The 115,343-nt window shown below is 34.1% G+C and carries 102 protein-coding genes, 2 pseudogenes and 2 riboswitches (1 of these 106 only partly in view); of the genes and pseudogenes, 73 read left to right on the forward strand and 31 right to left on the reverse strand.

Features of this window, described 5'->3' with window-relative positions:
* Nucleotides 1–592: 592 nt before the first annotated feature.
* The gene (ppa, locus tag GYM75_RS03540; RefSeq protein ID WP_220216791.1) at nucleotides 593–1,123 is read right to left on the reverse strand and encodes an inorganic diphosphatase; all 531 of its coding nucleotides are present in this window, start codon (nucleotides 1,121–1,123) and stop codon (nucleotides 593–595) included.
* 67 nt (nucleotides 1,124–1,190) lie between these two features.
* The gene (gene yjgA / locus GYM75_RS03545) at nucleotides 1,191–1,724 is read right to left on the reverse strand and encodes a ribosome biogenesis factor YjgA (RefSeq protein ID WP_220216792.1); all 534 of its coding nucleotides are present in this window, start codon (nucleotides 1,722–1,724) and stop codon (nucleotides 1,191–1,193) included.
* 86 nt (nucleotides 1,725–1,810) lie between these two features.
* Here yjgA and pmbA point away from each other — a divergent pair, with 86 nt between their 5' ends.
* The 6 genes from pmbA to recG all read left to right on the forward strand — a co-directional run bounded on the left by pmbA (nucleotide 1,811) and on the right by recG (nucleotide 10,852).
* On the forward strand, nucleotides 1,811–3,163 hold the full coding sequence (pmbA, locus tag GYM75_RS03550) for a metalloprotease PmbA (RefSeq protein ID WP_220216793.1): 1,353 nt from the start codon (nucleotides 1,811–1,813) through the stop codon (nucleotides 3,161–3,163).
* Nucleotides 3,164–3,171: 8 nt separating this feature from the next.
* The gene (locus GYM75_RS03555; RefSeq protein WP_220216794.1) at nucleotides 3,172–4,908 is read left to right on the forward strand and encodes a SulP family inorganic anion transporter; all 1,737 of its coding nucleotides are present in this window, start codon (nucleotides 3,172–3,174) and stop codon (nucleotides 4,906–4,908) included.
* Nucleotides 4,909–4,956: 48 nt separating this feature from the next.
* Nucleotides 4,957–6,180 (forward strand): CinA family nicotinamide mononucleotide deamidase-related protein, encoded by a 1,224-nt coding sequence (locus GYM75_RS03560; RefSeq protein WP_220216795.1) that lies wholly within the window; start codon nucleotides 4,957–4,959, stop codon nucleotides 6,178–6,180.
* Between the two features lie 155 nt (nucleotides 6,181–6,335).
* The gene (rpoZ, locus tag GYM75_RS03565; RefSeq protein WP_220216796.1) at nucleotides 6,336–6,626 is read left to right on the forward strand and encodes a DNA-directed RNA polymerase subunit omega; all 291 of its coding nucleotides are present in this window, start codon (nucleotides 6,336–6,338) and stop codon (nucleotides 6,624–6,626) included.
* Between the two features lie 18 nt (nucleotides 6,627–6,644).
* Nucleotides 6,645–8,759 carry a bifunctional GTP diphosphokinase/guanosine-3',5'-bis pyrophosphate 3'-pyrophosphohydrolase gene (spoT, locus tag GYM75_RS03570; RefSeq protein ID WP_220216797.1) on the forward strand — a complete coding sequence of 705 codons (2,115 nt, stop codon included), beginning with the start codon at nucleotides 6,645–6,647 and terminating at the stop codon, nucleotides 8,757–8,759.
* A complete protein-coding gene (recG, locus tag GYM75_RS03575; RefSeq protein ID WP_220216798.1) occupies nucleotides 8,759–10,852 on the forward strand; it encodes an ATP-dependent DNA helicase RecG in 2,094 nt (697 codons plus the stop codon). The genes spoT and recG overlap by 1 nt, the downstream gene beginning before the upstream one ends.
* A 151-nt stretch (nucleotides 10,853–11,003) precedes the next feature.
* Here the strand turns inward: recG and ulaG are convergent, their stop codons facing one another.
* Both ulaG and ulaR read right to left on the reverse strand, forming a co-directional pair.
* Nucleotides 11,004–12,071, reverse strand: a complete 1,068-nt coding sequence (gene ulaG / locus GYM75_RS03580; protein ID WP_065559249.1) for an L-ascorbate 6-phosphate lactonase — start codon at nucleotides 12,069–12,071, stop codon at nucleotides 11,004–11,006.
* Nucleotides 12,072–12,097: 26 nt separating this feature from the next.
* A complete protein-coding gene (gene ulaR, locus GYM75_RS03585) occupies nucleotides 12,098–12,859 on the reverse strand; it encodes an HTH-type transcriptional regulator UlaR (protein ID WP_220216799.1) in 762 nt (253 codons plus the stop codon).
* 430 nt (nucleotides 12,860–13,289) lie between these two features.
* Here ulaR and GYM75_RS03590 point away from each other — a divergent pair, with 430 nt between their 5' ends.
* The 5 genes from GYM75_RS03590 (at nucleotide 13,290) to GYM75_RS03610 (ending at nucleotide 17,878) form a co-directional block, all read left to right on the forward strand.
* Nucleotides 13,290–15,059, forward strand: coding sequence for a PTS ascorbate-specific subunit IIBC (locus GYM75_RS03590; protein ID WP_220216800.1), 1,770 nt, complete (start codon nucleotides 13,290–13,292; stop codon nucleotides 15,057–15,059).
* A 21-nt stretch (nucleotides 15,060–15,080) separates the two neighbouring features.
* Nucleotides 15,081–15,554 carry a PTS sugar transporter subunit IIA gene (locus GYM75_RS03595; RefSeq protein ID WP_220216801.1) on the forward strand — a complete coding sequence of 158 codons (474 nt, stop codon included), beginning with the start codon at nucleotides 15,081–15,083 and terminating at the stop codon, nucleotides 15,552–15,554.
* Nucleotides 15,555–15,557: 3 nt separating this feature from the next.
* Complete coding sequence (locus tag GYM75_RS03600) at nucleotides 15,558–16,250, forward strand: L-ribulose-5-phosphate 4-epimerase (RefSeq protein WP_220216802.1); 693 nt, start codon at nucleotides 15,558–15,560, stop codon at nucleotides 16,248–16,250.
* Between the two features lie 19 nt (nucleotides 16,251–16,269).
* Nucleotides 16,270–16,914, forward strand: a complete 645-nt coding sequence (locus GYM75_RS03605) for a 3-keto-L-gulonate-6-phosphate decarboxylase UlaD (RefSeq protein WP_220216803.1) — start codon at nucleotides 16,270–16,272, stop codon at nucleotides 16,912–16,914.
* A 67-nt stretch (nucleotides 16,915–16,981) separates the two neighbouring features.
* Entirely contained in the window at nucleotides 16,982–17,878 is an 897-nt protein-coding gene (locus GYM75_RS03610; protein WP_220216804.1) for an L-ribulose-5-phosphate 3-epimerase, read from the forward strand.
* Nucleotides 17,879–17,944: 66 nt separating this feature from the next.
* On the opposite strand, the gene GYM75_RS03615 is transcribed toward GYM75_RS03610, so the two are convergent.
* A complete protein-coding gene (locus tag GYM75_RS03615) occupies nucleotides 17,945–18,280 on the reverse strand; it encodes a zinc ribbon domain-containing protein YjdM (RefSeq protein ID WP_220216805.1) in 336 nt (111 codons plus the stop codon).
* A gap of 170 nt (nucleotides 18,281–18,450) precedes the next feature.
* Here GYM75_RS03615 and GYM75_RS12355 point away from each other — a divergent pair, with 170 nt between their 5' ends.
* From GYM75_RS12355 to uvrD, 7 genes are all read left to right on the forward strand, one after another.
* A complete protein-coding gene (locus GYM75_RS12355; protein ID WP_220216806.1) occupies nucleotides 18,451–18,618 on the forward strand; it encodes a lipoprotein in 168 nt (55 codons plus the stop codon).
* A gap of 15 nt (nucleotides 18,619–18,633) precedes the next feature.
* Nucleotides 18,634–19,887: a diaminopimelate decarboxylase gene (gene lysA / locus GYM75_RS03625; RefSeq protein WP_220216807.1), complete on the forward strand. Its 1,254-nt coding sequence runs from the start codon at nucleotides 18,634–18,636 to the stop codon at nucleotides 19,885–19,887.
* 142 nt (nucleotides 19,888–20,029) lie between these two features.
* Nucleotides 20,030–20,854 carry a diaminopimelate epimerase gene (gene dapF / locus GYM75_RS03630; RefSeq protein ID WP_220216808.1) on the forward strand — a complete coding sequence of 275 codons (825 nt, stop codon included), beginning with the start codon at nucleotides 20,030–20,032 and terminating at the stop codon, nucleotides 20,852–20,854.
* 116 nt (nucleotides 20,855–20,970) lie between these two features.
* Entirely contained in the window at nucleotides 20,971–21,705 is a 735-nt protein-coding gene (locus GYM75_RS03635) for a DUF484 family protein (RefSeq protein ID WP_220216809.1), read from the forward strand.
* A 9-nt stretch (nucleotides 21,706–21,714) separates the two neighbouring features.
* The gene (xerC, locus tag GYM75_RS03640; protein WP_220216810.1) at nucleotides 21,715–22,638 is read left to right on the forward strand and encodes a tyrosine recombinase XerC; all 924 of its coding nucleotides are present in this window, start codon (nucleotides 21,715–21,717) and stop codon (nucleotides 22,636–22,638) included.
* Complete coding sequence (gene yigB / locus GYM75_RS03645; RefSeq protein WP_220216811.1) at nucleotides 22,638–23,351, forward strand: 5-amino-6-(5-phospho-D-ribitylamino)uracil phosphatase YigB; 714 nt, start codon at nucleotides 22,638–22,640, stop codon at nucleotides 23,349–23,351. The genes xerC and yigB overlap by 1 nt, the downstream gene beginning before the upstream one ends.
* 191 nt (nucleotides 23,352–23,542) lie before the next feature.
* Nucleotides 23,543–25,771 carry a DNA helicase II gene (gene uvrD / locus GYM75_RS03650; RefSeq protein WP_220216812.1) on the forward strand — a complete coding sequence of 743 codons (2,229 nt, stop codon included), beginning with the start codon at nucleotides 23,543–23,545 and terminating at the stop codon, nucleotides 25,769–25,771.
* A gap of 88 nt (nucleotides 25,772–25,859) precedes the next feature.
* Here uvrD and cyaY read toward each other — a convergent pair whose 3' ends face one another.
* From cyaY to GYM75_RS03680, 6 genes are all read right to left on the reverse strand, one after another.
* Entirely contained in the window at nucleotides 25,860–26,168 is a 309-nt protein-coding gene (gene cyaY, locus GYM75_RS03655; protein ID WP_220216813.1) for an iron donor protein CyaY, read from the reverse strand.
* 98 nt (nucleotides 26,169–26,266) lie between these two features.
* Nucleotides 26,267–26,782: a surface-adhesin E family protein gene (locus GYM75_RS03660; RefSeq protein WP_220216814.1), complete on the reverse strand. Its 516-nt coding sequence runs from the start codon at nucleotides 26,780–26,782 to the stop codon at nucleotides 26,267–26,269.
* 19 nt (nucleotides 26,783–26,801) lie between these two features.
* A complete protein-coding gene (locus GYM75_RS03665) occupies nucleotides 26,802–27,566 on the reverse strand; it encodes a hypothetical protein (protein WP_220216815.1) in 765 nt (254 codons plus the stop codon).
* A gap of 81 nt (nucleotides 27,567–27,647) precedes the next feature.
* Nucleotides 27,648–28,271 carry a thiamine diphosphokinase gene (locus GYM75_RS03670; protein WP_220216816.1) on the reverse strand — a complete coding sequence of 208 codons (624 nt, stop codon included), beginning with the start codon at nucleotides 28,269–28,271 and terminating at the stop codon, nucleotides 27,648–27,650.
* A gap of 21 nt (nucleotides 28,272–28,292) precedes the next feature.
* Nucleotides 28,293–28,754 (reverse strand): ribosomal protein S18-alanine N-acetyltransferase, encoded by a 462-nt coding sequence (gene rimI / locus GYM75_RS03675; RefSeq protein WP_220216817.1) that lies wholly within the window; start codon nucleotides 28,752–28,754, stop codon nucleotides 28,293–28,295.
* Nucleotides 28,726–29,130 (reverse strand): DNA polymerase III subunit psi, encoded by a 405-nt coding sequence (locus tag GYM75_RS03680; RefSeq protein ID WP_220216818.1) that lies wholly within the window; start codon nucleotides 29,128–29,130, stop codon nucleotides 28,726–28,728. The genes rimI and GYM75_RS03680 overlap by 29 nt, the downstream gene beginning before the upstream one ends.
* 87 nt (nucleotides 29,131–29,217) lie before the next feature.
* On the opposite strand from GYM75_RS03680, the gene rsmC reads away from it, so the two are divergent.
* Nucleotides 29,218–30,258 (forward strand): 16S rRNA (guanine(1207)-N(2))-methyltransferase RsmC, encoded by a 1,041-nt coding sequence (gene rsmC / locus GYM75_RS03685; protein ID WP_220216819.1) that lies wholly within the window; start codon nucleotides 29,218–29,220, stop codon nucleotides 30,256–30,258.
* 88 nt (nucleotides 30,259–30,346) lie between these two features.
* Here the strand turns inward: rsmC and hemN are convergent, their stop codons facing one another.
* Together hemN and yihI are read right to left on the reverse strand one after the other, a co-directional pair.
* The gene (hemN, locus tag GYM75_RS03690) at nucleotides 30,347–31,750 is read right to left on the reverse strand and encodes an oxygen-independent coproporphyrinogen III oxidase (protein ID WP_220216820.1); all 1,404 of its coding nucleotides are present in this window, start codon (nucleotides 31,748–31,750) and stop codon (nucleotides 30,347–30,349) included.
* A 280-nt stretch (nucleotides 31,751–32,030) separates the two neighbouring features.
* Nucleotides 32,031–32,519 (reverse strand): Der GTPase-activating protein YihI, encoded by a 489-nt coding sequence (gene yihI / locus GYM75_RS03695; RefSeq protein WP_220216821.1) that lies wholly within the window; start codon nucleotides 32,517–32,519, stop codon nucleotides 32,031–32,033.
* A 167-nt stretch (nucleotides 32,520–32,686) separates the two neighbouring features.
* Between yihI and coaA the strand changes: the two genes are divergently transcribed.
* The 9 genes from coaA to ndk all read left to right on the forward strand — a co-directional run bounded on the left by coaA (nucleotide 32,687) and on the right by ndk (nucleotide 45,867).
* On the forward strand, nucleotides 32,687–33,625 hold the full coding sequence (gene coaA, locus GYM75_RS03700) for a type I pantothenate kinase (RefSeq protein ID WP_220216822.1): 939 nt from the start codon (nucleotides 32,687–32,689) through the stop codon (nucleotides 33,623–33,625).
* A 17-nt stretch (nucleotides 33,626–33,642) separates the two neighbouring features.
* Nucleotides 33,643–34,080 (forward strand): DUF1090 domain-containing protein, encoded by a 438-nt coding sequence (locus GYM75_RS03705; RefSeq protein ID WP_220216823.1) that lies wholly within the window; start codon nucleotides 33,643–33,645, stop codon nucleotides 34,078–34,080.
* A gap of 241 nt (nucleotides 34,081–34,321) precedes the next feature.
* Nucleotides 34,322–34,366, forward strand: a riboswitch (PreQ1 riboswitch).
* 2 nt (nucleotides 34,367–34,368) lie between these two features.
* Nucleotides 34,369–34,842, forward strand: a complete 474-nt coding sequence (gene queF / locus GYM75_RS03710; RefSeq protein WP_220216824.1) for a preQ(1) synthase — start codon at nucleotides 34,369–34,371, stop codon at nucleotides 34,840–34,842.
* A gap of 27 nt (nucleotides 34,843–34,869) precedes the next feature.
* Nucleotides 34,870–35,529, forward strand: a complete 660-nt coding sequence (queC, locus tag GYM75_RS03715) for a 7-cyano-7-deazaguanine synthase QueC (protein WP_220216825.1) — start codon at nucleotides 34,870–34,872, stop codon at nucleotides 35,527–35,529.
* Between the two features lie 21 nt (nucleotides 35,530–35,550).
* A complete protein-coding gene (locus GYM75_RS03720; RefSeq protein ID WP_220216826.1) occupies nucleotides 35,551–36,711 on the forward strand; it encodes an acyltransferase family protein in 1,161 nt (386 codons plus the stop codon).
* A gap of 117 nt (nucleotides 36,712–36,828) precedes the next feature.
* Nucleotides 36,829–37,512 carry a 7-cyano-7-deazaguanine/7-aminomethyl-7-deazaguanine transporter gene (locus GYM75_RS03725; RefSeq protein WP_220216827.1) on the forward strand — a complete coding sequence of 228 codons (684 nt, stop codon included), beginning with the start codon at nucleotides 36,829–36,831 and terminating at the stop codon, nucleotides 37,510–37,512.
* Between the two features lie 268 nt (nucleotides 37,513–37,780).
* Nucleotides 37,781–42,979: an alpha-2-macroglobulin gene (locus GYM75_RS03730; protein ID WP_220216828.1), complete on the forward strand. Its 5,199-nt coding sequence runs from the start codon at nucleotides 37,781–37,783 to the stop codon at nucleotides 42,977–42,979.
* Between the two features lie 134 nt (nucleotides 42,980–43,113).
* A complete protein-coding gene (pbpC, locus tag GYM75_RS03735; RefSeq protein ID WP_220216829.1) occupies nucleotides 43,114–45,417 on the forward strand; it encodes a penicillin-binding protein 1C in 2,304 nt (767 codons plus the stop codon).
* Nucleotides 45,418–45,432: 15 nt separating this feature from the next.
* A complete protein-coding gene (gene ndk, locus GYM75_RS03740; RefSeq protein WP_220216830.1) occupies nucleotides 45,433–45,867 on the forward strand; it encodes a nucleoside-diphosphate kinase in 435 nt (144 codons plus the stop codon).
* A gap of 327 nt (nucleotides 45,868–46,194) precedes the next feature.
* On the opposite strand, the gene GYM75_RS03745 is transcribed toward ndk, so the two are convergent.
* From GYM75_RS03745 to GYM75_RS03755, 3 genes are all read right to left on the reverse strand, one after another.
* The gene (locus GYM75_RS03745; protein ID WP_220216831.1) at nucleotides 46,195–46,740 is read right to left on the reverse strand and encodes an imm11 family protein; all 546 of its coding nucleotides are present in this window, start codon (nucleotides 46,738–46,740) and stop codon (nucleotides 46,195–46,197) included.
* A gap of 285 nt (nucleotides 46,741–47,025) precedes the next feature.
* Entirely contained in the window at nucleotides 47,026–47,616 is a 591-nt protein-coding gene (locus GYM75_RS03750) for an imm11 family protein (protein ID WP_220216832.1), read from the reverse strand.
* Between the two features lie 535 nt (nucleotides 47,617–48,151).
* Nucleotides 48,152–48,748, reverse strand: a complete 597-nt coding sequence (locus GYM75_RS03755; RefSeq protein WP_220216833.1) for an imm11 family protein — start codon at nucleotides 48,746–48,748, stop codon at nucleotides 48,152–48,154.
* A gap of 376 nt (nucleotides 48,749–49,124) precedes the next feature.
* Here GYM75_RS03755 and GYM75_RS03760 point away from each other — a divergent pair, with 376 nt between their 5' ends.
* The 6 genes from GYM75_RS03760 to pmrB all read left to right on the forward strand — a co-directional run bounded on the left by GYM75_RS03760 (nucleotide 49,125) and on the right by pmrB (nucleotide 53,981).
* Complete coding sequence (locus tag GYM75_RS03760; protein WP_220216834.1) at nucleotides 49,125–49,952, forward strand: ABC transporter substrate-binding protein; 828 nt, start codon at nucleotides 49,125–49,127, stop codon at nucleotides 49,950–49,952.
* A 4-nt stretch (nucleotides 49,953–49,956) separates the two neighbouring features.
* Nucleotides 49,957–50,682, forward strand: coding sequence for an amino acid ABC transporter permease (locus GYM75_RS03765; protein WP_220216835.1), 726 nt, complete (start codon nucleotides 49,957–49,959; stop codon nucleotides 50,680–50,682).
* Between the two features lie 6 nt (nucleotides 50,683–50,688).
* Complete coding sequence (locus tag GYM75_RS03770; RefSeq protein ID WP_220216836.1) at nucleotides 50,689–51,381, forward strand: amino acid ABC transporter permease; 693 nt, start codon at nucleotides 50,689–50,691, stop codon at nucleotides 51,379–51,381.
* Nucleotides 51,382–51,518: 137 nt separating this feature from the next.
* Nucleotides 51,519–52,061 carry a phosphatase PAP2 family protein gene (locus GYM75_RS03775; protein ID WP_220216837.1) on the forward strand — a complete coding sequence of 181 codons (543 nt, stop codon included), beginning with the start codon at nucleotides 51,519–51,521 and terminating at the stop codon, nucleotides 52,059–52,061.
* 126 nt (nucleotides 52,062–52,187) lie between these two features.
* Nucleotides 52,188–52,853: a two-component system response regulator PmrA gene (gene pmrA, locus GYM75_RS03780; protein ID WP_220216838.1), complete on the forward strand. Its 666-nt coding sequence runs from the start codon at nucleotides 52,188–52,190 to the stop codon at nucleotides 52,851–52,853.
* A 99-nt stretch (nucleotides 52,854–52,952) separates the two neighbouring features.
* Nucleotides 52,953–53,981 carry a two-component system sensor histidine kinase PmrB gene (pmrB, locus tag GYM75_RS03785; RefSeq protein WP_255556841.1) on the forward strand — a complete coding sequence of 343 codons (1,029 nt, stop codon included), beginning with the start codon at nucleotides 52,953–52,955 and terminating at the stop codon, nucleotides 53,979–53,981.
* Here the strand turns inward: pmrB and GYM75_RS03790 are convergent.
* Nucleotides 53,950–54,570: a YrbL family protein gene (locus GYM75_RS03790; RefSeq protein ID WP_220216840.1), complete on the reverse strand. Its 621-nt coding sequence runs from the start codon at nucleotides 54,568–54,570 to the stop codon at nucleotides 53,950–53,952. The two genes, pmrB and GYM75_RS03790, sit on opposite strands and share 32 nt — an antisense overlap.
* Before the next feature lie 274 nt (nucleotides 54,571–54,844).
* Between GYM75_RS03790 and rplM the strand changes: the two genes are divergently transcribed.
* The 6 genes from rplM (at nucleotide 54,845) to glnE (ending at nucleotide 62,142) form a co-directional block, all read left to right on the forward strand.
* Nucleotides 54,845–55,273, forward strand: a complete 429-nt coding sequence (rplM, locus tag GYM75_RS03795) for a 50S ribosomal protein L13 (RefSeq protein WP_034901369.1) — start codon at nucleotides 54,845–54,847, stop codon at nucleotides 55,271–55,273.
* Nucleotides 55,274–55,284: 11 nt separating this feature from the next.
* Nucleotides 55,285–55,677, forward strand: coding sequence for a 30S ribosomal protein S9 (rpsI, locus tag GYM75_RS03800; RefSeq protein WP_034901366.1), 393 nt, complete (start codon nucleotides 55,285–55,287; stop codon nucleotides 55,675–55,677).
* Between the two features lie 314 nt (nucleotides 55,678–55,991).
* Complete coding sequence (locus tag GYM75_RS03805; RefSeq protein WP_220216841.1) at nucleotides 55,992–56,624, forward strand: glutathione S-transferase N-terminal domain-containing protein; 633 nt, start codon at nucleotides 55,992–55,994, stop codon at nucleotides 56,622–56,624.
* 48 nt (nucleotides 56,625–56,672) lie between these two features.
* A complete protein-coding gene (locus tag GYM75_RS03810) occupies nucleotides 56,673–57,083 on the forward strand; it encodes a ClpXP protease specificity-enhancing factor (protein ID WP_220216842.1) in 411 nt (136 codons plus the stop codon).
* Nucleotides 57,084–57,237: 154 nt separating this feature from the next.
* Complete coding sequence (locus GYM75_RS03815) at nucleotides 57,238–58,182, forward strand: inorganic triphosphatase (RefSeq protein ID WP_220216843.1); 945 nt, start codon at nucleotides 57,238–57,240, stop codon at nucleotides 58,180–58,182.
* A 1,131-nt stretch (nucleotides 58,183–59,313) separates the two neighbouring features.
* Nucleotides 59,314–62,142 (forward strand): bifunctional [glutamate--ammonia ligase]-adenylyl-L-tyrosine phosphorylase/[glutamate--ammonia-ligase] adenylyltransferase, encoded by a 2,829-nt coding sequence (gene glnE / locus GYM75_RS03820; RefSeq protein ID WP_220216844.1) that lies wholly within the window; start codon nucleotides 59,314–59,316, stop codon nucleotides 62,140–62,142.
* 168 nt (nucleotides 62,143–62,310) lie between these two features.
* Here the strand turns inward: glnE and ttcA are convergent, their stop codons facing one another.
* Both ttcA and yeiP read right to left on the reverse strand, forming a co-directional pair.
* Nucleotides 62,311–63,207, reverse strand: coding sequence for a tRNA 2-thiocytidine(32) synthetase TtcA (gene ttcA / locus GYM75_RS03825; protein WP_220216845.1), 897 nt, complete (start codon nucleotides 63,205–63,207; stop codon nucleotides 62,311–62,313).
* Nucleotides 63,208–63,221: 14 nt separating this feature from the next.
* Nucleotides 63,222–63,794 carry an elongation factor P-like protein YeiP gene (gene yeiP / locus GYM75_RS03830; RefSeq protein WP_220216846.1) on the reverse strand — a complete coding sequence of 191 codons (573 nt, stop codon included), beginning with the start codon at nucleotides 63,792–63,794 and terminating at the stop codon, nucleotides 63,222–63,224.
* 116 nt (nucleotides 63,795–63,910) lie between these two features.
* On the opposite strand from yeiP, the gene GYM75_RS03835 reads away from it, so the two are divergent.
* Both GYM75_RS03835 and GYM75_RS03840 read left to right on the forward strand, forming a co-directional pair.
* Nucleotides 63,911–64,177: a YkgJ family cysteine cluster protein gene (locus GYM75_RS03835; RefSeq protein WP_220216847.1), complete on the forward strand. Its 267-nt coding sequence runs from the start codon at nucleotides 63,911–63,913 to the stop codon at nucleotides 64,175–64,177.
* 213 nt (nucleotides 64,178–64,390) lie between these two features.
* Entirely contained in the window at nucleotides 64,391–65,833 is a 1,443-nt protein-coding gene (locus GYM75_RS03840; protein WP_220216848.1) for an amino acid permease, read from the forward strand.
* Between the two features lie 123 nt (nucleotides 65,834–65,956).
* Here GYM75_RS03840 and infA read toward each other — a convergent pair whose 3' ends face one another.
* The 5 genes from infA to leuS form a co-directional block, all read right to left on the reverse strand.
* Nucleotides 65,957–66,175, reverse strand: a complete 219-nt coding sequence (gene infA / locus GYM75_RS03845; protein WP_025315083.1) for a translation initiation factor IF-1 — start codon at nucleotides 66,173–66,175, stop codon at nucleotides 65,957–65,959.
* A 227-nt stretch (nucleotides 66,176–66,402) separates the two neighbouring features.
* Nucleotides 66,403–67,059, reverse strand: a complete 657-nt coding sequence (gene nadD / locus GYM75_RS03850) for a nicotinate-nucleotide adenylyltransferase (protein WP_220216849.1) — start codon at nucleotides 67,057–67,059, stop codon at nucleotides 66,403–66,405.
* The gene (gene holA / locus GYM75_RS03855) at nucleotides 67,053–68,057 is read right to left on the reverse strand and encodes a DNA polymerase III subunit delta (protein ID WP_220216850.1); all 1,005 of its coding nucleotides are present in this window, start codon (nucleotides 68,055–68,057) and stop codon (nucleotides 67,053–67,055) included. Before holA ends, nadD begins: the two co-directional genes overlap by 7 nt.
* A 9-nt stretch (nucleotides 68,058–68,066) precedes the next feature.
* The gene (gene lptE, locus GYM75_RS03860; RefSeq protein WP_220216851.1) at nucleotides 68,067–68,561 is read right to left on the reverse strand and encodes an LPS assembly lipoprotein LptE; all 495 of its coding nucleotides are present in this window, start codon (nucleotides 68,559–68,561) and stop codon (nucleotides 68,067–68,069) included.
* A gap of 34 nt (nucleotides 68,562–68,595) precedes the next feature.
* Nucleotides 68,596–71,178, reverse strand: a complete 2,583-nt coding sequence (gene leuS / locus GYM75_RS03865) for a leucine--tRNA ligase (protein ID WP_220216852.1) — start codon at nucleotides 71,176–71,178, stop codon at nucleotides 68,596–68,598.
* Between the two features lie 230 nt (nucleotides 71,179–71,408).
* On the opposite strand from leuS, the gene GYM75_RS03870 reads away from it, so the two are divergent.
* Entirely contained in the window at nucleotides 71,409–72,026 is a 618-nt protein-coding gene (locus tag GYM75_RS03870) for a hypothetical protein (protein WP_220216853.1), read from the forward strand.
* Between the two features lie 479 nt (nucleotides 72,027–72,505).
* A complete protein-coding gene (locus GYM75_RS03875) occupies nucleotides 72,506–73,120 on the forward strand; it encodes a hypothetical protein (RefSeq protein ID WP_220216854.1) in 615 nt (204 codons plus the stop codon).
* A gap of 177 nt (nucleotides 73,121–73,297) precedes the next feature.
* On the opposite strand, the pseudogene bamD reads toward GYM75_RS03875, so the two are convergent.
* Nucleotides 73,298–74,020: pseudogene (gene bamD, locus GYM75_RS03880) on the reverse strand (outer membrane protein assembly factor BamD); the annotation flags it as partial.
* An 89-nt stretch (nucleotides 74,021–74,109) separates the two neighbouring features.
* Here bamD and rluD point away from each other — a divergent pair.
* The 4 genes from rluD to GYM75_RS03900 all read left to right on the forward strand — a co-directional run bounded on the left by rluD (nucleotide 74,110) and on the right by GYM75_RS03900 (nucleotide 78,471).
* Nucleotides 74,110–75,084: a 23S rRNA pseudouridine(1911/1915/1917) synthase RluD gene (gene rluD, locus GYM75_RS03885; protein WP_220216856.1), complete on the forward strand. Its 975-nt coding sequence runs from the start codon at nucleotides 74,110–74,112 to the stop codon at nucleotides 75,082–75,084.
* Between the two features lie 10 nt (nucleotides 75,085–75,094).
* On the forward strand, nucleotides 75,095–75,862 hold the full coding sequence (gene pgeF / locus GYM75_RS03890) for a peptidoglycan editing factor PgeF (RefSeq protein WP_370632157.1): 768 nt from the start codon (nucleotides 75,095–75,097) through the stop codon (nucleotides 75,860–75,862).
* A gap of 597 nt (nucleotides 75,863–76,459) precedes the next feature.
* Nucleotides 76,460–77,332, forward strand: coding sequence for a hypothetical protein (locus GYM75_RS03895; RefSeq protein WP_220216858.1), 873 nt, complete (start codon nucleotides 76,460–76,462; stop codon nucleotides 77,330–77,332).
* Nucleotides 77,333–77,460: 128 nt separating this feature from the next.
* Nucleotides 77,461–78,471, forward strand: coding sequence for a hypothetical protein (locus GYM75_RS03900; RefSeq protein WP_220216859.1), 1,011 nt, complete (start codon nucleotides 77,461–77,463; stop codon nucleotides 78,469–78,471).
* A gap of 11 nt (nucleotides 78,472–78,482) precedes the next feature.
* On the opposite strand, the gene GYM75_RS03905 is transcribed toward GYM75_RS03900, so the two are convergent.
* Both GYM75_RS03905 and queD read right to left on the reverse strand, forming a co-directional pair.
* Complete coding sequence (locus GYM75_RS03905) at nucleotides 78,483–79,097, reverse strand: 7-carboxy-7-deazaguanine synthase QueE (protein WP_220216860.1); 615 nt, start codon at nucleotides 79,095–79,097, stop codon at nucleotides 78,483–78,485.
* A gap of 2 nt (nucleotides 79,098–79,099) precedes the next feature.
* A complete protein-coding gene (gene queD, locus GYM75_RS03910) occupies nucleotides 79,100–79,522 on the reverse strand; it encodes a 6-carboxytetrahydropterin synthase QueD (RefSeq protein WP_065559312.1) in 423 nt (140 codons plus the stop codon).
* Nucleotides 79,523–79,525: 3 nt separating this feature from the next.
* Nucleotides 79,526–79,571: riboswitch (PreQ1 riboswitch) on the reverse strand.
* 283 nt (nucleotides 79,572–79,854) lie between these two features.
* On the opposite strand from queD, the gene clpB reads away from it, so the two are divergent.
* The 4 genes from clpB (at nucleotide 79,855) to GYM75_RS03930 (ending at nucleotide 85,501) form a co-directional block, all read left to right on the forward strand.
* Nucleotides 79,855–82,425 carry an ATP-dependent chaperone ClpB gene (gene clpB / locus GYM75_RS03915; protein WP_220216861.1) on the forward strand — a complete coding sequence of 857 codons (2,571 nt, stop codon included), beginning with the start codon at nucleotides 79,855–79,857 and terminating at the stop codon, nucleotides 82,423–82,425.
* A 704-nt stretch (nucleotides 82,426–83,129) separates the two neighbouring features.
* Entirely contained in the window at nucleotides 83,130–83,720 is a 591-nt protein-coding gene (locus GYM75_RS03920; RefSeq protein ID WP_220216862.1) for a hypothetical protein, read from the forward strand.
* Between the two features lie 70 nt (nucleotides 83,721–83,790).
* A complete protein-coding gene (locus tag GYM75_RS03925) occupies nucleotides 83,791–84,207 on the forward strand; it encodes a hypothetical protein (protein WP_220216863.1) in 417 nt (138 codons plus the stop codon).
* A 490-nt stretch (nucleotides 84,208–84,697) separates the two neighbouring features.
* Complete coding sequence (locus GYM75_RS03930; RefSeq protein ID WP_220216864.1) at nucleotides 84,698–85,501, forward strand: Cof-type HAD-IIB family hydrolase; 804 nt, start codon at nucleotides 84,698–84,700, stop codon at nucleotides 85,499–85,501.
* Between the two features lie 37 nt (nucleotides 85,502–85,538).
* On the opposite strand, the gene GYM75_RS03935 is transcribed toward GYM75_RS03930, so the two are convergent.
* The gene (locus GYM75_RS03935) at nucleotides 85,539–86,300 is read right to left on the reverse strand and encodes a DeoR/GlpR family DNA-binding transcription regulator (RefSeq protein ID WP_220216865.1); all 762 of its coding nucleotides are present in this window, start codon (nucleotides 86,298–86,300) and stop codon (nucleotides 85,539–85,541) included.
* 232 nt (nucleotides 86,301–86,532) lie between these two features.
* Here GYM75_RS03935 and alr point away from each other — a divergent pair, with 232 nt between their 5' ends.
* Both alr and mltG read left to right on the forward strand, forming a co-directional pair.
* Nucleotides 86,533–87,621, forward strand: coding sequence for an alanine racemase (gene alr, locus GYM75_RS03940; protein ID WP_220216866.1), 1,089 nt, complete (start codon nucleotides 86,533–86,535; stop codon nucleotides 87,619–87,621).
* A gap of 3 nt (nucleotides 87,622–87,624) precedes the next feature.
* Nucleotides 87,625–88,641, forward strand: coding sequence for an endolytic transglycosylase MltG (mltG, locus tag GYM75_RS03945; RefSeq protein WP_220216867.1), 1,017 nt, complete (start codon nucleotides 87,625–87,627; stop codon nucleotides 88,639–88,641).
* A gap of 83 nt (nucleotides 88,642–88,724) precedes the next feature.
* Here the strand turns inward: mltG and GYM75_RS12360 are convergent, their stop codons facing one another.
* Both GYM75_RS12360 and ampD read right to left on the reverse strand, forming a co-directional pair.
* A complete protein-coding gene (locus tag GYM75_RS12360; RefSeq protein WP_370632158.1) occupies nucleotides 88,725–89,048 on the reverse strand; it encodes a YqcC family protein in 324 nt (107 codons plus the stop codon).
* Between the two features lie 18 nt (nucleotides 89,049–89,066).
* Nucleotides 89,067–89,606 (reverse strand): annotated as a pseudogene (ampD, locus tag GYM75_RS12365) (1,6-anhydro-N-acetylmuramyl-L-alanine amidase AmpD); the annotation flags it as partial.
* 202 nt (nucleotides 89,607–89,808) lie between these two features.
* On the opposite strand from ampD, the gene ppdD reads away from it, so the two are divergent.
* The 5 genes from ppdD (at nucleotide 89,809) to GYM75_RS03975 (ending at nucleotide 94,657) form a co-directional block, all read left to right on the forward strand.
* Entirely contained in the window at nucleotides 89,809–90,237 is a 429-nt protein-coding gene (ppdD, locus tag GYM75_RS03955) for a prepilin peptidase-dependent pilin (RefSeq protein WP_255556843.1), read from the forward strand.
* A gap of 32 nt (nucleotides 90,238–90,269) precedes the next feature.
* On the forward strand, nucleotides 90,270–91,376 hold the full coding sequence (locus GYM75_RS03960; protein WP_220216869.1) for an ATPase, T2SS/T4P/T4SS family: 1,107 nt from the start codon (nucleotides 90,270–90,272) through the stop codon (nucleotides 91,374–91,376).
* A complete protein-coding gene (gene hofC / locus GYM75_RS03965) occupies nucleotides 91,373–92,548 on the forward strand; it encodes a protein transport protein HofC (protein ID WP_220216870.1) in 1,176 nt (391 codons plus the stop codon). Before GYM75_RS03960 ends, hofC begins: the two co-directional genes overlap by 4 nt.
* Nucleotides 92,548–93,297, forward strand: a complete 750-nt coding sequence (locus GYM75_RS03970) for an A24 family peptidase (RefSeq protein WP_220216871.1) — start codon at nucleotides 92,548–92,550, stop codon at nucleotides 93,295–93,297. The genes hofC and GYM75_RS03970 overlap by 1 nt, the downstream gene beginning before the upstream one ends.
* Nucleotides 93,298–93,502: 205 nt before the next feature.
* Nucleotides 93,503–94,657, forward strand: coding sequence for a M20 aminoacylase family protein (locus GYM75_RS03975; protein ID WP_220216872.1), 1,155 nt, complete (start codon nucleotides 93,503–93,505; stop codon nucleotides 94,655–94,657).
* A 178-nt stretch (nucleotides 94,658–94,835) separates the two neighbouring features.
* Here the strand turns inward: GYM75_RS03975 and ygfZ are convergent, their stop codons facing one another.
* Entirely contained in the window at nucleotides 94,836–95,714 is an 879-nt protein-coding gene (gene ygfZ / locus GYM75_RS03980; protein WP_220216873.1) for a tRNA-modifying protein YgfZ, read from the reverse strand.
* A gap of 273 nt (nucleotides 95,715–95,987) precedes the next feature.
* Here ygfZ and ilvI point away from each other — a divergent pair, with 273 nt between their 5' ends.
* The 14 genes from ilvI to GYM75_RS04050 form a co-directional block, all read left to right on the forward strand.
* Nucleotides 95,988–97,706: an acetolactate synthase 3 large subunit gene (gene ilvI, locus GYM75_RS03985; protein ID WP_220216874.1), complete on the forward strand. Its 1,719-nt coding sequence runs from the start codon at nucleotides 95,988–95,990 to the stop codon at nucleotides 97,704–97,706.
* A complete protein-coding gene (ilvN, locus tag GYM75_RS03990; protein WP_220216875.1) occupies nucleotides 97,706–98,203 on the forward strand; it encodes an acetolactate synthase small subunit in 498 nt (165 codons plus the stop codon). The genes ilvI and ilvN overlap by 1 nt, the downstream gene beginning before the upstream one ends.
* A 70-nt stretch (nucleotides 98,204–98,273) precedes the next feature.
* The gene (locus tag GYM75_RS03995; RefSeq protein ID WP_220216876.1) at nucleotides 98,274–99,998 is read left to right on the forward strand and encodes an IgaA/UmoB family intracellular growth attenuator; all 1,725 of its coding nucleotides are present in this window, start codon (nucleotides 98,274–98,276) and stop codon (nucleotides 99,996–99,998) included.
* A 292-nt stretch (nucleotides 99,999–100,290) separates the two neighbouring features.
* Nucleotides 100,291–102,120, forward strand: a complete 1,830-nt coding sequence (locus GYM75_RS04000; RefSeq protein WP_220216877.1) for an IgaA/UmoB family intracellular growth attenuator — start codon at nucleotides 100,291–100,293, stop codon at nucleotides 102,118–102,120.
* Between the two features lie 229 nt (nucleotides 102,121–102,349).
* Nucleotides 102,350–103,987, forward strand: coding sequence for a glutamine hydrolyzing CTP synthase (gene pyrG, locus GYM75_RS04005; RefSeq protein WP_220216878.1), 1,638 nt, complete (start codon nucleotides 102,350–102,352; stop codon nucleotides 103,985–103,987).
* A gap of 49 nt (nucleotides 103,988–104,036) precedes the next feature.
* Nucleotides 104,037–105,338, forward strand: a complete 1,302-nt coding sequence (gene eno / locus GYM75_RS04010) for a phosphopyruvate hydratase (RefSeq protein ID WP_065559328.1) — start codon at nucleotides 104,037–104,039, stop codon at nucleotides 105,336–105,338.
* 253 nt (nucleotides 105,339–105,591) lie between these two features.
* The gene (locus GYM75_RS04015; protein ID WP_220216879.1) at nucleotides 105,592–106,518 is read left to right on the forward strand and encodes a VirK/YbjX family protein; all 927 of its coding nucleotides are present in this window, start codon (nucleotides 105,592–105,594) and stop codon (nucleotides 106,516–106,518) included.
* 140 nt (nucleotides 106,519–106,658) lie between these two features.
* Nucleotides 106,659–107,561, forward strand: coding sequence for a lysine exporter LysO family protein (locus GYM75_RS04020; RefSeq protein WP_220216880.1), 903 nt, complete (start codon nucleotides 106,659–106,661; stop codon nucleotides 107,559–107,561).
* A 161-nt stretch (nucleotides 107,562–107,722) separates the two neighbouring features.
* Nucleotides 107,723–108,595, forward strand: a complete 873-nt coding sequence (locus GYM75_RS04025; protein ID WP_220216881.1) for a helix-turn-helix domain-containing protein — start codon at nucleotides 107,723–107,725, stop codon at nucleotides 108,593–108,595.
* Between the two features lie 28 nt (nucleotides 108,596–108,623).
* Nucleotides 108,624–109,904, forward strand: coding sequence for a 3-phosphoshikimate 1-carboxyvinyltransferase (gene aroA / locus GYM75_RS04030; RefSeq protein ID WP_220216882.1), 1,281 nt, complete (start codon nucleotides 108,624–108,626; stop codon nucleotides 109,902–109,904).
* A complete protein-coding gene (cmk, locus tag GYM75_RS04035) occupies nucleotides 109,905–110,585 on the forward strand; it encodes a (d)CMP kinase (RefSeq protein WP_220216883.1) in 681 nt (226 codons plus the stop codon).
* A gap of 111 nt (nucleotides 110,586–110,696) precedes the next feature.
* Nucleotides 110,697–112,379 carry a 30S ribosomal protein S1 gene (gene rpsA, locus GYM75_RS04040; protein WP_220216884.1) on the forward strand — a complete coding sequence of 561 codons (1,683 nt, stop codon included), beginning with the start codon at nucleotides 110,697–110,699 and terminating at the stop codon, nucleotides 112,377–112,379.
* A 98-nt stretch (nucleotides 112,380–112,477) separates the two neighbouring features.
* On the forward strand, nucleotides 112,478–112,768 hold the full coding sequence (locus GYM75_RS04045; protein WP_220216885.1) for an integration host factor subunit beta: 291 nt from the start codon (nucleotides 112,478–112,480) through the stop codon (nucleotides 112,766–112,768).
* A gap of 394 nt (nucleotides 112,769–113,162) precedes the next feature.
* Nucleotides 113,163–115,343, forward strand: the 5' portion of a protein-coding gene (locus GYM75_RS04050) for a DNA internalization-related competence protein ComEC/Rec2 (RefSeq protein ID WP_220216886.1). 63 nt of this gene lie beyond the right edge of the window; 2,181 of the gene's 2,244 nt are visible here — the first part of the coding sequence; it begins with the start codon at nucleotides 113,163–113,165; its stop codon lies beyond the right edge, outside the window.

Here is a 115,343-nt window from a genome sequence, read left to right on the forward strand (position 1 = left end):
AAAAAAATAGTGCGTCATAAGTCTGTTACTATTACCGCATAATTTATATTCGAAAGCAAGAAATTAATGACAATTTTTTCATCTTAGGATGAAGTTTTATATAAAATTTTTATATGGAATGATCTATTTTGATAAATAGCAAATTATAAGTGATTTTTAAATTTAAATTTATTTCGAAAGTAAAGATTATTTAAGCTAATTAAGTGTTGTAAGAAATTTATTTAAATATTAGTTCTAACGATTACTTTTCTAATCCTTTGTATCATACAAGTGTGTCATTTATGATTTAAACGTTTACATTAGCTTTTAAAAAAGGTTGACAAGTTAAAAGAGAGTTTGATTAAACCAATTTAAAAAATAATTATTGATAGTTTAAATTAAATAAATAACATGTTTGCACTAAAAAAACTGCACTAAATCACTCGCATTAAGATTAGATAGTTACTGATAATTACGAAAATGACATCTTTGAATATCTGCCGGAAAATATATGTAAAAATTATTAATGAAGAAATTTCTGATTCCGAATAAAAAAGCCATATGTAAGTAACTATGGCTTCTATTTGATTAATGTAAATAAGAGTTATTGCTATTATTTATTTTTAGCTCTTTCAAAAGACTCAAGAATTTCTTTGCGAGCTGCATCGGCATTATCCCAACCGTCTACTTTCACCCATTTACCTTTTTCTAAAGCTTTGTATTGTTCGAAAAAGTGCTTAATTTGAGATTTAAGTAGTTCAGGAAGATCATCTACATCTTTAATATGATCATACTCTTTTGATAATTTAGTATGCGGTACGGCAACCAGTTTAGCATCTTGACCCGCTTCATCCGTCATTTTTAATACGCCAACAGGACGACAACGGATTACAGAACCAGGTTGTAATGGATATGGTGTAGGGACCAACACATCTACAGGATCGCCATCAAGCGATAAAGTATGATTAATATAACCATAATTACATGGATAAAACATTGCTGTTGCCATAAAACGGTCAACAAATACCGCACCAGTATCTTTATCTACTTCATATTTAATTGGATCTGCATTAGCTGGAATTTCAATTACTACATAAATATCGTCCGGTAACTCTTTACCTGCTGGTACGTTTAAAAGTCCCATTTTTATATCCTCTATCTTGGTTAAAAAATATTGTTTAATGATAAGAAATAAGCGCACATTATAAAGATTATTCTGTTTCACTCAATTCTTTTAAATATTGAAAAATCTGTTTGGCTGTTTTTGGTGGTTTATTGGATTGTTGCTCTTTTTTGGCTAAACGAGCAAACGTACGTAATTGTTGTCTATCAGCCGTTGGAAATAACGCCATAATTTTTTCTGCATCGCCTGTTTCGATCAGTTCATCACGTAGCTTTTCAAGTTTATGGAATAAAGCAACTTGCTGATTATGACGATTTTTAAGTTTATCTAACGCTTGAGTAATTGGTTCAATATCACGATTACGAAGCAATTTACCAATATATTGTATTTGTCTTCGATATCCCTCTTTTTTAATTTTCTGAGCTAGCTCAATAGCATAAAGTAAATCTTCATCAAGTGGGATTTTAGTCAGTTCGTTCTTACTTAAACTAACTAATTCAATGCCCATTTTCTTTAGCACTTCTGCATCACGTTTGATTTCACTTTTACTGACATAAATAATTTCTTCATCAATAGGGGTTTCAAAATCATTATCGATGAGTAAATCTTTTTGCTTATTCATATAGGATTTCTTATGTTAATAGTTAACTAAAATTCAATTCTGGCTTATTATAACGTATCATTAGCAGAATTGTAGAAAATAATAAAATGAGTATTGAACAGATTAAAAAAGATGCTATAAAGCAAAAAGAAAATTTATCCAATATTGTTGCTCAGGCCATTGAACAAGCTAAACAGAAAGTTGATTCAGTGGAAGTGTCAATAAATCAATCAACCGGTATTAGTGTAAGTACTCGATTAGGAGAACCAGAAAACGTTGAGTTTAATAGTGATGGCGCTTTAGCTATCACTGTTTTTCAAGATCAACGAAAAGGTAGTGCCTCAACAAATGACTTATCACCACAGGCTATTTCACAAACAATAGATAAAGCAATCAATATTATGCAATACACTTCACCCGATCCTTGTTCTGGATTAGGTGATGTTGATCAGATGGCTTTTAATCCACCTGACCTAGATCTATTTTACCCAAGTGATTTAAACGTTGATAATGCCATTGAGCAAGCTAAACAAGCAGAGCAAACAGCATTAACTTATCCGAAAATAAAAAGTAGTGATGGGGGATATTTTAGTAGCCGTTATGGCGTGTTTGTTTATGGAAATAGTTTAGGAATGCTACAAGGTTATTGTGCAAGTTCGCATTCACTATCATGTACTGCAATTGCGGAACAAGAAGGACAGATGGAACGTAATTATGCATATACCTCATCACGTGATATTAATGAATTAAAATCTTCTGCTTGGGTAGGGCGACAAGCTGCTGAGAAAACTATTGCCCATTTAGGGGCAAAACAAATCGCTACAATGCAAGTACCTGTACTATTCAGCGCTGACGTTTCCGTGGGGTTAATAAGACATTTAGTTGGAGCGATTAGTGGGGGGGCAATTTATCGTAAATCTTCATTTTTGCTTGATAGTATTGGTAAACAAGTATTTCCATCTTGGATGACAATTTTTGAAAATCCCCATATTTTGAAAGGTGTTGGTTCTTCACCTTTTGACAGTGAAGGAACCAAAACAGTTAAGCGTAATATTATTGAACAAGGTATTTTGCAAACCTATTTACTCAGTCATTATTCTGCTCGAAAACTGGGTTTAGTTTCAACAGGACATGCTGGTGGAATCCATAATTGGCTAGTCTCGCCAAGTCAACCGGATGCTAGTTTTGATGATATGTTGAAAAAATTAGATAAAGGTATTGTGGTTACTTCATTAATGGGACAGGGTGTTAATGGCGTGACTGGTGATTATTCTCGAGGTGCCAGTGGCTTTTGGGTCGAGAATGGTCAGATTCAATATCCAATTAATGAAATAACTATTGCCAGTAACCTAAAAGATATGTATAAAAATATTGTAGCAATAGGTAATGATGTTGAAACACGCAGTAATATTCATAGCGGTTCAATATTAATTGATAACATGAGTATAGCAGGAAAATAGGAAATAAAATGGGGAAGTTAGTCAGCAGTACGTTTTTCCAAAAGATTATATTATGGATGCCTGGACTGGCAAGTTTCTTAACTTATAAACGAGAATACTTCAGTTTTGATTTAAAAGCTGGATTATCGGTAGCGGCAGTTTCATTACCCGTTTCAATCGCTTATGCAGAGTTAACAGGCGTGGGCGCTATTGCTGGACTATATTCAACCATTTTACCTCTTATTGTGTATGCACTTTTTGGATCATCTAAGCAGCTTATAGTTGGACCCGATACTGCAACTTGTGCTGTGGTTGCCGCGGTTGTCTTTCCTTTAGCTGCTAATGACCCGATTTTACGCTGGCAATTAGTGGTTCTGCTGACCATCATGATTGGAGTTTGGTGCATTATTGCTGGAAAATTTCATTTAGGTGCATTAGCTGATCTGCTAAGTCAACCGATATTGATCGGTTTATTAAATGGTATTTCAATTACAATTATTGTTGATCAATTAGCTAAAACGTTAGGTTTCCGTTACGATTATTCCTATCTCATTGAACGTGTTGCTTATTTTCCACTTAAACTTTTACAAACGCATTTAGGAACAGCATTTGTTTCATTTATTGCTTTATTAATATTAATTGTATTGAAAAAATACAAACCACGTTATCCTGCTCCGCTCTTTGCAGTGATAATCATGACTTTTTTTTCATGGCTTTTTAATTTTCAATATTTTGGTATTCAAATCATAGGTAATGTCACTGGAGATTATATCCCAATTGAAGCTTGGGTTGATTTTGATAAAGGATTAATGCGAAATCTAGTTGTTCCTTCGCTAAATATTGCCATTATCTGCTTTGTAAGTATGATGATTACAGTAAGAAGTTTTGCCACTAAAAATAATTATGAAACCAATGCTGATGTAGAGTTTAAAGCATTAGGTATGGCAAATATTGCGGCTGGTCTATCACAAGGTTTTGTGGTAAGTGGTACTTCATCTCGTACAGCCGTAAATGATGCAAATGGTGGAAAAACGCAACTGGTATCAATCATTGCTGCGACATTAATAGGATTTGTCGTACTATTTTTGTTATCGCCATTACAATATATACCAACTTGTGTTTTAGGTGTAATATTGATTTACTCAACTCTTTCATTAGTGAATTTTCAAATCATAATTCGCTTTATCAAATTTGATCGAGATGCATTTTATTTAAGTTTATCAACATTCATTGCGGTTTTGCTTATTGGAATTATTCCGGGTATGGCTTTAGCTGTTTTATTGGGGTTGTTCTTATTTTTACGTCGTGTTTTTAGACCTAATGATCAATTATTAGGTATCGATGATACAGGGAGAATTCACTCATTAGGACAAGATGTAAAACCAATAAGTAATACGATCATCTATCGATTTAATTCGCCTCTAACTTATTTTAATATTGCTTATTTTAAACGTAGAATTATCAGTTTTATTGATGAAGCAGAAGAACCAATTAATTATGTTATCGTTGATGCGATTCCCTGTTTTACTTATAAAGATGTAAGTGTCTTATCTGGAATTAGTGAGTTAGTTAATTCTTTAAAAGTTCGCAATGCCGTGCTCATATTATCTGGAAGACGAAAAACAATCAAAAATTGGTTTAAACAGATGAACATTAAACCAGATTATGACTATATTGAATTTACCTATGATCTTTATTTCGCTGTTAAATTAGTGCAAAGTAGAGGACATATGGAAAATAAAGATAACGAAGATAATGATGATTAACTAATTACCTTTATTTTGTTCAATGAATGTTTTAAAAGGCAAATAAACATGATGAATCAGAGCAAAAGTCAAATATTGATCGAAATGATTAGTACGGGTGATGAAGTTTTATATGGTCAAATTCTTGACACCAATGGTGCATGGTTATCTGAATTTCTATTTCAGGAAGGTATACCCATAATTACTAGACATACTGTTGGCGATAATTTAAACCAACTCATAAAAACATTTCAAACACATAGTCTGGTCAATGATATTATTATTGTTAATGGTGGACTCGGGCCTACTCGAGATGATTTAACCGCACGAGCAGCTGCTTTAGCTAATCATGAAATATTGGAATTAAATCAAGAATGGTTAAATCAAATTGAACGTTATTTTGCAAATCGAGGCAAGATTATGCCATCAAGCAATATAAAACAAGCCATGTTGCCTAAAAGTTCAAAAATTATTAATAATCCTGTAGGAACTGCTTGTGGGTTTCAGATGAAAATCAATGATTGTTTGCTTTTTTTTACTCCAGGAGTGCCTGCTGAATTCAAAGAAATGATTCAAACCTCGATTTTACCAGAAATTAAACGTTACTATCCTCGAATTGAAAGACAACTTTGTTATCAATTGACTACTATGGGGCGTTCTGAAAGTGAACTAGCCACTGAAATAGAAACAAAACTTATGACATCAGATGATATTAATATTGGTTATCGTGCTGCAATGCCATATGTTGAATTGAAATTATCTGGGCCAGAGAAAAAAAAGGATGAGCTTGATAAATTATGGCGAGAAATCAAAATTATTGTCAGCGATAATTTGCTTTTTGAAGGTCGGTTTGCTCAGCAAAGTGGTTTTGGTCTAGCAAGAGTGGTTTCGGAACTGTTGCATGAAAAGAATTTAACTGTTGCCGTTATTGAACAGCAATCCGCAGGCGTTATTGGTCACCTATTATTTGAATCAGATGCCCCCATCATAAAATCTGAAGTTTCTCCATTACTCATTGATGACCTTAAAAGCATCTTTTTACAAATTTTGACTAAAAATAGAGCAGACATAACCTTAGGGATTGTAAATTTTAAGGAAAAAAATAGTCAGTTTACGCTAATAATTGCTACAGCTAATCAAATATTACCCATAAATTTAAAATACACTGGTCGAAAACAAACAAGAAAAATTGAACAACAAACCCTTGCTGCAATTGCTTTAGATGCCTTGCGTCGTTATCTTTTAAATAAAACATTAATTGGACCAAATACCTGGTTAGAGATAATCGATTGATCTTTAATAGAGATACACATGCGTTTCAACTTGATTTCTTTGGTTTTGGCTATCTTAATAATAGTAAGACATTATTATAGACAATTCACCTCAAAATTAAGTAGAATAGCGGATCTTCCAAATTACGCAAACTAGTAAATACATTAGAGGTAAAAATGGCTCGAGTAACTGTTCAAGATGCAGTAGAAAAAATTGGTAATCGCTTTGATCTCGTTTTAGTTGCCGCAAGACGCGCTCGACAATTACAAGTCGAAAATAAGTCGCCACTAATTCCAGAAGAAAACGACAAAGAAACCGTCGTTGCTTTACGTGAAATTGAAGATGGTCTAGTTAATAAACAGATTCTTGATACTGCTGATTTTCAAGCTCGTCAAGAAGAAGAGGCAGAAGTGCGTTCAACACTTCATGAATCGATCCTTCTCGAAAATACGCCGTCATACGAATAAGCGCTACTGGAATTGCCTATGCAATATTTTGATAGCTTAAAAGAGGTTGTAGCATCTTATCTTCCACCTAAACAAGTTGAAATAATACAAGATGCCTATCTTTTTGCTAAAAAAGCACATGAAGGGCAATTTCGATCAAGTGGTGAACCTTATATTACCCATCCTGTTGCTGTCGCCTCAATTTTGGCGGATATGCGACTTGATTATGAAACCATTATTGCTGCGCTATTGCATGACACTATCGAAGATACTCCGGTAACATTTCAAGATATTACTAATCATTTTGGTAAACATGTAGCTGTTTTAGTGGAAGGTGTATCTAAACTTGATAAGTTAAAATTTCGTAATCGGCAAGAAGCGCAAGCTGAAAATTTTCGGAAAATGGTGCTCGCCATGACCGAAGATGTGCGAGTGATTTTAATTAAACTCGCTGATCGCACACACAATATGCGAACCCTCGCAGCATTAAGACCTGAAAAACGACGTCGAATCGCCAAAGAAACACTAGAAATCTATGCACCTCTCGCTCATCGTTTAGGTATCCACCACATTAAAACTGAACTCGAAATTTTAGGTTTTACGGCAATGCATCCTAATCGAGCTAAAGTGATTGAAAATGTGATTAGAGCTGCTCGAGGTACTCGAAAAGAGTTAATTCAACAGATTTTGTCTGAGATTCGTAATCGTTTATTAGAGGCAAATATTGATGCTGAAGTCGAAGGGTTAGAAAAAAATATTTACGTGATTTATCAAAAAATGCAAATGCGTGAGCAGCATTTTCATTCTATCATGGATATTTATATTTTTCGGATTGTTGTTAAAGATGTTGATGCCTGCTATCGTGCACTTGGTCTTGTACATAATCTTTATAAACCACGTCTTAATCGCTTCAAAGACTATATTGCAATCCCCAAAGCTAATGGTTATCAGTCATTACACTCTTCGTTAATTGGGCCTCATGGTACGCCTGTTGAAGTTCAGATACGTACTGAAGATATGGATCAAATGGCCGAAATGGGAGTGGCTGCACACTGGGTTTACAATGCTAATGATGAATTGAACAATACAACGGCACAAATTAAAGCCCAGCGTTGGATGCAGAGCTTATTAGAGTTGCAACAAAGTGTGGGCAACTCATTTGAATTCATCGAAAATGTGAAATCTGACCTGTTTCCAAAAGAAATTTATGTTTTTACGCCTAAAGGCAGGATAGTTCAATTACCAGAAGGATCAACTGCGGTTGACCTTGCCTATGCAGTCCATTCGGACATTGGCTATCAATGTATTGGTGCGATTGTCGATCGTAAACCTTATCCTCTTTCTCAGCCACTTAGCAATGGTCAGACTGTCGAAATCATAACCTCTCCTGAAGGGCGTCCAAATGCAAATTGGCTTAATTTTGTCGTGAGTGCTAAAGCAAGATCACGTATTAGGCAAGCCCTTAAATTGTTAAAACGTGATGATGCGATTGAATTAGGTCGTCGATTGTTAAATCTTTCATTAATTAAAACTGGTGGTATCAGTTCACTGACCACTAAACAAATCGCTAAGATTGTTGAAATAACACAATTGCCTTCTTTTGATGATGTATTAGCCGAGATAGGTCTTGGTAATATAATGAGTCATTTTATTGTCAAAGGTTTAGAACACAAAGAATTGTTTCAAAATAACAGTGACACAAATAAAACATTAGTGATAACAGGCAGTGAAGGAGTATTAGTCACATTTTCTAAATGTTGTCACCCAATTCCCGATGATCCGATTGTCGGCCAAGTCAGCCCAGAAAAAGGATTAATTGTTCATCACGAATCATGTCGAAATGTAACTGGTTACCAAAATAATCCTGAAAAATATATCTTATTAAAATGGGCTACCGATATCACTCAGCAATTTGTTGCAGAAATATGGGTCGATATTTCAAACAACCAAGGTGCACTTGGGCATATCCTTTCAATCATTAATGATGAAAAAGCACATTTGCAATGGCTGAATACTGAAGAGAAAGATCGACAAATTTATACTGTCATTTTGCAAGTTGAAGTGAAAAATCGTCAGCAACTTAATGAGTTAATGCGTAAAATTTCACTACAGCAAGATGTTGTTAGTGTCACTCGTAACATTAATAAGCGATGATGACAAGTCGATTCCTAAGTCAGGTTCCGATAATAAAATTAAGCGGAATTGGCAGTAACCTCGAAAAAAAATTTAATACGCTAGGTATCTATACTGTTCAAGATCTTTTATTACACTTTCCTTTACGTTACGAAGATCGCTCTTCTTCTTGTCCTATTGGCGAGGTTTCTATTGGTAAACACACCACTATTGAAGGAAGAATCATCAAGTGTGAAGTGGTGGTTAGACGTCGACAAATGCTAATTTGTCATATTCAAGATGATACAGGCATAGCAATACTAAGATTTATGCATTTCAATGCAGGTATTAAAGCAAGCTTAGCGATTGGTAGTTGGGTTAGTGCTTATGGTGAAATAAAAAAGGGAAAAATGTATCCCGAAATTATTCATCCTCAATATAAATTGTTTACAAATCCAGAAAGCAAATCGAATAAACTAGGTGATGAACAAGAAAAATATACCCCAATATATCCAACCACCTATGGGTTAACTCAAAATGTCATTCGTAAATTAATGGCTTCTGCATTATTACTACTAAAACGTAATCCTCCCAAAGAAATTCTGCCTGAGCCATTAGTAAATCATTTTTTACCAGCATTGGAATCATTAAATATCATTCACAATCCTCCAATTGGTACCAATATCACTCAATTATCTACAGGTGAACATCCTGCTATCAAACGGTTTATTTTTGAAGAGTTACTTGCTTATCATCTGAGTATGCTTATGTTAAAAGTTGATAACCAAAAACAGCAAGCGCGTATTTTTCGCCCAACTCAACAATTTTTAGCGCCTTTTTTAGCCTCGTTACCCTTTAAACCCACTAACGCACAACAACGTGTTGTACATGATATCTATCTCGATATGGCAAAACCTGTCCCGATGATGCGATTAATTCAAGGGGATGTTGGATCTGGAAAAACGTTGGTCGCGGCTTTAGCGGCATTAAATGCGATTGAAAATGGCGCTCAGGTTGTCTTAATGGCACCAACCGAGATATTAGCTGAGCAACACTATAATAACTTTAAACAATGGTTTGATCCTTTGGGTATTACTGTTGATTGGTTATCAGGGCGTTTGACTGCTAAAAATAAAAGATTGCGTTACGAACAAGTAAAAAGTGGAGATATTAGATTGTTAATTGGCACACATGCCGTATTTGTTGATAAAGTTGAATTTGCTTCTTTAGGACTGGTGATTATCGATGAACAGCATCGCTTTGGTGTGAATCAAAGATTGAGTTTGTGGGAAAAGGGGATCAAAGATAACGACTATCCTCATCAGCTAATTATGACAGCCACTCCGATTCCACGAACATTAGCCATGACGGTATATGCTGATTTAGATGTGTCTATCATTGATGAGTTACCACCGGGTCGCACACCTGTCACAACTGTCGTTATTCCAAATTCTCGGCGTGATGAAATTATTGAACGTGTTAATCAAGCTTGCTTGGAAAATCGTCAAGTTTATTGGGTTTGTACATTAGTTGAAGAGTCGGAAACATTAGATGCTCAAGCTGCTGAAATACTGGTTGAAGAGCTAAGAGAAAAAATGTCACATTTAACGATTGGGCTGGTTCATGGCAAAATGAAGTCGGACGAAAAACAATCGGTAATGCAGAATTTTAAAGATGGTATCATCCAATTGCTAGTCGCAACGACGGTAATTGAAGTAGGTGTCGATGTGCCAAATGCAAGCTTGATGATTATTGAAAATGCGGAAAGATTAGGATTGGCGCAATTGCACCAATTACGTGGTCGTGTAGGACGAGGAACGGCTGTATCTCATTGTGTATTAATGTATCAAGCACCATTAAGCAAAGTTGCACAAGCAAGAATGAAAGTCATGCGTGACAGTAATGATGGTTTTGTGATTGCGCAAAAAGATTTAGAAATACGAGGTAGTGGGGAGATTTTGGGCACGCGTCAAATGGGGATAGCTAACTTTAAAGTTGTTGATTTAATCCGTGATCAGCATTTGATAAGTCAAGTTCAAAAAGCCTCTTATTTTTTACAGCAACAGCATCGCGAAAGTGTTGAAGAGTTGATAAATTGCTGGCTTCCGGATAGACAAAAATATATCAATGCCTAGTATTTTCATTTTCTTATTAGTTTATTCGTAAAAACAGATAAATAATTTCAGCGAATTGATTCCACGTTTATTCTTTGCAGAGGATATAAAAAGTGGACATTGAATCCTATTCGCTGCCCACTAAAATTATTGATTTTAATTTCGAAACAAATTATAAAAAAGAACGATAAGGTAATTCAGGCTCATCGGTAAAGATGTCTCTAAATCCACGATAATGCTGATAATGCATTTTCTTTTTATCTGTTGGATACGTGTATTTACCGCCAACTTGCCAGAAGAATGGCGTAAATTGATATTCCAAACGATCTTTTTTCATTTGCCAAAGTACTTCAATTTCACGAGGATCACTTTGGAAATTCGCCCAAATATCATGATGAAAAGGGATCACAACTTGTGTTTTCAGCGATTCCGCAGCACGCAAAATATCTGAAGACGTCATTTTATCGGTCACGCCACGCGGATTTTCACCATAAGAAAGTAACGCAACATCGATTTTGTAATCATTACCATGTTTGGCATAATAGTTAGAGTAATGAGAATCACCTGAGTGATAGAGCGAGCCACCTGAGGTTTCAAACAGATAGTTAACGGCTCTGTCATCCATGCCATCTAAAATTGCTTTATCAGTTGAGGATACCCCTTTTGGTAGTGTCACTAACGATGTTCTGTCAAACGAGTCAAGTACTCGAATGGTAATATCGCCGACTTTAATGGTTTCGCCTACTTTGGCAACAATGCAACGATCTTCAGGTACACCCCAACTTTTCCATAATTCGACACAAGCTTTAGGGCCAATAAATTTCACTTTTGGTGAACAGTTTTGAATGACCGCAGCCGCCACATTGACATCAATATGATCGGCATGATCATGGGTTGCCATTACCGCATCAATCTCTTTAATAGCAAAAGGATCTAATACAAAAGGACTGGTTCTTAAATTTGGTTGTAATTCGCGTACTCCCCCCATACGCATCATTTGATGCTGTTTGTTCATCAAGGGATTCGCGTGTGTTTTTTTACCGGTTCCACACCAAAAATCGACTGAGATATTGGTATTACCGGCTGATTTTAACCAAATGCCAGTACAAGCAAGCCACCACATGGTAAACGTATTGGGTTTAACCTCTGTTGCTTCAATCTCTTCATTTAGCCAAGTACCCCATTCAGGAAAGGTATTTAATATCCACGATTCTCGGGTAATTTCGTTCACTTTACTCATACTTTGTTCCTTTTACATTTCAATAATTAAACTAAAATAACTTCAACGCCTTGCTCCTTAATGCTTTCAATGACTTCCTTGTTTGCTTGTTTACCGGTAATTAAAATATCGATTTTATTCACAGGACAAAAAAGCATGCCAGAGTTGGCTTTGGTTTCAATTTTTGAACTATCGACAACCACAACTAATTTTTCAATTTTTTCAAGTATCTGTTGTTCAGCCACGGCACCTAATATTTCATTTTTATATAGCCCATTAGGTGTTAACGTCTTGCCACTGGTGAACATCCACTTGCCAGCATAAGAATCAGTAATGTTCGCAATAGGGTTAAGAATAATATTTTGTGTTTTGTTATATAACCCTCCCATAATGATGACATTTTCATGATCATGTTCAATCAAGTAACAAGCTAATGGAAAATAGTTAGTAATGATTGAAACGTTTTTACCACAGAGTTCTCGACCCAATAAAAATGCTGTTGAACCACAGTTAATAACTACATTTTCATCAGTTCCACACAACTTTGCTGCACGAATCGCAATACGAGCCTTTTCATGATAATGATCGGTATTATTGTTACCGATTGGTGCCCATATAGGTTTTTTCTCTTCAATTCGCATAATGCCGTTACGCACTTTTTTTACTCTTCCTTCCTGATCAAGCTTAGTGATATCACGACGAGCTGTAGCGGGTGAGATAGAAAAATATGAAACTAACTCAGTCACTTTTATCATTCCTTTGTCGTTAACCATTGCCACTATTTCGTTATGTCGCGATATTTCGTTCATTATTACCTCTTTATTGAATTGATATGATTAATTATGATTAAAAATGATAATAATTTTCATTAATAATTTTGTCAAATATTTATAATCAATAGTAACTCATTGTTGATTCAATATATTGATAATAATAATTATATTTTTAAATTTTACCGCTGTTTTTTCCCAAAAATGTGATGATAATCACAGATGTTGGTGTGATAGGTTTAGAAAAGTGATCTTTATCAAAATAATCATAAATAATCATTGAATGGTTAATTATGATTGTAGAATATAACAAGTGTTATTTGAGTAGTAATGCGAAATAACAAGGAGTTAAGAAGTTTTAGTTATCTATTTACAAAATAAAAATTTAAGAAAATTCAAAAACGAAGTTAGTTCTCCACAGTCAAGCGTTAGATATTTAAAGATGTCGATAAACCAATGAGAGGAACATATGGAAGTAATCTACAACATATTTTATATTTTTTATAGCCAAGTTATGACAAAAGCGCCTTTGTTGCTTGGCTTAGTGACAATGTTAGGTTATTGCCTTTTACGTAAAGACATAACAACCGTTTTAAAAGGCACCATTAAAACCATTGTTGGTTTTATGTTATTACAAGTCGGTTCAGGAGTGTTAGTTTCAACCTTTAAACCCGTCATTGCAAAACTATCAGAATATCATGGTATTAAAGGATCGATTATTGATACGTATGCCTCGATGGTGGCCGTCGAAAAGGGTATGGGCGATCAATATTCTTGGGTTGGCTATGCAGTACTATTGGCACTTGCTATCAACATTGCACTTGTGCTGTTTCGCCGTTTAACTGGTATCAGAACGATCATGCTGACAGGTCATATTATGTTTCAGCAAGTCGGTCTCATTGCACTATTTTACTTTTTATTTGGTTATGGCATGTGGGAAACCATTATCTATTCCGCCATTATTACTGCACTCTATTGGGGGATATTCTCAAATATGATGTTTAAACCAACCGAAGCGGTAACAGGTGGGGCTGGTTTTTCCATTGGTCATCAACAGCAACTCGGTTCATGGATAGCGGTAAAATTAGCGCCAAAACTGGGTGATAAAAAGGATTCGGTTGATAATCTTAAATTACCTAAATGGTTACATATTTTCCATGATAGTATCGCTGCCACAACCATTGTCATGACATTCTTTTTTGGCATCATCCTTCTTTCATTTGGTTTAGATAATCTTCAAACAATGGCTGGTTCAACCCATTGGACAATCTATATTTTCGAAACAGGGCTTAAATTTGCCGTTGCGATACAAGTTATTGTGGGCGGTGTACGAATGTTTGTTGCTGAATTATCCGAAGCATTTAAAGGCATTTCTGAAAAATTGATTCCCAATGCTGTGCTTGCTATTGATTGTGCAGCCATTTATGCATTTTCACCCAATGCCATGGTTTTTGGTTTTATTTGGGGGGCATTAGGGCAATTCTTAGCGATCGCATTATTGCTTATCTTCAAATCCCCAATAATGATTATTCCAGGATTTATTCCTATGTTCTTCTCAAATGCGACAATCGGCGTATTTGCCAACCATTTTGGTGGTTGGAAAGCGGTAATGAAAATCTGTTTTGCGATGGGGATAATCGAAGTCCTAGGCTCTGCTTGGGTGATCAATATTTTTGCGCAAAATGGTACGCCTATTGACTCATGGATGGGTATGGCGGATTGGTCAATTTTATTCCCACCAATCTTACAAGGATTATCATTCTCCCATTTGTTTATCTATTTAATCATTGCGTTAGCATTGGTGTATATGTTCTTTGCCGCTAAAACACTACGAGCAGAAGAAGCACAACAAAAAAATCAACCTATCGAAAACGATATACATCAGGATGTAAATGAAGCAGTAGTTGAAAAAATGGATGAAGTTGCAATAAGTGAAGGCCAACCAATTCGTATTTTGGCGGTATGCGGTAGTGGTCAAGGGTCATCAATGATGATGAAAATGAAAATTGCTAATTTTCTGGATAAGAAGGGGATCCCCAATATCATGGATTCTTGTGCGGTTACCGACTACAAATCCCGTTTACCGAATGTTGATATTATCGTGGCATCGAAGCATCTGATACATGAAATTGAAGTGAATGAAGGTCAACACGCACTCGGTGTACAAAATATGCTTAATCCACACACGTTTGGCGATGAGCTTATCGAACTTATCAATCAAGTTAATACGAATAAATAGAATATGAAAAAGGAGCGCAATATGGCTTTCAAAGAATCTTTAATCGAAAATAATTCAATTTTACTCAAAGCAAAAGCAGCAAATTGGGAAGATGCAGTCAAGCTTGGTACCGATATGTTAGTAGCATCAAAAGCAATTGAACCATCTTATCACGATGCCATTATCCGTTGTGTAAAATCCATGGGACCTTACATTATCATTGCGCCTAATCTCGCTATGCCGCATGCCAGACCTGAAGATGGTGTTAATCGTACCGCTTTTGCCTTGGTAACCTTACAAAATCCTGTCTATTTTGATGGAGAAGATGAACCGGTTGACGTGCTTGTCACCTTAGCTGGGAGTACGTCTGATCAACATATGGAAGGATTAATGGAAGTCACACAAATTTTAGATGATGAAAATAGCGAAACAGGTGTTGATCTCGATAAATTAAGACGTTGTAACAGTAAAGAAGATGTCTATGCAGTCATTGATCGGGCTTTAAATGGAGGCTAGTTTATGTATCAAGCTTTAAAAGAAAGGGTTTTACACGCTAATTTACTGTTACCTAAATATAATCTGGTTACTTTTACTTGGGGCAACGTATCAGAAATTGATCGCACAAAAGGCGTTATTGCCATAAAGCCTTCAGGTGTTGAGTACGGTGCGATGACTGTAGATGACATTGTTGTGCTTTCATTAACAGGGGAAATTGTAGAAGGCAAACTCAATCCGTCCAGTGATACAGCCACACATCTTGAACTCTATAAAGCATTTGAAAATATTGGTGGCATTGTCCATACCCACTCGCGGTATGCCACTATCTGGGCTCAAGCAGAATTAGACATCCCAGCCTTAGGTACAACGCATGCCGATTACTTTTATGGTGATGTACCTTGTACTCGTCGGTTAACCGATAGTGAAATTGCGACCGATTATGAGAAAAATACAGGACTTGTCATTATTGAGGAGTTCAAGCGTCGAGGCGTGGATCCAAAAGCCATGCCTGGCGCTGTGATTTCTGGACATGCTCCATTTTGTTGGGGAAAAAATGCTATCGATGCCGTACATAATGCTGTGGTACTGGAAGAAGTCGCTATGATGGCAATTGCAACTCGTCAGCTCAATCAAACCATTAAAATACAACAAACCTTATCTGATAAGCACTATTTTCGCAAACATGGCGCAAACGCTTATTACGGTCAAAAATAAAATGAACAAGGAAATAAAAATGACAGCACCTAAATTACAAATCGCCTTAGATCAAACTGAATTAAAACCAGCATTAGATGTTGCTAAAAATGTGTCAGGATTTGTCGACATTATTGAAGTCGGCACTATTCTTGCATTTGGGGCAGGCATGGAAAGTGTAAAAACATTACGACAACTTTATCCCGATCATATTTTAGTCTGTGATTTAAAAACTACCGATGGCGGAGCAATATTAGCAAAAATGGCTTTTTCTGCTGGCGCTAATTGGTTAACCGTATCGGCAGCTGCGCACATAGCCACGGTTGAAGCATGTAAGAAAGTCGCCGATGAGTTTAAAGGCGAAATCCAAATCGAATTGTATGGGCATTGGACATTAGAAGATGCAAAAGCTTGGTGTAAATTGGGGATAAAACAGGCAATTTATCACCGTTCTCGAGATGCGGAATTAGCTGGCGTAGGTTGGGGTAAGGAGGATTTGGTTAAAATGCGTCAGCTTTCAGATTTAGGACTAGAGCTTTCAATCACAGGGGGAATTGTACCGGAAGATATCCACTTGTTTGCTGGCATTAAAACCAAAGCCTTCATTGCTGGTCGAGCTCTTGCCAATGAAAATGGTAAAAAAACGGCTCAAGCATTAAGAGAGCAAATAGCAAAATATTGGTAAGTGATAGATTGCAGTCGTTACGGCGACTGCATTTTTAAAATAATAAAGATATGAGCAGGTTTTAACTATGTCAACATTTGCAATCGATCCCACTCTACAGACCAATCATATTGGTATTTATGAAAAGGCATTGCCTAATGAACTTTCATGGCAACAAAAATTGCAGGAAGCAAAATCATTAGGATTTAATTTTATTGAGATATCAATAGATGAATCAGATGAGCGTCGAGCAAGGCTCGATTGGTCTGATGACGAAATCTATGCACTAAAACGATTATGTGAGCAAAATCAGATACCACTACATTCAATGTGTTTAAGTGCACATCGTAAATATCCGTTTGGCTCAGCAGATGAAACAGTCCGCAACCAAGCTAAAGACATCATGAATAAAGCACTTCGTTTGGCTTATAAGCTTGGAATACGAGTGATTCAGTTAGCAGGGTATGATGTCTATTATGAACCAGCCAATAACAAGACTCACCAACGTTTCATTGAAGGTATGCAATGGTCAGCTAAACAAGCGGAAAAAGTTGGGATAATGTTGGCAGTTGAAATTATGGATACTAATTACCTAAATTCACTCAGTAAATTTGAAATTTTAAAACGGGAAGTGAATTCCCCTTACTTCATGGCTTATCCTGATGTTGGAAATATCACGGGTTGGAACTACGATACATGTACTGAATTATTGTTAAGTCGTGATCATATCGTCCAAATTCATCTGAAAGACACCTTAAAAGTGAAAAAGAATTATTCAGGACAATTTAGAGATCTTGTCATTGGTGAAGGTGAGGTTGATTTTCTTTCCATACTTAAAACACTTAAAATGATGAACTATTCAGCACCGTTAGTTATTGAGATGTGGGCAAAAGATGACAAATGGAAAGAAAATATTATCACAGCTCAAAACAGATTAAAGGCAATTGGCGAACAGGCAGGATTTCCTATATTTAATTCAATATAAAATCAAACATGATTTGATTGTAAATCAACGCTTCATCTTATTGAAAAAGATGAAGCATTCAATGCATTAAGCTTTTTTGACAAAACAGGCTTTAAGCATAATTTTCATGCCATCGATTTTACAATCAATTTCATGATCACCGTCGACTAAACGAATCCCTTTCGCTTTTGCCCCTTTTTTTAGCACAGTCGATGAACCTTTTAATTTAAGGTCTTTAATCAATAATACATCATCGCCATCCGCTAATAAATTACCGTTGCTGTCTTTCACTTCACGTTGAGATGATTCAGTCGTTGCTTGATTAGGATCCCACTCATGAGCACACATTGAGCAGACAATTAAATTACCGTCGGGATAAGTATATTCTGATCCACAGGTAGGGCAGTGATTTGTTGATTCCATCTTGTTTCCTGTCGTATTAAAAAGTTTAATTATAGCATAATTATTATCAAATTCCCTGACTTTAGATTTTGCCTTGTTCTTTGGTAAACCTATTATTAGCGCTTTGCACGATTAGGGCTATCGTGTAATATAGTCGTTATCATAAAAATCTAGAATATTGTGAATATTATATGAAATCATTAATAAAATTACTTTCGATGTTTTTGCTCATTCTATCTATTGTGGGGTGCGGTCTAAAAGGGCCTTTATATCATCCTACAGAAGCATCCAATAATCAAACAGACCAAACAACTATGAATAGTTTGAATCAAGAACAAATAATAAATAAAGTTGCTTAAGTTAGGAAAGAAACAATGAATTTTTTGCATTATCAAAATGGTCATTTATTGGCTGATCAAATTGCTATTGATGATTTAGCCAAACAATATGGTACCCCTTTATATGTCTATTCTGCTGACTATATCACTCAGCAGTTTTTAGCTTACAAGCATGCACTTACTCATCGTAAACACTTAATTTGTTATGCGGTCAAAGCGAATAGTAACTTAGCGGTATTACAGTTGTTAGTTAAGTTAGGTTCAGGGTTTGATATTGTTTCACAAGGTGAGCTAGAACGAGTACTCAAAGCGGGTGCAGATCCCAAAAAAGTTGTCTTTTCGGGCGTGGCGAAATCCATTGTCGAAATTGAACGAGCCTTACAAGTAGGTATAAAATGCTTCAATGTTGAATCAGAAGCAGAATTATATCGAATCAATGATATTGCAAAACGTCTTGGTAAAGTCGCTGCTATATCTTTAAGAATTAATCCCGATGTTGATGCAAAAACGCATCCGTATATTTCAACCGGTTTACGAGAAAACAAATTTGGTATTAGTTACCAATTAGCGATTGAGGTGTACCGTCAAGCAAAAGCATTATCCAATATTAACATTGTTGGTATTGATTGTCATATCGGCTCGCAACTCACCGAGTTATCGCCGTTTTTGGATGCCGCTGAACGTATACTTTTATTAGTCGATAAATTAAAATCAGAAAATATTCAGATACAACATATTGATCTAGGTGGCGGGTTAGGCGTTTGTTATGATGATGAGCAACCACCAACGGCATCGCTACTGGTGACTGAATTATTGAAAAAATTAGCGCATTATCCAGATCTCGAAGTAATATTTGAACCGGGGCGTTCAATAGTGGCTAATGCAGGTTTACTCATTACGAAAGTGGAATACACTAAACATCAAGATGATAACCATTTTGCAATAGTCGATGCGGGGATGAATGATTTAATTCGTCCAGCGCTTTATGAAGCTTGGATGCGTATATTACCCGAAAAAGAGCAACAAGCGGAAGATAAAACCTTTATATACAACGTTGTTGGGCCGATTTGTGAATCAAGTGATGTACTTGCTTATCAACGTGAGCTATCTGTCAAACAAGATGATTTAGTCGTGATATGTAGCGCAGGTGCTTATGGGTTTAGCATGGCTTCAAATTACAACAGCCATCCTCGCCCAGCAGAAGTGATGCTGATTGATCAACAACAGCATAAGTTGATTCGTCAACGCGAAACGTTTGACGACTTATGGCGTGGAGAACACGTGTTTTAGCTATCCATTAATGTATAGGTTATAACTGGTTAAACAAAAATGATGAATCTTAATAAGTTGTTTATGACGTTTTTAAAATAAAACGAATCAATAAACAGTTATTAAAGATATAGTAATCTTTGATGATAAAAGGTAGATGATGATGAACTTTTCAAAAATGCATGGACTGGGAAATGACTTTATGGTTATTGATGCGGTAACGCAAAATGTTCATCTATCTCCGGATTTAATTAAGCGTCTGGCTAATAGATATACCGGTATTGGGTTTGATCAGTTACTGATTGTTGAACCGCCTTATTCACCTGATAGCGATTTTCACTATCGTATTTTTAATTCGGACGGGACAGAAGTTCAACAATGTGGTAATGGCGCGCGCTGTTTTGCGCGTTTTGTTCGTTTGAAAGGCCTGACCAAAAAACGTGTGTTAAAAGTCAGTACCATGAAAGGGAACATTGTTTTAACCGTTAACGATGATGAAACCGTTCGAGTGAACATGGGGGTACCTATTTTTGAGCCAAATAAGGTGCCTTTTAAAGCGATTAAAGAAGAAAAAACCTATATTATCAGAGCACAAGAACAAACCATTTTATGTGGAGTTGCCTCAATGGGTAATCCACATTGTGTAATACAAGTCGATAATATCTTAACTGCTCAAGTGAGTACGCTGGGGCCACTATTAGAGCAACACGAACGTTTTCCTGAACGGGCAAATATTGGATTTATGCATATCATCGATCGTAACAACATCAATTTGCGCGTATTCGAACGTGGAGTCGGTGAAACCCAAGCATGTGGGACTGGTGCGTGTGCAGCGGTCGCGGTAGGAATTAATCAAGGCTTGTTAAATCCGACTGTAAATGTCAATTTACCGGGGGGCAAATTGCTGATTGAGTGGAAAGGCGAAAATCAACCACTTTATATGACGGGGCCAGCAACACATGTTTATGATGGTTTTATCTCTTTTTAAATCTAACTTATAAAAAAATTTAATTGATTTATTTTCTAAGACAAATCAAGTTTAATAATAAAATAGAACAAATTGGTTAACTTTAATTTCTAAAAACAAATAAATAGACATTAATTATGGTTGTTAAAAAAAGGCAGAATTCAAAAGCTAAAGCTATTAACCAACGATTTCAGCAGGTTAAATTAAATGATGAAGCAGTTAGCCAATTTCTAATTCAAAATCCGAATTTTTTTATTCGCAATGCTAGTCAAGTAGAGAGTATGCAAGTACCTCATCCAGTCCGTGGTGCAGTTTCCCTAACGGAGTGGCATATGGCAAGACAACGTAATAAAATAAAACAGCTTGAATCTGAAATTACGCTGTTAATGGAACATGCTACGGCAAATGAGCAGCTGTTTAGTCAATTATTAAATCTTCAGATTCAATTGATTCAAGCATCTGACCCTAATGAATTAGTGCAATTACTTAGTTTATGGGCAAAATCGTTGGGATTAAATGGAGCATATCTTTATCTCTTTGACGATAAATGGTTATTAAGTGCACCATCAAATTATCATCATTTAGCGTTAAATGCTTCCCAATTCGATTTTATTCGTGTCCGGCATTTGCAATATAGCTATCAATATTTAGGTACTTTAAATGCAACTGAATTAGATTTCTTAATACCTGAACGTAACAATGTCGGTTCGGTTGCTTTATCATTGTTAGGGAAATTTGGCGACTTAGGCATATTAATATTTACTAGTGCTAATCCACATCATTATCAATCTGGACAAGGGACACTTTTATTAGAAAAAATAAGTGAAGTATTGCCAATATTGATTGAAAGGTGGATTATGCGAAGAAGATAAGGACAACTAATGAATAATCCTAATCAAGAGCATATTGCATTATTAACTAAGCCAGTTGAACAATTTTTAAATTACTTAAAATCCGAAAGACAACTCAGTTTAAACACGCAAATCAATTATCGACGTCAACTCTATGCCATTATTGAATTAGCAAAAACAGCAGAAATATTCAATTGGCAAGATCTCGATTCGTCAGCGGTTCGTTTATTAATCGGCAGAAGTAAACAAGCAGGTTTACAAGCAAGAAGCTTGTCATTAAGGTTATCGGCATTACGAAGTTTTTGTGATTGGATGGTTAAAAATGGGTTAATGAAGGCTAATCCTGCTCGTGGCGTGTTAAATCCCAAAGTAGGGCAACATCTTCCCAAAAATATCGATATTGATGAAATTAATCAATTGCTTAATATTGAGTATAATGATCCTTTATCTGTCCGTGATCGAGCAATGCTTGAAGTTATGTACGGTTCAGGTCTTCGTCTTTCTGAATTAGTCAATATTAATTGCCGAGAATTGAACTTAATCGATGGTGAAATACGTGTGATAGGGAAAGGTAATAAAGAACGAAAACTACCACTTGGCAGAGAATCGATTAAATGGATTAAACATTGGTTATCAATGAGAGATTTTTTAGAGCCTCAAGATGATGCTTTATTTATATCAAAATTGGGGCGTCGAATTTCACCAAGAAATGTTGAAAAAAGATTCGCAGAGTGGGGAATCAAGCAGGGATTAAGTTCGCATATTCATCCGCATAAATTGCGTCACTCTTTTGCGACCCATATGTTAGAATCCAGTCGAGATTTGCGTGCGGTGCAAGAGTTACTCGGACATGCCGATTTGTCAACCACTCAAGTTTATACTCACCTTGATTTTTCACATTTATCAGATGTTTATGATTCTGCACATCCAAGAGCAAAAAGAGGAAGAAAGTAATGCGTTTTTACCGATCAATTAACCGCATTCAAGCGATGACATTTGATCTTGATGATACGTTATATGACAACAGCATGATTGTTGAAAGAGCTGAAGATGAAATCATCAAAACACTAAGACAACATGAACAGCTAAAAAATATCACCTTGTCAGATCTTCATACTGAAAAACAACAGGTATTAGCTCTAAATCCCGAAATCTATCACGATGTGGTTATTTGGCGAATCGAAACGATTAAATCTCTACTCCTTAAAATGGGGGTATCCACATTTAACATTGATGATATCGTTCAGCAATCTATGGCGTGCTTTAACTTTTGGCGTCATAAAATGCAAATCTCTGAATCAACGCATCAATTATTGGCAACACTTGCCAGTAAAATACCCTTAGCGGTGATCACCAATGGCAATGTGGATATTCATAAAATAGGATTAAGTGATTACTTTCAATTTTCACTGCGGGGTGGGGCGGATGGTCGTTCTAAACCTTTTCCTGAGATATTCAATTTGGCCGTTAACAAGTTAGCCGTACCAGCAAAGCACGTTTTACATATCGGTGATAATCTATTAACAGATGTTAACGGCGCAGTAAATAATGGTTTATTAGCTTGTTGGATTAATATTTATGGGCAAGATATTTATCATCTTGGTGATGCCAGATGTTTGCCGCATATTGAAATCAATCATTTATCAGAACTGGATAATCTGCTATAATTTATTTTAAATATGTATAAATAGACAGTAAGCTACACGATCATCATCAATTGCTTTAAAATTACGCCTATCTTTACATCCTTTTTGATGACAACCTAAGCACGACAGATTAACTGAAAAGAATTGATTGATATTAGGTTTAAATTCAAAACCTATCAAGAATTGCTATGATTACTACAGGTTTTAACATAATGGAAAAAAAACAATCATTATTAGACGACCTTAATACCGAACAGAAAGATGCGGTGACCACCGATAATCAATACACCATTGTGCTTGCCGGTGCTGGTAGTGGAAAAACACGGGTACTCGTTCATCGTATTGCATGGCTTTGTATTGAAAAACATTATTCGCCTCATTCCATTTTTGCCGTTACATTCACCAATAAAGCTGCGGCTGAAATGCAAGAGCGTATACAACATCTCATTGGTGAAGGTTATTTTAATGGTATGTGGGTTGGAACATTTCATGGATTAACCCACCGTTTATTACGCATGTTCTCTCAGCAAGCTAAATTACCATCCAATTTTCAATTGATCGATACTGAAGATCAGATCCGCCTTATTAAACGGATTTTTCGTGAATTAAAAATTGATGAAAAACAGTGGTCAGCAAAAGAGTGTGCAAGTTTTATTTCTAATCAAAAAGAGAAAGGCTTACGCGCTAAAGATCTGATACCTGAAGATCCTAAGCAGATAATGTGGCAGACCATCTATAATGACTATCAAGCAATTTGTGACAGAGTTGGCTATGTTGATTTTTCGGAGCTTATTTTACGTGCTTATGAATTATTGTGCAGTGACAAAGATGTATTAAGTTACTGTCAACATCGTTTTTCAAATATTTTAATTGATGAATTCCAAGATACGAATCATATTCAATATTGTTTAGTAAAAAAATTAGCCGGTACAACAGCTAATGTCATGATTGTTGGCGATGATGACCAATCAATTTATAGTTGGCGTGGTGCGAATGCTGATAATTTACAACTCTTTATTAATGATTTTCCAGAAACCGAAATTATTCGATTAGAGCAAAATTATCGTTCAACCAGTACGATTTTAGATGCCGCTAATAAACTTATTGCTAAAAATCAGAATCGATTAGGTAAGAATTTGTGGACAGATCGCAGTGAAGGCGAAAAGATTTCTCTCTATGTCGGTTTCAATGATATTGATGAAGCCAGATTTGTTATTGGGCAGATAAAAAAACACCATGATGCTGGTGAAAAATATTCCAGTTGTGCCATTTTATACCGCAATAACGTGCAGTCTCGACTTTTTGAAGACACACTATTACAAGCAGGTTTACCTTACCAGATTTATGGGTCGATTCGGTTTTATGAACGGCAAGAAGTCAAGTTAGCACTTGCTTATTTACGGCTTCTACATGATCACGATAACGATATGGCATTTGAAGCAACGGTGAATACACCAACGCGGGGTATCGGTAATGTGACCCTTGATAAAATCAGATTAACAGCCAAACAAAATAATATTTCATTATGGAATGCGTGCTTGATGTTAATTCAAATGAATGGATTAACTGAACGGCAGCGATCTGGGGTAAGCCGTTTTCTTGAACTTATGGGATCAATTTATGATGAAGTCGCACAAATACCGTTTTATCAACAACTTGATTTCCTAATCAAATCGTCAGGAATCCAACAAATGTATGAGCAAGAGCCAGGCATTAAAGGACAATCTCGACTTGAAAATCTTGAAGAGTTAGTGTCGGCAGCTGAACAGTTTTATCGTAATAATGAAAATACCGTGATTGAAGATAGTGAAACCGGTCAGACCTTAACCGTGCTTGAATCATTTTTAGCTTATACATCGTTAGAAAGCCGAGATGTGTTAAAAGAACAAGATTCTGTTCAATTGATGACATTACATGCCGCAAAAGGACTTGAATTTGATAATGTCTTTATTGTGGGGCTTGAGGAAGGGCTGTTTCCAGCACAGCGTTCAGCACTAGACATTGACAGAATGGAAGAAGAAAGGCGTCTCGCTTATGTCGGTATTACACGAGCACGCAAGCATTTAACCTTATCGTTATGTGAATTAAGACGCCTTTATGGTCGTGAAGAACGTAACTTACCTTCTCGTTTTTTAGCTGAATTGCCAATCGAAAGATTAAATGAAATCAGTTATCGTGGATTCTTTGCACCACCAGAAGGTCAATCAGCTCAAATCCGTCAAGAAAAGCAGTTTCAACAGAATCGTAGACAATCTTATCTGGATAAAAGTCGCGAAAGTGATGGATATACCTTAGGTAGAAAAGTTAAACATCATCGTTTTGGTGAAGGTACAATAATCAATCTTGATGGTGAAGGTGATCACCGACGTGTTCAAATCGCTTTTGTTAACGAAGGAATCAAATGGCTTGTCATTAAGTTAGCTAATTTAACCTTGCTTTAATTGGATGTTTGCGATTACCGCTAATTGCTATGAATAGAAGGGATCCATATTATCAATATCGATCCTTTTTAGCTGTATTAAATGAGTTTTAATTTGATTGTTCTGCTACCGAGTCGGAAAAAACAGTTTTAAAATTTTGGTTAGTACGGCTACATATCCATTGATCATCAATATAATCAAAATGATATCCTTGTTTAGAGGTTGCTAACCAGACTTGATATAACGGTTCTTGTGTATTTACTATGATTTTACTACTGTTTGGAAAGCTAATAGTAATCACATTTCCATTTGTTTCATAATCGATATCAATGTCATGCTCTTCTGAATAATCATCCAGGTAAATTTCAATATTATTAAATAATTGTTCGGTTAATGTTCGAAATTGTGTAATGTTCATTTAGCTTTAATCATTTCAAGATAGGGAATGTCACGATATTAGCATAAAGCCCCGATGTCTGCTACTTAATGAAGTATTGCAGCAGACAACATTGGCTGTTATTCATTTATAAGCGGTAAGGAACAAGCAATAATTAGAAAAACACGTTGATTTGTTCCCAGCGTCGTTGATTGCCAGCGGTTAATAGCTTGATGACTATAAATCAACTTTCCGTCTCCAAAATAGTTTGCATAATATTGTGACTTACCATTAGCAATTTCCATGTTATCGCAATTAGCATATTGTTCAATTACTTCAGAATGATACGGGATATGTGAGTCATCATTTGTTGCATGATTTAATGCAGGAATATAATTAATTACTTTATCAAACACACGAATATTTTTGTTATAAGGATGCAATTTAACAGAACTTTTATTAATAAAAGCGTAGCCGATTGAATTATTTTCATAGCTTTTATAAATTGGAATAAATTGTTCACCAATACTGGAATTTTTCAACTTCTCATATTCTTTATTCATATCAACTTTAGTTTCAGCTTTTGATTTTGTTAGATCCGGTTCACTAAGTACTGAAAAAGTAAAAAGAAATAATAATAATCCTAATTTTTTCATTTGAATTTTATCTCCTTTTTTAGCTTTGTTTTTGTAAGTTAATATAAACCTCATTTTGAGGTTGTTTTTTATAGTCTAACTCTTTTAGCTGTTTTATTTTTTTTGAACTCTCTTTATGTTCATTTTCCATTTTCTTTACAATAACTTTTATATCCGGACGTATACTGTATAGAAGTGTTTTGTCTACGTCTCCTTGAAGAGAGCAAGTTAATTGACTTTGATTGTTAGGAAGTATTTCTAAAAATAGTGATTTTTCAGCACTACCAATTTTGGGAATAACATTATCGATAGAATAAGGATTATCTTGCCAACTATAAGAATGAGATTTGATTTCATAAATTTTAGCATTTGCATTATAAATGTTGGAATTGTATTTTTGCCAATTAATATTCGTTAATGTCTTTTTCACTTCTTCAACGGAATTATCCAAAATAAATCCCCAATAATAGAATTTACCGGATGTAGCGGTCGAAATATTTAAATTTCGATAGCCTGAAACGGTTAAACCATGATATGGATAAACTTTTTTGAATGTGACCTTATTTTCTTCTCCATTTTTTATAGATTCAACTGAAATATAGGTAACATTATCTGAAGTTGTTACATCAACATAGTGATTAAATGAAATTTTATTTTCTGCTAACTTTTTAAAAAACTGTTTATCGCACTGTAAAAAAGCATCAAATACTTGATCTGTTTTTTTTAGATTCATCTCTTGCTGTGCTAATGTGATACATGAAATAAGTAATGCACCGACAAACACAGAAAGTTTTTTTAAAAGCATAATCGTGTCCTTGGACAAATATTTATTAAGAAATTATTATGATATTGTAAAGTACTGTAAATATTGCAGTCAATCTTTACGTTATAAATCTTCAATGAAAACGAGTAAATTTCCATTTTTAAAAGAGATTTTAACTGTATCGGATATTGCTTTATTTCTTAAACTGATTAAACCACCAAAAGTGAGAGTTTGGTTTTCTAAAGGGTACTGAAAACCAGTAATTGTTAAATGGTTGACTTTTGACAATGGAATTAATGAAATCGTATGATTTTTAACATTTTTTATCTGATGTTGATGGTTAGCAAAAAAGAAGCGACCAAAATTATCATAAAACATAAAATCATATTTTTGATAGTACTTCATTGCGACTGAAAGATTACCCAGAAAATGGTCGCTAGCATTCCCTGAAGCGCCATATATTATAAATTGTGTAACGCCTTTGTCTGCTAAAAATAAAATTGCTTTTTCGAAATCAGTATAATTCTGATCTGGCGTTTGGATTATTTTAATGGAATGAGGTATTTTTTCCTGTTTATTTAAGCTATCTAAGTCTCCAATAATAAATTCAGGTACAATAGCAGTGCGAGATAAATAATTATGATAAGCTCCATCTGTGCAAGCAATATGGTTATAGTTATCTAGATCGTTAGGAAAGTTTTTAGGTATTTCACCATTAACAAACAAAAGAGCTTTACGTTGCGTCATTGTTATTTCCTTTAGGCTTTTTTATAAAGCTAATGTATAGGCCATAATAATTGCATCTTCTTGTTCACCACTAACGGTTGGGTAATAATTTTTTCGAACTGTTATTTCATTAAATCCGACAGAATTATACAACTCAATTGCTGGATAATTTGATTCTCTCACTTCTAACCATAATGTTTTAATAACATGGGGTGAAGTGATTTGTAATAAGCGTTCAATTAAATTATTCAATAAATCTTTAGCTAGTCCTTGCCCTCTAAATTGAGGATGAATTGCTATGTTAAATAAGTTTGCTTCATCGGCAACGTTTTGGCAGATACAAAATCCAACAATTTGATGGTTAATTTCAACTTTCAGATTTAAGTAATGTTCGCCTTGATTAGAAGCTAATGTTTTTTTTGACCAAGGTATAGCATGACATAGTAATTCAATTTTATAAACTTCTTCTAAATCATCAGTGCTCAGGGTGGAAATAGTTTTCATATTGACATAATTGTTGCCAAAGTTGGCGTTTTTGTTTCGGTTGAGTTGCTAAAAGATCCAAATTAACTGTTTCAATAATAAGTGGATTTACCCAAGAATTATCCGGCTTTATATCGATAAACCAAATAACTGTATTTACTTCGTTTGCAGGCATGATTAATTGTGCGGGTGTTAACACTAAAACCTGATCTTCCTTAAGACCGATTGCATTCAAAATATCATAATAGATTTTTTGATTAGGTTTGTTGTCAGCAACAACAATTAAACGGATATTATCGCTGATATGTGTCGCTATTTCACCTTTAAAAACATGCGCATTACGCAATACATATTGCGTTATATTACATTGCTGTAAATACCAATCAAGCTGAGCCATTATTCAATTTATGTTTTTATTAGAGATTAAAGTTAGTTAATTGTATAATCATTGCATCAATTTATAAAGGTTTTTCATTGAGGCATTATGGCAACATCCGCTTTTACTCCTGCAAGTCAAGTACTTGAACGCCACCAAACATTATTTAGCGATAAAAATATTATTATTGCTGGTGATATCCAAGATAGTTATCCCATCGTTATTGCTGCTAATCAAGTTAAAATTCATTGTTCACAATTTCATACCTATTTGCGTCTAAAAAATAGTCGCAAAGGCACTGAAATCGATTTTTCTCTTCTGCCTAATGAAGATTTTTGTAACGGCATGAATACGTTAATCTATTATTGGCCAAAAACAAAAAGCGAAGCCCAATTTCAGCTCTCTTATCTATTAAATAATATGCCAAAAGATAGTGATATCTTTATTGTTGGTGAAAATCGAACGGGGGTGAAAAGTGTTGAGTCGCTTCTCGCTGATTTTGGTGTCATCCAAAAAATTGACAGCGCAAGGCGTTGTGGTTTGTATCATTTTCAAGCTGAAAGTCGTTTGGCATTTGATCTTAGTGAATGGTGGTTAAATTATCATTTATCCATTGAAGATCAAGATATTGAAATTAAGAGTTTACCGGGCGTATTTAGTCAAAAAGGATTAGATGCCGGAAGTGAACTGCTAATAAATGCGTTAGTTGATCATGCTGATATTATTAAAGGCAATGTGTTAGATGTAGGATGCGGAGCAGGGGTGTTATCAACCGTGTTGGGTAAATTGTATCCTGAAATCAATCTTACTTTGTCTGATGTTAGCGTTGCTGCCATTGAATCAAGTAAAGCAACGATAAATGCCAATCATATTGATGCAACGGTTGTTGCCAGCGATGTATTTTCAAATATTAATGATAAATATCATCTTATTGTGTCTAATCCCCCTTTTCATGATGGTAAAGAAACCAGTTATACGGCAGTAAACACACTGATTAAAGAGGCAAAAAAACATTTAAAATTAAATGGCTACCTTTGTATTGTGGCAAACTCATTTTTACCTTATCAAGCTATTTTAGACGAAACCTTCAAAAGCGTTGAAGTCATTGCACAAACAACCAAATTTAGAGTTTATTTAGCTTGTCATTAACTGATAATTCCAAGCAAGCAAAAAAGTTACGGTTTTTACCGTAACTTTGCCTTTAATACATCATCAAAAGAGTGGGGGGAATTAGTGACTAAATCACTCTTGAAAACTGCTGTTGCCGTGCTTGTTGTCTCATATAGCTATCAAAACACATGCAAATATTACGGATAAGCAGATGGCCTTTAGGATTAACAATAATGGCATCGTCTGTTACTGTGACTAATCCATCTTTGACTAATGGGTCAAGCAAGGTTAAATCTTCGGCAAAATAGTGATCAAATCGGATTTGATACCGCTGTTCAATCGCTTGTTTATCTAAATAGAAATGACAAATAAGCTGTTTTATCACATCACGACGAATTTTATCATCTTCCTTTAAGGAAAACCCTTTCCATAAACCATTACCACTTAATTCAACTTGTTGTTGATAAAGTTTAAGATCTTTTTGATTTTGTGCATAACTATCACCCAGCATACTAATGGCTGATACGCCAAGCCCTAATAAATCCGCCTTCCCTTGGGTAGTATAACCTTGGAAATTTCGATGTAATTTATTTTGCTGCTGGGCAATTGCCAGTTCGTCAGTCGGTTTTGCAAAATGATCCATACCAATAAAGCGATACCCTGCTTGGGTTAACTTTTGAATACTGGTCTGTAAAATCTGTAATTTTGCATGAGCATTAGGTAAATCGTGGTCTTTAATTTTGCGTTGTGCTGCAAATCGGCTAGGTAAATGGGCATAATTAAAGACACTTAAACGATCGGGTGAGATATCAATCACTTTATCCAATGTTTCGGTAAAACTGTCAACCGTTTGTTTAGGTAATCCATAAATAAGATCTAAACTAATTGAATGAAAACGGTTTTTTCTTGCTTGAAGGATCAAGGATCGAATGAGTTGTTCATCTTGTTCACGATTGATTAAATTCTGTATTTCATGATTAAAATCCTGAATCCCCATACTTAATCGATTAAAGCCCAAATTGGCTAGATGATCAATAGTTTGTGGGGTAATTTCCCTTGGATCGATTTCGATTGAAAGTTCAGCGTGGGTATCAAAATGGAAGTGCTTTTTTAACGAGGTAATAAGTCGAGTAATCTCGTCATGCGTTAAAAAAGTCGGTGTACCGCCTCCCCAATGCATTTGAGTGACGGTGCGATCTTTAAATAACTGAGAACGTGAAGCTATTTCCCGTTCCAGTATATCTAAGTATTGGGTGACTTTTTGGGTTTGTCGGGTAACCAGTTTATTACACCCACAAAAATAACAAAGTTTATGGCAAAATGGGATATGAACATAAAGCGATAAAGGTCTATCCGCAAAGCGGGTGGCGGACAAGATAAAGTCTTGTTGGCTAAAATTTTCATTAAACTCTAACGCAGTAGGATAAGAAGTATAGCGTGGGCCTGAATAATTGTATTTTTCAATTAAACTTTGATCCCACAATTGTGTTTCTGCTAAGCTATTATTTTCGTCTAATTTTGTCTTTGACATGACTTTTTCCATGACCTTTTAAAATCGTTTTCTGTTTTGCCTTAACACGAAATTTAATCCGATTCGTTTTTCGAAGATAGAGTAAAGTACAAATAAATAGTCCAATATATAAACTAAGCATGATTAACATAGGCATAATGATTGGCTCTCATTATTAAATATTTGATTGTACATTCATTCGACGGAACAGATTGATGTTGATATTTTAACAGCCAAACTATCACAAATTCATCGCATTATATATCACAATAAATTAATGTAAATTTGTTCAGGTATGACGTCAATTACGTTTCAATAAACTCACAATATCTTCTTGTTTCTCTTCTTCATCTTCAAAATCATCAACACTATAACCGAGTTGCTGCATCAATTCATCGATACGATTTAATTTAGTATCGAGATATGTTTGTTGCTCTTTTGTTAATTGGCTTCCACTTTCGACTAAATCAAGTAATTGCTCTAATTTAGGATCGTTTTCCAGTTGTTCCAATTCTTGCTCGGGTGAAAGAACTAATTTTTGCGTTTTCGGTTGTTTGATTTTATTGGTCGATTTCACTGATTCATCAGCAATTAACGAAATCGGTTTTTTACTACCAATGCGCGGATCTTTAACGGTTTTAGTAGTTGGTTTATTTTTTTGGGTTTCATTATTGAAACGAGAACCACTTGGTAAGCCTTTATGTTTGCGTTTTCGCTTGAGTGCCCAAGATTCTTCATTAATCTCTTGACGGGTTTTTTTCTGTTTTTGTTTCGATTTGGTTTTTAACATATAATCTCTGTTTAATATTAGGACAAATATTTATTTAGGCTATTTTATCAGTTAGTCTTCAATATAGCTATGATCATGCATCAATGCTAATTTATGATTGTAAAAGTTAAGATTTATGTATAATCTTAACCCAATCAATTTAAATAGATGGAATTTGAGAACACGACATGATGAAAAATCATCTTAGTCCCTATATGCAGTTTAGCCGCCAAGAATGGGCTAGTTTGCGTAATGCTGAACCCATGACATTAACCCCTGAAGAACTGACTTCATTGCAAGGGATTAATGAAGATTTGTCCATAGATGAAGTCAGCGAAATTTACTTACCCTTATCCCGATTGCTCAACTACTATATTAATAATAGTTTTAGCCGTCAGGCTGTTCTTGCCAAATTTTTAGGTAAAACCCAAAAAATTCCTTATGTTATCGGTATAGCAGGGAGTGTAGCAGTAGGTAAAAGTACAACTGCACGCGTTTTACAAGCACTATTAAGTCGTTGGCCTGAACATCGAAAAGTTGCATTAGTCACCACGGATGGTTTTTTATATCCTAATAAATATCTTGAAGAGCGTGGCATAATGAACAAAAAAGGCTTTCCACAATCTTATGATATTAAAAGGTTGATCAATTTTGTTGCTGATGTAAAATCAGGTCAATCTCAAGTTAAAGCACCCGTCTATTCACATCTGGTTTATAATATTGTTGATAATGAAGAAATCGTTATAGATAGTCCTGATATTCTCATTTTAGAAGGATTAAACGTATTACAAGGAACCTTAAATTTTACACAAAATACCAACCGAGTCTTTGTTTCGGATTATGTTGATTTTTCGATCTATGTTGATGCGGATTTGTCGCTTCTACATGATTGGTATGTGAATCGTTTTTTAAAATTTCGAGCTGGCGCCTTTAGTGATCCTAACTCATATTTTAATCATTATTCACAGCTTCCAGAGCAAGAAGCGATAAATATCGCTAATCGTCTTTGGCGAGAAATCAATGAATTAAATTTGATCGAAAACATTTTACCGACAAGAGAGCGAGCAAGTTTAATATTAACGAAAGGCAAAAACCATAAAGTCGATTGTGTTCAATTAAGAAAATAAACTTAAGAGGAATTATTATGAAATCAACAATTAAGTCGTCTGTAAGTAAATTAACACTGCTTTCTTTTTTAACAACCCTTACATTAGGTGTTTGTGCCGCAAACGTTGATGATCATGAAGGGCAAACGTGTGCCGGCAAAAAAGAGGCAATTGAAGCACAAATTACTGAAGCCCAAAAAACCGATAATGTTGAACGTGTTCAAGGATTAGAAAAAGCATTGTTAAATGTCAAAATGCATTGTAAAGATGATAATTTAGAAGCCGAATACAAAAAAAATATTAACGAAAAAACTGAAAAAGTAGCAGAAAGACAAAAAGATTTAGCAGAGGCAAAACTCAAAGGTGATAACCAAAAAATCGAAGAAAAAACCGCAAAATTAAATGATGCTGAAAAAGAACTTGCGGAAGCTAAAGATAAATTGGACAACTTTTACAAAGCAGTGAAATCGAAATAAATCTTAGTTTTTTAGCTTTTATTAACATTATTCTCCAAATTGTCATCATCAAAATAGTAATAACGTTGTGTGTTATCCCGTTGATGATGACAATTTTCTTATTCCACACCCATTACTATTGTTTAACCAAAATGACCCAATTTTCAAGCAAATTAAGTTAACTTTGCGTTTAACCCCGTTATGCGGAGTGATTAAGCAATAGGCTAGACTTTTATCACAAAAAAAGGTAAGGTGTGCGCCTTATCACGTGGTTCGTAAACCTCCCACGCAAAAAAACTAAGGAAAATTATGAGTAACGTTACACTATTAGGCGATCAGTCTGTTCGCTATCCGACAACTTATTGTCCAGAAATTCTGGAAACCTTTGATAATAAACATCCTGGTAATGACTATTTTGTAAAATTCAATTGTCCGGAATTTACCAGTCTTTGTCCTATCACCGGTCAACCCGATTTTGCAACGATCTACATTTCGTATGTACCGAATATCAAAATGGTCGAAAGTAAATCACTTAAGCTCTATATGTTCAGCTTCCGTAATCATGGTGATTATCATGAAGATTGCATTAATATCATCATGAAAGATCTGATTAAATTAATGGATCCCAAATACATCGAAGTCTGGGGTAAGTTTACGCCACGAGGTGGTATTTCTATTGATCCTTATGCTAATTACGGTAAACCCGGCACTCACTGGGAACAAATTGCGCTTAATCGTTTAGCTAATCACGATCTTTATCCTGAAAAAGTCGATAATCGCTAATCTCATCAGCCTAACAGGAATTTTTTAATGCAACATCGTAAAGCACTTGTGATATTTTCGGGTGGGCAAGATTCGACCACTTGCCTGCTGCAAGCCATTGCTGATTATGGACGTGAAAACGTTGAAACAATCAGCTTTCAATACGGTCAACGACATGCCATTGAGCTTGAAAAAGCCAAATGGATTGCTGACGATCTTGGTGTAAAGCAAACCCTGATTGATACTTCAGTGATCAAACAAACGACCAATAATGCCTTGATTGATGACTCACAAGAAATCAAAGCCGCTCAAGAAGGGAATTATCCGAATACCTTTGTTGACGGGCGTAATATGCTATTTTTATTGTTAGCGGGGTGTTATGCCAAACAACACGCTATTCAAGATATTATTATTGGCGTATGTGAAACTGATTTTAGTGGTTATCCGGATTGTCGAGATATCTTTATTAAATCCATGAATGTATCGATGAATTTAGCCTTGGATTACACGTTTAACATCATCACCCCTTTAATGTATCTCACTAAAGCGCAAACATGGGAAATGGCTGATAAACTCGGTTATCTTGATTATATCCGACAACACACTCACACTTGTTATTACGGGGTTGACGGCGGATGTGGTCAGTGCCCAAGTTGTGAGCTGCGAGAAAAAGGGTTAAATCATTATTTAACTCATAACACTAAATAATATTATTTAAAGGGTAATAGCATGTCTGACCATCAACAACGATTAGTCTCATTGGATGTATTGCGAGGAATGACCATTGCAGGAATGATTTTAGTGAATAATCCTGGGTCGCCAAATGCAATTTATCCTTTACTTAGGCATGCTAAATGGAACGGGCTGACTTTTGCCGATCTCATCTTTCCTCTATTTATGTTTATTATGGGAGTTTCGACTTATATTTCCTTAAATAAATTAGAATTTAAGCTTAATAAAATTTTGCTAATTAAAATTTTGAAAAGAACACTGATCATTTTTGCTATTGGATTATTGATTGCTTGGTTTTCGGGTTTTCTTACTTTGTATAAATATTTTAATTGGCTGCCGTTTCATGAGCGGATGGTTGAAGCTTTGTCTTGCATAGATCAAATCCGAATTATGGGCATTTTACAGCGTTTAGCGATCTGTTATTTGTTTTCTTCTCTTATTATTTTATGTTTTGATAGAAAATATTTGCCTATTCTGATCGTTCAAATATTACTTTTTTATTTTTTCATCTTATATTTGGGCAACGGGTTTGAGCAAAAAAGTAACAACATTATTGCTAAAGTCGATAAAATGATTTTGGGTGAAGAGCGTATGTATTTTGATGATGGTATTTATTTTGAGCCGGAAGGGGTATTAAGTACTTTTCCGGCCATTGCTCAAGTCCTTATTGGCTTTTGTATAGCCAAACAAATATTTGCTACTAATGTCATTGTCGACAAAATCAAAATCTTGATTAAATACGGGATAATTTTTTCTATAATAGGGTTTATTTTGAGTTTTATCTGCCCAATTAATAAAAAAATCTGGTCACCGTCATTCGTATTGGTGACTTGTGGTATAGGTTGTGTGTTATTTGCCTTATTAATTTGGTTGATTGATATCAAAAAATACAAAAACGCTGTTCATTGTTTTATCCCATTTGGCATGAATTCTTTATTCATTTTTGTTATCGCCGGTATTATTTCGATCATAACGCGTAGAATGACGCTGGTTTATCATTCTGATTCATTGAGTTTGCGACAATTTCTGTATTCAAAAGTTTTAGCTCAATATTTTGGAAACTATCCCAGTTCTTTTATCTATGCCTTATTCATTGTCGGTATTTGTTGGTTGATTGCTTTTATTTTATATAAAAAGCATTTTTTTATAACAATTTAAAAATATTAAATATCGATGTAATTAAATTCGAATTATCCGATATTTTTTACCTTAATTACATCATTTTTACGTTAAACATTATGGGTTCTCTCACCCCATTCAAAAAAGGAAACGAATATGTATTTGGATATTCACTCAGACACACTACAGAAAAAATTTACCCTAGCTCAGCAGCGTAAAGCACTTTGTTGGCTCTCTTTTTTTCATATTTTAGTTATTGCATCAAGCAATTATCTGGTACAAATCCCGTTTGATATCTTCGGTTTTCATACCACATGGGGAGCATTTACCTTTCCATTTATCTTTTTAACCACCGATTTAACCATCCGGGTATTTGGTGCCAGCCTTGCCAGAAGAATTATCTTTGTTGTCATGATACCTGCTTTACTGTTCTCTTATTCCATTTCGGTTGTATTTTTTGAAGGGCATTGGATGGGATTTTCAGCGTTGTGTGATTTTAACAGTTTTGTTTTTCGAATTGCATTAGCCAGTTTTGCTGCTTATTTGGTTGGGCAATTGATGGATATCACTGTGTTTAATTATTTACGAAAAAATAAAGCGTGGTGGGTTGCGCCTTCGGCGTCAGCGGTGTTAGGTAATGGTATTGATACAATTGTCTTTTTTGCTATTGCCTTTTATCAAAGTAACGACGAATTTATGGCGAATCATTGGATCGAAATAGCCTCAATTGACTATAGCTTTAAAATTTTAATTTGTGGATTATTCTTCTTACCTCTTTACGGTGTTATTTTAAATTTTTTAATGAAAAGATTAATGACGTTAGCCAACGCTAATCCATAATTTTGTTCGCTTTTGTAACGGAGCGCCTTCCACTATTTACAAAACTCATTTATATTCATGGATAAATGAGTTTCTCTCCTCATTTAATGGCAATGATATTCTTTTAACGATATGTTTTAATGAAAGATAATTTTTAATTAGTCATACTCGAAGGACGGGTATTGTCTTTAAAAACAACTTTTGCCAAACGTTTTAAGGGAGTGCATAATATAGATAATCGAATAATGTTGATAATGTCATATTTGGAATAGATAATAGGTGGAAAATAATGAGCTTTATTAAAGAGTTAAGCGTGCTGAGCTTAATTTTGTTTTTAATTGGTTGCGATAATAGCAATCAACCGACTTCACTTGCTAATGAAAATAAAGAAATTCAAACAACAACTCAATCAGTTGAAGAAAAATCATTAGAAAGTAGCTTAAATCAAAATAGTCAACCAACTGCTCAATTAGTTGAAGAAAAACCATTAGGAACTAGTTCAAATCAAAATAGTCAAACATCAGCTCAATCCGTTGAAAAAAAATCCACTGAAGCTAAATCAGCACATAAAAATCAATCAAATAGTGTTTTTACGGTAACACCGGAGTTAAAAGAGAAGTATAAAAATAAACATTTAACGGTTCTCGATAGCTCAGAAGTAATGCTTGATGGCTCCAGTACTTTAGTCATTACTTTTTCTGTTCCACTTAATCCTAAACTCAATTTCTCTAATCTACTTAGGCTTGTTGATAAAGAAAAAGGTAATGTAGATGGAGCATGGGAACTTTCAGATAATGGATTAGAGTTAAGGCATCGATTTCTTGAGCCAAATCGTAAGTTAACGTTGACTATTGATAAAATGTTATCGGCAATTAATGATAGCCAGTTATCAGCTGTTTATCAAACGGAGTTGACCACCCAAAACCGCCAACCTTTTATCGGATTTGCAAGTACGGGGTTATTATTGCCTAGTAAATCTATGAGTGGAATACCCGTTAATACATTAAACGTAAATAAAGTCGATGTTAACTTTTTTAGAATCAAACCAGAAAAATTATCTGAATTTATTACTAATGTTGGGTTTATTAATTTTTTACCTAATTGGCGTTCTTCTGAAATTAGCCCTTATATGGATTTGGTTTATTCGTCTCGTTTTGATTTAAATCCTAAACCTAATGCTCAAGAAACTTTGTTATTGAACTTATCCGCAATTTCAGAACTTAATAAGGAAGGTGTTTATCTAGCGGTAATGAATGAAGCAGGTAAATATCCCTATGAAAACCCAGCCAGTTTGTTTTCAATAAGTAATGTGGGTGTCGCTATTCATGCTTATCAAAATGGTAAATTGATGGTTATGACGCATGCGTTAGATGATGGTAAACCATTACCAAACATAAATTTATCATTACTTTGTGCTAAAAATACAACCGCGGATAATAAACATTGCCTAACCCTATCAACTCAAACAGATAACGAAGGTTTTGCTGAATTAACTATATCGGAAGGTGATCATTATTCTTTATTAATAGCCAATGATGGAAACCAAACTTCATTTGTCAATATCGATCGTAATGCATTGAATTTAACTGAATTTAACCTGTCTGGTTCAACGTTTTATTCAAAACAATTATTTGTTTTTGGACCTCGTGATTTATATCGTCCTAATGAAACCATTTACTTTAATGCATTACTACGAGATGCGGATGGACAAATGTTACCGGATCAACCGATTATCGTTGATGTTCTTTCTCCTGATGGTAAATCGACTGGAACATATAATTTGAAACGTCAATCTGACTCTCACGGTTTATATCAATTTCATCTTACTATTCCGAGTGATGCGGCTACAGGTAAATGGGCACTTCGTTTTAATTTAGGTGATGATAATTATCGTTTTTCTTATTTTGGTGTGGAAGAGTTCTTGCCTGAACGAATGGCAATGGAAATTACGGCTCCATCTGACCATCCAATGTTGATTGGTAATGATATAGAATTCGATATTAAAGGTCGCTATTTATATGGTGCACCAGCATCAGGTAATAAATTAACTGGTCAAGTATATCTAAAAAAATTGGATTCGATTAAAGGATTTGACGATTATAAAATTGGATCTATCACAGATAAAAACGTTTATAAAGAGCTAGAAACCATTGATAATACGCTAGATAATAGTGGTCTTAATCAAATCAAACTTGATTCAAATAAATGGTCGAGGATAAAAATGCCGGTTAGAGTGGTTATGCAAGCTAGCTTACTCGATTCAGGTGGTAGACCCGTGACGCGTTATGCAACTCAAGATATTTGGCCTGCTGAACAGATGCCTATTTTAAGAGTACTATTTAGTGAATCCCCCTATTATGATTGGAAAACTGATAAGTATGATAATCGTCCAACTGTAGATGTAGGCGAAATAGCTGAATTTGAAGTAGCTTATATTAATATGCTTGGTAAGAAATTAGCTACCAATAACTTAAAAGCTCGTGTCGTTCGTGAACGTAATGACTATTATTGGTCTTGGTCTGACGACGATGGTTGGCGTGAAATTGTTAATGAAAAAGAATTTGTCGTTTCAGAAAATAAATTAACCATTGGTGAAAATAGTACCGCCACTGTTCGCTTCCAGCCAGATGATTATGGATCTTATCGAGTTGAAATTATTGATCCAAAAACAAACATTATCAGTAGTCTGCGCTTTTGGGTTGGTTATGATTGGGAAGATAACACCCGCGGTACGAACTCAGTACGTCCAGATCAAGTTAAATTAAGTATTGATAAAACATCTTATGCTTATGGTGATACAGCTAAAGTTCATGTTCAAGCCCCAGTTGCAGGTTCAGGATATATATCGCTTGAAACAAATGATGGCACGTTATGGAAAAAAGAAATTACCTTAGGCGAAGAGGGTCTAGAAGTCGAAATACCAATTAAAAATTGGGCTAGACATGATATTTATATTAACGCAATGATTATTCGTCCATCAACTGATACAGCAGTACAAACTGTTAAAAGAGCTGTTGGTTTACTTTATTTACCAATCGATACTTCTAATCGTCAATTAAATTTGACGATTGATGCACCTAAGGTAACCGAACCAGAAAAAATCGTTCCGATAAAAATCAAAATGGATAAACAAGCAGTTAATAAAGGCCAGAAAGTCACAGTATTAGTATCTGCTGTAGACTCAGGCGTTTTGAATATAACTGATTTTAAAACACCTGATCCATACACCGCATTTTTAGGACGAAAACGATATAACGTGGATCAATATGATGTGTATGGCAAGTTGATTGAGGCAACAGGACGAACAATCAATATGACTTTCGGTGGTGATGCAATTATCTCTGGTGGTAAAAAACCATTAACCGAAGTGCAAATTGTTGCTCAACAGCTTAAAACCATTCAATTAAATAAAGATGGGGAGGGGATTGTTGAATTAGCGTTGCCTAATTTTAACGGTGAATTACGTTTGATGGCTCAAGCTTGGGATGACAATCGTTTCGGTAAAGCTGAACAAATTATGACGGTTGCTTCTCCTGTAGTGACCGAATTGTCAATGCCACGATTCTTATCGGGAGGCGATCAGGCGGTATTAGCATTAGATATTCATAATTTAACTGATTTGTCTCAAACAATGCAGGTAGAAGTCAAGACGACAGGATTAGTTCATCAAAATTCGTCTAACGCTACAAATCTCAAACTTGATAGCAAACAGAAAAAAATACTTCAAATCCCTGTCATTGCTGATTATGGCTATGGACAAGGAACGATAAATGTCAGTATCAAAGGTATTAAATTAAATGATAATCCAAATTATGAAATTAATCGTTCATGGAAATTAGGCGTAAGACCAGCTTATTCTGCAACAGATATGAATTATAGCTTTGCCATAAATGGTGGCGAAAGTTGGCAGTTTTCTTCTAAAGATATGGATAATTTAATTGGCAATACTGTTGGTGCTAAATTAATTATTTCTAATCAACCACCGCTGAATATTGCGCAATATATCAAAGAATTATTTGCGTACCCTTATGGTTGTTTAGAACAAACAACAAGTGGTTTATTTCCATCTTTGTATGCTAATAGTGAACAACTTGCTGCATTAGGGATTGAAACCGAATCTGACGAAAACCGTCGTCAAAAGATTCAATTAGGAATTTCTCGAATTTTATCGATGCAACGAAATAATGGTAGTTTTGGTCTTTGGAATAGTGAAAGTAATGAAGAATATTGGCTGACTGTTTATGCCACTGACTTTTTATTGCAAGCTAAAGAACGAGGGTATCAAGTGAGTGATTCGGCACTCAATTCAGCTATGACGCGAATAGGTCAGTATATCTATGATTCTTCATCCTTTAATAATATGGAAGTTTATTATCGTGATTCAAAAATGATAGCCTATAGTAAATTGACTATAAAAGCTTATGCACTGATGATACTGGCTAAACAAAATAAAATTACGTCTGCTATGCGTAATGAAATTTATAGTTTATCTCGACAAATCATGAATGAAAATATAGCGTTATCGCCTCTGCCTATTGCACAGTTAGCATTAACCGCTAAGCTAATAGGTAATAAGGAACTCTATCAAAACTTAATGGAAGAAGTTGATAACACTATCTATGATAATCAGAATGGGTGGTATTATGATTATGGAAGTGATATTCGTGATGAAGCTTTAGTGTTAGCATTATTATTAGAAAATGATATTGGAATTAATTTACAACCTGATTATTTATTTAGTTTATCTGATTCTTTAAGTAATAAGCGTTACTTTTCAACTCAAGAATTAAATGCTCTATTTATTGCTGGTTGGTCATTAGAACAACATAAAAGTAAGAAAAAATTCAAAGTTTCTATTAATGATAAAGTGAAGTCTGCCAATACATCTTTAAAACAATCCTATGACTTTGAGGATATTAAGCATGGATTAACTATTTCAAATCCTCAAAATGATATGCCACTTTACATTAACATGACCGTGTCAGGTTATGCTAAAACACCACCAGCACCAACTCCAGAGCAAAATGACTTAACAATTAGTCGAAGTTATTACGACTTAAATGGAAAAAGTATTACGCCATCAAAGATTGACGTAGGTACCGTAATGTTTGTCATGTTAGATATAAAATCAAAAGAAAGAATTCAGGATGGTTTAATTGTTGATTTCTTACCTGCCGGGTTAGAATTAGAAAATCAAAATCTAACTGGAAGTAGTATTAATTTAGATACTTATCCAGCTTTAGTTAAGCTACTGAGCAATGAAAATAGTGGCGATGTTAAATATCAAGAATATCGTGATGACAGGTATGTTACTGCCGTTGATATAGGTAAGTATTATCAATCGCATAAACGAGTTGGGTACTTAGTAAGGGCTGTTACTCCAGGTAACTATGTAGTTCCTCAGCCTTATGTAGAATCTATGTATCGACCGGAACTATTCGCAATTGGTCGTTCGCTTGATATGATGGCTATTTCACAACCTAAATAAAGAATGCATAATTATTTTAAGTTTGAATAACTCATTTTTTTAAACTGAAATGATAATAAAACATCCGCCAATTTTGATTGGCGGTGTTTTTATGATAAAAAATATTTGTTAACTCCAATAATAGACTGTTTTTGATGAAGATAAAAAAACGCCTTGTAAAATTACTTATTTGGTTATTAATTGTCATATTTACTTTGTTAAGTGTTTTTTTTATCGCTGACTTTTTATTTCCTGTATCAATATCAAAAAATAAAACTACACAAACTATTGTCGCTGAAGATGAAACACCTTTATGGCGTTTTGCTGATGAAAATGGTATTTGGCGTTATTCAGTTAATTTAGAAGAGGTTCCTGATTTTTATTTAGATGTATTGATCAATTATGAAGACCGTTATTTCTATGAACATGTTGGTATAAATCCTGTTTCTTTGCTTCGTGCTGCTTGGCAAAATATTTGTAATGATAGAATTATTTCTGGCGGAAGTACTATATCGATGCAAGTGGCAAGATTACTTTATCCACATGATCGAACTATACTTGGTAAATTGAACCAAATTTTTCGTACTCTACAGCTTGAATTGCATTATAGTAAAAAAGAAATTTTAACCTTATATATTAATCATGCACCCTATGGCGGGACAATTGAAGGTATAGGTGCTGCAAGTTGGACATATTTTGGCAAACAACCAAGTGAGTTAACCCGAAGTGAAGCGGTTTTGTTAGCGGTATTACCGCAAGCACCGAGTCGATTGCGACCAGATAAATATCCTGAGCGTGCAAAGTTAGCTCGAGATAAAGTTTTAAATCGTCTGTCCGAATATAATGTTTGGTCAAAGGACTTGATAGAGCAAGTTAGGCAAGAAGAAGTATGGGTTTATCCCCGTAAAACACCACAGCTAGCACCATTATTATCGTATCGTTTAAAACGACAATATCCTAATGATACTATTATTCATTCAACCATTGATTCAATTCTTCAATACAATCTTGAAGATATGGCAATCAACCGTAAAAATCAATTACCACCAAAATCATCATTGGCTATATTAGTTGTGGACCATACCGATATGAAAGTTAAAGCATATATAGGTTCAGCCGATTTTAATGATAAAGATCGCTTTGGTCAGATAGATATGATTAGTGCACTTCGATCACCGGGATCAACCTTGAAACCATTTATTTATGCATTTGCTATTGATGAGGGTATGATCCATTCTGAATCTTTATTGCAAGATGTTCCTCGTATCCATTCAGACTACCGACCTACAAATTTTAATGAAGATTTTCAAGGCCCAGTAAGTGCTTCAGAGGCTTTGAGTAAGTCTTTAAATTTACCGGCAGTACAGTTAATCGAACTTTATGGTCCTAAACGATTTGCGGGTAAACTTGCTGGTGTTGGATTATCTTTAAAATCAATTAATAATACGCCTAATATCTCTTATATTTTAGGTGGAGCTTCATTAAGATTAGATAACTTAGTCAGCGCTTATAGTGCTTTTGCCCGACAGGGGAAAGTTAGTCCGTTACGTTTTACACAAAGTGATCCTGTAGTCAATAAACCGTTTATTTCAGAAGGAAGTGCATGGATCACCAAACATATGTTAGTCAGAAATAATATGCTTTATTATAAAACCGGTACAAGTTATGGATATCGGGATGCATGGGCAATTGGTATTAATCCGCGTTATTTAATCGGCGTATGGGTTGGTCGTCCTGATGGAACCCCTGTAGCCGGTCAATATGGCTCTATTTCGGCAACGCCAATTTTACAACAAGTTGATTCATTATTATTAAATAGGGAATACCGATTAAATCGTTCGTTACCTGTTTCAGTTAAACCTGACTCTGTCACTTCGGAAAAAATATGTTGGCCATCCGGACAAGTATTACCCGATAATGATGTTAACTGCCATCGTCAAAAAAATGCATGGATATTAAATCATATGGTTCCACCAACAATTGGAACATTGACTGAACTTAATAATAATATGTATCATTCTGGCTGGATCAATCTTTGGGTGAATGAGGATGGTAAACGTGTGGCGGCCGATTGTAACGGTGCACAGAAAAAGCAGATTGTACTCTGGCCAATTGCACTTGAAAACTGGTTATTGCCAAATGAGCAAAGACAAGCACTCATACCAGCAATTGATAAAAATTGTCCTATAATTGGTAGAGATATTTTTTCTTCATTAATGATTGTCGGATTACGTGATAGACAGCTAGTTAAATCTGTACCAGGACAAAGTCAACTTTCAATAGATTTATCAGCAGAAGGTGGAGCGGGTGAAAAATGGTGGTTTCTAGATGGAGAACTGGTTGCACAGTCAATAGATGATGAAAAAGTGTCACTAACTATTGCTAGAAAAGGTACTCATCGTTTGCTTTTGATAGATGAAAGTGGGCAGATATCACGAATTAAATTTATATCTGATTAGTAGGAAAATCTAAATATGGCTATTGAAAGAACACTCTCAATGATTAAACCCAATGCAGTTAGAAAACATGTCATTGGTGTGATTGAAACCAGAATTTCACAAGCAAAACTTGATATTGTTGCTTTGAAAATGCTTAAATTAACGAGAGAGCAAGCTGAAGGTTTTTATGCAGAGCATAAAGGGAAATCTTTTTTTGACAATTTGATTAAATTTATGATTTCTGGTCCAATTGTCGTGCAGGTATTAGAAGGTGAAAATGCTATCAAACGTTACCGTGATCTTATGGGACCAACGGATCTATCTAAAGCTAATGCCGGTACTTTACGAGCAGATTTTTCTGATAGTGTAACGGAAAACGCTGTACATGGATCGGATTCTCTAACTTCTGCTGAAAGAGAAATCGCTTATTTTTTTGTAGATAGTGAGATCTTTGGTGGTGAAAACAAATAAACATAAAAAATTACGAAAATACTAGCATAACTTTAAATAAAAAATATGACATTGACGAAATCCAAAAAAAATTTATTACTGACCCATTTAAATAATAGTTGGTAGATTTTTGTGAACAGTTGATTTGAACGTCTACGCGGTGTTGTAGCTGATAAAAAGATCTCTAATTAGCGGGCACAAAAAGCTTCATTCTTTTCTCTTCGCTAAATAATTAGTTATTTTTCTCAAGGAGCAGCATTTATTCCTGCTCCACACATAAAAGTAATTATAATTGATTGATTTTATTCTAATCTAAACTAGGTTTGATTATGACTATGGTCAACAATATCAATTTACTTCTAACGGTTTTCCGTCTGTTTCAATATTAATAAATTCCATACCGGTAGGGTTTACCGCCATGATGGCTTTGGCTAATGTTTCATGAAAAACGATATGAAGCGATTCTCTTAATAGAAAAACTAATCTTTGTTCCAAAGGAATTTCACTTAAAATTTTTCTGTCCAAAATGAGTTTTTTTATAAAATATGTCATTCTAGGCTTTTCATAATCGGATTTATCTTTATCTAAAGCCTCGATTATATTGTCAGAAAGTAGACAAAAATAGTCTTTAATGATTTTACCTTGTGGGGTTGTTAATTCAGTGTCAATAATTTTAATCCCTTTAGGCTTAAAGCTTTTAATGACATTGGCAATTTTATCAGTAATAAAAATCTCTGGACCAGACAAAAAATCAGACATAACGGGCTGAGAGGGTATCGTTCCATTAAATTCTAAATTTATTAAAGTGGGGTTTAAGCGATCATCACGATCGGTTATACGAATCAATGGATAGGCTTGGTCTGATTTTCTCTGTATAAAATAATAATTTTCCATGTTTTATTTCTCTTCAACGGGTTGTATTTTTTTGGGGGATAAAATAGATTTGCTGATTGTTGGTTAAAATAGTAGCATGAAGTATGTTTTCTGAAGCGTTTATTTTTGTAATTATTTTACCTATCTATTATGTTTTCCAAAGCTTTGAATAACAAAATAGATAGGAGATTGGATTTACGCTCCTTCTAAATGCTCTCTGTTGATATATTCATGAACGCTATTTGTTAGTCATATAACTGTTTAAATTGCGCTAAATGATAGGCTAATATTTGGCTCAGTAATGGCTTAAATATGCCAATCTTCTACTTTAATAAATTTTAAACCAGTTGGTTTAACAGTCATTAATGCTTCAACTATAGATCGGTGATAAAGCATTATTGTGTGATCTTCTCCTAATTTAAAAATTAATCTTTCTTCTAACGGAATATTTTTTAAAATATTTTCATCAAGCTTAAATTTATCGATAAAATAGCAATCATCCCCTTCGTCGAATTTAGAGTTTAGTTTATCCATTGCATTAATAATATTATAAATATGTATATAAAAGTAATCCTTAAAAATATCACCTTTATTACTTGTAATCATAGCTGGAATTAGTTGAATTCCAAATATATTGAGTGAAGACAATATTTTTTTTAACTTATCTGAGATTACTGATTCAGGTTGGGAAAAATAATCACCAATGACTGGGCTGGCAAAATAGGGTTCACTAAATGTAAATTCCATCACTTTCGGTTTGGTAATTTTTTCATTTTCGTAATCATATAGATATTCTTCCGTATGTTCCGAATCAGGATCACACATAATTAAAGGATAGGCTTTATCACCTGCTCGATCAATAATATAATATTCAAACTCGTCATTTGTACTATTCATGTTTCATATTCCTTATATCTAATTTTTATCAGTTTGTTTTTATTACTTTAACATTCAGTCTGATTTTCAAAAATTATATTAGTAAATTGGTTTAGATTAAATTAAATAGCTTATTCCAAATCTTTTATTTGGCTGAGGGGGTGGATCTCAATAACCACATTTACTTTTTTGAGTATCAAATCCGTCTGGGTGAGTGTAAATAGAAGTGTTCTATAAATTCAGATAATTTGTTGCTTACTACTTATAAGACTTATAAGATATTTTAAATCTAACTTTAATTTATAACCATCTAAATAATCGTTATTTATTCCCCCTCGATTCTTTATTGATAAACTTAAATTCATATAAAGTCCAAAGGCGGATAATAACAATGAAATTTTTCTTCGGCAAAGAGCAAGAATTTATCCTGCTCTTTTTGTAATGGTAATGAAGTTTATTTTTTAACTAAATTTCATCATTCAGATAAAAATCAATTCATGGATATTTTTATCCTATTTATTTCAGTCGGATTAATATCTTCAAATCTTCACTAAAATTAAAAATACCAATCTTCCACTTTTGTAAATGAAACTCCTTCAGGGTTAACCGCCATAATAGCATCAACAACGGTCTTATGGTAAAGATGTATAGATGAATCTTCATAAAGTTTAAATACTAATCGTTCAACTAATGGAACATTTTTTAACACATTTTTGTCAAGTTCTAAACTCTCAATCCAAAGTAATAGATCTGGATCGTAATCATCTTCTGTATATTCAGATTTTTCTCTATCGACAGCTTTTAGATGATTATAGATATGTATATAAAAATAATCTTTTAAAATGTCTCCAGTATTGGTCTCGATTTCTGCCGGTATGAGCTGTATTCCTGTAATGTGCATACTGTTTAAAACATCAGCTATTTTACTTGAAACAATACTTTCAGGTGAAGGAAAATAATCGCCAATTACAGGTTTTTTGGGAATGGGATCACAAAATTTAAAATGAGTTAATTCAGGATTTTCAATTCTTGTTTTGCTTAGAGTATACATCATAGTGTGCCTGGAGTCATCTTGAGGACCGATTAATGGATATGCTTTATCTCCTGCTCGGTCAATAATGTAATATTCAAACTCGTCATTTGTACTATTCATGTTTCATATTCCTTATATATATTTAATTTTTATCAGTTTGTTTTTATTATTATAACATTCAGTCTGATTTTCAAAAAAATCATATTTGTAAATTAATTTATATTAAATTAAATAGCTTTTTTCAAATCTTTTATTTGGCTGAGGGGGGTGGGTCTCAATAACCACATTTACTTTTTTGAGTATCAAATCCGTCCAAGTGACTGTAAATAGAAATGCGCTATAAATTCAGATAATTTGTTGCTTACTACTTATAAGACTTATAAGACGTTTTTAATATAACTTTAAGTTATAAGCATCTAAATAATTGTTATTTATTCCCTTCGATTCTTTATTGATAAACTTAAATCCATATAAAGTCCAAAGGGGGATAATAACAATGAAATTTTTAACTAAGTCACTGTCGGCAGCTGCACTAATCGGCTCATTATTGGTCTCAAGTTCGGCTTATGCTGATCGTCTTGATGATATCGAAAAAAAAGGGGTAATTAAAATTGCGGTATTTGATAGTAATCCACCCTTTGGATTTGTTGATGAAAAAACGCATAATATTGTCGGGTTAGATGTGGATTATGCTAATGAAATCGGTAGAGCTTTAAAGGTAAAAGTCGAACTTGTACCGACTAATCCTGCCAATCGTATACCATTATTAACTTCACAAAAAGCCGATTTAATTGTGGCTAATTTTACCGTAACAGAGGAGCGTGCCAAAGCGGTCGATTTTAGCGTGCCTTACTTTGCTACAGGACAAAAATTTGTGGCAAAAAAAGGGGTATTAAAATCGCCGGATGATTTAAAAAATCTTCGTATAGGCGCCGATAAAGGTACAGTAATGGAAATCACTCTACGTGAGAAATATCCTACCGCTAAAGTAATTTCGTATGATGATACCCCGTTTGCGTTTGCAGCATTACGTAATGGGGTAGTGCAAGCTATTACGCAAGATGATGCTAAATTAATTGGTTTACTTGCCAATGTGCCAGAAGAGCAACGTGCTATTTTTGAAATTTCACCCTTTAGTATTACGCAAGAATATCAAGCGGTTGGCATTCCTAAAGGCGAAACTCGTCTAAAAGATAAAGTGGATAAAATCTTGTTAAATCTTGAAACAGACGGTGAAGCGGTGACGATTTATAATCGTTGGTTTGGACCCGAAACGACGTCAGCAATGCCACGTGGTGATTTTAAAATCGGTAAAGGTCAATAAATAGATGTTTGAGCAATTACTTGAACCACGATATTTGTGGTGGTTGTGGGACGGTTTTTTAGTGACGCTTGCGATTTCGTTATTAACCATAATATTGTCAACCGTACTGGGTTTTTTGTTAGTCATTGCTCAACAAAGCCATGTCAAAATCATCCAAGGAGTAGTAACAACCTACAATGCTATTTTTCGTTATTCGCCTTTATTACCGCAACTGTTTTTTTGGTATTTTGGTGTCGGTAATTTGTTGCCTGTTGAATTTAAAGTGTGGTTATTTGATGAGCCCCAAATTAACCTCTTTTTTTTAACGTTAAAAATGCCTTCTTTTGAGTTTATTATTGGTCTAATAGCTTTAACTTTTTATTCCAGTGCTTTTATTGCTGAAGAGTTTCGTGCTGGTATTTTAGGCGTGTCGAAGGGACAACAACAAGCGTCTTTAGCATTGGGGTTAACGTGGTGGCAAAGTATGCGGTTTATCATTTTACCACAAAGTGTGCGCATCGCTTTTACGCCATTAATTGGGCAATATATGAATATTATCAAAAATTCATCATTAACCATGGCTATCGGTGTGCTTGAGCTTTCCTATGTTTCTCGTCAAGTCGAAACGGAATCATTAAAGACGTTTCAAGATTTTGCTATTGCAACAGTGTTATATATTTTAGCCATTGCGATAGTTGGAACGCTAGGTAATATTTATCAAGCAAGTCGATTGCAAATAAGCAAAGGATAGTCAGTTATGGATCTTACGGGATTTGCTGTTATTTGGAATAATCTGGGTTACCTGATGTGGGGTAACTTTCCTGGTGGCATATTTTTGACATTATTAATGAGTGTTATTGCAATTATTTTTTCAACCATTTTAGGCATCTTAGCCGGTATTGGTTTAACCGTGCTGAAAGGTGTAGTGCGTTGGTTACTCATCACGCTTCTTGCTTTTTTGCGAGCAATCCCAGTCATCATGTTAATTTTTTGGACTTATTTTTTATTGCCTGTGATTTTTAATATTGATGTGCCAGCTATTGCGACCGTGATCTTTGCTTTATCATTAATTGGAGCTGCTTATATTGGTCATTCGGTTTATGCAGGTATGATCGCAATTGCTAAAGATCAGTGGCAAGCCGCTTATTCATTGGGACTGAATAAAGCGCAAGTCATTATCTATATTATTTTACCACAAGCATTAAAAATGATGTTGCCGTCGTTTATTAATCAATGGGTTTCACTAATTAAAGATACTTCGTTAGCTTATATCGTTGGGGTTGCTGAGTTCACTTTTGTTGCAACACAAATTAATAATCGAAGTATGGTTTACCCCACTGAGATTTTTCTATTTGTTATATTGATCTATTTTATGATTTGTTTTGTACTGGATATATCGATTTCAAATATAACTAAAGTTCATATATCAAAATCAATTCAGAAGAATTAGTAACGGCATACCTTTACTTATTAATCATTTTTATTACAGTTGAGATACTATTATTGTGAAAGATTCTAACATTAAGGTTTTTTTAAGGTAGTTTATTTAAATTGAAAGAATGAATAATTAATTTAGCTAAACATTTCATGTGGCATGATATTAATACAAAACTTTTTTTATTAATTAACGCATCTGAACATGCATCGAAGTCCTTTATTTATTTTGCTATTTTTTGTGCTAATTATCTCATTTATCTACCTATTATTGTTCTTGTCGTCTATTGGTTTACCAAACCGTTATCTAGAACCTTGATTATTAAAGTCTTTATGACATTGTTGCTTGCCTTGTTGATAACGTTTGTTATTCGACATTTATTTTATTCTCCACGCCCTTTTGCTCTAGAAATCGGTACTAATTATTTGCATCATGAAAAAAATAGCTCTTTACCCAGTCAACATGCAGTATTTATAGGGGCAATTTGCTTTTCGGTCTTGTTTAATTATCAACATAAATACAAAAAATTAATACTATTGTTTACTGGTATTGCGATTCTTATTTGTTGGAGCCGTATCTATTTAGGCATTCATTGGCCTCTTGATATTGTTATTGGATTTATCATCAGTGGATTATCAGCTTTTATTGTAAAAAAGATTTGGATTATATTTTTTAAAAAATCTGCATATAAATAGTTTTAAATTTCGTCTTAACCTAAAAAATAAAATTACACTTAAAATGTGTTTGTTATAAAAATCAAAGCGTATAATAAAAACTAACCATTGGTTAGAATCATGAGATTGTCAATAGGATAAACCTTAATGAAAATACTTATTGTAGAAGATGATAGTCTATTACAAAAAGGGCTTTTTGATGGCATAACTTCAAATGGGTATGTTTGTGAACTTGCCTCTAATGGCAAGCAAGCTGAAGAACATTTACAGTTCGGTCAATTTAGCCTGATTATTCTGGACTTAGGTTTACCTGATTGTGACGGTTTGGATCTTCTAACTCGCTGGCGTAAGAACCAAATTGATACACCTGTTCTGATTTTGACAGCAAGAGATACGATAGAAGATAAAGTGGAAGGTTTAGATCTTGGCGCTGATGATTATTTAATTAAACCATTTGCTTTAACCGAATTATTAGCAAGGATAAGAGCATTAATTCGCCGTAATCAAGGCACGGCGGATAATCATATAAGTTATGGTGCAATTACGATTGATATCAAACAAAAAAATGTAATGCTCAATCAACAAGAAGTGATCTTAACGCCTAAAGAATTCATCGTTTTGTCTCGTCTAATGTTGAAGGCTGGCGAAAAAGTCCACCGTGATTTATTACAGCATGATTTGTATGATTGGCAAAGTGATCCAAGTTCCAATGTACTTGAAGTTTATATACATGGATTACGTAATAAATTAGGAAAAAACTTTATTAAAACAGTCCGTGGATATGGCTATCAATTGAGTGATGGACATAAATAACCCTTTTATTATTGCAATTTAAAAATTATGATCAGTAAATCACTTAGCAATATACGTCATAGTATTCGATGGAACCTTTTTTTTACTTTGGGTGCTATCATGCTAATTTGTCAAATTATTACTGTTTTTTGGTTATGGCATGAAAGTAAAGAACAAATTGATGTTTTAGTGAATTTAACCTTGAGTCAAAACAAAATTGATGAAGTGGTTGAACATGAGGAATTAGAAGCGATATTTGCATTGTTTTGTTCCGCTTTTTCAATGATGATCGTAACATTATTTCTGGCGTATAAAGCAATAAAATGGATTACCAAACCTTTAGAAGTGCTTGAAAAAGATCTAAATGAACGAACCGAAGACAATCTGAGTTCAATCGAACCAATCAGTAATATGCGAGAAATTAAATCTATCACGACAGTACTCAATAAATTGTTTGTTAGATTGAGTAATACTCTTGCTCAAGAGCGTCTTTTTACGGCTGATGTTGCGCATGAAATGCGAACTCCTCTGGCAGGAATACGTCTACATTTAGAATTATTAGAAACAACGCATCATATCGATTGTCATGAGTTGATTGAACGCATTGACCGGTTAGTCAATACCGTCGAACAGTTATTAATGCTTGCTCGGGCTAGCCAAAAATTCACCGTTGGGCATTATCAGAATATCAATTTTCATGATGATATTATGCTTCCTCTTTATGATGAACTTAATGAATTAACACAGCAAAAACAACAAAATCTTCAATGGGTTATCGATGATAGCGATCTGGTTTTTAGTGGTGATGCTACATTAATTCGATTGTTAATACGTAATTTGGTTGAAAACAGTTATCGATACAGTCCGGAAAAAAGTAAAATTCTTGTCAGCTGCTATAAAGATAATAGCGATATCATGATTACCGTAGAGGATGAAGGTAGTGGAATTGATGAATCTAAGAATGAAAAATTGACGCAAGCCTTTTTTCGAATGGACCGTAAACATGGTGGGATAGGGCTTGGTTTAAGTATTGTTAACCGCATTACTAAATTGCATCATGGTCTTTTCACCTTGAGAAATAGAAAAGACCATTCTGGCACCATCGCTAAATTAAGACTTAGCGATTCACTTCATCAACAAGATTCTTAATAAGATTATTATTGGGATTTTCTTTGATTAATGATTTTAAAAATCGATGCCATGTGCGTTCAATTTTTGCTTTGGCAAAATAGGGGATATAATTAGCAATCGGGATAAACGTGGAATTGCCGATATTATCTATAATAACAAGCCGACTTTTCTGTTCTGAAATATGCTGAAATAATATATTTTTGCTTTTTATCGTCATTGTGATAATTCGATTGTTGAGCAAAGCTGTTTTTAATGCTTTTAACAAATCAATCAATTCATCATAATATTGTTGCGTCAATTGTTGGTCAGCAAGATATATTTCTAGTGGTGTCGAGGTTTTGCCATCATAATTACGAATCAATTCGAAAAGATGTCCTTCACCAAAATTTGTTTGAACAGGGCCGTAATATTTGGCTAAAGCATCCCATGAGATATTGCGTTTAATAAGATGTTTATAATAGGCAATTTCGCGGTTGGTTTCTTGTTCCGCCCCATCATTATAGTTGACTTTAATACATTGATCCGGATTAGTCGGATGGTGATAGCACTTTCTATGTAAACCTTTGCTTATATAATCTTTATCGGTAAGTTGAATTATCTGAGTCATCTAAAATAACATGATTGAATAAAGTTAGTTTTAAGTTTAACAGCAAGCGTTTTTACTTGCTATAATTTTTTATTACAAGTTCTAGCGCTTTTTCTATATTTCTGTATAATATTGCAACCCACGTTACAACAGTGTTCTTCCCAACACTGTTTTCGGTTGTCAAGGTTAATATAGCAACTCGAAGGGGTTAGTTACTTAATCATTGCAATCTAAAAGTGTAAATAAATCATTTGATTTATTAACGTGAGATTAATTAAAAATTGGATAAATACGAATGAGTACTTTTTCAGCTAAACCAGAAACAGTTAAACGCGACTGGTATGTTGTTGATGCAGCAGGTAAAACGTTAGGTCGTTTAGCTACTGAGATCGCAAGCCGTTTGCGTGGTAAACATAAAGCAGAATATACACCACATGTAGATACAGGTGATTATATTATCGTTATCAATGCAGAAAAAGTTGCTGTAACAGGCAAAAAACGCACTGATAAGATCTATTATCGTCATACTGGTTACATCGGTGGACTTAAAGAAGCGACTTTTAAAGAAATGATTGAACGTCATCCTGAACAAGTCATCGAGATTGCTGTAAAAGGCATGTTACCGAAAGGTCCTCTTGGTCGTGCAATGTACCGTAAACTTAAAGTTTATGCTGGTAGCGAGCACAATCATGCGGCACAACAACCGCAAGTATTAGATATTTAAGGGGATAGAAGATGGCTGATAATCAATATTACGGTACTGGTCGCCGCAAAAGTTCTGCTGCTCGTGTGTTTATCAAACCAGGTAGTGGAAACATCGTTATTAACAAACGCTCATTAGAGCAATACTTTGGTCGTGATACTGCTCGTATGGTTGTTATGCAACCTTTAGAGTTAGTTGAAATGACTGACAAACTTGATCTTTACATCACTGTTAAAGGTGGCGGTATTTCAGGTCAAGCGGGTGCAATTCGTCACGGTATTACTCGTGCATTAATGGAATATGATGAAACTTTACGCTCTTCATTACGTCAAGCGGGCTTTGTTACTCGTGATGCACGTCAAGTTGAACGTAAAAAAGTGGGTCTACGCAAAGCTCGTCGTCGTCCACAATTCAGCAAACGTTAATTGCAGACGTTACAAAAATATTTCAAAAACCCAGCACTGTCTGGGTTTTTTTATAAATGAATTATCGCTTTCTATCATTATTCAACAACAATACTAACTTTTATTTTTGTATAAGTTATTAGAAAAAACAAATTCATCAGCACCAGATTATTTTTTTACCAAAAGGCACTTATTTTATTATAGTTTTTGTCATAAATATGATTATTTAAATAATCGTGATAAGAAAATTAATTTTTTTTAACAATTTTGTTATCCAATTTGTTAGAATAGTAATCCTCTAAACTAATTTTCAATTTTGCATATTTGGAGTGAACATGGTTGTCGCTGTTAATAAACGTTCTGTAATGACATTATTTTGTGATACAACAGACATCTATGGCCATCAGATTCGTTTTGTTTTGGCAGAGAAAGGTGTAACTGCTGAAATTGAGTTTGTGACTGCAGATAATTTACCTCAAGAGTTATTGGATCTTAATCCATATGGTTCAATTCCTACATTGATTGATAGAGATCTTACGTTATACGAACCTCATATTGCGTTAGAATACCTTGATGAACGTTTTCCTCATCCACCTTTAATGCCTGTTTATCCGATTGTGCGAGCTAATTCTCGATTAACGATGTATCGTATCAAAAGGGAATGGTATAGTGCCTATGAAACCATCATAGCTGATCCAAATAGTAATGCAGCTAAAGTTGCTCGTAAAAATCTACTGGATGATTTAGTTTCCATTTCTGTGATGTTTAAAGAAAAAGACTATTTTATGAGTGATGATTTTACGCTATGTGATTGTTATTTTGCTCCTTTACTTTGGCGATTACCAATTCTTGGTATTGAGTTACCTAAAGTTGCGGAAAAAAATTACTTAGCCTATATGGCACGAATTTTTGAACGTCCAGCTTTTATTAGTTCATTAACTGATGAAGAGAAAAAAATCAGAGCATAATAATAAATTTATTAATATTTTATTATGTGATTTAAGAAGGTAATCTAAATGGATCCAAACCAAATGACTGCTCGACGCCCTTACTTATTTAGGGCGTTTTATGATTGGATTGTTGATAATGAGCTTACTCCTTATATCGTGGTAGATGCTTCGGTATTTGGGGTTCTTGTACCGCAAGAGTTTGTTAAAGATAATCAGATCGTTTTAAATCTTGCGCCACATTCCGTTGCAAAATATATGGCAACAAATGAAAAAATTGAATTTAATGCGCGATTTTCGGGTGTGTCACAACATATTGTTGTGCCGATGTCAGCAGTAGAAGCAATTTATGCTCGTGAAAATGATGCGGGCATAGTATTTGAAGATGAACCTGAATATAAACAGCAACGCGAAACCAATATTCAGCAATCTGATAATGTCGAGAAAAAATCAACAAACCCATTCCGAGTAGTGAAGTAATAATTTACCCCAAAAACTTGGTGATAAATTTAGTTGAACAGTTGGTTAAACATAAAAAGTGATGATCAACTGTTTATTCCCACCTAATAGTGTATATTTATTTCATTAATCGGGATATGATATAGCAAATTAAATCATATTCCCGTTTGAATTCATGAGTAATGAAATTGAGTTAAAATTCCAGATAAATAATTGTGACATTGCTGATCTACAATCTTTTTTAAACCAATGGGCAAGTAGTGATGAGCTTGAGTTTTCGAGCTTATCGAACAATCAGCGTACATTTTCAAACTTATCTTTGTATAACTGCTACTATGACACAGCGGATAATTATTTGCGAAATCATCATTGTGGATTAAGACTTAGAGTAACTGAAAGCAACGAAAGTAAACAGTGTGAAATGACCTTAAAACGTGATAGCCATTCTATCGCCGGTTTGCATGAACGTGCTGAATATAATGTTGATTTAAGTTGTCCACAACTCGATTTATCTCTATTTCCTGTAGGCGTATTTCCTAACGATTGTGACATTGTAAAGTTGCAGCAAAATTTAAAACCACTTTTTACTACTAACTTTACCCGTCAAGTGTGGTTAATCTCGTTTGCGAATAGCGAAATTGAAGTTGCTTTAGATTTAGGCAAAATAACCTCAAATGGTAAATTTCAACCAATACAAGAAGTTGAACTCGAAATAAAACAAGGTAATAAACAAGATTTGATTAACTTCGCGATTGAGTTAAGTCGTTTTAACTTACATCTTTTTTCGCAGAGTAAGGCTTCAAGAGGTTACCGTTTATTATTGAATTCACCTATTATTGCTGAAATCTTTTCTGCACAAATTGGACAAGATTTACCAAATTTACTCAACTTTTGGCAACAAAATGAAGAATATGCCCTAGAAAATAATGATTTAACTTATTATAAACAATTAATTATTCAAATAAACGAAGTGTTAATAAATAAAAATCTTCAAATTGAGCCAGAATTTGAGCAGTGGCAAATGGCAATACAATGTATTGACTCGATTGCAAAGTTTGCTTATAGCGAGGTAAACACAAAACTCAAACTAAGGCTAATTTCTAAAATAAATGGAATATAGTTGAATATGAAAATGGATAGGACTTTTTTTAAATTACCACTATTATTAGTTTTATTTTATTGGTTATTTAATATTTTATATACCATAGTCTATGTTATTGGATTTGATGATTATCCTTTACTGTCAGATATGACAAATAACCAATTTATTCGGTATTTAACTAAGCAAGTAGTCATCTATTTCCTCTTCCAAATACCCTGTTCAATTGTTTTATTTGTTGTTTCCATAGTACTATTTAATAAATATTCCATTCATCAAGTCAATTCGAGAAATATTACTAATACTTTACTTGTCGCCATATTATTTACCTCAATGGAGGTTGCAGGACGATGGCTTTTTTACCGTGATATCTTTTCTTGGGTTGGATCTAAACTTAATTATTCAAATTCTGTTATCTATTCTTCCTCTCTAACTCATGAATTGATTAATTTTGTTAACATATTAATTAGTTATATTTTTATAACACTATGGGCTTATCTTAGTTTTAAATTATTGAATAAAATTTTTATTCGCAGTAATGACGTATTAACTCGATCAGAAAGTCAGCGGTTACATTTTGGGTTATTTATTTCGCTTTATAATTGTTATTTTAACACGTTGATATTTTCTTTACTTTTTTGGGTGCCTTATCACAGTTTAAAAGGTTCAATAATTAATATAACAATTTTAGCTCTATTTTTATTCATGACTAATTTGATAGGCTATTTTTTGTTGAGAAAATGTCTTACAGGCGTAACAGAAATTTTAAACCTGAAAAAGCTTATATTTAGTTCGCTAATTATATTTATTTTCAACTGTATCTTGGTTGCAATAATTTTTTGGGTATCAGTTTTTCTGTATGAATATTTACAAGCATTCTATAGATTCTCCAATAACTTTTTATTGTGTTATACATGGATAACGATAGGAATGGTGTTTATTTTAAGTTCGATACTGGTTAGAATTATGACTAAACTGTTATTTGATTCAAAAAATAAAATTAATATCACGCAATAATACAAGTTGTTATAGATGTATTGGTGAAAATCAGTTTTAACGTAATACTCAGATTATGTTTTCGGTTATAGTAAATGGCGTTGATGCAATGATCTAACAATTCAAACCCGATAATACCTTGTGTGAGACAGAAAAATGCCCCAATCTAATCTTTTTAAAGATCAACAGTTAAGAGTTATCAATCAGCTTCAACAATGTGATCCCGTTCTGGTACAAGCAAACCTTGATATTTTAGTCCAAAGTAATTTTCTTGTTGAGGCATTTTCTCGTTTTCCACATTGGCTTGCTGATTTTGTACAAAACCCACCACTGGCAGATGAAAGACAATATTATCAATCTTGGTTAAATGAACAGTTAGTTTCAGTCGTGGATGAAGCCACATTAATGAAAACTTTAAGGCAATTTCGCCATAAAATGCTAATTCGTCTTGCATGGTCTCAATTAATAAAGGCAAGTAGTGATGAACAGATTTTGCTACAACTGAGTGAATTGGCAGAAATAATTGTTGTCACCGCTCGTGATTGGCTCTATACATTAAGTTGTCAAGAATGGGGAACGCCAAGCAATATGCAAGGTAAACCCCAACCGTTATTGATTTTAGGTATGGGCAAATTGGGTGGCGGCGAGCTAAACTTTTCGTCTGATATTGATTTGATTTTCACTTATCCAGAACATGGTCAGACACAAGGTGGACGTCGAGAACTGGATAATGCGGTTTTTTTTACGCGTTTAGGACAACGTTTAATTAAAACGCTTGATCAGATTACAGAAGATGGATTTGTTTACCGTGTTGATATGCGTTTACGCCCTTTAGGCGATGGCGGTCCATTGGTTCTTAGCTTTTCTTCTATGGAAGATTATTATCAAGAACAAGGTCGAGATTGGGAACGTTATGCAATGGTGAAAGCAAAGGTATTAGGTGATCAACATGATCCTTATACCCAAGAACTCTATCAAATGCTTAAACCTTTTATTTATCGCCGTTATATCGATTTTAGTGTTTTACAGTCACTGCGAAACATGAAAAGTATGATTGAGCGAGAAGTCCGTCGTCGTGGCTTAAAAAACAATATTAAACTTGGCGCTGGCGGCATTCGGGAAATTGAGTTTATCGTTCAAGTTTTTCAACTTATTCGAGGTGGTCGAGTGGTTGGCTTGCAGACACGTTCGTTATTAAGCGCTTTGCAGGTCATTGAGCAAGAATCATTACTAAAACTCAGTGAAGTGATCTTACTTCGAGAAAATTATCTTTTTTTACGTCGTTGTGAAAACCTTTTACAAGCGATTAATGACGAGCAAACCCAAACTTTGCCAAACAATGAACTTGATCAATTGCGTTTGGCAATTAGTATGGGGTTTGACAATTGGGAAAATTTTGAACAAGACTTGGCAAAAAGAATGTTGATCAACCGTGAAATATTCAATGAATTAATCGGCGATGAACAGTCCGAATCCACCCAGTCTAAACAATATAATGATAAGTTTGATGATTTATGGGTACCAGACTTAGAATTAAGTGATGTCAAAGCGGTGTTACCTAACTATGCTGAACAAACGGCAAACCAGCTTTGTCAATTGTTGTTACAATTTCGCAATGATATTGGTAAACGGACAATTGGGGTTCGTGGGCGAGAAATCCTCGATCAACTTATGCCGAGATTATTAGAAATACTTTGTAATGAAAAAAATGCCTTAACTGTGTTAGCAAGAATTTTCCCTTTGTTAGTCAATATTGTTAGCCGTACTACCTATTTAGAATTATTACTTGAATATCCCACCGCATTGAAGCAGTTAATTCGGTTATGTAGTGCTTCCCCGATGATTAGTGATCAGTTGGCGCATTATCCGATCTTGTTAGATGAACTCATCGATATTCATTCACTTTATCAAACGGTTGCCCCGAATGAATATAAAAGTGAACTTTATCAATATTTGCTTCGCATTCAAGTTGATGATGAAGAACAACAACTTGAAGCACTACGCCAGTTCAAGCAGATGCAATTATTGCATATTGCCGCAGCCGATGTTGCGCATGTATTAACCACCATGAAAGTGAGTGATCATTTAACGTTTGTGGCCGAAGCTCTCCTTGATTTTGTTGTTCAAATGGCTTGGAATCAAATGATAGCTCGATATGGCAAGCCAGAACATCTTACTGATGATCATAAAGGTTTAGTGGTTATTGCTTATGGTAAATTGGGCGGTTGGGAGCTGGGTTATGGGTCGGATTTAGATTTGGTTTTTTTACATGACTGCCCTGTTAACAGTATGACTAAGGGAGAAAAACAGATAGATAGTCGTCAATTCTATCTTCGCTTAGTTCAGCGTATTATCCATTTATTCAATGTACGTACCAGTTTTGGTATTTTGTATGAAGTTGATGTTCGTTTACGTCCGCAAGGGGAAGCGGGTTTATTGGCTTGCAGTTTAGCTGCTTTTGAGGACTATCAAATGCATGAAGCATGGACTTGGGAGCATCAAGCATTAGTTCGCGCCAGAGCCATTTATGGCGAAGTTGAACTTATTGAGCGTTTTAAACAAATTCGACATAAAGTTCTTTGTAAAGTACGTGATGAACACCAATTAAAAACCGAAGTTAGAGAAATGCGTGAAAAAATGCGTACTCATTTGGGGTCAACTCAACCGGATTCATTTAATTTAAAAATTGATCAGGGAGGAATAGGGGATATTGAATTTTTATCACAATATCTTGTGCTTAATTATGCACATCATTATCCTAAAATGACAACTTGGAGCGATAACGTTCGGATATTAGAGTTAGCCGCTAATTATCAAATTATGGAACAGGATGAAGCCCAAAAGCTCACTCAAGCTTATATTGATATGCGTAACGAAATTCATCAATTATCATTACAACTATTACCCAGCAGGGTTGATAACACCTGTTTTGTTGGAGAAAAACAAATCGTCAATCAGAGTTGGTCTAAATGGTTAATGAATTGAAAAATATTAATGATTGATAATCAATTTAAAATTTATCGATCGAGTAATCGATTGAATGTTATCAGTGAGTTAACGCTATCAAAATTGACGCAAAATGATATTTTAGATTTGTTATCCCACTAAAGTGTTTAGTGGGATAATTTTACAAGATAGCGATAATATATAGATTTATTTAACTTCTTTCCATAAGATCATGTCTTGATCTTCAAGGTCGGATGCATCAAATCCAATCGGTTGGGGCATATCTTCATGATCAAATGCTATATCTCCTCCATCAATTACACGATCCCCCTTTTTAATTCCTTTGAAATCAAAAAGTGAGGTATCACAAAGATGCGATAGAGTAATATTTTGGGTTGCACGGAACATGGTTTCAATGCGTCCGGGATATTTTTTATCCCATTCATTAAGCATTTCTTTAATCACTTGACGTTGTAAATTAGGCTGTGAACCACAAAGATTACAAGGAATTATTGGAAATTGCTTAATTTCAGCATATTTTGCAATGTCTTTTTCTTTGCAATACGCAAGCGGACGAATAATGATATGTTCACCTGAATCATTCATTAACTTGGGTGGCATTGCTTTTAGTTTACCGCCGTAGAACATATTTAAAAACAAGGTTTCTAAAATATCGTCACGATGATGACCTAAGGCAATTTTTGTGGCGCCCAGTTCGGTTGCGGTGCGATATAAAATTCCACGGCGCAGACGTGAACAAAGCGAACAAGTTGTTTTACCTTCTGGTATTTTTTCTTTAACAATACCATAAGTATTTTCTTGAACTATTTTATATTCAATGCCTAACGACTCAAGGTATTGCGGTAATACATGTTCAGGAAATCCAGGTTGCTTTTGATCTAAATTAACGGCAATGAGATCAAAATTAATAGGCGCACTGATCTTTAAATTTAATAAAATATCAAGCAAGGTATAACTATCTTTACCGCCTGATAAACAGACCATAATACGATCGCCTTCTTCGATCATATTAAAATCAGCGATCGCTTCACCAGTAAGGCGACGCAATCGTTTATGGAGTTTGTTTTGATTATAGGTTTTCATGACAAATTAATACGTTATTCTGATCGTCCCATATAGCGACGTTCGGCGATATGAATTTTGACCTTTTCATTGTTATCAATGTATTCCGGAACTTGAATAACAAGTCCAGTTGATAATGTGGCTGGTTTAGTGCGAGCACTTGCTGATGCCCCTTTAATACTTGGTGAGGTTTCAATAATTTCTAGATCAACCGTTTGCGGTAATTCCAACGCAACGACTTCGCCATCAGCCATGAGTACTTGAATGCCGTTCATGCCACCTTCTGGAATAAAAAGAAGTTCTTCTTCAATTTGTGCTTTTTTGAAAATAAATGGCGTATAGTCTTCATTGTCCATAAAGACATATTCATCACCATCGATATAGGAAAAGCTGACTGGACGTCGAAAAAGTTCAATCGTTTCGATAATATCGTCACCTTTAAATCGCTCTTCAACTTTACCGCCTGTCTTTACATCGGTAAAACGCATTTTATAAAGTGTACTTGCACCACGGGCACTTGGACTTTGAACATCAATGTCTTTAACCAGTAATAATTTGCCATTATAAGTGACGGCATCGCCACGTTTTATTTCATTTGCTTTTGCCATAATAGTTTCTTTGTGAGGTTTTAAAATCGAATTTAAAATTTATCTCGCTATTTTACCGCTATCTTGCTATTGTCACCATCAAAATTTATCGATGTTCCTTAAATTAAAGGAATCTTATGACAGAATTGGTTAAATGTCGTCAAAATTGTGGGGCCTGTTGTATTGCACCTTCGATCTCGTCCATTATTCCCGGAATGCCCAATGGCAAGCCTGCCGGTGTGCCCTGTATCCATTTAGATAGTCGTTTTCAATGTCAACTCTTTGGACAATCCTCCAGACCAAAGGTTTGTTGTCGATTAAAGCCGAGTATAGAAATGTGTGGCAGTAATCGTAAACAAGCTTTAGATTATTTAACTCAATTAGAACAGGTCACTAGCGCCTAAATATTGCTAATTTTTAATAAACTTGCGCAATTATTAGAATTATTTATCTCGTATTGTTTTTTTTTTGATACACTTCACCGCATTTCATTATTCAATGATAAATATACACAATAATTAAGATAAATAGCGTTTTCTATCAATTTTTTAAAATATCCGATTGGAAACTGATTTTTTCTTAATTACATTTACTTTCTTTAAAAGAAGATTTTTGTTATGAAAAATAAATTAAAACGGGATTTAAAGGCTCGCCATTTAGCCATGATTGCAATCGGTGGCTCAATTGGAACTGGGCTTTTTGTTGCATCCGGTGCAACAGTTGCACAGGCAGGGCCAGGTGGTGCTTTGCTTTCCTATGCCATTATTGGTGTAATGGTTTACTTTTTAATGACCAGCCTTGGTGAACTTGCTGCATATTTACCTGTATCCGGGACATTTGCGACTTATGGCGCTCGTTATGTTGATGAGGCGTTCGGATTTGCGATAGGTTGGAATTATTGGTACAACTGGGCAATTACCGTTGCGGTGGATCTGGTTGCTGCGCAATTGGTGATTTCGTATTGGTTTGATGCTGGAGCGTATAGTTGGCTTTGGAGTTTGTTATTTTTAAGCATTATTTTTTGCCTAAATTATATCTCTGTCAAAGGTTTTGGTGAAGCAGAGTTCTGGTTTTCATTAATTAAAGTGGTTACTGTGATTGTTTTTATTATAGTTGGCTTATTAATGATTGTCGGTATTTTGCGTGGTGGTGAAAGTACCGGTTTGCAGAATTGGACTGTTGGTGATGCGCCTTTTGTTGGCGGATTTTCTTCCATGATTGGTGTTGCTATGGTGGTCGGCTTTTCGTTCCAAGGTACAGAACTCATTGGTATTGCAGCCGGCGAATCAAAAGATCCTGAAAAAAATATTCCTAAAGCAATGAAGCAAGTTTTTTGGCGTATTTTGCTATTTTATATTTTTGCAATTTTAGTCATCAGTTTAATTATTCCTTATACCGATCCTAATTTACTTCGTAATGAGGAGACCGACATTAGTGTCAGCCCATTTACATTAGTATTCCAACATGCTGGCTTATTATCGGCAGCAGCCATAATGAATGCGGTTATTTTAACGTCAGTTTTATCCGCCGGTAATTCTGGTTTATATGCCTCGACACGTATGCTATATGCCTTAGCGAAAGAAGGAAAAGCACCTAAAATCTTTTCAAGATTATCTTCAACCGGGGTGCCTCGATTTGCATTACTAGCCACAACATTTGTTGCTATGTTATGTTTTTTAACCTCGATGTACAAAGATCAGGAAGTGTATTTATGGCTTCTTAATATGTCGGGTATGACCGGATTTATTGCTTGGCTTGGGATCGCAATTAGTCACTATCGGTTTAGAAAAGGGTATATAGCTCAAGGTTATGATGTTAAAAAATTACCTTATCGTTCTAGTTGTTTTCCATTCGGGCCTATATTCGCTTTTGTGCTTTGTCTAACCATCACTCTTGGGCAAAACTATGAAGCATTTTTACAAGATACCATTGATTGGAATGGTGTAATAGCGACTTATGTTGGTATTCCATTATTTTTCATTATTTATTTAGGTTATAAGATAGTGAAGAAAACCAAATGGGTGAAGTACAAAGATATGGATTTTTCTCAAACAGACTAGTTTGAGAAAGTCGGCTAAATTTTTCTCTTCCGTCGACAATTATGTCGACGGAATTTTATTAAAAAAGAGAAAAATAACCCATTAAGGTTAGTTAATTTTTAATTAACAAGTTTGATAACGATATTAGCGACTACGGAAGATGATACGTGCTTTAGAAAGATCGTAAGGCGTCATTTCAACAGTAACTTTATCGCCAGTTAAAATACGAATATAGTTTTTTCGCATTTTGCCAGAAATATGTGCAGTAACGACATGACCATTTTCAAGTTCAACACGAAACATCGTGTTAGGAAGAGTATCAAGTATGGTACCTTGCATTTCAATGTTATCTTCTTTTGCCATTGGGGCCTCTTAATAATAAAAACAAATTAAATATACACAATTCATTAATGACATCCCTTTTTTTAGGGAAAGAAAAGTAAAATTATAGTACTATTCTTTTATGACTAGTTTTGTATTTTATCATACGACAAAATAGTATTGCGTATAAACATATAAAAGCTTAACTTACAATATGTAAGTATCGCCGCAAAATAATGCCGAAAAAACTCCCAGAAGTAAAGTTATTTCTAATTTTTCTTTGCATAGTAAAGACCTTGTTGTTGAATATATTGCCGAACTTTTAAAGGTACTAAATCTTCACAACATTGTTGATTCTTAATTTTTTGCCTGATTTGCGTTGCCGAAATATCTTCTAATGGTGTATGAGAAAAATAGATATACCCCTGAGCAGAATCATGCAAATGTTTTACATTATTCGTTCGATTTTTATCAATCCATTGTTGAAATTCAACGTTATCAGTCCTTGCGGCATAATTTGGTCGCTGGCAGATAATCAAATGGCAATAATCCAGTAATGATTGCCATTTATGCCAACTAGGCAAATTCAATAATGAATCTTGTCCCATAATAAATGCAAGTGATGCCGTTTTCCCGTTTTCATTACGCCATTGCTGCAATGTATCAATAGTATAAGAAGGGCGATTTGTATCGCTAGGAGCAATTTCACGTGTATCAATGGTAAACAGAGGCAAATCTTCAATAGCTAATGCTAACATTGTCAAACGCTGTTTTATGGTTGCTATGGGTTGTGGTTTATGAGGAGGTATTTTATTGGGTAATAAAACTATCTGTGTTACCCCCACTTCTTGTGCTAATGAAATTACAGGGCGTAGATGACCATAATGAATAGGATCGAATGTGCCACCAAATAGAGCGGTTAGCATTGATTCAATCCCATAAATTGCATCATCAAACTATTCAAATTGTCCCAAATACGCAATTGGCTATCATGTTTTACACCGATCTCAATCTCGGTTAATTTAGCCAAAGTGGTAAATAGATTTTTTATATCATTACGATTTAAATAGGATGTATACAAAGCTCTTTTGTTTTGCCATACTTTAAATTTATCAAACGCCTGTTTAAGCGAATTTTTTTCTGAGGATTTTTTCAAATTGATGATTAGAATGAGTTCTCGTTGAAAAATTCGCATTAGAATTAAGGGTTCAATATCATTCATTCTTAATTGTTGTAAGATATGCATTGCGCGTTTTGATTTATTGGCAACCATAGCATCAATCCAATGATATGGACTAAATACAGCTGAATCATTGATATTATTTTCAACCTGTTCATAAGTAATTTTATGATTAGGGTAGAGTAATTGTAATTGTTCGATGATTTGTGTCAAAGCAAGTAAATTACCTTCATAATAATAACAAAGTAACTCAATCGCTTGAGGCTCAATGTCCATCTTTTTTATCTGAAGATGGTTTTTTATCCACTGAGGTAACTGTAAGGTATCAGGGGTTGTACAATTAACGATGACAAGTTTATCAGCTAACGCTTTATACCATGTTGCGTTTTCTTGAGTTTTCGTTATCTTATTTAAACTAATTATTAATGCAATATCAGGTGTTAACACTTCACTTAATGTATTGAGTTTTGTTATTAACGCAGTATTTAATGCATTATCACCAAAATCAAGAAAGATAAGTGTGTTATTCGAAAATAGATTTAATGCCTGACAACTGTCATAAATTGCAGACCAATCTGTTTGATTGTCTATAGTAAATGTCAGTTGTTCATCAAATCCTTTTTGTCCAAATGTATTGCGTAATTGAGTGAGTGCATAATGTTGCAGATAAGGATCACTCCCTATTAATAAATAATAGGGTGATCCTAATTGATGATTGATTTGGTCAGCGCCGATTTTTATCATAAAACACTATTATTTTACTGCATCAACAGATTTTAACTTACGTAAAACCTGTTTTGCTGCCTGTTTATACATTTCATCTTCAACTAAATTTTGTTCTGCTGTTTTAGCTAATGGATTTGATGGATTATCAAAGAATGTACGGAATACTCGTACATTAATTGGATAGATTTGTTTACCATTCGTTACAGCTTGAGCTTGTACAGTTAAAACGAGTTGATATTCTGCCGCTTTACCATCTTTATAAATTGATATGGTATTACGATCAATATGTTCACTTGTAATACTAAGTGTTGGATATTGACCTGAAGCATCATCAGTCACTAATTTTACCTGATTATCGTGCAAGATTTCTTTAACATATCTAGATAATTTGCCATATGGGTCATAACTTATATAAGACATAGTTTTAAATCTTGACGGTATATCGTTTTCATTTTGCAAATGGAATCCACACCCCGAGAGTGATATTGCCATTAGCATGATTATAGCTATATATTTTTTCATAAAAATTACCACCAATTTTTCGTCATTAACAATATTAACCAACAACCAAATTCAATAACTTCCCTGGTACATAAATGACTTTGCGAATAGTCACATCAGCCAGATATTTTTGAATGTTAGGTTCTTGTTTAGCTTGTTCTACAACAAAATCTTGCTCAGCATTAGCAGGTACAGTGAATTTGCCACGTACTTTACCATTAATTTGTACTACGATGAGTTTTTCATCTTCAATCATCGCTGATTCATCAGCAATCGGCCATGTTGCATTATCGATTGATTCACTATGCCCTAATGCTTGCCACATAACAAAACAAACATGCGGAATCATTGGATAAAGTAGGCGGACAATAGCATTTAAAGCTTCGTTCATTAATGCATAGTCTTGGTCGTTTTCTAAAGGTGCTTTTTGTAGACGATTCATAAACTCCATGACAGCAGCAATTGCCGTATTAAATGTTTGCCGACGTCCAATATCATCACTGACTTTGGCAATGGTTTTATGAAGTTCACGACGCAATGTTTTTTGTTCAGCATTCAATTGTGTCACATCTAATTTGACACTTTTACCTTGCTGTGCATACTCATACACTAAACGCCAAACACGTTTGATAAAACGGTTAGCCCCTTCAACACCTGATTCTTGCCATTCAAGCGTCATATCAGCAGGCGAGGCAAACATCATAAATAATCGAACTGTGTCAGCACCATATTTTTCAACCATTTCCTGTGGATCGATGCCGTTATTTTTCGATTTCGACATTTTAGTCATACCTGCATGCACAAGTTCATTGCCTTTGCTGTCGATTGCCTTGCAAATGCGACCTTTTTCGTCACGTTCAATGGTGACTTCGGTCGGTGATACCCAAATGCGTTCGTTTGTTGGACTGGTATAATAAAATGCATCAGCAAGTACCATGCCTTGACAAAGTAATCGTTTAGCTGGTTCATCAGAGCTGACTAAGCCAAAATCACGCATTAATTTGTGGAAGAATCTAAAATAAAGTAAATGCATAATGGCATGTTCAATACCACCAACGTACTGATCGACAGGTAACCAGTAATTCGCTGCTTTTTCATCTAACATGCCCTTGTCATAGTGCGGACAAGTATAACGTGCGTAATACCATGATGATTCCATAAAGGTATCAAAGGTATCGGTTTCACGAAGTGCCGCTTGACCATTAACAGTCGTTTTTGCCCAATTTGGATCGGCTTTAATTGGACTGGTTATTCCATTCATTTCGACGTCTTCAGGTAAAATAACCGGTAATTGGTCTTCTGGCGTCGGAATGGTGGTTCCATCTTCAAGGGTGACCATTGGAATCGGTGCGCCCCAATAACGTTGACGGGAAACACCCCAATCACGCAAGCGATAATTGACTTTACGCTCACCAATACCCAATGCAGTCAATTTGTCGGCGATAGCATTGAATGCTTGCTCAAAATTAAGTCCATCAAATTCACCCGAATTAAATAGCTTACCATGTTCAGTATAAGCATTTTCAGACAGGTCAGGAGCTTGCCCATCTTGATTTAAGATAACTGGTTTAATTGGCAGATTATATTTTGAAGCAAACTCATAATCTCGCTCATCATGTCCCGGTACTGCCATTACTGCACCAGTGCCATATTCAATTAAGACAAAGTTGGCAATCCATACCGGCACTTTATTACCCGTTAACGGATGAATAGCATAAAACCCAGTGGCGATGCCTTTTTTCTCCATTGTTGCCATATCGGCTTCTGCGGTTTTGGTATTTTTGCATTCTGCAATAAATTCAGCAATTTTCGGATTATTTTTCGCTGCTAATTGTGCTAGTGGGTGCTCAGCGGCAACTGAGACAAAACTTACGCCCATTAAGGTATCAGGGCGAGTTGTATAAACACGCAATTTATCATTGTAGTTTTCTACAGCAAAATCAAATTCGACCCCTTCAGAACGACCAATCCAGTTTCGTTGCATTGTTTTAACTTGTTCTGGCCAATCTTCAAGCGTATCTAAATCATTGAGTAGCTCTTCGGCATAGTCAGTAATTTTGATAAACCATTGTGGGATCTCTTTACGCTCGACGGGGGTATTACAACGCCAACAACAACCTTCAACTACTTGCTCATTAGCTAGAACAGTTTGATCGTTAGGGCACCAGTTAACTGCTGAAGTCTTTTTGTAAACTAAACCTTTCTCATAAAGTTTAGTAAAAAACCATTGTTCCCATTTGTAGTATTCCGGTCGGCAAGTGGTGACTTCACGATCCCAATCATAACCAAAACCTAATAATTGTAATTGCTTTTTCATGTAAGCAATATTTTCGTAAGTCCATTTTGCTGGTGCGGTATTGTTTTTTACTGCCGCCCCCTCAGCGGGTAAACCGAAAGCATCCCAACCTATTGGTTGTAATACATTTTTACCATTTAGACGTTGATAACGTGAGATCGTATCACCGATTGTATAATTACGGACATGACCAAGATGCAAACGACCTGAAGGATAAGGAAGCATTGACAAGCAGTAATACTTCTCTTTAGATGCATCTTCAGTAACGTGAAATGTTTTGTTCTCTAGCCAATGTTGTTGAACTTTGGCTTCAATCTCATCTGGGCGATATTGTTCTTGCATGACGAATTAATGTCCTATCTATTATTGCTAACAAAAAATAATTTGCTAATTGTATTGGTTATTGGCACGTTTTACAAACGATATATGAAACAAGGAGAATGATTTGATACCAATATTTATAAGAATTAAAATCAATAAAGTTAACAATATAAAAAAAAATACATTTTTGCTTTTCAATAGATTTAAAAAAACTTAAGATATATTCTAAAAAATTTAAGGAATAGCTTCTTATGGAAAATCGTACATTTGAATTTCGTTGTTTCACTCGGCGCTCATTTATTGTTTTCGTTATATCAGTTATTAGCTTTGCTTCATTTGTCGCAGGTTATCTCATTTTTTTATTTACCTCTGATGCTGTCATGCCTTTGATCCCCAAACAATATTTTATGGAGATTCTTTTTGGTGGAATCCTTGTGTTGAGCTTACTTTCTGGCGTTTTGTTTGCTATAAGTATTGTGAGTTTATTCCGTAAAAAAATGACGTTTAATGTCAATTCATATTCGATTAATATTGATGACCATAAAAAATTGAATCAAATGTTTCAATGGTCAGCATTACAAAAAGTAATAATGTTTAATGTCGATAACCCTATTTGGATTAATCAAACACTTATCCTGGAATTTGACAATGAGCGTATTAATATGCAGATAGTAAAGGGAAGAATTCCACTATTATCCAAAAAAGATATCGATCAATTTTTTGAATTTACACAATATCTTCATGAACAAGTTCTCAAACCAGATTTTACATTATTCTCGGTGGATAAAACTTTATCATCTAAAACAGCTGAATTTCTAGTGGATGTTTCACATGATTTAGAATATCGTTACCTTTATATCAGAAAGTAGCTAATGCGCATATGTTGTTTGTAAATTAGTGATAAAACAATGGCTATTGAATGGTTAAATAGCCATCAACTGTTTTGATAAACGTTAACTGTCTTTTAATTGGTCAATATATTAGCTACCATTAAACGCACGTTAAGAAACGTAAAGAATAGTTTTTCTCATCAACCAGTATATTTTCGAAATTGGTTTAAATAAGTTCATCGACTTTTGGGGCTTCAATCACATCTAGGCGATATTGTTCTTACGTGATGAATATATGTCCTATCTATTATTGCTAATAAAAAATAATTTGCTAATTGTATTGGTTATTGACAGGTTTACAAACGATAGATGAAACAAGAAGAATGATTTGATACCAATATTTATTTGAATTAAGATCAATAAAGTTAACAATATAAATAAAAAGAAATAAATCTTTCCTTCTCAATGTATTTAAAAAAAACTTAAGATATATTTCTAAAAAATATAAGGAATAGCTTATGGAAAATCGTACATTTGAATTTCGTTGTTTTACTCGGCGCTCATATATCAATTTATTTATAGTCGTTGTTTGCTTTGGTCTTTTAGTCTTTGGTTGTCTCATGTATTTATTTGTATTTTTCTTTGATGCGATCATGCCGATGATTCCCAACCGATACTTTGAGGTCATTTTTATTGTTGGAATGCTTGTTCCTGAATTACTTTCTATCTTTCTGTTTGCTATATGTATTACTCGCTTGATCCGTAAAAAAATGACGATTAATGTAAATTCATATTCGATTAGTATTGATGACCTTAAAACATTGAATCAAACGTTTCAATGGTCAGCATTACGAAAAGTAATAATATTTAAAAGTGTTGTGGGAATATATCACACACTTATCTTGGAGTTTGACAATATGCCTATTAGTATAATGGTAGTAAAGTGTATATTTTTATCCAAAGAAGATACAGAGCAATTTCTTCAATTTACACAATATGTTGATGAACATATTATAAAACCAGATTTTTCTTTATTCTCATTGGAAAAAACGTTGACTACTAAAGTTTTGCAAGGAATATCAAAAGCAATGACAGATGAAGGAGAATATCGTTATTTATATGTCAGAAGGTAACGAGTCAGTGTTTATTGATGATAAAATACTAATATGGCTATTTAAACAATTAAATAGCCATTTTTGGTTTTATACTAATTTGGTTGTGAGGTGATTAATGGTCAATTAGCCGCCATTAAAAACACTTAAAAATCTAGATAAATATGACTTTTGTTCCTCTTTTGGCATATTCTCAAGATTTGCTTGAACTAGCTTATCTACTTTTTCAGCCTCGTCAGTTAAACCTAATTGTTGATAAGCATTACGCATTAAAAGCAATGCTTGTTTTGTTGAGTCAGTGTCAGGAAATTGTGCTAACATTTGTGTAACACGATTGATTACAGCAGCATAAGAACCTCGTTCAGTATAAAACTCAGCGACTTTAAGTTGATACCGTGAAATTCTATTTTTCAAAAATATAAGGCGTTTTTGTGCATCAGCTGCATAATAACTCGATGGAAAACTGGAGACAAGATAAGAAAAATCTTTAAAAGCAGCCATTGCATATTGCGAATCACGATCGGAACGATCAACGTTAAACCAACCTTGAATCATATTATCATCTTGTGCCATATTGGATAAACCACGAACGTAAATTACCCAATCAATATTAGGGTGAGTTGGATTTAATTTCAAGAAACGGTCAATTGATGCAATGGCTAGAGGTAAATCTGCTGATTTATAATAAGCATAAATCAAATCAAGTTGTGTTTGTTGAGAATAAGGGCCAAATGGATATGTTTTATCTAAAGCTTCTAAAACAGAGATGCTTGATTTTAAATTGCCATTATCTAAAGCTTCTTGCGCTTTAGCATGCAGTTCAACCTCTGATACATTTTCAACATCAGGCTTTGTAGTTGTACAGCCAATTAGCACACCACTTAAAGCGACAGCTAATAAAGAGTATAAGCGTGATTTCATTCGGTTCCCAATCCAAAAAATAAACAATAAGCGTTATGATTAGTATATAATACTCTAAAATGTATTAGCTTAAAATAGATAAATTTAATATGCAAGAATTAAAATTAACCAACGTTATTGAATCCACTCAACTAGGAATGCGTCTAGATCAAGCATTATCGGAACTTTTTCCAGATTATTCTCGTTCAAGAATTAAAGATTGGATTATTAATAATAAAGTTTTAGTTAACAATGTTATTGTTAATAAACCTAAAGAAAAAGTTTTGGGCGGTGAAACAATTGTCATCAATGCTGAAATTGAAGAAGAGACTTATCATCAACCAGAAGATATCAAACTAGACATTGTTTATGAAGATGATGATATTTTAGTGATAAATAAGCCACGAGATTTAGTTGTTCATCCTGGAGCAGGTAATCCAAATGGCACAGTGTTAAATGCGCTATTACATTATTGTCCTGAAATAGCTCGAGTGCCTAGAGCTGGTATTGTACATCGCTTAGATAAAGACACGACGGGTTTGATGGTCGTTGCAAAAACTATTGTAGCCCAAACACATTTAGTTGAATCTCTGCAATTAAGGGAAATAACCCGTGAATATGAAGCGGTAGCTATGGGAATTATTACGGCGGGGGGAACGATAGATCAGCCTATTACCCGACACCCAACTAAACGTACTCATATGGCGGTATTTCCGACAGGAAAACCTGCGGTAACACATTATCGTGTTATGGAAAAGTATCGATTACATACACGATTACGTTTACGATTAGAAACTGGACGAACACACCAAATTCGAGTACATTTAGCACATATTGCTCATCCTTTAGTCGGTGATCCTCTGTATGGTGGACGTCCTCGACCGCCGAAAGGAGCTAGTCAATCTTTAATTAATACATTGCGTGATTTTGATAGACAAGCTTTACACGCAACAATGCTAAGATTGTTTCATCCGGTAACTGGGGAACAAATGGAATGGCATGTGCCAATTCCTGAAGATATGCAAAGGCTAGTTATAGCACTACAAGAAGATACAGAACTACATAAACATGAGTTGGATTGGTGAAAGAAAAATGATTAAATCGATTTATCCTTATTGGCTTGCACCGAAAAATATTCGGGCATTAACCACGACACGAATGGGCGGGGTCAGTCTACCGCCATTTGAAAGTTTAAACATGGGAGAGCGGACAGGCGATGATATAAATAATATTGCAGAAAACCGTAGACGCTTAATCCAAGCTGAACAACTTCCAAGTGAGCCTTATTGGCTTAATCAAACCCATAGTACGACTGCTCTAGATATTTCACAAATAGAATTAAAAGCACCTATAGGAATAGTCAATTCAAAGCAAATATTTGAAGCGGATGCAGCTTACACTCATCAAGCAAAACAAGTTTGTGTTGTTTTAACAGCTGATTGTATGCCTGTATTATTTTGTTCTTCTAAAGGAGATGAAGTTGCTGCGGCTCATGCTGGGTGGCGTGGACTGTGTCATGGTATTTTAGAAGAAACAATTAAAAAGTTTTCATGTAAAACATCTGAAATTCTGGTTTGGATGGGACCGGCAATCAGTGCTAAAAAATATGAAGTGGGTGAAGAAATAAAAAAACAATTTGAATCCTTTGATCCAAAAGCTAAAAGCGCATTCAAGTTGATCAATATACCCGAACAAAAATATCTTGCTGATCTTTATTTAATTGCCAAACAACGTTTAAATTTATTAGGAATAAACAAAATATTTGGCGGTGATTATTGTACTTATACTGAACAAGACAAGTTCTTTTCCTACCGTCGAGAAAATAAAACGGGAAGAATGGCTTCCATGATTTGGTTTGAATAATAACAATATGGTAATTATAGAAATGAATATTAGCTGGCTTGTAAAGTTAACAGTTATTTAGGTTTGTTGATCATTTTCTACATTGCTAACAAAAAAGTAAACTATATTTTTTGCCAGCTAAAAATCATGTTTGTATTTTATTATTCAATCTCATTTTTTGTGTCCTTATATATTCCACTCAATAGCATTTTTATTTCAATTACATTGATTCTTAATAATTTTTATTCACATCACTTTATTAAAACAATAAAATGATTAAATATGCTAAATAAATAACCGTTGTTTAATTAAATAATCTATAATAACTAAATAATATAGAATTATATAAACGCTATTATCTTGATTGTCGGATTAGGTTTGATTAAACTTTATCAAATTATAGATCGTAAATAACGATATATATTGAATAAATTAAGAACTAATTCATGTTGATACAAAGAATCAAATAACGTTTTAAAAAGATGAATTGAGGAATAATAAATGATACGCTTTTTTTATATTGGTATTGTTCTATTACTTTTAAGTGCTAATTCTTATAGCCAATTATTCGAGATTCCTGAAGAATTTCGAGGTGACTCTTTTATTAGTACCGCCAATATGAAGAAAATAGAAAGAGATTGCGTTCTGCCCAATGATTATTGGGAAATGAATGATTCACAACGAAAAGAAATTGATCGAAGATGTACTTTAAACCATCTGGAGTTTGATTTTAGCGGTTTATATAATTTAATCGATAAAAGTACGGTTATATTTGAAAATGACACTTTAAAGTTAGTCCTACATAAAGAATATTTTGATTATAAAATCAAAGGTGATCTTTATGTTGGTGCGAAATTAATATTATCTCTTGTTAAAGGTGAGTTTGTTAAAGACCAAATTATTCTAGCCAATAATTTTATGAACCAAAGCAATTCATTTTTACTGGGTTATCAATATTTTTATATAGCGCCAAGTGGCGATATTTATATTCTGATGGCAACCGAGTCTGAAGATCGAATCGAGCCTCAATTATGGGAACATTATAAAATCGATACTAAAAATTTTAGATTCATCGTATCTAAACTTCACAAAGGACGCTATCAAATTGCTTATCCTGGGGTTTTCAATATATTAACTGATCCAAATAAAAACGTTAATTATGATGATAAAGACTTTTTGGAATGTTTAAATAATGAGTTCAAAGAGAATTGCTCAAATGAAGACATCTATGTTTATTACTTTGAACAATTACAACAAAAGACAGCTGAACTAGATCAAAAAGAAAATATCGATAAAAGTTCTTTTCCTGCTCTTAAAAAGCGATTAGATAAACTTTGTCTAAAAAAACGAGCTCCTTCAAATGAAGATAAATTAGTAAATTATCTCAATGAAATCACACAATGTGAAATTAAAAATTTAAAACAAAATTTAAAGCAAATTGAGGATAGTTTAGCTGATGATATTCCTGATACAAATGGATCTTTAGAATAGAGGGCGATATTAAATATTATCAATAATTTAATAGGTTAATAATTTGTATTTGAAGAAAACAATATAGGTAGGTTATCTTGTTAAAATTATAATAATATGAAAATAATTAAAAATAAGGAAATTTAGCAATGAAATTTTTTAAATTTTTTTTAGTCATTTTTCTACTTATACCTCAACTCGCCCAAGCAATATATCGAGTTTATACAGGAAATATAGGAGATAGAAAAGTAGAATTCTATATCTATGCTATTCCTGATTCGACCTTTAATATTCGTTATATTGATGATAAAACCTTCAAAATAAAGCAACTTGGTTTACCAGAAAAAAAAGGGAATAATTATATTTTTAAAGAATATTCGGGTGATTCGGAAGGTGATGTTAATTCAATATTGATTAAAAATTTTGATTTCAATGAGAATAAAGCTAATTCTGAAAATAAAATACTAAAAGGTTATTCAACCGAATTTGGTGAGTTTACGTTAGAAAAGAAATTTGAATATAACGTAGTTTGGGACGATGAAGATAAAAATATACAAAATCAGGCTCAATCTTTATTCAACAATGTCGAATTTGATAATATTGAATTTCTACAGGTTGATTCAACAGATAATTTTTACTTTAAAGTTTTAATATCCAAAAAGAAAAAAGATGATATTAGAATTAAAGGAATTAATATTTATAGTAAAAAAAATGGCGAGTTATATCAGACAATTCTTAACTCTAAAGGCTATCGTTTTTATACTTTTTCTGCACTTAGCATAGGGGATTTTGATTTCGATGGTATCAAAGATGATTTATCACTAGCTGATGGTGAAACCAGTGGTGTAAATGTGCCACATAAATATTATCTTTATGATAAATCATCAGAAAAATTTGTTGATGCCAATTTAGAAGGATATATCTTTGATTTTGATAATGATAAAAAAATAGCAACAAGTACTAAAACTTGTGATGATCTTACTAAAGATTCGACATCTATTACATTAAATAAAATGTATTTTTTAATGAAAAAACAACAAAAATTTCAATACTTAGAAAATTATTGCCTCGTTTCAAGCGATGAGTTTATAAGAAAATGTACTTCAAAAGAAAAACAATCTTGTGAAAATAAAATAGTTAAACCAACTGATGATTTATAAGGAAAATTCATCTACTCTATATTTGCTAATTTATGCGTTTGAATATTCAGTAACCATTTATTTTCAATACGATTTTGATTAATTTGTCCAAGTAATGTGATAGTCTCATGCATATTAAACTCGCCATTTTTTTCACAAGGCGATAAGTAATAGCGTTTAGCTTGAATATTTTGTTCAATATATTGGCAAAACGAAATGAAGTCAGGATGATTTTCAGCAACGATTCTCACTTCATTAGCAATAGACTGGACTATTTTTTGATAACGTGATTGATAGCAAAACTTTGGACTGAGAGCGATATAGTCAATTAAAGCGTCGACTTTGCCTAAACCATTACTTTCAATAGCTATAAAATAACCCGCTTGTTTAAGGGGTAAGAGTAATTTAGATAGATCTTTAACTAAGGTTGGCTCGCCACCCGTGATAATGATATTTTTGCTTTTATACTGCTTCACTTTGTCGAGAAGTTGATCTAATGTGAAACGGGTATATTGGCGAAAATTAGTATCACACCAACAACAATTTAGATTACAACCAGCCAAGCGAATAAAAATGGCGGGCATACCGGTATTATAACCTTCGCCTTGCAGTGATTCGAAGATTTCCACAATACGAAACTCAAGCATAGTTAACTCCGTTGATACTCGCAGTATGAGCTTGGGGTTTCCCACAGTTTGATCTTGGATATGGGTAAATAGTTCGATAAACAATCAAAAATGTATTGACTCATTCCTTCAGCGGTGGTTCGACACGGAAAAGCAAATGTTTTTCGATCCATTTCTTGCAATAAGGTAGCAATACGGCATTCATTAACATTATTTTGGTGGTAAAGATAAGCATGATCGAGCGGATCAATAATATGTTTTTTTACAATGGATTTGAGATCAGCGTAATCCATTACCATATCTTCGCTGGAACCCTTGTTAATGAGTTCACCACTAATTTCGACGACTAAACGGTAAGTATGACCATGCAGGTTATGACATTTTTTGTTATGCCCGTCTAACATGTGACAAGCATCAAATTGGAACTCTTTGGCAATTTTGAACATTTTACATTCCTAGTTTTTTTTCGTGGGATGGATCACGAACCACGGTTAGTTAACCTAACAGAAGAAAGCGGTTAATATAATAGATATCAAGTTATTTGTCACCTTTCAATTATTATCTGAGACCGGATATCTTATTTAGGATGCGATTGTAAATATATTTAAATTTATCATTTTTAGGTCTAAAATGTTTCACGTTAGTCAATTTTTATTATCTGTAAAAAAATTCTTGACAAGCTCTTGAAATTTTTCCTTCCACACTCATTTAGTCATTATGCAAATGGAATAAGTGTTTAATCATTTATGCCAAATTTATTGCTAAGGAGATAGATAATATGAGGTTAGATAAACTCACAAACAAATTTCAACAAGCTTTAGCTGATGCGCAGTCTTTAGCATTAGGTAAAGATAATCAGTATATAGAGCCTATCCATGTACTCTCAGCAATGCTTAATCAAGAAGGTAGTAGTGTTAAACCATTATTGGCTGCTGCTGGGGCAAATAATGCCATTTTACAACAAGAATTAAATCAATCAATTGAACGACTGCCTCAAGTGCAGGGTGTCGGTGGCGAAGTTATCCCTTCTCAAGATTTAATCAAAGTTTTAAATCTATGCGATAAGTTATCTCAAAAAAATGGGGATAGTTATATCTCTTCTGAGCTATTTATATTAGCCGCATTAGACGAAAAAGGGAGCCTTGGCGATATCCTAAAAAAATCGGGTGTCACTAAAGACAAATTTCTTCAAGCAGTCAATCAATTAAGAGGAAGCGATAACGTGAATGATCCAAATGCAGAAGATCAACGTGGTGCGTTGAAAAAGTATACTATTGATTTAACACAGCGTGCAGAACAAGGTAAACTCGACCCGGTTATTGGACGTGATGAAGAGATTCGCCGTACGATACAAGTGTTACAACGTCGTACCAAAAATAACCCTGTGTTAATTGGTGAACCGGGTGTGGGTAAAACTGCGATTGTTGAAGGATTAGCACAACGTATTGTGAATCGTGAAGTTCCCGAGGGATTACGTAATAAACGTGTCTTATCCTTGGATATGGGCGCCTTAATCGCTGGTGCTAAATATCGTGGTGAGTTCGAAGAGCGTTTGAAAGCTGTCCTTAAAGATATCGCTAAAGAAGAAGGTCGTATTATTCTGTTTATCGACGAAATTCATACCATGGTCGGTGCCGGTAAAGGCGATGGTGCTATGGATGCCGGAAACATGTTAAAACCAGCTTTAGCTCGGGGTGAATTACACTGCGTTGGGGCAACAACACTTGACGAATATCGTCAATATATTGAAAAAGATCCTGCATTGGAACGTCGTTTTCAAAAAGTTTATGTGGCTGAACCGACTGTTGAAGACACCATTGCCATTTTGCGTGGTTTGAAAGAGCGTTATGAATTGCATCATCATGTTCAAATTACCGATCCAGCCATTGTAGCTGCGGCAACCTTATCGCATCGTTATATTTCAGATCGTATGTTGCCAGATAAAGCCATTGACTTGATTGACGAAGCTGCATCGAGTATTCGTATGCAAATGGATTCTAAACCAGAATCATTAGACCGTCTTGAAAGACGTATCATTCAACTTAAACTTGAGCAACAAGCGCTTAAAAAAGAGTCGGATGATGCCAGTAAAAAACGACTTGAGATGTTAAATAATGAACTTGCTGAAAAAGAAAAGGATTATGCGTCACTTGAAGAAGAGTGGAAATCAGAGAAAGCTGCACTTTCGGGCACTCAGAATATCAAAGCAGAGTTGGAAAAAGCTCGCACTGAGATAGAACAAGCTCGTCGAGCAGGGGATTTAAACAAGATGTCGGAATTGCAATATGGCAAAATTCCGGAACTTGAAAAGAAACTCGCTGCGGCCACGCAATTAGAAGGTAAAACCATGAAATTATTGCGTAACAAAGTGACCGATAATGAGATTGCCGAAGTATTATCGAAAGCGACGGGTATTCCTGTTTCGAGAATGCTTGAAAGCGAAAAAGATAAATTACTACACATGGAAGACGCTTTACATAAACGTGTTATTGGGCAAGATGAAGCTGTTGTCGCTGTTGCAAATGCTATTCGTCGTAGCCGTGCCGGTCTTTCTGATCCGAATAAACCGATTGGGTCTTTCTTATTCTTAGGTCCAACAGGTGTGGGTAAAACCGAACTTTGTAAAGCATTGGCAAACTTTATGTTTGATAGTGAAGATGCCATGGTACGGATTGATATGTCTGAATTCATGGAAAAACATTCCGTTGCTCGCTTAATTGGTGCGCCTCCTGGTTATGTTGGTTATGAAGAGGGCGGATATTTAACCGAAGCCGTACGACGTCGACCTTATTCAGTGATTTTACTGGATGAAGTGGAAAAAGCGCATCCAGATGTCTTTAATATTTTATTACAAGTCTTAGATGATGGTCGCTTAACTGACGGACAAGGTCGTACAGTGGATTTCCGGAATACGGTTATCATCATGACATCTAACTTGGGTTCAGACTTAATTCAAGGACAAGTTGAGCTTAGTTATGACGAAATGAAAGCATTAGTTATGACTGTGGTAACTAAACATTTCAGACCTGAATTTATCAACCGTATTGATGAAACGGTGGTCTTCCATCCACTAGGTCAAGAAAACATCAAAGCGATTGCTAGAATTCAATTGGCACATGTTGAAAAACGCTTAGATGAGCGAGGTTATGAAATGGATATTTCTGATGCAGCGTTAGAACATCTTGCTAAAGTTGGTTTCGATCCAATTTATGGTGCAAGACCGTTAAAACGCGCTATTCAACAAGAAATTGAAAACCCATTAGCACAACAAATATTGTCCGGTAAATTAGTACCAGGTAAAACCATTCATTTGGATTTAGTGGGTGATAATATCGAAGCTAAACAGTAATCAACAAATAAACCGACCTTAATGGTCGGTTTTTTTGTAGTTGAGTATTTGGATTTGTAATTTATAAAAAATCAATGTGCTTTCCGATTAATTTATCCTACCTAATGCAAGTTATCGTCTAAAATAATGAAGAATTATTAGCTAAAAGATTTAGTATTTCCAAAATATAATTGGTATTAATAATTATAAAATTTCATCTAGTGATTTTGATAAATAAATATTCCCTAAATAACCGTTACTACTAATTTGGGCAGCAATATTTATCCCCATCTTATTTGTGTACTATTGTTTGTAATCCAGAAAAATAAAAAATCGATCTTTTGCTATTTTTAGTATTGATTCGTTAATGCAAAAGATAATTCGTATCGAGTTTGTTATTAACATATTTATTTAAAAGATCCTAAATCAGAATTTGTAGCTAATAAAAGTATCGTTGCTGAGTTAGATAGATAAAGTAATTTTAATATTTTTCATAACGTTATCAATGATTTTCATAAAAGTGTAATTGAAAACGAATTTAATTTGGTGGATGAAAGGGAAGTAAGTTATACTTTTCATAAGAAGAAGTTATTATGCGAAAATCATCGTAAAATTGATGATTAAATCGTAAATTTTTTATGGAGCATATTAGCAATATTAACCAATTATATATTGCTTTGATCTAACATGTACTATCTTTGGCTTAACAATAAGAATTAATTAAAATGAATCGCAAATCTCAATTTTATGTTGAACTCGTCAATGCTAATAAGCTGATGGAATTTATAATAATAAGTGTGATATTATTATTTGTTAGTCTTTGTATTGTCGCTATCTTCATGTTATTAAATTATATCCCTAGCTTATGGTATTTAGTTTTTTTAATTGTATTTTTAATTTGTTTAGGTTTTTTTGGTCTTTCACGATTACACCAATTTGAATACCTCACCATAAGTTTTAATGAGCACAGTTTAATATTTTCATCGGATAAAAAGCCTCAAATTGAATTCTCTTTTCAACACATTAAATCATTTTCAGTGTTAGAAGATAAAGCTTATCAAGAATTAAGAGAACAATCATTTCAATTGTGTGTTTATGATCCTACAAAACGGAAAGACATTAAAATTAGGTTTTCTGCTGCCAAAAGAATGCAAAACATTTCAAATTCAAAAGAAAACTATATTTGCTTTGTCACTTTTTTTGATGAATTTATTAAGAATGTGATTGAACCGCAACTCGACCTTGTCCACAAGGCAACAATTACTGAAGTAATGCTTGAAGAACATTCAGTAGCAGTTGAATATGTGAGAAAGTAGCTAATTCTTTTGACGAAATAAAATTGTCAATGATATAAGTAAAAGAACTTAATGTTTAATAAGGATAGATATGGGACATTGTTATCGATTTTCAGGATGTTGTAATGGGTCGGCTTTTAAAGAAAAAGTTATAGAGGTCTACTTTGATGAATATGAAATGATACTTACTTTTTTTGAACAAGGAAGAAATAAATTTTTAATAGAAAAAATTCATTCTATCACTATTAGTTGTATTAATCAGTCCCAATTAAGTTTGCAAATCGTAGCATCGACCCCAAATTTAGACAAAAAACATTATTTTATGGAAGTCAAAAAATCCTCTTTTTTGGATGATGAAAAAGAACAAAATTTTTTAAATTTTAGACAATTTATTGATGCATTTTATGAACAAGAAATCGAAACTAAATTCAAGTTAGTTAGAGAATCATGTGAAAGTAGTAGTTCGACTAGAGCTGGTGAAACTACTCGAGTTTACAAAAGGAGATAATTTTGTAAGAGATATCAATTATGTTAATTAAGGCTATTATGTTTTTTCGTACAGATATTCAGCCACAGATTTTAAATGATTTAGCTGAATAACATAATGCTATGTCTCCTAATTAGCCGATGTATTTTTTACCTAAAAGCAATATATTCTATCATGAATTGTTATTAAAAAATCAACGCAATGTTAAATTTGATATATTTTATCTGTACTAAACGTATCAATTAACTGTTTCATTGTTTTTATTCTGTTTACACTTCTAACTCTGATTACTTCATTTTTTTCATAATATTGATAGCTTTTTAGTTTCTATATGCTGGCTAAAAGTGTAAAAAACAGTACTCTTTTTCAGAGAAAATGTTAGCGGTTCATCATTGAACTGAATTTATCGAGCACTAATAAATATATAAAATATTGCACAATGCATCACAATAGATCATAATCTATCACACCAAGACTTTTATCATAAAGATAAATTGCAAGGAGAGTTGATATGATTAAGCTAATTATCAGTGATTTAGACGGTACTTTTTTAAACAATCAGGGTGATTATGATCGCCAGCTATTTGCTAAAGTGTATGAACAAATGGCAGAACAGGGTATCCATTTTGTGGCTTGTACCGGTAAACAATGTGAACGGGTTGAAGAGCTATTTGGTGATTACAGCGATAAAATTTGGATAGTTGGTGATAGCGCAACGACCATAAAACATAAGGGCGAATTTATTTATCGCTCATTCATACCTAACGAATTAGGACAGCGCATAATAAAAACCTTGGAACAAGTTAGTCAAGAGCACGTTATCATTGCTTGTACTGCTCAAGGAGCCGTTATCAAAGCCCATTTACCTGAACGATTGAAAGCTAAAGTTCGTGGTTCTTATGCAACCATAATTGAAGTGGATGATCTTTCTCTTATCGGTGATGGCTTTATCAAAATCACTGTATATGATGAAAAAGGGCAATGTTTACAAACTCGACAGCATTTAACCCCTTTTGAAAACCAAGCTTATATTGTGGTGTCTGAAGCTGCATGGATTGATATCACTCAGCATGATGTTCATAAAGGAAATACTATCAAAAAATTACAGCAGCTACTTAAGGTAAGTTATCATGAAACCATGGCATTTGGTGATGGTTACAACGACATAGAATTACTTGAACAAGCGGAATACAGTTTTGCTATGCGTAATGCATTTGAAGAAACCAAAGCTGTCGCAAAATTTATCACCGGTTTTAATGATGATAGTGCGGTACTGAATACGATAAAGCAACTAATTAAATTACAAAGCAAATGATGGCATGCTCAGATTCAGTTGATGACAGCTGAATCTATTAAGCGATTTCTATTTTGAGATTAAAACCTTCAAAGCCCTCAATTTTGCTATCTCGACTAGCGATAATGATATCTATATCTTCACAAGCGGCAACTTTATAACGTGCAACTTGTTGCATTTTGTCGGCAATCACTGCGGCTATAACCTCATTACTTTGAGCAATGACCTCTTTTTTGAAGCAGGCATCATCATAATAAACTGCGCTTAACCCTGCATGCGGGTCAAGTCCACAAACGCCAATAAAGGTTTGATCGAAGACCATATTTCGGATTTGATTAACGGTATCAGCGCCCATTGTTCCCCCCGTTAACGGATTGACTTTGCCACCTAATAAAATGAGCTCGCCATTGGTTCGACTACTTAAGACCGAAGCAATTTGAGGAGAATTGGTGACTATCGTTAATGTCAAATTTTGTGGGATATAGCTCGCCATTGCTAAATAGGTAGAGCCAGTATCAATAAAAATGCAGGAATTATCTTTGATTAATTTTGCACATTTTATTGCTACCGAAGATTTTTCGTCTACACTTTGATTAACACGAGTTTCAAATGTGGCTGACTGTTTTAAATGGCTAACTGCTCCACCATATACACGCTTGCAAACACCGTCACGGGCGAGTTTTTGTAAATCTCGACGAATCGTATGTTCTGAGACTCCTAACAATTTAACTAAATCAGCACTGACAACACGCCCTTTTTCAGTCAGAAGCTGCCGGATAAAAGATTGGCGTTGTTCAGGGAATGCATCATAATCAATCATCTAATATCCTTTAACGATTCGAATTATTTATACGACTATTATTCATGATAATACCAATATCTGAGGCAATTGAAAATAAGCTAAAGAAGCTAATATTGCTTAATTACAGGATTAGCAAATTAATAATAGCTATTTTTCATGTTATTATTTTTCTAAAATTTTTATTTTTTATTTGTGATTCTATCGAACAGAAATTACAATACTTTCCTTTATATTGATTAGGCTAGAATAGATGTCTATTGTCGTAGTTGAAGTGAATCGTCGGGCTATTACAGATAATATTGAATTTTTTAGAAAAAAATCAACTAATAGTGCTCTGATGGCGACTGTTAAAGCCAATGCATATGGTCATGGTCTTGAAGGTGTATCTGAATTACTACAGGATAAAGTGGATTATTTTGGTGTTGCACGTATCTCTGAAGCAATAAGACTAAGGAATAAAGGAATTAATACACCAATTGTTTTATTAGAGGGATTTTTTCCTCATGATGACATTAACGATTTAATTGATTTTAATTTACAGCCTGTTGTTCATTCAAGTTGGCAGATTGATAAATTATTAGATATTAAATTAAATAATCAAATTACTGCATGGTTCAAAATCGATACCGGTATGCATCGCTTAGGGTTTCAAATGGATGAAGCACTAGCAGAATTTATTCGATTAACTCAATGTCCTGTTGTACGTAAATCGGTTAATCTTATTAGCCACTTTAGCAGTGCCGATGAACTTGATTCAGAACAGACAATCAAACAAAATGCGTTATTTGACCAATTCATTAATTTAATTCCTGACAAATCCTATCTGAATAAATATTCGATTGCCGCATCAGGTGGACTACTGGCATGGCCTGACTCTCATCGAGATATAATTCGTGCCGGTATTGCATTATATGGTGTTTCTCCTTTCGAATATGCCGTTGAAGAACTAACGCCAGCAATGACTTTTAAATCAGAATTAATTACGATAAGGAAACACAAAAAAGGTGAAGCAGTCGGATATGGTCAAATATGGAAAAGTAAAAAAGAGACAATACTTGGCGTTGTTGCAATGGGTTATGGTGATGGATATCCTCGGAATATTCCTGAAAATACACCAGTGCTAGTTAATGGTCGACGAGTCCCTATTGTTGGTCGAGTCTCAATGGATATGATTGTGGTTGATTTAGGTATTGATTCACTTGAAAAACCTGGAGATGAAGTTATTTTTTGGGGAGCGCAGCTTCCTGTTGAAGAAATTGCAAAGCACACGGGGATTAGTGCTTACGAGTTATTAACACGCCTTACGGAACGGGCAAAAATTCATTATATAGATAAATAGGTTATGATTAAAAAAATTCTTTTATACACTTTTTTCACAATGATTTTAGTTGTTGTTGGTTCAGTTTCAATTGGTTACTACTTCTTGCATCAATTTTCAAAACAACAAATTAATGTTACCAATCAAAATGAAATATTCATTTTAAAAAAAGGGACGTCTCTAAATCAGTTAATTGAACAAGTTAAACAATCTAATTTATTAGAGCAGGTTTATTTACTTCCTTATTTGTATAAGTTAGATCCTAAATTAAGTTCCATTAAAGCAGGTACCTATCAATTACATCCGCATATGACAGTAGCCGATTTTTTAAAATTGCTCGTGTCAGGAAAAGAAAATAATTTTTCAATTAAGTTTGTTGAAGGTAAACGAGCCAAAGATTGGTTGAAGGTAATAAGAAATTCACCTTATATAACGCAAACTCTCAAAGATAAATCGAATGAAGAAATTGCGCAAATATTAGGCATAGAAGGTTCACTTGAGGGTTGGTTATCACCAAACACCTATCTTTATACGGCAGAGACTTCCGATATTAATTTATTGAAACGTGCTCACCTTACGATGAAGAGTAATTTACAGAAGGTTTGGGATAACCGTGATAAGGATTTACCCTATAATACACCTTATGAATTGCTAATAATTGCTTCAATAATAGAAAAAGAGACTAGCTTAAGTTCTGAACGAGCCAATGTCGCCTCTGTTTTCGTTAATCGATTGAGAGCTAAAATGAAGTTACAAACTGATCCGACGATTATTTATGGTTTAGGCGATAAATATACAGGAAAGATTAGGCGTATTGATATAACTGATACTAATAATCCTTATAATACTTACGTGATTCAAGGATTGCCCCCAACGCCTATTGCTATGCCTAGCTTGGCTTCATTAGAGGCGGCAGCGCACCCTGCCAATACAGATTATCTGTTTTTTGTAGCTAATGGAACGGGTGGGCATACCTTTTCATCTAACTACAGTAATCATCAGAAAGCGGTGAATGAATATCGTCGAAAAATGAATAAGTGATATTTTCTTCTAAATTACTGCGTTTACAGCGCAGTAATTTATTCAAATGATTAATCTATAACGTTAGTATAGAACATAAAAGTTTATTTTATGGACTCTAAATTATTTTCTAATTTTGATAACTGATCTAATTCTTCAAGTAAATTGATTAGTTGGCTAACATTGTGTTCATGTTCTTTTAAAGCTTCTTCAAAATATGGACGTAAGGCAAACATTGGGATGTCTGAATTTGCATCGATTATTGCTTGTATTCGGGGAATAAAAATCCATTGTAACCATTCATGCGCTTGCATGGTATCAACTGCAAAGGGTTCTTTGCTTAAAAATGCATCAGGATGAGGCGGCATGGTTTGCCATAAACGCACTGCTTGTAGCTCTTGTTTGATAAGTTCCAGTTGATTGATTATTGCGTTAGTTTGTGTTTTTTTTGCTAGTAGATATCGATAATATAACCAATCAAAGTTCGGGCCTGGATCTGTTTTCCTTTCTGGGGCTATATCACTATGACCAACGATATCTTTAATAAAGTAATTTTGTTTTAATAATAAGGTCACATTCACGAGTTGTTGGTATTGAACTTCTGTGAATTTATCACTGTCACAACCCTCCATCTCTATTCCTATTGAAAAGTCATTACAATTTTCACGACCCTCAAAATGTGATATCCCTGCATGCCAAGCTCGTTTATCGAATGGAACAAATTGAATAATCTCACCATCACGACGTATAAATATATGACTAGATACCTGTAATTGATATATTTTCGCAAAATAGGGATCTAAATTCGGATCAAGTTTACCTGTAAATAATTGTTCTACATACGGACCACCATATTGATTTGGCGGTAAACTTATATTATGAATCACTAGTAATGAAATTGGTATGTCGTTTGGTCTTTCATTATAAAATGGTGATTTGATCTGTTTAACACCTTGCAACCAACCATTAACGATGTTTAAAGACATTTTAACTCCCACATTCTTAACCTTTTAAATAAATTGCCGATTTATGCGATACACTTCGCAATAATTTGAAAATTAGATAAAAACGTAAACGTCTTTCGTTATTCAATTTTCCAATACTACAACCCGTTATTATTCCATTTTTTTGAAAAGCTATAAAGTTATGCATGTTAAAAAATAATTTAATTTTTAGGAGTCATTCATAATGAACCAATCGGGATTTACTTTATTTGAACTTATGATTGCTATTGTAGTAATCGCTATTTTAACTGCAATTGGACTGCCAGCTTATCAAGGTTATGTAAAAAAAGCAGCGATGACCGATATGTTACAGACAATGATATCTTATAAAACAGCTGTTGAAATTTGTGCTATTGAACAAGGTAATGTAGCCAATTGTAATAATGGAAATTATGGTATCCCTTTAACGAAAACAACTAATTATGTTATGTCGATTTCTGTTATTGATGGAGTTATCAAATTGACAGGAAAAGGTGCCTTATCAGGTCTAACAACGACTTTGACGCCTACACCAAATTTAACGCATGGTAATTTAGATTGGGCTAGAAGTTGTGAAACTGCTCCTTTAGATGCAACTTTAAATCAAATTTGTGAAGATATATTTAAATTTTAAGTTATAAATATTTGAAGTAAGGATAAAGGATAATGCAAGAACAGCAATTAGTTGAATGTATTGATAAATTATTACTTTCGGCATTAGAAAAAAGAGCTTCGGATATTCATTTTGAGCCTTATCAACATAGTTACCGTATACGTATGCGTATTGATGGGGTTTTGCAAAATATGTCATCACCTTCCCTTACGTTAGCCAAAAAAATAGTAGCTCGTTTAAAGATTATGGCTAAATTAAATATAGCTGAACAACGTTTACCCCAAGATGGGCAATTGATAATTAAAAATTATACTATGCGTATTTCGACCATACCTGTCCAAAATGGTGAAAAAGTTGTTTTACGTGTAATGGATAATTATGAGTCTGAGCTCACGTTAGATGATTTAGGTTTAACCGAAGATAATCTACGTACTTTTAGACAGATTTTGAATCAACCGCAAGGATTGATATTAGTCACTGGTCCTACGGGTAGTGGTAAGACCATGACGCTTTATTGTGGTTTAAAAATCTTAAATCAACCTAGTTGTAATATCTGTAGTGTTGAAGATCCGATTGAAATTTCGGTTGAAGGAATCAATCAAACTTCGGTCAATCCTAAAGCTGGTTTGGAATTTGCGACGGTTTTGCGTTCGTTATTAAGGCAAGATCCAGATGTAATAATGGTTGGTGAAATTCGTGATTATGAAACAGCAGAAATTGCTATTCAGGCCGCCCAAACAGGACATTTAGTATTATCAACCTTACATACCAATTCAAGTATAGAAGGAATAACACGGCTTAATCAGATAGGAATAGAAAGATTTCTCATCGCATCATGTTTAAAACTAATTATTGCACAACGATTGGTACGTAAGCTTTGCCCCTATTGTAAAGTGATTGCTAATGAGTTGATTGTAATGAATAAAAAATCAATACCTCACTATATCGCCAAAGGATGTGAAAAATGTATTGGTGGCTATGTTGGACGAGTAGGATTATACGAATTTTTAGTGATTACACCTGATGTTCAACATCAAATATTAAATGAACAAGCTATCTCTCCATTAAATTTTATTTCATTAAAAAAAGCAGGGCAACACTTAGTCAAAAACGGGATTACATCTTTAGATGAATTGAATAGAGTGTTAGGCGATATATGAAAAGAATTTATTATTGGTATGACTTAAATTTTATTGAACACAAAATTGTGGCTGTATCTCTGATAGACGCAAGGAGACAATTGTTATTACAAGGTAAAATTGCTTTTAAGATCAAAGCAGGAAAATTTATCCGTAAGAGCAGTTTCAATCGAAATGATTTGTTAATTATCACCAAGCAATTAGCTACTATGATTAAAGCTGGTTTACCTCTTCTTGAAAGTCTACATTTATTAGCACAAGAACATCCAAAATCACATTGGCAATATTTACTCACTGAAATAGAACAACAGATTTCTTTAGGAGAGTCACTATCAATAGTTTTAACCCAATATAAATCTGTATTTCCTCCTCTTTATAGTGAAATTATTGCAACAGGGGAATTGACAGGTCAGCTGGATTTAAGTTTTGAACAATTAACATTACAATTAGAACAAACAATTCATTTAGAAAAATGTATAAAAAAAGCGATGCGTTACCCTTTATTCCTTCTAACTGTATCGCTGTTGGTAACGTTAATTATGTTATTATTTGTTTTGCCTAAATTTTCAGATATTTATCAGAGTTTTGATGCACAGCTTCCTCCTTTTACTCAATTGATTATTAATACCTCTAACTTTTTGCGGGAAAAATTTTGGTTTGGGTGTTTATTAACTATGTTGGTTTTTTTTTGTTATAGATACTATTTTAAAAAACGTTATCAGAAGAAAATAGATTATTTCATGTTAAAAACGCCTTTAGTAGGTAAAATTATACAATGCCATAATTTAACCCATTTTTTTCAAACCGTTTCAATTACTCAAATTGCGGGCATTCCTTTAATTGCCGGATTGAATGCAGCTGCAAATACACTTTTAAATCACAATTATCGTGAAACAATTTATCAAATGATAGCAGGAATAGAACAAGGTCATTCTTTCAGTTCAGTACTTCAACAGCAAACGCTGTTTCCGCATTTATGTTATCAATTAATTCAAGTAGGGGAGGAGTCAGGGACACTAGATACAATGTTAGAAAAATTGGCTTATTATTATCAAGAACAAAATCAGACATTAACCGATAATTTAACACAATTATTTGAACCTGCATTAATGTTAGTGTTGGCGTTAATTGTTGGTGGATTGATCATAGCTATATATTTACCGATATTTCAACTTGGTGAGGTCATTAGTTAGTGGTAATTTTTATTATTTATTTAGGTTTATGTTTTGGTAGTTTTATTTCTGTTGCATACTATCGTTTTTCACCGTCCTATTCTTTTTTTGAATTTGCTATTGCCATTTCTTATCCTCGATCAAATTGTCGAGGTTGTCAAAAAGGCCTAAAGCTTTGGCATTTAATTCCTCTTTTTTCATGGTTATTACTCAGAGGACGTTGTTATTATTGTCATTGTAAAATTGCATATAGATATTTAATACTGGAAATATTGGTTTCACTCCTTTTTTTGCTTATTTATTTAAATAATGGTTTAAATTTCCGTAGTATCGTTCTTATGTGGCTAGCCTGTTATTTCTTGCTCTTATCTATGATTGATCTTCAGTATTACCTATTACCCGATTTTTTTACTTTGCCCTTAATGTGGTTGGGTATTATTGCTGCTTATTTTGAATTATTTGATATCTCATTAAGGGATGCTGTAGCAGGTATAGTTATTGGATATCTGTTATTAAAAATTCCTGCTGGATTATTTTATTTAATAACCAACAAACAAGGGTTAGGGCAAGGGGATATTAAATTACTTGCAGCTTTAGGTTCATGGCTACCTTATCAAACGCTTCCTCTTATACTAATGTGTTCATCAATTTTGGGTATAATTTATTATTTAATTTTACGTTTTATAGTTCGACTTCCCTCATTAACCATTATTCCGTTCGGCCCTTTTTTATTGATTCCTAGTTATTTTATGTGTTATAGCTATTTATGAAACACAATCAATTAATTTTAAATATTATTTTGCAAAGGGAACAATGGAATCATTTCTTTTTATTAAGCCTTTTATTTAAGGAAACTTATAACTAAAATGGATAACCATAGTAAAATTAGTTATTTCTCTCTATATATAAAACCTATTATAGTTAATCAAATAGCTTTATGGATTGCTTATTAATCTGTTACAGAAGGAACAATGAATGAATACTATTAGTCAACTTAAAGAAGAAATGATCTCTTGGCGCCATAATATCCATGCTCATCCAGAAACCGCTTTTCAAGAAACCAATACAACACAATTTATTATTGAAAAACTTAAATCATTTGGTATTACTGAATTGTATACTGAATTTGCTCCAACAGGTGTTGTCGGTATTATTAAAGGAAACAAAGAAGGGCGCGTTATAGGTCTTCGAGCGGATATCGATGCTTTGGATATTATTGAAGAAAATAATATTGATTATTGTTCAACAATCCATGGGAAAATGCACGCTTGTGGGCATGATGGTCACACTGCAATATTACTCGGTGCTGCTAAATATTTGAGCCAGCATCGTAATTTTAGTGGAACCGTGGTGGTTATTTTTCAGCCCGCCGAAGAAAACGAAGGCGGCGGTCGGGTAATGGTCGAAAATGGTCTATTTGATAAATTTCCCATTGAAGCTGTATACGGTATTCACAATCAGCCCAATATGGCACTGAATCATTTCTATATTAATCATGGCGCCATAATGGCATCCTATGATGTGTTTGAAATTACTGTCACAGGTGTTGGCGCACATGCAGCGGCACCACATCTGGGTAAAGATACAATTTTAACTGCAACACAAATTGTCAATGGATTACAAAGTATTGTGAGCCGTAATGCCGATCCACTTAGCTCACTAGTTGTCAGCGTAACACAAATTCATAGTGGCGATACTTGGAATGTATTACCTCAACAGGCTGTAATTCGAGGAACAGTTCGGGCATTTAGTTCTGATGTGCAGGACATGGCTGAATCAAGAATCAAACAGATAGCACAGGGTATCGCATCAACTTTTGACGCCAAAGCGGAAGTCAATTATCAGCGTCGTTATCCTGCTACCGTAAACTATGCTAAGCAGGCGGATATAGCCATTAGCGCAGCAAGAAAAGTGGTGGGCGATGATAATGTAACGATTGATCCTCCTCCTTCAATGGGATCTGAAGATTTTGCCTTTATGTTACAAAAGGTGCCCGGTGCGTATGTTTGGTTAGGTGCTGGGCAGGGAGCAAATTTGCATAATCCTGCCTACAATTTTAATGATGATTTACTTATAACAGGTGTTAAATATTTTATTGAAGTTGTGAATCAAGAATTAGAAAATCTATAATTCTTAAATGGTATTATAAATTTGCTGGGATTTAACATTTAATCCCAGCAAATTATTATTAAACAAACTGATATTTGAAAAAATATTAAGCCAAATAATCTATCAACCTTTTAGCTTAAATTTGTGTTATGTGTACGCTGTTTAATTTTTATAATCAGTACTATCACGATATCACGAATTAGTGAAAAGATAGTTTACTGTCAACTTGCCCTTTTATTCTGAAGACCGTATTAATATCTATTCCATTAGGAAGCACCACTTGTACATAAACATTATTATTCTGATCTAGTTTTAGTGCTGCCAATATTTGGCCTCCTTCTCGCCAGTTTCCTTCAATCTGATATTCAATCGTATCCCCTATAATTGGGAGTACTGGACTGCTACCTGATAATAAATAAAGTCCTCTTTTATTTGCGCCACGAAATTGTGCTCTGGCGACCATTTCTTGTCCACAATAGCAACCTTTATCGAAACTAATTGCATTGTGAAGTTGTAAATTGCAAGCTTGAGGTAATAAACTTTCTATATTTTCGGCATCAATAACTGCATAACCGGCTTCTAAATCTAGGCGAAGCCATTGATCACAAGATTGTAAATTGTTCTCTGATAAATTAGGCGTAATCATAATAATACGAGGTTGTGGTAGAGGCAGTTTAATATAAGTAATATTGTTTTCCGTCATGCAATTATTATCGTTGAATTTAGAAAGAAGCGAATCAGGGATTGCATCAGCAATGAGTCCTACCATATGCAAATCTTCTACGATTTCTATTATGACCTTGGAAAAAACTGCATACTTTTTGAGTTCTGCAACTTGTCTGTTTGCAACACTTTTTCTTAGTATGTAATAAATATCTTGCCCACGTCTAAATAATAAAATGTTACTCCACATTTTTCCTTTTGCATCACAGTGCGCTGCATACAATGCTGAATGTTCGGAAAGATTTTTCATATCAATGGTTACTTGTCCTTGCAAAAACTTAAGATTGTCTTCACCTGATACTTTTACTATTTGCCAATCAGCAAGGGAAATAGGTTCAAAAGAATAATTGCTCATGATAATACCTTTTAGGAATAATGTGTCGAGTTTAGATAAGGCTAAAAATAGACTTTTTCAAAGTGTATAGAAAAAACCGGTAAATAACAATAAATCACAATAACAATATTTTTTCTTAAAAAATTTAACTATATGTTTTATATAGTTTTTTGAATTTGTTTTTTTAATGCAATTTGTTTATAAAAATTAGTACTTACTGAAGTTTGTTTATTGATTTAATGTATTTGATAATGCAAAATAAATGACTAATTTGTAATATTGGAGGCAACAACGATGGCAAAACTGTCAGGCGCAGAAATGGTCATTCAATCTTTGATTGATCAAGGAGTAAAACAGATATTTGGTTATCCCGGTGGTAGTGTTCTTGATATCTACGATGCAATTCATACTTTAGGTGGTATTGAACATATATTAGTTCGTCATGAACAAGCTGCTGTACATATGGCTGATGGTTATGCAAGGGCTACAGGTGATGTGGGTGTTGTACTTGTAACATCAGGGCCTGGAGCGACCAATACCATTACCGGTATTGCGACCGCATACATGGATTCTGTGCCATTGGTTGTTATTTCAGGTCAGGTTGCAAGTAACTTGATTGGAAATGATGCCTTCCAAGAGTGTGATATGGTCGGTATATCTCGTCCAATAGTTAAACATAGTTTTCTGATAAAAGATTCTAAAGACATTCCTGAAATTATTAAGAAAGCATTCTATATTGCGTCAACTGGTAGGCCCGGCCCGGTTGTGATTGATCTGCCAAAAGATATTGTTAATCCAGCAAATAAATACAATTACCATTATCCAAAATCTGTCTCAATGCGTTCGTATAATCCAACTATTCAGGGACATAAAGGACAAATTAAAAAAGCATTAACGACATTATTGGCAGCTAAAAAACCCGTCCTTTTTATTGGCGGAGGGGTTATTAGTGCAGGTGCAAGTGATGCAATTAAATCTTTAGCCGAAAAATTGAATCTACCCGTTGCGTCAACCTTAATGGGAATAAGTGCTTTTCCTGGAACAAATAAACATTATTTAGGCATGATTGGAATGCATGGGGTTTATGAAGCCAATATGGCGATGCACAGCGCTGATGTGATTTTAGCCGTTGGTGCAAGATTTGATGATAGAACAACCAATAATGTTGAAAAATATTGCCCCTTGGCGAAAATAATTCATGTCGATATTGATCCAACTTCAATTTCAAAAACAATTTCTGCCACTATTCCTGTGGTGGGTGATGCAAAAAAAGTGGTTGAAACGATGTTATCTGAGCTTAATGAATTACAAGCTGACCGTGATCTTGATGCATTAGTGGATTGGTGGAAACAAATTGATCATTGGCGTTCACGTCACTGTTTAGCTTATAGTCATGAAGGTGACAGCATCAAACCACAAGAAGCGATTGAAGTTTTGTATAAATTAACTAAAGGTAATGCTTTTGTTACTACTGATGTCGGTCAACATCAAATGTTTACGGCTTTATATTATCCATTTGATAAACCTCGTCATTTTATTACTTCTGGTGGTCTTGGTACCATGGGGTTTGGTCTTCCGGCTGCACTTGGGGTTAAACTCGCTTTTCCTGATCAATGTGTCGTGTGTGTAACTGGTGATGGCAGTATTCAAATGAATATTCAAGAACTTTCAACTGCTTTACAATATGGTTTACCAGTCATTGTCTTGAATTTAAATAATCGTTTTTTAGGTATGGTTAAACAGTGGCAAGATATGATTTATGCTGGGCGGCACTCTTGTTCATACATGGAATCATTGCCAGATTTTGCAAAAATAGCAGAAGCTTATGGTCATGTTGGAATGGTCATAACTAAACGAGAAGACCTTGAAGCAAAACTTAAAAAAGCGTTGTCGATTAAAGATCGTCTAGTCTTTGTCGATGTCATGACCGATGCTACTGAACATGTCTACCCAATGCAAATACGTGGTGGAGCAATGAACGAAATGTGGCTGAGTAAAACGGAGAGAACCTAATGCGATATATTTTATCAATTTTAACAGAAAATGAACCTGGAGCATTATCTCGAATTATTGGTTTATTCTCACAGCGTGGTTTTAATATTGAAACCATCACTACAGCACCAACAGAAGATCCGACTATGCACCGTATGACTATTCAAACAACGGGTGATGAACATGTGCTTGAGCAGATTCAAAAGCAACTTCATAAACTTGTGAATGTTTATCGTGTTAATGATTTAACAGAAGGGCCTCATGTTGAACGAGAAATCATGTTAGTCAAAGTTACAGCTAAAGGATCTGACGCACGTGATGAAGTTAAACGCTGTGCCGATATTTTTAGAGGTTCAATAGTTGATGTTACCGCATCTCATTACATTGTTCAGTTATCGGGGACAAGCGAAAAGTTAGATTCGTTTTTATCCTCTATTCGTGAAACGTGTAATATTGTTGAAATTGTTCGTTCTGGAATTATCGGTTTATCTCGGAGTGAAAAATCAGTCAATCATTAATTTTATAGTTGAAAATTAAAAGTTAAATTTTACTTTATTATAAAATAAGCGTTATAAGGAATAAGTGTTAATGCCGTTTTTTGCTATTATGACCATAATTCACTTAATTATTTCATTTATTTATTCTATTATTTCTTATCCAATAAAAAAGTTTAGAAGAAATAAATATAAAAATAAGCTAATAGCCGGTAGTTCGGTTATTGACCTCAAATCTTTTAGAATGTTAACTAAAGAGGAAATAAATGGTGTAGAAAGCTATTTATCGATGACTTGTAACCAATCCTCAGATAAAAAAAAGTCATCATTAGTTTCTCGAGAAGTGATGTTAATATCCGGTAGTTGTGTCAAACAAACTAAATTTTCGCATAACGAAAACACTTATTCCTATAAAATCCATAATATTGATGTTGTATTTCCTTTCAACATGGATCGTTACCTTAGTGATTATAATGAAGTTGAAATTGCGCTTACGCAAAATTTCGCTATTGCTGTTAAGTTAAATGATCACAAAATAGGTTCAGCATTATATGCTGCCTATTTGGCAGATGAAAAAAATGATAAACAAAGTTCGGTATATTGGCAGAGCGGCGTTTCAAAATTCTCCCAAGGCGAAAACTTCGATGAAAATGCTATTCATTCAGTGAGACCAAATGCTAGATTAAGTAAAAAATTGGGTTACGAAATTTTATCAGTTCGAAAAGAAACATCTCAAGAATCAGCTTCCCGTAACAAATTAAATAGAGGAATACTCACGGCATTTTTTTGTTTTTTTGTCGTAAGCTATTTTAATCGTTTTTGGGATACAAAAGAGTTAAACGATCTGTTTTGGTTTGGAGTGAATTTTCTGGCTGTTATTTACTTTTATTTTCGTAAACCAAAATATAAAGCTAAAGTGCGATTTATTAATCAAGTAAAAGGACGAATAACGAGAAAAATTGTTAAATCCAATGAGATTATAATTGGTCATGGTTTGAAATTAAAGTATCCCAAAAATTGGCAATCATTTATCCCTGAAAATAGCACTTTTGATGTTGATTTAGATGTTGATGTTGACAGTAAAAAAATTGTTCGTTATGGCTACGACTTGTCGGTTAGTAAAGAGGTTGAACAATTCGGGCCACCAAAATTTTGGGGACGAAATTTATGGCTTTTTTTAGTTGGCGTGTTTTATGTTTATGGTGTTAATTATCAAGCAGATGTATGTGACAATTTCTCATTTGTTTATCATCAATACAATCACGATTCTAAACGTTGGTTTTTTGATGATGTATCAAAATTAATAACGAGCAACATCAAATCGGGTGATGTAGTGAAATTTAATTTTTTAAATGTGTCATTGACATGTGAAGTACCTGTTAAAAATAAAGCCGATAGATGTATTCAAGCATTAATTCACAGTGCAACTAGCAATAGCTCTTTTCATCTTGCCAGTTCCACAAGCTATTTTGTTCTACATGGTATAAAAGAAAAGATAAGTTCTCAATCGGGTGAAAGTGTAGATCCACAATCTGACAAAAACTTTCATGCAGCTCATATCGTGGTCACGATGTCGGGATTCGTTTCAAATGTTGATTATGACACTAATCATACCATTTCAACATTAACCATAAATATGCAAGAGTTATACCAAAAAGATATAAGCGAAAATCTATTGCCAATTTGTATAAATCTGCTGTTATTTTTGCTTTTAGCTTCAGTGACCATTCTTAACGGTATTATGTTCTTGTTGAAACCAATTTTGAATCGAATTCGTGATTTTAAAATTAAAAATTTCTATACTTATCGTATACTTTAGGTTGATTGTCGACATTATTGATATTTTTTAATAAAAAATTGGCAGATTAATGATTTAACCAGCTTAAATCAAAGATTATCATATGCTTCTCTAATTATTTTTAATATGATTATGTTTATTGTTATGACATTAACGGCCACGATTAACGGCATTAAACTATTAAGGAATATAAAAATTAACCGACATCGAATTGTTGAAATTAAAAAATATTACGAAGAAAGATTAGGTAATTATCGTTAATCTTTAATAAAACGTTTTAATATAAAATATAAATAAAAAAGATCTTTAATGTATGTTAGTTATTTTACTGTTTGTTGTTGTTTTTTTCATCTTTGCGTATTTTGAATTAGCTGATCACGATTCTATAGAAGTAGAGGAGGATACCTTTATCCGTGAAAATGCAATTCGACAGCTAACTGAAGAAGAAATTCTTCTTCTTCAGTCTTATCTTGAAGATGAAAACAACTTTACAGCTCCTTATCAAAAGGAAAGCTCATTAATCAGTTTCGATGTGACGAAAATAAAAGGTTATATTGAAAAAGATGTTACCGAGGAAATCCAATATAAATATTATTATAAGATGGATAATGTCCAGTTATTTTTTCCTTACAATATGGATTACGCTATTATGGGTTTTACAGATCCAGATATCGATAAGACAAAAAATATCAATACTGTTGAAATTGTTTTTACAAAAAGCTATGGAATTGTTGTTAAAATAAACAGTTATGATTTAATACAGGCGGGTCTAAATTTATTTGTACGTAAACAAAAGCAACGTTATGATTATTGGCAGACAGGAAAATTAAAGCCTATTTGTATGAGTAATTTAGAAAAATCTAATGAAACCTTATCTCAACAAATCACTGAAGCATCTGAAAAAAAACCGACTTTCGAGATTCTAAGCAGACGGGAAAAAAATCAATTTGAAAATGCAATCGAAGACCGAAGCAATTCTGGCAAATTAATGACATTTTTTTTTGTTTTAGGCGTAATGTCTTTATTAGCTGTAGAACATTTTCAGTCGATTGCATTGGTTGTTTTTTCAATCATCTGTTTTATTTTTTCCCTAATAGCATCGAGTAAAAAGCGGAAATTGCCTACCGAATATGTTAATCATATTCAAGCACAAATTTGGCGTAGTGGAAAAGACCGTAGTAATTTAAGTATTGATACAGACTTTTATGTTTACTATCCCTCATACTGGGAAATATTTCTCCCAGATACTAGCTATATACCAATTGATATGCAGGTCGAAGTTGTTACAAACCAGGTGCTTAGTTGTGGAAAACACTTATCAATAAGCGAGGAAGTGAAAAATTATGGCGCACCTAAATTTTTTCACCATAATGTTATATTAGCCATTACGGGATTAATACTGGCTATCTTAATTTTCTTTTTTACTAAAGCGGGTGAAAAATTAGATTTTACCTATCAACAATTAACCTCGACAGCCACTACTTGGAATATTGATGATAAAGAAAATTTAAAGCAATCCGCCATCCACTCTATGGATCGGGTTAATTTGAATTTATCTAGTGTATCATGTGATATTCTAAATACGCAAAGAATAAAACCTCATCATGTTCAATGTAATAAGATATTTGTTAATCTCAACCCAATAGACAGCAATAAACTTAGTGATTTTCCTAGACTACATCGAGTAGAGGTATTTAGACAATTAATCGATGATGCAAAAGATAAAGTGCTCAGGCTACAAAATGATGAAAACAACATTAGTATACAATTAACCAATTCAATTCAACTCTATGATGAAAACTATAAATATTCATATGGTAATGAGGGTTTCAAAGCGCAGCTTGATTACTATAATGGTATTTTATCAGGTAATAGTGCCAACTTAAAAATTACTGGTATTGTCACCAATGTAAGCTATCATAACGGAAAGATTTCGAAACTAACGCTTTTAACTGATTATAGAAATGATAGCGATAAAAATCAGTTATTCTCATTTTTTTCGCTAATTTTGATCAACAATTTTGTGTTTCTATTTGTTATCTTAATCACCTTAATCAATACTATTCTGATTTTTCGGAAAAAAGAAGTGAATCAATCACGACTTGAAAAAATTATTAGTCATTATAGAGATAAAATATTTTAAATATATGGATGAATTGTTTTGAGTTAAGATTAGACGGATTATCAAAATAATAGACACAAATTTTGTAGGTAATATGGCTAACAAATGAATTAAACGTAATTATTCAATTGTGAGAGAAACCATATTCTGTTATACTAATTTCCCGTCTGATTCATCATATATTGCATTAGTTTTTATGGTTTAAATTTCTGCAATATTATTCTATTAAATAAATAATGGTCTGGTATTAATGGTCACGAATTATATTTTTGTTACAGGCGGTGTCGTTTCTTCTTTAGGTAAAGGCATTGCCGCAGCATCATTAGCTGCAATTTTAGAAGCCCGCAATTTAAAAGTCACCATGTTAAAACTTGATCCCTATATTAATGTCGATCCGGGCACGATGAGCCCTATTCAACATGGTGAAGTTTTTGTAACGGAAGATGGGGCAGAAACGGATCTTGATTTAGGTCATTATGAGCGTTTTATCCGCACTAAAATGACTCGCAAAAATAACTTTACAACAGGTCGTATCTATTCCGACGTATTACGTAAAGAACGTCGTGGAGATTATTTAGGCGCGACTGTTCAAGTTATTCCTCATATTACCAATGAGATTAAATCTCGTGTTATTGCTGGCGCAAAAGGGTTTGATGTTGCCATTGTCGAAATCGGTGGCACTGTTGGGGATATTGAATCTCTCCCATTTTTAGAAGCTATCCGTCAATTGGCGGTAGATGTGGGTCGTGAACATACCTTATTTATGCATTTAACTCTAGTGCCGTATTTAGCATCTGCAGGCGAAGTCAAAACTAAACCTACTCAACACTCTGTTAAAGAGTTGCTATCTATTGGTATTCAACCTGATGTGCTTATTTGTCGTTCTGATCGCATCATTCCAGCTAACGAGCGGGCGAAAATTGCTTTGTTTTGTAATGTAGCCGAACGTGCGGTTATTTCGTTAAAAGATGTCGATTCAATTTATAAAATTCCAGCTCTTTTAAAATCACAAAACTTAGATACTTTTGTCTGCAATCGATTCCATCTTGATTGTGTTGAGGCAGATCTTTCCGAGTGGGAACAAGTGATTTATGAAGAAGCTAATCCTGTTGGTGAAGTCACAATCGGTATGGTAGGTAAATATACTGAATTACCTGATGCGTATAAATCTGTTAACGAAGCATTAAAACATGGTGGTTTAAAAAACCGTTTAACAGTTCATATTCGTTACATTGATTCAGAAGATCTTGAATCACGTGGTACGGATTTACTTGCAGGTTTAGATGCGATTTTAATTCCTGGTGGATTTGGCTATCGTGGTGTTGAAGGTAAAATCATTGCTGCACGCTATGCACGTGAGAACAAAATACCTTATTTAGGTATTTGCTTAGGAATGCAAGTCGCCATGATTGAGTATGCCCGTAATGTGGCTGGAATTAAAGATGCAAATTCTACAGAGTTTGTTAAAGATTGCGCGAATCCAATTATTGCGTTAATCACTGAGTGGAGTGATGAATCGGGTAATGTGGTGCAACGTAATGAAAATAGTGATTTAGGTGGTACTATGCGCCTTGGTTCTCAAATATGTCATTTAGAACCAGACTCATTAGTGTTTGATATGTATCAAAAAGAGTCAATTACTGAGCGTCACCGTCATCGTTATGAAGTAAATAATAATTTATTACCTGAAATTGTAAAAGCAGGATTAAAAGTAACCGGACTTTCAACTGATAAAAAATTAGTCGAGATTATCGAGGTTCCTGATCACCCATGGTTTGTTGCATGTCAATTCCATCCGGAATTTACCTCGACACCACGAGATGGGCATCCACTGTTTAGTAGTTTTATAAAAGCTGCCAAGGAGTATCAGCAGTTACAACAAAAATAGTTTCAAAGTTTTACATTTGTAATATATCTGTCATATAGAGGAAAATAACATGGCAAAAATCGTTAAAGTACATGGTCGTGAAGTCATCGACTCTCGTGGGAACCCAACAGTTGAAGCTGAAGTTCATTTAGAAGGTGGTTTTGTTGGTCTAGCAATCGTTCCATCTGGTGCATCAACTGGTTCACGTGAAGCGTTAGAACTTCGTGATGGTGACAAATCTCGCTTTTTAGGAAAAGGTGTTTTAAAAGCTGTTGAAAACGTAAATGGCCCAATTGCGAAAGCGGTTGTTGGTAAAGATGCGTTAGACCAAGCTGCTATCGACCAAATCATGCTTGATTTAGATGGAACTGATTTTAAATCAAACTTAGGTGCAAACTCAATTCTTGCAGTATCTTTAGCTAATGCTAAAGCAGCAGCAGCAGCAAAAGGTGTACCACTATATCAACATATTGCTGATTTGAATGGAACGCCAGGTCAATACTCTATGCCGTTACCAATGATGAACATTATCAATGGTGGTGAACATGCTGATAATAACATCGATTTGCAAGAATTTATGATCCAACCAGTTGGCGCAAAAACGGTACGTGAAGCAATCCGTATGGGTTCTGAAGTATTCCATAACTTAGCGAAAGTTTTACATGCTAAAGGTATGAATACAGCTGTAGGTGATGAAGGTGGTTTTGCTCCTAATTTAGATTCAAATGCAGAAGCATTAGCTTGTATTAAAGAAGCTGTTGAAAAAGCGGGTTATGTATTAGGTAAAGATATTACTTTAGCGATGGACTGTGCTGCTTCAGAATTCTATAACAAAGAAACAGGTAAATATGTATTAAAAGGTGAAGGTAATAAAGAGTTTACTGCTCAAGAATTTACTCACTATTTAGAAGGTTTAACTGAACAATATCCTATCGTATCAATCGAAGATGGTTTAGATGAAAGCGATTGGGACGGTTGGGCATACCAAACTAAAGCATTAGGTCACAAAATCCAATTAGTGGGTGACGATCTTTTTGTAACTAACACCAAAATCTTCAAACAAGGTATTGAAAAAGGCATTGCTAACTCAATCCTAGTTAAAGTTAACCAAATCGGTACATTAACTGAATCTATCGCAGCGGTTAAAATGGCGAAAGATGCAGGTTATACTGCTGTTATCTCTCACCGCAGTGGTGAAACTGAAGATTCAACTATCGCTGATTTAGCTGTTGGTTTAGCTGCTGGTCAAATCAAAACTGGTTCAATGAGCCGTTCTGATCGTGTTGCTAAATACAACCAATTAATCCGTATTGAAGAAGCATTAGGTGCTAAAGCTCCATTCAACGGACTTAAAGAAGTGAAAGGACAATAATTTAGTTTATAAAAACTGAATAATTGTTCAACTAAAAAACGGTGACCAGTTCACCGTTTTTTATTTTCTCGCTTTTCTTATGGAATACGATGACAAAGGTTGCGTTGATTTATGTTGTATTGTACTCTTAATATTTGGTATTTATAACTAATCTTTGATATCTATTGATATTTTATAATTTAGCCTTATATAAATTCTTTATCAATTAACTAACTCAATTTTATATTTTCTGCTTATGAATAATATTACGAATATGTCCCAGCCAAAAAGCAAATGGCAACTTTTTAACTGGCTTTGTACCGGTAAACTTCCGCTAAATGAACTTTGGCTCAATCCGACTTATCGTTATAAATTTTTTTTTAGAACCCTATTTTTAAGTCCCATTACACTAAAATGGTTGGATAAATTAAGACAATATCCACTGATTGGCTACTATTTTTCTTGCCAAACTAATTTACCGTGTAAATTACAAAGACCCTATTTATCGTCATGTTTATCGCAACATGAACGTTATGCTGCTTTAGCGTGTCATTATGATTTTTTAGCGAATCAACCTGATAGAATGACTAAGGCTTTTTATGATCCAACTAAACCTTTTATATTGGCTAATCTTACCGTCAAAAATGAAGCTAATATTCAAATAGCTATTCAAGCCCGTAACAAGTTTGCTCGGGAAGGTGAAATAAGCCTTTATTTTTATGATAATGACGGTATTGATTTAGCAACATTAACTTTTTCAATCATTCAATATCAACAAAAAACAACATTATTTATTGCAGGGTTGCAAGGTACGGGTCACCACGAAGCCCGTGTTCGTGTGCAAAAGGCTACCAAACAGTGTTATGGTTTATTTCCTAAACGAGTCGTCGTTGAGGCTGCATTAATCATTGCTAATCATTTTCAGTTAGAGCAAATTGTCGCAGTTGGAAATAAAACCCATGTTTATAACAACTGGCGTTATAATAGTCGACAAGAACGAATTTTATCGGATTATGATGATTTTTGGTTAACGATTGATGGAAAACAGGATTCTCGTGAACTATTTATCTTACCTACTGAGATTAGTCGAAAATCATTAGAAGATATAGCGAGTAAAAAACGTTCAGAATATCGAAATCGTTATGCTTTATTAGATCAACTTAAATTGAATATTGAAACACAATTAGCATCATTAACATAATAAAACTAATAATTATTAAAGTGGTTTGGCACTAAATTATTAAAATTGATTACAATCGATATTCAACTTGTTGTTTATCGATTTTTTTAATTAATACGAATAAAAATAAACGTTAAAAATTAATTAGTAGGGAATAAAATATGTATTTTGGTATTCTAATAGCACTTGTGCCTTTGTGCATTGGTTATTTAATTAAATGCAAACAAGAAAAATGGATAGCTAAAATTAACCAAATTTTAAGTTGGATGGTTTATTTTATTCTTTTTATTATGGGTGCTGAGCTTGCTCATTTAGATAACCTAGCGACTAATTTGCAAAACATTCTATTTTATACCGCCATTATTTTTATCTGTACTTTTGGCGGTAATTTTATTTTTCTGATGTTGTTTGACCTGTTTCTACCTTGGAAAATTTCAAGTGCCAATCAAACATTTGGTTCACGCGTAAAAATGATTTTAGAATCATTGCGTGTCTTTATTGCACTCGTTTTGGGGTTTGTAGTCGGACTTTTTCCATTGTTTGTATGGCAATATACCGAAAACATTATTCAGGTTGTATTAGTTTTTTTACTCTTGTTAATTGGTATTCAATTAAGAAGTAATAATATTTCGCTTAAACAAATTTTACTGAACAAAGTCGGTATTGCAACAACGCTAATTGTCATCATAAGCACTTTTATTGGTGGAATAGTTGCTGCTTTGCTATTAGGTCTACCTTTACGTATAGGGTTAGGTATGTCATCTGGATTTGGTTGGTATTCTTTGTCAGGTATTTTAATGACTGAAGCGCATGGTGCAATTATTGGCAGTGCTACATTTTTAAATGATATATTACGTGAACTTTTTGCCATTATACTCATTCCAACATTAATAAAACGCTATAAATTAACAACATTGGGGTTATGTGGTGCAACGTCAATGGATTTTACTTTACCTATGTTACAAAAAGGAGCTGGAATAATGATAGTGCCAGCTGCTATCGTGCAAGGTTTTTTGCTTACGTTGCTAATGCCAATATTTATGACGTTATTTAATTACGGATGATAGGTTATCCATTATTTTAATCAAAAATCGTATATTGATGAATTGAAAATGATATGCAAAAGTTAATGGTAAAATGAATTGAACAAAATTACCTAGATTGCAAATTGGCAATATGATTACCTTATGTTACACTGCCAAAATCCGAATGATTTGAGTGAATTATGAATACTGGATCGATTGATTATTGTGCGATAGGTCAGCGTTTACGGGCGTATCGTATAGCGGCTTCCTTAAAAGCAGAAGACATAGCACAAAATCTTAGAATTTCAAGAGCTGCGGTTTACCGTTTAGAGAAGGGTGAAATTATCAAAATCGAAACATTAGGCCGTTTAGCGACCTTGTTAGATACATCCTTAGCGAGCTTGATTGGTATTGATACCGAATATTATTCAAGTGGTGAAGGTTTTTTTGAACGTATGCGTCAACTTGAAGAACAATCAACACATATTTATTCTCATTTTGATCCTTTTTCTTTTTTACTCACTTCACCAGATTATCTTTCTCATCTTGCTATGATGCTAGATGAATCGGGTGATTCAATTAATTTAAAAAAATATGCAACAACGTTAGCTATTTTAAAAGAACGTCAAACACAATTCTATCAATCAGCGCCTAACGTCATTAATTTGATTAGTTTACGCAATGTGGAGCGTTTTTTACATATTGGTTTAGTCGGTAATTTAAATCTTTCACCGGGTAAAAAGTCCGAACGCATGCTATTAGCTCGCAAAGAAGTCTATCACTTAATTGAATTAATTGAACAACAAACTTATTCGCCAACCATTGCTATTACAGAGCATGCTATTCCATCTATTGCGTTTCAATTATTTTATCAAAATGAAGCCCCGATTTCGTTAGCGATGAGCCCGTTTCGATTAGGTGAATTACCGAATGTGACCACAGGGATTGCTTCTATTACCTCATCTCACGATGCGATTAAGCGATACCGTTTGTTATTTGATAAATTGTGGCAAAATAGTGCTAAAGATGAACAAGCCATTGAATTGTTGAAAGCAACTTTAGATAAATTTTAAAAATCTTAAAAATAGAAAGAGAACTATCATGTTATCCCTAACATTACAACCGATAAAAAGATTTAATGGTACGATAAACTTACCAGGTTCAAAAAGCGTGTCTAATCGGGCACTACTTTTGTCTGCATTAAGTCATGGTAAAACACGTTTAACAAATTTATTAGACAGCGATGATGTCCGTTATATGCTTGATGCGCTAAAAGCATTAGGTGTTACGTATCAATTATCAAATGATCGCACGATTTGTGATATTGAGGGCGTCGGCGGAAAACTACATTCATCCCATGCATTAGAGCTCTTTTTAGGGAATGCCGGTACGGCGATGCGACCTCTAACTGCTGCGTTATGTCTTGGTGAAAATAATATTGTACTTACGGGTGAACCGCGTATGAAAGAGCGCCCGATAGGGCATTTAGTTGATGCGCTTCGTCAAGGTGGCGCTAAAATAGATTATCTTGAAAATGAAGGTTATCCACCACTCCAGATTCATGGTGGCTTTATTGGCGGAAATATTCAGGTTGATGGCTCTGTTTCAAGTCAATTTTTAACGGCGCTATTAATGGCATCCCCACTTGCTGTTAACGATACTGAAATTACTATTTTAGGGGATTTAGTTTCTAAACCGTATATTGATATCACGATCAAAATGATGGAAATCTTTGGGGTATCAGTTATCAATGATAATTATCAAAAATTTGTTATCAAAGCAAAGCAAACTTATAAGTCACCGGGTACTTATTTGGTTGAAGGGGATGCTTCATCCGCTTCATATTTTTTAGCTGCAGCGGCAATTAAAGGTGGCACTGTTCGCGTCACAGGTATTGGTAAAAAAAGCTTACAAGGTGATACCCAATTTGCTCATGTACTTGAAAAAATGGGTGCCAAAGTAACGTGGGCTGATGATTATATTGAGTGTAGCCGAGGGGAACTTAATGGTATTGATATGGATATGAATCACATCCCAGATGCCGCGATGACAATAGCAACAACAGCTTTGTTTGCCAAAGGAACCACAACTATCCGTAATATCTATAACTGGCGAGTTAAAGAAACTGACCGCTTATCTGCTATGGCAACTGAATTGCGTAAAGTAGGGGCTGAGGTTGAAGAAGGTAACGATTATATAACGATAATCCCGCCTAAATCTTTAACACATGCTGAAATAAAAACCTATAACGATCATCGTATGGCAATGTGTTTCTCATTAGTAGCATTATCCGATACGCCCGTGACTATATTAGATCCTAAATGTACAATGAAAACATTTCCTGACTATTTTGAACAATTTAAACGATTGAGTGAATACTAAATGAATACATTCGTTCCTGTTATTGCTGTTGATGGCCCTAGTGGTGTGGGGAAGGGCACGTTGTGCCAAGCGTTAGCTAATCATTTCAATTGGCATCTTTTAGATTCTGGCGCAATTTATCGAGTACTTGCGTTGTCGGCGCTCAATCATCACATTGCACTGGATGATGAACAACAATTAACTCAATTAGCATTAAATTTACCTTTAAAATTTGATACCCGTCATGGGGAAGTCAAAGTACTATTAAATAGCGTCGATGTCTCTAAAGATATTCGTACTGAAGAGACTGGGGGGGCTGCCTCTAAAGTCGCTTCGCTAAATCAAGTTCGGGCAGCATTATTGCAACGGCAAAGAGATTTCAGGCAAGCGCCGGGGTTAATTGCTGATGGGCGAGACATGGGGACAGTTGTGTTTACCGATGCGCCAGTAAAAATTTTTCTGGATGCTAGTCCACACTCAAGAGCAGAAAGAAGAATGAAACAGTTGCAAGATAAGCAAAAACATGCTAAATTCGCCGAAATTTTGCAGGAGATAACTGCGCGTGATGAGCGAGATCGTAATCGAGCCGTTGCCCCATTAAAACCTGCAACAGATGCACTAATAATTGATACCACATCACTTTCTATCCAAGATGTATTTAATCAATCTATTACGTATATAAACGAAAAACTTGCGTTGTAAATTTATTTATAACGTGAACAAAGCTCCATTATAAGGACGAGTGGAGTATCATAAACAACCCCACAAGACATGATGTAATGTGGACGTTAATATTAATTTAAGTATATAAATATGACTGAATCTTTTGCTCAACTCTTTGAAGAGTCTTTAAATCAACTAGACACTCGTTCTGGTAACATGATCCGTGGTACTGTCGTTGCAATCGACAAAGATGTTGTTTTAGTTGATGCTGGTTTAAAATCTGAATCAGCAATTCCGGTAGAGCAGTTTAAAAATGCCCAAGGCGAATTAGAAGTTCAAGTTGGCGACATCGTAGATGTTGTACTTGATTCAATTGAAGATGGCTTTGGTGAAACAATTTTATCTCGTGAAAAAGCTAAACGTCATGAAGCGTGGCTTACATTAGAAAAAGCAGTTGAAGATGCTGCAACAGTTTTAGGTGTTATCAATGGTAAAGTTAAAGGTGGCTTTACGGTTGATCTTAATGGCGTTCGTGCGTTCCTTCCTGGTTCGCTTGTTGATGTACGTCCATTACGCGATACTTCTCATATTGAAAATAGAGAAATCGAATTAAAAGTTATTAAATTAGATCAAAAACGTAACAACGTTGTTGTTTCTCGCCGTGCAGTCATTGAATCTGAAAATAGCGCAGAAAGAGAACAACTTCTTGAAAATCTTCAAGAAGGTTCTGAAGTTAAAGGTATCATCAAAAATCTTACTGATTACGGTGCATTCGTTGATCTTGGTGGTGTTGATGGTTTACTTCATATCACTGATATGGCTTGGAAACGTGTTAAACACCCAAGTGAAGTGGTTGAAGTGGGTCAAGAATTACTTGTTAAAGTTCTTAAATTTGATAAAGACCGTTCACGTGTATCTCTTGGCTTAAAACAATTAGGCGAAGATCCATGGGTTTCAATTGCTAAACGTTACCCAGAAGGTACTAAAGTAACTGGTAAAGTAACTAACTTAACTGATTACGGTTGTTTCGTAGAAATTGAAACGGGCGTTGAAGGTTTAGTTCACGTTTCTGAAATGGATTGGACTAACAAAAACATTCACCCATCTAAAGTGGTTAGCTTAGGTGATGAAGTTGAAGTTATTGTTCTTGAAATTGATGAAGAACGTCGTCGTATTTCTCTTGGTCTTAAACAATGTAAACCAAACCCATGGTTACAATTTGCTGAATCACACAATAAAGGTGATAAAGTTAGTGGTAAGATCAAATCAATCACTGATTTCGGTATCTTCATCGGTTTAGATGGTGGTATTGACGGTTTAGTTCATCTTTCTGATATCTCTTGGAATATGCCAGGTGAAGAAGCAGTTAAAGCGTATAAGAAAGGTGATGACATCGAAGCGGTTGTATTACAAGTTGATGCAGAACGTGAGCGTATCTCTTTAGGTATTAAACAACTTGAAGATGATCCATTCAACAATTTTGCTTCAAACTACAAAAAAGGTACAATTATCAAAGGTAATGTAACAGCTGTTGATGCAAAAGGCGCAACAATTGAAATTGCTGATGGTATTGAAGGCTACTTAAAAGCACAAGACATTGCACGTGAACGCATTGAAGATGCGACGACTGCATTAAAAGTTGGCGATGAAGTTGAAGCTAAAATTGTCAATATCGATCGTAAAACTCGTGCGATTTCATTATCTGTACGTGCTAAAGATGAAGCTGATGAAAAAGAAGCGCTAGCTGCTGTAAATAATACTTCTACTCAAGAAGAAGCGTCATTTACAAATGCAATGGCAGAAGCATTCAAAGCTGCATCAAAAACCGAGTAAAATATATTCATTTAAAAAGTAAAGAGGGCTTGCCCTCTTTTTCTTTTGTGGTATAAAATGAATCAATTATATACTACATACATTAATTAGGAGTGACCATGAACAGATCAGATTTAGTAGAAAAAATTGTCAACTGGCGGGCACACCTTCCTGTGCAACTGGTTGATAATGCTGTAAGAGATATTATCGAACAGATCGCTTTAGCTATGGAAAGTAATGATCGTGTAGAAATACGTGGGTTTGGTAGTTTTAGTCTAAATTATCGTGCTCCACGAAAAGCGAGAAACCCAAGGACCGGCGGTAATGTTGAGGTTAAACATAAATATATTCCTCACTTTAAGCCAGGAAAAGAGTTACGTGAAAGAGTCAATAATGCTGCAAAAGCATAATTGCTGAAATCTCCAAAAAACCTTTGAATATTTTCAAAGGTTTTTTTTTGAATAGCACTTTATTTCTATTAAATCAGATAACTGTTAATAACCTTTATGCAGGTTATCCATTCTTAATTATGATGAAGAAAAATTTAATCATAATACTTATTGTTATTATTAAATCATAAATGGTAAGACTTCCATCTATCTTTAAACAACGCATACTAATTTTTCGTAAAAAGAAATATAAATTGGAACTTCGATCTACTTTTTAGCGTTAATTTATTTTTTGAACTTAAAACATAATAGGCTTAGTAAATATTCAATGTAGATATTTTAAGCCTTGTCAATGCGGCATATTTGTTCATATGATTTTTTTGCCATAGCCTTTTCATTAGGGTGTTTGCCTCTAATGTTTTTGCCTAATTTACCTTCAGATGAGTATTGGTATTTTATTGCATTTTTGTTGATAATAACTGTTTTGCCTTTTTTCTCTAAATCAAAACTTCATATAACATTTTCTGTTTTTGTATTGAGCTTTTTATGGGCTACTGCTTATGCCAAACAATACATATTGAATATTGAACCATTAATTGATCAGACCATAATCGTAAAAGCCAAAGTTGTAAGTCTTAACACTCGATGTGCTTCTAGGCAAAACGAGCCTTATAATGTGCAATTTTCGATTTTAAATATAGAGAATCATTATGTTTCAGCGCCTATTCCTATCTCGATATACTGGGATAAATCCTCTGTACCTAAATTAGGTCAAATATGGCAATTGACCATAAAAACGAAAGTTGTTCATAGCTATTTAAATCAAGGTGGATTTGATAGTCAGCGGTTTGCGATAGCAAATCGGACTTTACTAACAGCAAAATTAAAAAGTGAAAAATTATTAGATGAAAATTATGATGTTCGGCAAAATATTGCTAGTAATCTTGCAAAGTATATCGATTTATTTCCTTATCGTGGAATTTTAAAAGCACTGGCATTTGGGGATCGATCTCAATTAGAAAAGTATCAACGTACCATAATGATGCAAACTGGCGTTGCTCATTTAATGGCGATTTCTGGCATGCATATTTTATTAGTCTTTTGGATGTGTAGTTTTACCATTAAATTAAGCATGTTTTTTGTTCCTCAGCGTTTCAGTTATTGTCATACTCCTATCGTAGTTGGTTGGATGTTTGCTTTTTTTTATGCATGGTTAACAGGTTTAAATCCTCCCGCATTAAGGGCAATGTTGGCTTTATCAATATGGATTTATCTACGTTATAAAAATAGACACATAAGTTCGTGGCAAAAAATTAATCGTATTATTGCCTTAATGTTGTTATTCGATCCTTTAATGATTCTATCTGAAAGTTTCTGGTTATCTTGTTATGCTGTGGTAAGTTTAATTTTTTTATATGAGTGGATACCAATTTCAAAAAGAATACAACATAAAAAAAGATGGTATTTAATTAGGTTGTTGCATTTACAGTTCGGTTTAACCGCATTATTACTACCAATACAAATTTTTGTTTTTCAGGGTATAAGCCCTGTATCCTTATTAGCAAATCTTATAGCTATTCCAATTATTTCACTATTTACCTTTCCTTCAATCTTGATAGCACTTGTTTTTAGTTGTCTTAATTACTTTCATTTATCATTATGGTTTTTGTATGTTGCAGAAATATCGCTTGAATGGTTATTTATTTGCTTAGAACTAATAAATTTCTCATGGCTTAATTTGTCATCTAATTTTTATCTATTCAGTATTATCGGATGGCTAATGATTATATCTTTACGAATTGGAATTTGGCGTCGTTTCAATATAACCCTTGTTATACTATTAATGATATTAGTTACGCCATTTTTCAAACAGCAGAATTATAAATGGCGATTAGATATGCTAGATGTAGGGCATGGGTTAGCCGTTGTTATTCATGATGGTAAATCAGCTATATTATATGATACTGGAGCTAAATGGGAAAAAAGTTCCGCTGTTGAGCGTATCATTATACCTTTTTTAATTTGGCATGGTTTAGAGGTAAAAGGCATTATCATTAGTCACCAACACAATGATCATATTGGCGGATTAACTATTCTTCAACATCTTTACCCAAAAGCTTGGTTAATGAGTTCTTCAACCACACTCAGAAACAATTTTTATTGTAAAGCTGGCAACCAATTAAACTGGAATAATCTGACTTTTGAAGTATTATGGCCTAACAAGTTAGTAAATTATGCACAAAATGAAGATTCATGCGTAATAAAAGTTTATGATAATAATTTTTCTGTATTATTAACAGGTGATCTAGAACGAAAACAAGAATATCAATTAGTAGAAAAATATGCACAAGACCTTGCATCAACTATTTTACAAACTCCTCACCATGGTAGTAACACTTCATCAAGCTATGCTTTTTTGAATTTTGTTAATCCAGCAATCTCATTAGCTTCAACTTCTCGCTATAACGCCTGGCATTTACCTTCAAATAAAGTCATACAACGTTATCAGGATCTACAATTAGATTATCGTGTTACGGCAAAATCAGGTCAAATAAGTTTATTTTTTTATGGAAATCGATGGGAGTTAAAGACTATA

Source organism: Gilliamella sp. ESL0441 (assembly GCF_019469185.1).
Taxonomy (GTDB): domain Bacteria; phylum Pseudomonadota; class Gammaproteobacteria; order Enterobacterales; family Orbaceae; genus Gilliamella.

Coding starts and splice junctions, on each gene's coding strand:
- ppa (WP_220216791.1), bottom strand. CDS start 1,123: ATGGGACTTTTAAACGTACCAGCAGGTAAAGAGTTACCGGACGATATT.
- yjgA (WP_220216792.1), bottom strand. CDS start 1,724: ATGAATAAGCAAAAAGATTTACTCATCGATAATGATTTTGAAACCCCT.
- pmbA (WP_220216793.1), top strand. CDS start 1,811: ATGAGTATTGAACAGATTAAAAAAGATGCTATAAAGCAAAAAGAAAAT.
- GYM75_RS03555 (WP_220216794.1), top strand. CDS start 3,172: ATGGGGAAGTTAGTCAGCAGTACGTTTTTCCAAAAGATTATATTATGG.
- GYM75_RS03560 (WP_220216795.1), top strand. CDS start 4,957: ATGATGAATCAGAGCAAAAGTCAAATATTGATCGAAATGATTAGTACG.
- rpoZ (WP_220216796.1), top strand. CDS start 6,336: ATGGCTCGAGTAACTGTTCAAGATGCAGTAGAAAAAATTGGTAATCGC.
- spoT (WP_220216797.1), top strand. CDS start 6,645: ATGCAATATTTTGATAGCTTAAAAGAGGTTGTAGCATCTTATCTTCCA.
- recG (WP_220216798.1), top strand. CDS start 8,759: ATGACAAGTCGATTCCTAAGTCAGGTTCCGATAATAAAATTAAGCGGA.
- ulaG (WP_065559249.1), bottom strand. CDS start 12,071: ATGAGTAAAGTGAACGAAATTACCCGAGAATCGTGGATATTAAATACC.
- ulaR (WP_220216799.1), bottom strand. CDS start 12,859: ATGAACGAAATATCGCGACATAACGAAATAGTGGCAATGGTTAACGAC.
- GYM75_RS03590 (WP_220216800.1), top strand. CDS start 13,290: ATGGAAGTAATCTACAACATATTTTATATTTTTTATAGCCAAGTTATG.
- GYM75_RS03595 (WP_220216801.1), top strand. CDS start 15,081: ATGGCTTTCAAAGAATCTTTAATCGAAAATAATTCAATTTTACTCAAA.
- GYM75_RS03600 (WP_220216802.1), top strand. CDS start 15,558: ATGTATCAAGCTTTAAAAGAAAGGGTTTTACACGCTAATTTACTGTTA.
- GYM75_RS03605 (WP_220216803.1), top strand. CDS start 16,270: ATGACAGCACCTAAATTACAAATCGCCTTAGATCAAACTGAATTAAAA.
- GYM75_RS03610 (WP_220216804.1), top strand. CDS start 16,982: ATGTCAACATTTGCAATCGATCCCACTCTACAGACCAATCATATTGGT.
- GYM75_RS03615 (WP_220216805.1), bottom strand. CDS start 18,280: ATGGAATCAACAAATCACTGCCCTACCTGTGGATCAGAATATACTTAT.
- GYM75_RS12355 (WP_220216806.1), top strand. CDS start 18,451: ATGAAATCATTAATAAAATTACTTTCGATGTTTTTGCTCATTCTATCT.
- lysA (WP_220216807.1), top strand. CDS start 18,634: ATGAATTTTTTGCATTATCAAAATGGTCATTTATTGGCTGATCAAATT.
- dapF (WP_220216808.1), top strand. CDS start 20,030: ATGAACTTTTCAAAAATGCATGGACTGGGAAATGACTTTATGGTTATT.
- GYM75_RS03635 (WP_220216809.1), top strand. CDS start 20,971: ATGGTTGTTAAAAAAAGGCAGAATTCAAAAGCTAAAGCTATTAACCAA.
- xerC (WP_220216810.1), top strand. CDS start 21,715: ATGAATAATCCTAATCAAGAGCATATTGCATTATTAACTAAGCCAGTT.
- yigB (WP_220216811.1), top strand. CDS start 22,638: ATGCGTTTTTACCGATCAATTAACCGCATTCAAGCGATGACATTTGAT.
- uvrD (WP_220216812.1), top strand. CDS start 23,543: ATGGAAAAAAAACAATCATTATTAGACGACCTTAATACCGAACAGAAA.
- cyaY (WP_220216813.1), bottom strand. CDS start 26,168: ATGAACATTACACAATTTCGAACATTAACCGAACAATTATTTAATAAT.
- GYM75_RS03660 (WP_220216814.1), bottom strand. CDS start 26,782: ATGAAAAAATTAGGATTATTATTATTTCTTTTTACTTTTTCAGTACTT.
- GYM75_RS03665 (WP_220216815.1), bottom strand. CDS start 27,566: ATGCTTTTAAAAAAACTTTCTGTGTTTGTCGGTGCATTACTTATTTCA.
- GYM75_RS03670 (WP_220216816.1), bottom strand. CDS start 28,271: ATGACGCAACGTAAAGCTCTTTTGTTTGTTAATGGTGAAATACCTAAA.
- rimI (WP_220216817.1), bottom strand. CDS start 28,754: ATGAAAACTATTTCCACCCTGAGCACTGATGATTTAGAAGAAGTTTAT.
- GYM75_RS03680 (WP_220216818.1), bottom strand. CDS start 29,130: ATGGCTCAGCTTGATTGGTATTTACAGCAATGTAATATAACGCAATAT.
- rsmC (WP_220216819.1), top strand. CDS start 29,218: ATGGCAACATCCGCTTTTACTCCTGCAAGTCAAGTACTTGAACGCCAC.
- hemN (WP_220216820.1), bottom strand. CDS start 31,750: ATGTCAAAGACAAAATTAGACGAAAATAATAGCTTAGCAGAAACACAA.
- yihI (WP_220216821.1), bottom strand. CDS start 32,519: ATGTTAAAAACCAAATCGAAACAAAAACAGAAAAAAACCCGTCAAGAG.
- coaA (WP_220216822.1), top strand. CDS start 32,687: ATGATGAAAAATCATCTTAGTCCCTATATGCAGTTTAGCCGCCAAGAA.
- GYM75_RS03705 (WP_220216823.1), top strand. CDS start 33,643: ATGAAATCAACAATTAAGTCGTCTGTAAGTAAATTAACACTGCTTTCT.
- queF (WP_220216824.1), top strand. CDS start 34,369: ATGAGTAACGTTACACTATTAGGCGATCAGTCTGTTCGCTATCCGACA.
- queC (WP_220216825.1), top strand. CDS start 34,870: ATGCAACATCGTAAAGCACTTGTGATATTTTCGGGTGGGCAAGATTCG.
- GYM75_RS03720 (WP_220216826.1), top strand. CDS start 35,551: ATGTCTGACCATCAACAACGATTAGTCTCATTGGATGTATTGCGAGGA.
- GYM75_RS03725 (WP_220216827.1), top strand. CDS start 36,829: ATGTATTTGGATATTCACTCAGACACACTACAGAAAAAATTTACCCTA.
- GYM75_RS03730 (WP_220216828.1), top strand. CDS start 37,781: ATGAGCTTTATTAAAGAGTTAAGCGTGCTGAGCTTAATTTTGTTTTTA.
- pbpC (WP_220216829.1), top strand. CDS start 43,114: ATGAAGATAAAAAAACGCCTTGTAAAATTACTTATTTGGTTATTAATT.
- ndk (WP_220216830.1), top strand. CDS start 45,433: ATGGCTATTGAAAGAACACTCTCAATGATTAAACCCAATGCAGTTAGA.
- GYM75_RS03745 (WP_220216831.1), bottom strand. CDS start 46,740: ATGGAAAATTATTATTTTATACAGAGAAAATCAGACCAAGCCTATCCA.
- GYM75_RS03750 (WP_220216832.1), bottom strand. CDS start 47,616: ATGAATAGTACAAATGACGAGTTTGAATATTATATTATTGATCGAGCA.
- GYM75_RS03755 (WP_220216833.1), bottom strand. CDS start 48,748: ATGAATAGTACAAATGACGAGTTTGAATATTACATTATTGACCGAGCA.
- GYM75_RS03760 (WP_220216834.1), top strand. CDS start 49,125: ATGAAATTTTTAACTAAGTCACTGTCGGCAGCTGCACTAATCGGCTCA.
- GYM75_RS03765 (WP_220216835.1), top strand. CDS start 49,957: ATGTTTGAGCAATTACTTGAACCACGATATTTGTGGTGGTTGTGGGAC.
- GYM75_RS03770 (WP_220216836.1), top strand. CDS start 50,689: ATGGATCTTACGGGATTTGCTGTTATTTGGAATAATCTGGGTTACCTG.
- GYM75_RS03775 (WP_220216837.1), top strand. CDS start 51,519: ATGTGGCATGATATTAATACAAAACTTTTTTTATTAATTAACGCATCT.
- pmrA (WP_220216838.1), top strand. CDS start 52,188: ATGAAAATACTTATTGTAGAAGATGATAGTCTATTACAAAAAGGGCTT.
- pmrB (WP_255556841.1), top strand. CDS start 52,953: ATGCTAATTTGTCAAATTATTACTGTTTTTTGGTTATGGCATGAAAGT.
- GYM75_RS03790 (WP_220216840.1), bottom strand. CDS start 54,570: ATGACTCAGATAATTCAACTTACCGATAAAGATTATATAAGCAAAGGT.
- rplM (WP_034901369.1), top strand. CDS start 54,845: ATGAGTACTTTTTCAGCTAAACCAGAAACAGTTAAACGCGACTGGTAT.
- rpsI (WP_034901366.1), top strand. CDS start 55,285: ATGGCTGATAATCAATATTACGGTACTGGTCGCCGCAAAAGTTCTGCT.
- GYM75_RS03805 (WP_220216841.1), top strand. CDS start 55,992: ATGGTTGTCGCTGTTAATAAACGTTCTGTAATGACATTATTTTGTGAT.
- GYM75_RS03810 (WP_220216842.1), top strand. CDS start 56,673: ATGGATCCAAACCAAATGACTGCTCGACGCCCTTACTTATTTAGGGCG.
- GYM75_RS03815 (WP_220216843.1), top strand. CDS start 57,238: ATGAGTAATGAAATTGAGTTAAAATTCCAGATAAATAATTGTGACATT.
- glnE (WP_220216844.1), top strand. CDS start 59,314: ATGCCCCAATCTAATCTTTTTAAAGATCAACAGTTAAGAGTTATCAAT.
- ttcA (WP_220216845.1), bottom strand. CDS start 63,207: ATGAAAACCTATAATCAAAACAAACTCCATAAACGATTGCGTCGCCTT.
- yeiP (WP_220216846.1), bottom strand. CDS start 63,794: ATGGCAAAAGCAAATGAAATAAAACGTGGCGATGCCGTCACTTATAAT.
- GYM75_RS03835 (WP_220216847.1), top strand. CDS start 63,911: ATGACAGAATTGGTTAAATGTCGTCAAAATTGTGGGGCCTGTTGTATT.
- GYM75_RS03840 (WP_220216848.1), top strand. CDS start 64,391: ATGAAAAATAAATTAAAACGGGATTTAAAGGCTCGCCATTTAGCCATG.
- infA (WP_025315083.1), bottom strand. CDS start 66,175: ATGGCAAAAGAAGATAACATTGAAATGCAAGGTACCATACTTGATACT.
- nadD (WP_220216849.1), bottom strand. CDS start 67,059: ATGCTAACCGCTCTATTTGGTGGCACATTCGATCCTATTCATTATGGT.
- holA (WP_220216850.1), bottom strand. CDS start 68,057: ATGATAAAAATCGGCGCTGACCAAATCAATCATCAATTAGGATCACCC.
- lptE (WP_220216851.1), bottom strand. CDS start 68,561: ATGAAAAAATATATAGCTATAATCATGCTAATGGCAATATCACTCTCG.
- leuS (WP_220216852.1), bottom strand. CDS start 71,178: ATGCAAGAACAATATCGCCCAGATGAGATTGAAGCCAAAGTTCAACAA.
- GYM75_RS03870 (WP_220216853.1), top strand. CDS start 71,409: ATGGAAAATCGTACATTTGAATTTCGTTGTTTCACTCGGCGCTCATTT.
- GYM75_RS03875 (WP_220216854.1), top strand. CDS start 72,506: ATGGAAAATCGTACATTTGAATTTCGTTGTTTTACTCGGCGCTCATAT.
- rluD (WP_220216856.1), top strand. CDS start 74,110: ATGCAAGAATTAAAATTAACCAACGTTATTGAATCCACTCAACTAGGA.
- GYM75_RS03895 (WP_220216858.1), top strand. CDS start 76,460: ATGAAGAAAATAGAAAGAGATTGCGTTCTGCCCAATGATTATTGGGAA.
- GYM75_RS03900 (WP_220216859.1), top strand. CDS start 77,461: ATGAAATTTTTTAAATTTTTTTTAGTCATTTTTCTACTTATACCTCAA.
- GYM75_RS03905 (WP_220216860.1), bottom strand. CDS start 79,097: ATGCTTGAGTTTCGTATTGTGGAAATCTTCGAATCACTGCAAGGCGAA.
- queD (WP_065559312.1), bottom strand. CDS start 79,522: ATGTTCAAAATTGCCAAAGAGTTCCAATTTGATGCTTGTCACATGTTA.
- clpB (WP_220216861.1), top strand. CDS start 79,855: ATGAGGTTAGATAAACTCACAAACAAATTTCAACAAGCTTTAGCTGAT.
- GYM75_RS03920 (WP_220216862.1), top strand. CDS start 83,130: ATGAATCGCAAATCTCAATTTTATGTTGAACTCGTCAATGCTAATAAG.
- GYM75_RS03925 (WP_220216863.1), top strand. CDS start 83,791: ATGGGACATTGTTATCGATTTTCAGGATGTTGTAATGGGTCGGCTTTT.
- GYM75_RS03930 (WP_220216864.1), top strand. CDS start 84,698: ATGATTAAGCTAATTATCAGTGATTTAGACGGTACTTTTTTAAACAAT.
- GYM75_RS03935 (WP_220216865.1), bottom strand. CDS start 86,300: ATGATTGATTATGATGCATTCCCTGAACAACGCCAATCTTTTATCCGG.
- alr (WP_220216866.1), top strand. CDS start 86,533: ATGTCTATTGTCGTAGTTGAAGTGAATCGTCGGGCTATTACAGATAAT.
- mltG (WP_220216867.1), top strand. CDS start 87,625: ATGATTAAAAAAATTCTTTTATACACTTTTTTCACAATGATTTTAGTT.
- ppdD (WP_255556843.1), top strand. CDS start 89,809: ATGAACCAATCGGGATTTACTTTATTTGAACTTATGATTGCTATTGTA.
- GYM75_RS03960 (WP_220216869.1), top strand. CDS start 90,270: ATGCAAGAACAGCAATTAGTTGAATGTATTGATAAATTATTACTTTCG.
- hofC (WP_220216870.1), top strand. CDS start 91,373: ATGAAAAGAATTTATTATTGGTATGACTTAAATTTTATTGAACACAAA.
- GYM75_RS03975 (WP_220216872.1), top strand. CDS start 93,503: ATGAATACTATTAGTCAACTTAAAGAAGAAATGATCTCTTGGCGCCAT.
- ygfZ (WP_220216873.1), bottom strand. CDS start 95,714: ATGAGCAATTATTCTTTTGAACCTATTTCCCTTGCTGATTGGCAAATA.
- ilvI (WP_220216874.1), top strand. CDS start 95,988: ATGGCAAAACTGTCAGGCGCAGAAATGGTCATTCAATCTTTGATTGAT.
- ilvN (WP_220216875.1), top strand. CDS start 97,706: ATGCGATATATTTTATCAATTTTAACAGAAAATGAACCTGGAGCATTA.
- GYM75_RS03995 (WP_220216876.1), top strand. CDS start 98,274: ATGCCGTTTTTTGCTATTATGACCATAATTCACTTAATTATTTCATTT.
- GYM75_RS04000 (WP_220216877.1), top strand. CDS start 100,291: ATGTTAGTTATTTTACTGTTTGTTGTTGTTTTTTTCATCTTTGCGTAT.
- pyrG (WP_220216878.1), top strand. CDS start 102,350: ATGGTCACGAATTATATTTTTGTTACAGGCGGTGTCGTTTCTTCTTTA.
- eno (WP_065559328.1), top strand. CDS start 104,037: ATGGCAAAAATCGTTAAAGTACATGGTCGTGAAGTCATCGACTCTCGT.
- GYM75_RS04015 (WP_220216879.1), top strand. CDS start 105,592: ATGTCCCAGCCAAAAAGCAAATGGCAACTTTTTAACTGGCTTTGTACC.
- GYM75_RS04020 (WP_220216880.1), top strand. CDS start 106,659: ATGTATTTTGGTATTCTAATAGCACTTGTGCCTTTGTGCATTGGTTAT.
- GYM75_RS04025 (WP_220216881.1), top strand. CDS start 107,723: ATGAATACTGGATCGATTGATTATTGTGCGATAGGTCAGCGTTTACGG.
- aroA (WP_220216882.1), top strand. CDS start 108,624: ATGTTATCCCTAACATTACAACCGATAAAAAGATTTAATGGTACGATA.
- cmk (WP_220216883.1), top strand. CDS start 109,905: ATGAATACATTCGTTCCTGTTATTGCTGTTGATGGCCCTAGTGGTGTG.
- rpsA (WP_220216884.1), top strand. CDS start 110,697: ATGACTGAATCTTTTGCTCAACTCTTTGAAGAGTCTTTAAATCAACTA.
- GYM75_RS04045 (WP_220216885.1), top strand. CDS start 112,478: ATGAACAGATCAGATTTAGTAGAAAAAATTGTCAACTGGCGGGCACAC.